This window comes from Rhizobium altiplani (assembly GCF_001542405.1).
GTDB lineage: Bacteria > Pseudomonadota > Alphaproteobacteria > Rhizobiales > Rhizobiaceae > Rhizobium > Rhizobium altiplani.
Genome location: NZ_LNCD01000064.1, coordinates 1 through 114564 on the forward strand (window position 1 = coordinate 1; position 114564 = coordinate 114564).

General features: G+C 58.1%; 109 protein-coding genes and 7 pseudogenes. 63 read left to right on the forward strand and 53 right to left on the reverse strand.

The window, feature by feature from the left end; genetic code table 11:
- Positions 1-62 precede the first annotated feature (62 nt).
- A complete protein-coding gene (locus AS026_RS13610) occupies positions 63-1058 on the forward strand; it encodes an IS30 family transposase (RefSeq protein WP_028744438.1) in 996 nt (331 codons plus the stop codon).
- Between the two features lie 99 nt (positions 1059-1157).
- On the opposite strand, the gene AS026_RS13615 is transcribed toward AS026_RS13610, so the two are convergent.
- Entirely contained in the window at positions 1158-1895 is a 738-nt protein-coding gene (locus tag AS026_RS13615; protein ID WP_028744439.1) for a hypothetical protein, read from the reverse strand.
- A gap of 293 nt (positions 1896-2188) precedes the next feature.
- Between AS026_RS13615 and AS026_RS13620 the strand changes: the two are divergent.
- A pseudogene (locus AS026_RS13620) lies at positions 2189-2347 on the forward strand (ISNCY family transposase); the annotation flags it as partial.
- Between the two features lie 33 nt (positions 2348-2380).
- Here AS026_RS13620 and AS026_RS13625 read toward each other — a convergent pair.
- Both AS026_RS13625 and AS026_RS39900 read right to left on the reverse strand, forming a co-directional pair.
- A complete protein-coding gene (locus AS026_RS13625) occupies positions 2381-3400 on the reverse strand; it encodes a DUF1254 domain-containing protein (RefSeq protein ID WP_062369955.1) in 1020 nt (339 codons plus the stop codon).
- Between the two features lie 116 nt (positions 3401-3516).
- A pseudogene (locus AS026_RS39900) lies at positions 3517-3747 on the reverse strand (transposase domain-containing protein); the annotation flags it as partial.
- Positions 3748-4053: 306 nt separating this feature from the next.
- On the opposite strand from AS026_RS39900, the gene AS026_RS13635 reads away from it, so the two are divergent.
- Positions 4054-4233 (forward strand): hypothetical protein, encoded by a 180-nt coding sequence (locus AS026_RS13635; RefSeq protein WP_057220201.1) that lies wholly within the window; start codon positions 4054-4056, stop codon positions 4231-4233.
- Positions 4220-4522 (forward strand): annotated as a pseudogene (locus AS026_RS39910) (recombinase family protein); the annotation flags it as partial. The gene AS026_RS13635 and the pseudogene AS026_RS39910, both read left to right, overlap by 14 nt.
- A 90-nt stretch (positions 4523-4612) precedes the next feature.
- Here the strand turns inward: AS026_RS39910 and AS026_RS13645 are convergent.
- The 5 genes from AS026_RS13645 to AS026_RS13655 form a co-directional block, all read right to left on the reverse strand.
- Positions 4613-4819, reverse strand: coding sequence for a hypothetical protein (locus tag AS026_RS13645; RefSeq protein WP_062369959.1), 207 nt, complete (start codon positions 4817-4819; stop codon positions 4613-4615).
- Between the two features lie 7 nt (positions 4820-4826).
- Entirely contained in the window at positions 4827-5537 is a 711-nt protein-coding gene (locus tag AS026_RS13650) for an ATPase (protein WP_082728528.1), read from the reverse strand.
- A gap of 7 nt (positions 5538-5544) precedes the next feature.
- Positions 5545-5721, reverse strand: a complete 177-nt coding sequence (locus AS026_RS42315; protein ID WP_167354902.1) for a hypothetical protein — start codon at positions 5719-5721, stop codon at positions 5545-5547.
- Positions 5722-6037: 316 nt separating this feature from the next.
- Positions 6038-6187, reverse strand: a complete 150-nt coding sequence (locus tag AS026_RS42035; RefSeq protein ID WP_160330114.1) for a hypothetical protein — start codon at positions 6185-6187, stop codon at positions 6038-6040.
- Complete coding sequence (locus AS026_RS13655; RefSeq protein WP_062369962.1) at positions 6184-6660, reverse strand: hypothetical protein; 477 nt, start codon at positions 6658-6660, stop codon at positions 6184-6186. Before AS026_RS13655 ends, AS026_RS42035 begins: the two co-directional genes overlap by 4 nt.
- 248 nt (positions 6661-6908) lie before the next feature.
- Here AS026_RS13655 and AS026_RS43355 point away from each other — a divergent pair, with 248 nt between their 5' ends.
- The 4 genes and pseudogenes from AS026_RS43355 (at position 6909) to AS026_RS13675 (ending at position 8643) form a co-directional block, all read left to right on the forward strand.
- A complete protein-coding gene (locus AS026_RS43355) occupies positions 6909-7313 on the forward strand; it encodes a hypothetical protein (protein ID WP_245307497.1) in 405 nt (134 codons plus the stop codon).
- 452 nt (positions 7314-7765) lie between these two features.
- Positions 7766-7994: pseudogene (locus AS026_RS43360) on the forward strand (hypothetical protein); the annotation flags it as partial.
- Positions 7987-8304 (forward strand): annotated as a pseudogene (locus AS026_RS13670) (nucleotidyl transferase AbiEii/AbiGii toxin family protein); the annotation flags it as partial. The pseudogenes AS026_RS43360 and AS026_RS13670, both read left to right, overlap by 8 nt.
- Before the next feature lie 105 nt (positions 8305-8409).
- Positions 8410-8643: a hypothetical protein gene (locus AS026_RS13675; protein WP_062369967.1), complete on the forward strand. Its 234-nt coding sequence runs from the start codon at positions 8410-8412 to the stop codon at positions 8641-8643.
- Positions 8644-8880: 237 nt separating this feature from the next.
- On the opposite strand, the gene ctlX is transcribed toward AS026_RS13675, so the two are convergent.
- The gene (ctlX, locus tag AS026_RS13680) at positions 8881-9813 is read right to left on the reverse strand and encodes a citrulline utilization hydrolase CtlX (protein WP_062369970.1); all 933 of its coding nucleotides are present in this window, start codon (positions 9811-9813) and stop codon (positions 8881-8883) included.
- Between the two features lie 8 nt (positions 9814-9821).
- Positions 9822-10871, reverse strand: a complete 1050-nt coding sequence (locus AS026_RS13685) for an ornithine cyclodeaminase (protein WP_062369972.1) — start codon at positions 10869-10871, stop codon at positions 9822-9824.
- Between the two features lie 197 nt (positions 10872-11068).
- Here AS026_RS13685 and AS026_RS13690 point away from each other — a divergent pair, with 197 nt between their 5' ends.
- From AS026_RS13690 to AS026_RS13715, 6 genes are all read left to right on the forward strand, one after another.
- Positions 11069-11995: a LysR substrate-binding domain-containing protein gene (locus AS026_RS13690; RefSeq protein WP_062369974.1), complete on the forward strand. Its 927-nt coding sequence runs from the start codon at positions 11069-11071 to the stop codon at positions 11993-11995.
- 181 nt (positions 11996-12176) lie between these two features.
- Positions 12177-12947, forward strand: coding sequence for an ABC transporter ATP-binding protein (locus tag AS026_RS13695; RefSeq protein WP_062369977.1), 771 nt, complete (start codon positions 12177-12179; stop codon positions 12945-12947).
- A gap of 48 nt (positions 12948-12995) precedes the next feature.
- A complete protein-coding gene (locus AS026_RS13700; protein ID WP_082728529.1) occupies positions 12996-13760 on the forward strand; it encodes a transporter substrate-binding domain-containing protein in 765 nt (254 codons plus the stop codon).
- A gap of 4 nt (positions 13761-13764) precedes the next feature.
- Positions 13765-14454, forward strand: coding sequence for an ABC transporter permease (locus AS026_RS13705; RefSeq protein WP_062369980.1), 690 nt, complete (start codon positions 13765-13767; stop codon positions 14452-14454).
- Positions 14451-15146 carry an ABC transporter permease gene (locus AS026_RS13710; protein ID WP_100248164.1) on the forward strand — a complete coding sequence of 232 codons (696 nt, stop codon included), beginning with the start codon at positions 14451-14453 and terminating at the stop codon, positions 15144-15146. The genes AS026_RS13705 and AS026_RS13710 overlap by 4 nt, the downstream gene beginning before the upstream one ends.
- Positions 15147-15189: 43 nt before the next feature.
- On the forward strand, positions 15190-16149 hold the full coding sequence (locus AS026_RS13715) for an arginase family protein (RefSeq protein WP_062369985.1): 960 nt from the start codon (positions 15190-15192) through the stop codon (positions 16147-16149).
- Positions 16150-16273: 124 nt separating this feature from the next.
- On the opposite strand, the gene AS026_RS13720 is transcribed toward AS026_RS13715, so the two are convergent.
- The 3 genes from AS026_RS13720 to AS026_RS13730 all read right to left on the reverse strand — a co-directional run bounded on the left by AS026_RS13720 (position 16274) and on the right by AS026_RS13730 (position 18953).
- Positions 16274-16714: an Lrp/AsnC family transcriptional regulator gene (locus tag AS026_RS13720; RefSeq protein ID WP_062369987.1), complete on the reverse strand. Its 441-nt coding sequence runs from the start codon at positions 16712-16714 to the stop codon at positions 16274-16276.
- A gap of 315 nt (positions 16715-17029) precedes the next feature.
- Entirely contained in the window at positions 17030-18613 is a 1584-nt protein-coding gene (locus AS026_RS13725; protein ID WP_062369989.1) for a Na+/H+ antiporter, read from the reverse strand.
- Positions 18614-18692: 79 nt separating this feature from the next.
- Positions 18693-18953 (reverse strand): Rossmann-fold NAD(P)-binding domain-containing protein, encoded by a 261-nt coding sequence (locus AS026_RS13730; protein ID WP_062369992.1) that lies wholly within the window; start codon positions 18951-18953, stop codon positions 18693-18695.
- A 330-nt stretch (positions 18954-19283) separates the two neighbouring features.
- On the opposite strand from AS026_RS13730, the gene AS026_RS13735 reads away from it, so the two are divergent.
- Positions 19284-20690 carry an ATP-binding protein gene (locus AS026_RS13735; RefSeq protein WP_062369994.1) on the forward strand — a complete coding sequence of 469 codons (1407 nt, stop codon included), beginning with the start codon at positions 19284-19286 and terminating at the stop codon, positions 20688-20690.
- Positions 20691-20808: 118 nt separating this feature from the next.
- On the opposite strand, the gene AS026_RS13740 is transcribed toward AS026_RS13735, so the two are convergent.
- The 3 genes from AS026_RS13740 to AS026_RS13755 all read right to left on the reverse strand — a co-directional run bounded on the left by AS026_RS13740 (position 20809) and on the right by AS026_RS13755 (position 27114).
- On the reverse strand, positions 20809-24285 hold the full coding sequence (locus AS026_RS13740) for an ATP-binding protein (RefSeq protein WP_062369997.1): 3477 nt from the start codon (positions 24283-24285) through the stop codon (positions 20809-20811).
- A 3-nt stretch (positions 24286-24288) separates the two neighbouring features.
- Entirely contained in the window at positions 24289-25515 is a 1227-nt protein-coding gene (locus AS026_RS13745; RefSeq protein ID WP_062369999.1) for a metallophosphoesterase family protein, read from the reverse strand.
- 894 nt (positions 25516-26409) lie between these two features.
- Positions 26410-27114 carry a transcriptional regulator NanR gene (locus AS026_RS13755; protein WP_018859272.1) on the reverse strand — a complete coding sequence of 235 codons (705 nt, stop codon included), beginning with the start codon at positions 27112-27114 and terminating at the stop codon, positions 26410-26412.
- Positions 27115-27287: 173 nt separating this feature from the next.
- Here AS026_RS13755 and oiaX point away from each other — a divergent pair, with 173 nt between their 5' ends.
- The 20 genes from oiaX (at position 27288) to AS026_RS13855 (ending at position 47742) form a co-directional block, all read left to right on the forward strand.
- Positions 27288-28544, forward strand: a complete 1257-nt coding sequence (gene oiaX, locus AS026_RS13760) for a 3-oxo-isoapionate-4-phosphate decarboxylase OiaX (protein ID WP_062370004.1) — start codon at positions 27288-27290, stop codon at positions 28542-28544.
- A gap of 5 nt (positions 28545-28549) precedes the next feature.
- Positions 28550-29884 carry a four-carbon acid sugar kinase family protein gene (locus tag AS026_RS13765; protein ID WP_062370006.1) on the forward strand — a complete coding sequence of 445 codons (1335 nt, stop codon included), beginning with the start codon at positions 28550-28552 and terminating at the stop codon, positions 29882-29884.
- A gap of 1 nt (position 29885) precedes the next feature.
- A complete protein-coding gene (locus tag AS026_RS13770; RefSeq protein WP_062370009.1) occupies positions 29886-30647 on the forward strand; it encodes a triose-phosphate isomerase in 762 nt (253 codons plus the stop codon).
- Positions 30648-30682: 35 nt separating this feature from the next.
- Entirely contained in the window at positions 30683-31132 is a 450-nt protein-coding gene (gene derI, locus AS026_RS13775) for a D-erythrulose-4-phosphate isomerase (RefSeq protein ID WP_062370011.1), read from the forward strand.
- A gap of 75 nt (positions 31133-31207) precedes the next feature.
- Positions 31208-32035, forward strand: a complete 828-nt coding sequence (locus AS026_RS13780) for a phosphogluconate dehydrogenase C-terminal domain-containing protein (RefSeq protein ID WP_062370014.1) — start codon at positions 31208-31210, stop codon at positions 32033-32035.
- Between the two features lie 78 nt (positions 32036-32113).
- Positions 32114-33055, forward strand: coding sequence for a D-ribose ABC transporter substrate-binding protein (locus AS026_RS13785; RefSeq protein ID WP_062370017.1), 942 nt, complete (start codon positions 32114-32116; stop codon positions 33053-33055).
- Between the two features lie 73 nt (positions 33056-33128).
- Positions 33129-33773, forward strand: coding sequence for a DUF2291 family protein (locus AS026_RS13790; RefSeq protein ID WP_062370020.1), 645 nt, complete (start codon positions 33129-33131; stop codon positions 33771-33773).
- A complete protein-coding gene (locus AS026_RS13795) occupies positions 33770-35320 on the forward strand; it encodes a sugar ABC transporter ATP-binding protein (RefSeq protein WP_062370022.1) in 1551 nt (516 codons plus the stop codon). The genes AS026_RS13790 and AS026_RS13795 overlap by 4 nt, the downstream gene beginning before the upstream one ends.
- Positions 35317-36381, forward strand: a complete 1065-nt coding sequence (locus tag AS026_RS13800) for an ABC transporter permease (RefSeq protein WP_062370025.1) — start codon at positions 35317-35319, stop codon at positions 36379-36381. The genes AS026_RS13795 and AS026_RS13800 overlap by 4 nt, the downstream gene beginning before the upstream one ends.
- A gap of 1 nt (position 36382) precedes the next feature.
- Positions 36383-37417: a Gfo/Idh/MocA family protein gene (locus AS026_RS13805; RefSeq protein ID WP_062370028.1), complete on the forward strand. Its 1035-nt coding sequence runs from the start codon at positions 36383-36385 to the stop codon at positions 37415-37417.
- Positions 37414-39252 carry a D-apionate lactonase gene (gene apnL, locus AS026_RS13810; RefSeq protein ID WP_062370029.1) on the forward strand — a complete coding sequence of 613 codons (1839 nt, stop codon included), beginning with the start codon at positions 37414-37416 and terminating at the stop codon, positions 39250-39252. Before AS026_RS13805 ends, apnL begins: the two co-directional genes overlap by 4 nt.
- Before the next feature lie 55 nt (positions 39253-39307).
- Entirely contained in the window at positions 39308-40315 is a 1008-nt protein-coding gene (locus AS026_RS13815; protein WP_062370032.1) for a dihydroxyacetone kinase subunit DhaK, read from the forward strand.
- A gap of 4 nt (positions 40316-40319) precedes the next feature.
- Positions 40320-40967 carry a dihydroxyacetone kinase subunit DhaL gene (gene dhaL / locus AS026_RS13820; protein ID WP_062370034.1) on the forward strand — a complete coding sequence of 216 codons (648 nt, stop codon included), beginning with the start codon at positions 40320-40322 and terminating at the stop codon, positions 40965-40967.
- A gap of 70 nt (positions 40968-41037) precedes the next feature.
- Positions 41038-42291 carry an extracellular solute-binding protein gene (locus AS026_RS13825; RefSeq protein ID WP_062370036.1) on the forward strand — a complete coding sequence of 418 codons (1254 nt, stop codon included), beginning with the start codon at positions 41038-41040 and terminating at the stop codon, positions 42289-42291.
- Positions 42292-42386: 95 nt separating this feature from the next.
- The gene (locus AS026_RS13830) at positions 42387-43286 is read left to right on the forward strand and encodes a carbohydrate ABC transporter permease (protein WP_062370038.1); all 900 of its coding nucleotides are present in this window, start codon (positions 42387-42389) and stop codon (positions 43284-43286) included.
- On the forward strand, positions 43283-44167 hold the full coding sequence (locus tag AS026_RS13835) for a carbohydrate ABC transporter permease (RefSeq protein ID WP_062370041.1): 885 nt from the start codon (positions 43283-43285) through the stop codon (positions 44165-44167). The genes AS026_RS13830 and AS026_RS13835 overlap by 4 nt, the downstream gene beginning before the upstream one ends.
- A 33-nt stretch (positions 44168-44200) precedes the next feature.
- A complete protein-coding gene (locus tag AS026_RS13840; protein WP_062370043.1) occupies positions 44201-45721 on the forward strand; it encodes a DUF5060 domain-containing protein in 1521 nt (506 codons plus the stop codon).
- 15 nt (positions 45722-45736) lie between these two features.
- The gene (locus AS026_RS13845; RefSeq protein ID WP_062370045.1) at positions 45737-46807 is read left to right on the forward strand and encodes an ABC transporter ATP-binding protein; all 1071 of its coding nucleotides are present in this window, start codon (positions 45737-45739) and stop codon (positions 46805-46807) included.
- Between the two features lie 237 nt (positions 46808-47044).
- Entirely contained in the window at positions 47045-47368 is a 324-nt protein-coding gene (locus AS026_RS13850; protein ID WP_063805933.1) for an AbrB/MazE/SpoVT family DNA-binding domain-containing protein, read from the forward strand.
- Positions 47362-47742 carry a type II toxin-antitoxin system PemK/MazF family toxin gene (locus AS026_RS13855; protein WP_280950885.1) on the forward strand — a complete coding sequence of 127 codons (381 nt, stop codon included), beginning with the start codon at positions 47362-47364 and terminating at the stop codon, positions 47740-47742. The genes AS026_RS13850 and AS026_RS13855 overlap by 7 nt, the downstream gene beginning before the upstream one ends.
- Before the next feature lie 301 nt (positions 47743-48043).
- Here AS026_RS13855 and AS026_RS13860 read toward each other — a convergent pair whose 3' ends face one another.
- Entirely contained in the window at positions 48044-49057 is a 1014-nt protein-coding gene (locus tag AS026_RS13860; protein WP_062370053.1) for a zinc-binding alcohol dehydrogenase family protein, read from the reverse strand.
- A gap of 107 nt (positions 49058-49164) precedes the next feature.
- Between AS026_RS13860 and AS026_RS13865 the strand changes: the two genes are divergently transcribed.
- Positions 49165-49548 carry a winged helix-turn-helix transcriptional regulator gene (locus AS026_RS13865; RefSeq protein ID WP_062370057.1) on the forward strand — a complete coding sequence of 128 codons (384 nt, stop codon included), beginning with the start codon at positions 49165-49167 and terminating at the stop codon, positions 49546-49548.
- Between the two features lie 99 nt (positions 49549-49647).
- Here the strand turns inward: AS026_RS13865 and AS026_RS13870 are convergent, their stop codons facing one another.
- The 9 genes from AS026_RS13870 to AS026_RS13910 form a co-directional block, all read right to left on the reverse strand.
- Positions 49648-50535 carry an intradiol ring-cleavage dioxygenase gene (locus AS026_RS13870; protein WP_062370059.1) on the reverse strand — a complete coding sequence of 296 codons (888 nt, stop codon included), beginning with the start codon at positions 50533-50535 and terminating at the stop codon, positions 49648-49650.
- 7 nt (positions 50536-50542) lie between these two features.
- Positions 50543-52297 (reverse strand): FAD-dependent oxidoreductase, encoded by a 1755-nt coding sequence (locus AS026_RS13875; RefSeq protein WP_062370063.1) that lies wholly within the window; start codon positions 52295-52297, stop codon positions 50543-50545.
- The gene (locus tag AS026_RS13880) at positions 52290-53405 is read right to left on the reverse strand and encodes a branched-chain amino acid ABC transporter permease (RefSeq protein WP_100248166.1); all 1116 of its coding nucleotides are present in this window, start codon (positions 53403-53405) and stop codon (positions 52290-52292) included. The genes AS026_RS13875 and AS026_RS13880 overlap by 8 nt, the downstream gene beginning before the upstream one ends.
- 6 nt (positions 53406-53411) lie before the next feature.
- Entirely contained in the window at positions 53412-54275 is an 864-nt protein-coding gene (locus AS026_RS13885; RefSeq protein ID WP_062370066.1) for a branched-chain amino acid ABC transporter permease, read from the reverse strand.
- Positions 54262-54984, reverse strand: a complete 723-nt coding sequence (locus tag AS026_RS13890; RefSeq protein ID WP_062370069.1) for an ABC transporter ATP-binding protein — start codon at positions 54982-54984, stop codon at positions 54262-54264. Before AS026_RS13890 ends, AS026_RS13885 begins: the two co-directional genes overlap by 14 nt.
- Positions 54984-55703 (reverse strand): ABC transporter ATP-binding protein, encoded by a 720-nt coding sequence (locus tag AS026_RS13895; protein ID WP_062370072.1) that lies wholly within the window; start codon positions 55701-55703, stop codon positions 54984-54986. The genes AS026_RS13890 and AS026_RS13895 overlap by 1 nt, the downstream gene beginning before the upstream one ends.
- A gap of 128 nt (positions 55704-55831) precedes the next feature.
- Positions 55832-57112 carry an ABC transporter substrate-binding protein gene (locus tag AS026_RS13900; RefSeq protein WP_062370076.1) on the reverse strand — a complete coding sequence of 427 codons (1281 nt, stop codon included), beginning with the start codon at positions 57110-57112 and terminating at the stop codon, positions 55832-55834.
- Between the two features lie 54 nt (positions 57113-57166).
- Complete coding sequence (locus AS026_RS13905; RefSeq protein WP_062370079.1) at positions 57167-58228, reverse strand: maleylacetate reductase; 1062 nt, start codon at positions 58226-58228, stop codon at positions 57167-57169.
- Entirely contained in the window at positions 58225-59100 is an 876-nt protein-coding gene (locus AS026_RS13910) for a dioxygenase family protein (RefSeq protein WP_062370082.1), read from the reverse strand. The genes AS026_RS13905 and AS026_RS13910 overlap by 4 nt, the downstream gene beginning before the upstream one ends.
- Positions 59101-59197: 97 nt before the next feature.
- Here AS026_RS13910 and AS026_RS13915 point away from each other — a divergent pair, with 97 nt between their 5' ends.
- Complete coding sequence (locus AS026_RS13915) at positions 59198-60148, forward strand: LysR family transcriptional regulator (protein ID WP_025659551.1); 951 nt, start codon at positions 59198-59200, stop codon at positions 60146-60148.
- A gap of 237 nt (positions 60149-60385) precedes the next feature.
- Here AS026_RS13915 and AS026_RS13920 read toward each other — a convergent pair whose 3' ends face one another.
- Positions 60386-60991, reverse strand: a complete 606-nt coding sequence (locus AS026_RS13920) for an NUDIX hydrolase (protein ID WP_082728530.1) — start codon at positions 60989-60991, stop codon at positions 60386-60388.
- Between the two features lie 111 nt (positions 60992-61102).
- Here AS026_RS13920 and AS026_RS13925 point away from each other — a divergent pair, with 111 nt between their 5' ends.
- Positions 61103-61690 carry a pyridoxamine 5'-phosphate oxidase family protein gene (locus tag AS026_RS13925; RefSeq protein WP_062370085.1) on the forward strand — a complete coding sequence of 196 codons (588 nt, stop codon included), beginning with the start codon at positions 61103-61105 and terminating at the stop codon, positions 61688-61690.
- 133 nt (positions 61691-61823) lie between these two features.
- Here the strand turns inward: AS026_RS13925 and AS026_RS13930 are convergent, their stop codons facing one another.
- Genes AS026_RS13930 through AS026_RS13940 form a run of 3 tightly spaced genes read right to left on the reverse strand, consistent with a single transcriptional unit; the run spans position 61824 to position 65338 of the window.
- Complete coding sequence (locus AS026_RS13930) at positions 61824-62171, reverse strand: hypothetical protein (protein WP_062370088.1); 348 nt, start codon at positions 62169-62171, stop codon at positions 61824-61826.
- Positions 62172-62219: 48 nt separating this feature from the next.
- Complete coding sequence (locus AS026_RS13935) at positions 62220-62903, reverse strand: hypothetical protein (RefSeq protein WP_062370092.1); 684 nt, start codon at positions 62901-62903, stop codon at positions 62220-62222.
- On the reverse strand, positions 62900-65338 hold the full coding sequence (locus tag AS026_RS13940; RefSeq protein ID WP_062370095.1) for an arylsulfatase: 2439 nt from the start codon (positions 65336-65338) through the stop codon (positions 62900-62902). Before AS026_RS13940 ends, AS026_RS13935 begins: the two co-directional genes overlap by 4 nt.
- A 538-nt stretch (positions 65339-65876) precedes the next feature.
- On the opposite strand from AS026_RS13940, the gene AS026_RS13945 reads away from it, so the two are divergent.
- From AS026_RS13945 to AS026_RS13965, 5 genes are all read left to right on the forward strand, one after another.
- Entirely contained in the window at positions 65877-66977 is a 1101-nt protein-coding gene (locus AS026_RS13945; protein WP_062370101.1) for a nucleotidyltransferase family protein, read from the forward strand.
- A 465-nt stretch (positions 66978-67442) separates the two neighbouring features.
- Positions 67443-67988, forward strand: a complete 546-nt coding sequence (locus AS026_RS13950) for a 3'-5' exonuclease (protein WP_062370242.1) — start codon at positions 67443-67445, stop codon at positions 67986-67988.
- Between the two features lie 165 nt (positions 67989-68153).
- Complete coding sequence (locus AS026_RS13955; RefSeq protein WP_062370104.1) at positions 68154-69926, forward strand: adenylate/guanylate cyclase domain-containing protein; 1773 nt, start codon at positions 68154-68156, stop codon at positions 69924-69926.
- A gap of 600 nt (positions 69927-70526) precedes the next feature.
- Positions 70527-71186 (forward strand): helix-turn-helix domain-containing protein, encoded by a 660-nt coding sequence (locus tag AS026_RS13960; RefSeq protein ID WP_062370109.1) that lies wholly within the window; start codon positions 70527-70529, stop codon positions 71184-71186.
- 243 nt (positions 71187-71429) lie between these two features.
- Positions 71430-72026, forward strand: coding sequence for a response regulator transcription factor (locus AS026_RS13965; RefSeq protein WP_062370111.1), 597 nt, complete (start codon positions 71430-71432; stop codon positions 72024-72026).
- Between the two features lie 280 nt (positions 72027-72306).
- On the opposite strand, the gene AS026_RS13970 is transcribed toward AS026_RS13965, so the two are convergent.
- Entirely contained in the window at positions 72307-73452 is a 1146-nt protein-coding gene (locus tag AS026_RS13970; protein WP_131815319.1) for a hypothetical protein, read from the reverse strand.
- Between the two features lie 430 nt (positions 73453-73882).
- On the opposite strand from AS026_RS13970, the gene AS026_RS13975 reads away from it, so the two are divergent.
- From AS026_RS13975 to AS026_RS13990, 4 genes are all read left to right on the forward strand, one after another.
- Positions 73883-75574: a sensor histidine kinase gene (locus AS026_RS13975; protein ID WP_131815320.1), complete on the forward strand. Its 1692-nt coding sequence runs from the start codon at positions 73883-73885 to the stop codon at positions 75572-75574.
- Positions 75575-76298: 724 nt separating this feature from the next.
- The gene (locus AS026_RS13980) at positions 76299-77312 is read left to right on the forward strand and encodes an ABC transporter substrate-binding protein (RefSeq protein WP_062370118.1); all 1014 of its coding nucleotides are present in this window, start codon (positions 76299-76301) and stop codon (positions 77310-77312) included.
- Between the two features lie 88 nt (positions 77313-77400).
- On the forward strand, positions 77401-78219 hold the full coding sequence (locus AS026_RS13985) for an ABC transporter ATP-binding protein (protein ID WP_062370121.1): 819 nt from the start codon (positions 77401-77403) through the stop codon (positions 78217-78219).
- A gap of 15 nt (positions 78220-78234) precedes the next feature.
- Positions 78235-79116, forward strand: a complete 882-nt coding sequence (locus tag AS026_RS13990) for an ABC transporter permease (RefSeq protein ID WP_062370126.1) — start codon at positions 78235-78237, stop codon at positions 79114-79116.
- A 723-nt stretch (positions 79117-79839) separates the two neighbouring features.
- Here the strand turns inward: AS026_RS13990 and AS026_RS13995 are convergent.
- The 3 genes from AS026_RS13995 to AS026_RS14005 all read right to left on the reverse strand — a co-directional run bounded on the left by AS026_RS13995 (position 79840) and on the right by AS026_RS14005 (position 82850).
- Complete coding sequence (locus tag AS026_RS13995; RefSeq protein ID WP_245307498.1) at positions 79840-81261, reverse strand: sensor histidine kinase; 1422 nt, start codon at positions 81259-81261, stop codon at positions 79840-79842.
- On the reverse strand, positions 81251-81919 hold the full coding sequence (locus AS026_RS14000; protein WP_062370134.1) for a response regulator: 669 nt from the start codon (positions 81917-81919) through the stop codon (positions 81251-81253). The genes AS026_RS13995 and AS026_RS14000 overlap by 11 nt, the downstream gene beginning before the upstream one ends.
- A 175-nt stretch (positions 81920-82094) precedes the next feature.
- Positions 82095-82850 carry a phosphatase PAP2 family protein gene (locus tag AS026_RS14005; protein WP_062370137.1) on the reverse strand — a complete coding sequence of 252 codons (756 nt, stop codon included), beginning with the start codon at positions 82848-82850 and terminating at the stop codon, positions 82095-82097.
- Positions 82851-83393: 543 nt separating this feature from the next.
- On the opposite strand from AS026_RS14005, the gene AS026_RS14010 reads away from it, so the two are divergent.
- Positions 83394-84068: a 2OG-Fe(II) oxygenase gene (locus AS026_RS14010; RefSeq protein ID WP_245307500.1), complete on the forward strand. Its 675-nt coding sequence runs from the start codon at positions 83394-83396 to the stop codon at positions 84066-84068.
- 287 nt (positions 84069-84355) lie between these two features.
- Here AS026_RS14010 and AS026_RS14015 read toward each other — a convergent pair whose 3' ends face one another.
- From AS026_RS14015 to speB, 8 genes are all read right to left on the reverse strand, one after another.
- The gene (locus AS026_RS14015; protein ID WP_062370142.1) at positions 84356-85153 is read right to left on the reverse strand and encodes a methyltransferase family protein; all 798 of its coding nucleotides are present in this window, start codon (positions 85151-85153) and stop codon (positions 84356-84358) included.
- A gap of 11 nt (positions 85154-85164) precedes the next feature.
- Positions 85165-85926 carry a carboxy-S-adenosyl-L-methionine synthase CmoA gene (gene cmoA, locus AS026_RS14020; protein WP_062370145.1) on the reverse strand — a complete coding sequence of 254 codons (762 nt, stop codon included), beginning with the start codon at positions 85924-85926 and terminating at the stop codon, positions 85165-85167.
- A gap of 535 nt (positions 85927-86461) precedes the next feature.
- Complete coding sequence (locus AS026_RS14030) at positions 86462-86815, reverse strand: response regulator (RefSeq protein WP_062370157.1); 354 nt, start codon at positions 86813-86815, stop codon at positions 86462-86464.
- A 46-nt stretch (positions 86816-86861) separates the two neighbouring features.
- Positions 86862-88493: a phosphoethanolamine transferase gene (locus AS026_RS14035; RefSeq protein WP_062370160.1), complete on the reverse strand. Its 1632-nt coding sequence runs from the start codon at positions 88491-88493 to the stop codon at positions 86862-86864.
- A gap of 417 nt (positions 88494-88910) precedes the next feature.
- Entirely contained in the window at positions 88911-89558 is a 648-nt protein-coding gene (locus tag AS026_RS14040) for an amino acid ABC transporter permease (RefSeq protein ID WP_062370164.1), read from the reverse strand.
- Entirely contained in the window at positions 89555-90223 is a 669-nt protein-coding gene (locus tag AS026_RS14045) for an amino acid ABC transporter permease (RefSeq protein ID WP_062370167.1), read from the reverse strand. The genes AS026_RS14040 and AS026_RS14045 overlap by 4 nt, the downstream gene beginning before the upstream one ends.
- A 36-nt stretch (positions 90224-90259) precedes the next feature.
- Complete coding sequence (locus tag AS026_RS14050) at positions 90260-91045, reverse strand: transporter substrate-binding domain-containing protein (RefSeq protein WP_425349797.1); 786 nt, start codon at positions 91043-91045, stop codon at positions 90260-90262.
- A gap of 57 nt (positions 91046-91102) precedes the next feature.
- Entirely contained in the window at positions 91103-92164 is a 1062-nt protein-coding gene (speB, locus tag AS026_RS14055) for an agmatinase (RefSeq protein WP_062370169.1), read from the reverse strand.
- A gap of 299 nt (positions 92165-92463) precedes the next feature.
- Between speB and AS026_RS14060 the strand changes: the two genes are divergently transcribed.
- The 3 genes from AS026_RS14060 to AS026_RS14070 all read left to right on the forward strand — a co-directional run bounded on the left by AS026_RS14060 (position 92464) and on the right by AS026_RS14070 (position 95430).
- Positions 92464-93324, forward strand: a complete 861-nt coding sequence (locus AS026_RS14060) for a LysR family transcriptional regulator (protein ID WP_062370172.1) — start codon at positions 92464-92466, stop codon at positions 93322-93324.
- 109 nt (positions 93325-93433) lie between these two features.
- Positions 93434-93793 carry a Rid family hydrolase gene (locus AS026_RS14065; RefSeq protein WP_062370174.1) on the forward strand — a complete coding sequence of 120 codons (360 nt, stop codon included), beginning with the start codon at positions 93434-93436 and terminating at the stop codon, positions 93791-93793.
- Between the two features lie 1145 nt (positions 93794-94938).
- Positions 94939-95430, forward strand: a complete 492-nt coding sequence (locus AS026_RS14070) for a nucleoside deaminase (RefSeq protein ID WP_062370177.1) — start codon at positions 94939-94941, stop codon at positions 95428-95430.
- Positions 95431-95918: 488 nt separating this feature from the next.
- On the opposite strand, the gene AS026_RS14075 is transcribed toward AS026_RS14070, so the two are convergent.
- Together AS026_RS14075 and AS026_RS39940 are read right to left on the reverse strand one after the other, a co-directional pair.
- A complete protein-coding gene (locus AS026_RS14075; RefSeq protein WP_062370179.1) occupies positions 95919-96578 on the reverse strand; it encodes a methyltransferase family protein in 660 nt (219 codons plus the stop codon).
- Positions 96579-96694: 116 nt separating this feature from the next.
- Positions 96695-96958, reverse strand: coding sequence for a PilZ domain-containing protein (locus AS026_RS39940; RefSeq protein WP_082728534.1), 264 nt, complete (start codon positions 96956-96958; stop codon positions 96695-96697).
- A gap of 214 nt (positions 96959-97172) precedes the next feature.
- Between AS026_RS39940 and AS026_RS14080 the strand changes: the two genes are divergently transcribed.
- From AS026_RS14080 to AS026_RS14095, 4 genes are all read left to right on the forward strand, one after another.
- On the forward strand, positions 97173-97394 hold the full coding sequence (locus AS026_RS14080; protein WP_062370181.1) for a hypothetical protein: 222 nt from the start codon (positions 97173-97175) through the stop codon (positions 97392-97394).
- 32 nt (positions 97395-97426) lie between these two features.
- Entirely contained in the window at positions 97427-97792 is a 366-nt protein-coding gene (locus tag AS026_RS14085; protein ID WP_062370183.1) for a VOC family protein, read from the forward strand.
- Between the two features lie 53 nt (positions 97793-97845).
- Positions 97846-98058, forward strand: coding sequence for a hypothetical protein (locus AS026_RS14090; protein ID WP_062370185.1), 213 nt, complete (start codon positions 97846-97848; stop codon positions 98056-98058).
- A 318-nt stretch (positions 98059-98376) separates the two neighbouring features.
- Positions 98377-99105, forward strand: coding sequence for an MgtC/SapB family protein (locus AS026_RS14095; RefSeq protein ID WP_082728535.1), 729 nt, complete (start codon positions 98377-98379; stop codon positions 99103-99105).
- Between the two features lie 238 nt (positions 99106-99343).
- On the opposite strand, the gene AS026_RS14100 is transcribed toward AS026_RS14095, so the two are convergent.
- Positions 99344-100000: an HAD-IA family hydrolase gene (locus AS026_RS14100; RefSeq protein ID WP_062370187.1), complete on the reverse strand. Its 657-nt coding sequence runs from the start codon at positions 99998-100000 to the stop codon at positions 99344-99346.
- A gap of 330 nt (positions 100001-100330) precedes the next feature.
- Here AS026_RS14100 and AS026_RS14105 point away from each other — a divergent pair, with 330 nt between their 5' ends.
- The 7 genes from AS026_RS14105 (at position 100331) to AS026_RS14135 (ending at position 105252) form a co-directional block, all read left to right on the forward strand.
- Positions 100331-100690: an ArsR/SmtB family transcription factor gene (locus AS026_RS14105; RefSeq protein ID WP_062370190.1), complete on the forward strand. Its 360-nt coding sequence runs from the start codon at positions 100331-100333 to the stop codon at positions 100688-100690.
- Positions 100678-101121: a GNAT family N-acetyltransferase gene (locus AS026_RS14110; RefSeq protein WP_062370192.1), complete on the forward strand. Its 444-nt coding sequence runs from the start codon at positions 100678-100680 to the stop codon at positions 101119-101121. Before AS026_RS14105 ends, AS026_RS14110 begins: the two co-directional genes overlap by 13 nt.
- A gap of 15 nt (positions 101122-101136) precedes the next feature.
- On the forward strand, positions 101137-101664 hold the full coding sequence (locus tag AS026_RS14115; RefSeq protein WP_062370195.1) for an arsenate reductase ArsC: 528 nt from the start codon (positions 101137-101139) through the stop codon (positions 101662-101664).
- Between the two features lies 1 nt (position 101665).
- The gene (gene arsB / locus AS026_RS14120) at positions 101666-102724 is read left to right on the forward strand and encodes an ACR3 family arsenite efflux transporter (protein WP_062370198.1); all 1059 of its coding nucleotides are present in this window, start codon (positions 101666-101668) and stop codon (positions 102722-102724) included.
- A complete protein-coding gene (arsC, locus tag AS026_RS14125; protein ID WP_205634468.1) occupies positions 102721-103149 on the forward strand; it encodes an arsenate reductase (glutaredoxin) in 429 nt (142 codons plus the stop codon). The genes arsB and arsC overlap by 4 nt, the downstream gene beginning before the upstream one ends.
- Complete coding sequence (gene arsH / locus AS026_RS14130; RefSeq protein ID WP_082728536.1) at positions 103142-103852, forward strand: arsenical resistance protein ArsH; 711 nt, start codon at positions 103142-103144, stop codon at positions 103850-103852. The genes arsC and arsH overlap by 8 nt, the downstream gene beginning before the upstream one ends.
- A 380-nt stretch (positions 103853-104232) precedes the next feature.
- Entirely contained in the window at positions 104233-105252 is a 1020-nt protein-coding gene (locus tag AS026_RS14135) for an alcohol dehydrogenase (RefSeq protein ID WP_062370202.1), read from the forward strand.
- Between the two features lie 424 nt (positions 105253-105676).
- On the opposite strand, the gene AS026_RS14140 is transcribed toward AS026_RS14135, so the two are convergent.
- Positions 105677-106153 (reverse strand): DUF995 domain-containing protein, encoded by a 477-nt coding sequence (locus tag AS026_RS14140; RefSeq protein WP_062370204.1) that lies wholly within the window; start codon positions 106151-106153, stop codon positions 105677-105679.
- A gap of 243 nt (positions 106154-106396) precedes the next feature.
- On the reverse strand, positions 106397-107485 hold the full coding sequence (locus AS026_RS14145; protein WP_062370206.1) for a helix-turn-helix transcriptional regulator: 1089 nt from the start codon (positions 107483-107485) through the stop codon (positions 106397-106399).
- 444 nt (positions 107486-107929) lie between these two features.
- Between AS026_RS14145 and AS026_RS14150 the strand changes: the two genes are divergently transcribed.
- Positions 107930-108871, forward strand: coding sequence for an aldo/keto reductase (locus tag AS026_RS14150; protein ID WP_062370208.1), 942 nt, complete (start codon positions 107930-107932; stop codon positions 108869-108871).
- A gap of 655 nt (positions 108872-109526) precedes the next feature.
- Here AS026_RS14150 and AS026_RS14155 read toward each other — a convergent pair.
- The 6 genes and pseudogenes from AS026_RS14155 to msrB all read right to left on the reverse strand — a co-directional run bounded on the left by AS026_RS14155 (position 109527) and on the right by msrB (position 114540).
- Positions 109527-110522, reverse strand: coding sequence for a hypothetical protein (locus AS026_RS14155; protein ID WP_245307502.1), 996 nt, complete (start codon positions 110520-110522; stop codon positions 109527-109529).
- 331 nt (positions 110523-110853) lie between these two features.
- Positions 110854-112035, reverse strand: a complete 1182-nt coding sequence (locus tag AS026_RS14160) for an aminotransferase class V-fold PLP-dependent enzyme (RefSeq protein WP_062370213.1) — start codon at positions 112033-112035, stop codon at positions 110854-110856.
- Between the two features lie 698 nt (positions 112036-112733).
- Positions 112734-113459: a peptide-methionine (S)-S-oxide reductase MsrA gene (gene msrA, locus AS026_RS14165; protein ID WP_062370216.1), complete on the reverse strand. Its 726-nt coding sequence runs from the start codon at positions 113457-113459 to the stop codon at positions 112734-112736.
- Between the two features lie 14 nt (positions 113460-113473).
- Positions 113474-113778 (reverse strand): annotated as a pseudogene (locus AS026_RS42320) (cytochrome c biogenesis protein DipZ); the annotation flags it as partial.
- Between the two features lie 43 nt (positions 113779-113821).
- A pseudogene (locus AS026_RS44535) lies at positions 113822-114039 on the reverse strand (cytochrome c biogenesis protein DipZ); the annotation flags it as partial.
- 18 nt (positions 114040-114057) lie between these two features.
- Positions 114058-114540 (reverse strand): peptide-methionine (R)-S-oxide reductase MsrB, encoded by a 483-nt coding sequence (msrB, locus tag AS026_RS14175; protein WP_062370220.1) that lies wholly within the window; start codon positions 114538-114540, stop codon positions 114058-114060.
- Positions 114541-114564 lie beyond the last annotated feature (24 nt).

Genomic DNA, 114564 nt, shown 5'->3' on the forward strand with positions numbered 1-114564 from the left:
GGCACATTCTATCTCGAACTGCAACAAAGGCGTTAAGCTGCCTGCTTTTCGGGAGCCATGGTTTGAGCCGTACCTTTTCGCATTTGAGTTTTGACGAACGCCGATCGATTTCCAGGATGTTGGATCAGAAGTTTAGCCAGTCTGAGATCGCCAGACGCCTCGGCCGGGACCGTGCGACCATCTCCCGGGAGATCAAACGCAACTACTGGCACGATCAGGAATTCCCCGATGCCGAGGGCTACTGGGCGATGACCGCCAACGACATGGCGCGCGAAAGGCGCCGGCGGATCGGCAAGCTCTTTCGTCGCGAGGATCTGCGGAACGAAGTGATCGGAAAGTTGGAATCCGGCTGGTCGCCGGAACAGATTGCTGGACGACTGAAGATCGAACCAGCGGCCAAGGCAAGCGTCTGTCACGAGACGATCTACCGGTATGTCTATTCACCAGAAGGACAACGGCAGCAACTCGCGCGGCTTCTCCCGGAACGGCGGAGAAAGCGCCGGCCGCGATATGCTCGCAAGCCGCAGAATCCAGTCTTTCCAGATGAGTGTTCGATCAAACATCGGCCGGAAGCCATCAACGATCGCAAGGAATTCGGTCACTGGGAAGCCGATCTCATGATCTTCGAAAGGGTTCAGGGCAATGCCAATGTGGCAACGGTTGTCGAGCGGACGAGCCGGTTCACCATGCTGTTCAAGAACAACGACCGGCAGTCCAAGCCGATCATGGAGCGGCTCATCAACGTGCTCAGCCCCCTGCCCAGGCATGCCCGGCAAAGTTTGACGTTTGATCGCGGATTTGAATTCGTCTCCTGGCGGCGACTGAAGCAAGGAATGGGAACCGATGCATGGTTCTGCGATCCGTCTGCGCCCTGGCAAAAAGGCTCCGTCGAGAACATGAATCGGCGGATTCGGCGTTACCTGCCGAGGGATACTGCTGTCCTGTCAGTTCCTGATGAATCGATACGATCACTGATCGATCAGTTGAACAATACGCCGAGAAAATGCCTTGGTTTCTGTACCCCAGCTGAAGTGTTCAGGCGTGAAGTGAACAAATGACGGCAAGTCGGGGCGGAGGACGGATTTCATGAATGATCCTAGGTGATTGCGCGGCGAGAGAAAGCGTTATTGAGGCAGCCAGCGGCGGAATAAAGATCGTCAATGCACGCCGATGTCGCTTTGCGTATCCGATTCCAACTGCAGGCAGGCTGCCCAAAGTGGCGTCTTGTGGAAGGATCCGTCCTGAAGGAGCGTGAGCCCCTCTCGTGCCTCATAGAGCAAGCCGAGCCAGCATAAGCGTTGGAAGACGCCATACTGGAGATCGGATTTCAACTCCCAGGCTTCTATGGTCATTTCGGTGTCCGAGAGAGGCGCCAGGTCTGGATAGAGGATCTTCACAACCTCCATTGGCGTGCACCCTTCTCTGGCTTTGATATTGAGGAGATTGAGGAACATGCGCCACCAGCGTAACCGCGCTTGCACCTCCTCTTCCCGTTCGGTGGCGTGGACATACGAATAGAGATAATCCGTGGCGACCAGATCGAAGAAGGCTTGCGGGTTCACCAAAAACTCCCGGCCGCGTCTGGTTGGCAGCAGCACATCCTTTTTCCGGCGAAGAAGCTTCAGATGACGGGCCATGTCGCGCACGACCCAAAGCGGCGGCATGTCGCTTTCATTGAGCACCTTGTTCATGCTGTAGAGATCTTCGGCTGTGAACCCTGGCCAGAGGAAGTGCACAGCGGCCCAATGCACGAACTTGCGGTTCATGGCGCCGGTCGCCGTCAATCCTATGCCACCCTCACCGTCAGCATAGGCAACAGCAAGAAGCATGCCGCGAAGAAGTGGTGACAGCGCGGCGATGTCGACGTCACCATGCAGGTTGATTTCCGGAAGCATCGTGCGGCTTTGATCCCACCCCGCCCCATGCAGGTGCAAGCGAGTATCAACCGGCGACGGAACAATTGCTACTGGGAAAGCTAAAGCCAAAGGGGAACGTCATCACCCGCCCCCGTTCCTCCCTTGCAACCCGGCCCAGCCGGTCGGATCGGGGGCTGATCTCTCTGCCCTGTAGCAGCCTTTAAGCCCTTGTTGCATTTACATTAGAAGTCACACGCAAAGTTAGAATGTCCTGTTTCTGCAAAGTAAAAATGTCACTCTCTCCCCGGTTTTGATGACGGCGGAGATTGCGGATGGGACTGATTGCGATGAGCGAGCGTGATCTGCAGCGGATCGAGATTTTGTCGAAGGTGAACGACGGCCGGATGACCCTGGTGTCAGCGGCGCATGTGCTTGACCTGAGCGAGCGTCAGGTGGAGCGGATGCGGACTGGCGGCATGGCGACTGTACGCCAAACGCGGTCGTTAGCAGCGCGGCCAGCAAGGCTACTTCGTGGGCTGGGCGTCTGGGAACTTCCAGGTCCCGCTTAAAATATCCTCCTGAGGACGATAGAGTCGAACGGTATAGTTCCAGCCCTTCATGATCGGCAAGCAGTTGGCGACTTTGCCGTCGCATCCTCCAAACTGAATATCCACCTCGCCGTCCGTCGTTTTCGACGCCGTGATGTTGTTGATCGAATACGAGTTGTACTCATTCTCCACGTAATAACCCTTGGCGTCGTAAAGGCTGACCGACCAGAAACCATCCACCGGCACCTCCTTAACGTGGAGCGTATAGACGGTCGCACCATCGTTTCTGGGAGGCGTGATATTGAGGTAGATGGCGTCCTTTTCCGGATTGCCGCCCCAGCCGAGCGCTGTCCCGATCAGATGGCGGATCGGGTCGACCTCGGCCTTACTTCCAAATGCGCCCTTGAAGTCGGGTATGGTCGATCCCAACACAAGAAGCGCGTCGCGCACTTTTTTCTGGCTAGTCTGGTCCCATTTCGGAACTTCGAACTCACCGACGCCCGCCTGATCGACCTTGATCGAATCTTGAAGCGTATGAACCTTTTTTAGGTCGTTAGGATCAGCCGGATCGACGAGTGTGCGGACAGCGGCTGCAACATATCGAGTGCCCACCTTGCCCTTGTCGAGCGTGTATTTGCCTCCACCGTAAACGACCTCTGGGACATAGTGGTCCTCGTTGATCACCTGTAGCGCCATGTAGCGCTCACCAGTCTCAGGCAATGTGATGGTCACCGGCCCAGCGTCCAAGTCGAATACCGCGACGGAATAGAGCGTGTCGCGGTTGGATCGGATCACAGTTTGATTATCGATCGGCGCAAGTTCGCGATTATGATGAAACGTACCGAGGCTGCCAGTTTTGATTAGATTGTTGAAATAGAAATCGCTCTCCGCGCGAATGAAATTGTCCACCGTCACCGATTCGGCCGCCATCGCCAAATGCACGGTGAATGCGGCGAAGCCTACCGCGAGCGTCAGTGTCCCCAATGCGATTTTCATGTTGGCCTCCTCAACGTGAGTATACGGATGGTCGGCGATAAGACAGCACGAACCTTAGCGTAAGGAAAGAGCGTAACTGACAGTTGTGTTGAGGCGTCCGTTTTGGGGGCTGCAGGTTATCGGTGGGAATTGCTATGTGAGACCGAATAGTTCCACGGCAAGAGTTCGTCGATCTGGCTCTGCTTATGGCCCTTGACGATGGCTGTGAGCGCAGCACTCAGGTAGACCAGCGGATCGACAGCATTGAGCTTGCAGGTTTCGATGAGCGAGGCGATGGTCGCCCAATTCTCTGCTCCTGCATTATGCCCGGCAAAAAGAGCGTTCTTACGGTTGAGGGCAATGCCCCGTTCATTCTGCCCATGTCGGCGATGAAGTTGAGGTTCTTTATCGCTGGCATCCTTATTTTGGCCAGAGGGTTTCCATTCGCCGTGTTGAAGAACGAGCGACAGGCCAGTTTTTGAAGGTTCTGGGGCCGACAGGTGTCGTGATCGCGCTCTCAGGGTGGATGATCGATCCCTTGGTCTGCCGCGGCATGACCATGGGAACGCCACGCGTCGATCTTGCGACGCTAATCGAATTGAACAGGCTGGTCTCTGGCGGCACCAAAGCGGCGCCCTTCCGAAGTGGACGTAGAATCACTCAGGAGGACCATGATGAGATCCCGCAATACGCTGGTGCCCGCGTCGGGCCGGCAGCTCGACCTGATATTCAAAACCCGGATGCTCGACGGACTGAGCGACAAGGATCGCAAGAAGGCGATTTCAACGCTGGCTTGCCTGCTGATGCAGGCCGCAGGCCTCGTCGTCGAGGAGCTCAACGATGAGCAACACTGATTTGATTCCGACAGCGCTGCTCGCGCGCAAAGCCATCGTCTACGTACGGCAGTCCTCGCAATCGCAGGTCATGACAAACATGGAAAGCCGCCGGCGGCAGTATGATCTTGTTGACGTTGCGCGACAACACGGCTTCAGCGACATCGAGACCATCGACGACGACCTCGGGCGCTCTGCCAGCGGAACTGTCGCGCGCCCTGGTTTCGACCGTCTTGTCGCCCTTTTATGCGCTGGCCAAGTTGGTGCCGTCTTATGCTTCGATGCTTCATCGGATGCCAGCCACGACCGTTGCGCGCAAGCCTTCCTAGTTGCGAGAAACTCCAATGAGGTCTCCATGGAGAAACTCCCGTTCTTCATCCATGGAAACCTCGATCACAGATCAGGCGGCGGCTGCCAATGTGGGGGCAGAACACCGGTTACGAACTATCGCGAAGGTGAAGGCATCATTCGCCTTGTTAGGATCACCGACGCAGCAATCGGAGAACACGTTCCAAGCCAGCCCCTGAGGAAACCGCTCAAACCATGCTTCGAGATCGGCCGCGATGGCCCGGTAAACGGTTTCGCGCAGATTGATCAATTCGAACATGCCATTCTCACTTCATGCCCGGAGGCTTCGGCCTGTGTCCGGGTGACGGTTTCGGGGTCTCAGAAGCCACGTCATCGCCTCGACGTGCTGCCAGATTCGGCACCTTCCGGAAGCCGCTGTCATACCGCGCAAGACTGTAGGCTTCGCAGACCTTGGCCGAGAACTGGCGATGCAGCTCCTGCCGATCGTCGATGTCGAAGGACTGGACCACGCCGGAGCGGATCTCGAAGATCTCGCGCGGCTCCAGGCCGCTGTTGTCCATCAGGATCACTTCGTCTGCGATCCTCAAGGCTTCAGTCAGCTTTTCCAGAGATCCCTTGTGCCGCCTGCGGATGTCCGCTTCCGGGATATCGTGACCGCCCTTCTCGACCCGGCGCTTGACGCGCTCGACGTTGGTCTCGACGGAATCCAAGGCGACATAGTAGAGCCCGACCGAAAACCCGGCCGTCTTCGCCTCGCGCATCAACCGGATGGACTGCTGGCTGCTCAGTGTGGTTTCGAAGATGAAGGATTGCCGCGTCTCGATCATCTCCGCGATCTTGCGGAGAGCAGCTTCGGAGGCTCGCCGTTCCCTGGACTTGCCGTCGTCGGATTCGGGCAATGCCCGCGCGATCTCATCGGCGTTGATCCAGACCCCTTCGAGCTTGAGCTTCGCAAACGCTGAGGATTTGCCGGAGCCGTTCGGGCCTCCGAGGATGATGCACGACAGTTCCGGCATGAAGCGATTACTGCCTCATGGGAGCGGGAATGCGCTCTTCCTGCTCGTGTTCGGCGCGATCCTTGCGCTCGTTTTCGAGGTCCTTGGCAGAGATCGGCAGGCCCAGCCGACGGCTCTCGGCAAGAGCTTCTTTGCCGATGTTCATCAGGGCTTCCTTGTTCTCGTGATACTTCCGCAGCAGCATCGTCGATCGATCTCCGTTCCTGATATCAACATAATGCTTTCGGCCGTCGGGTGCAAATTGCAGCTTGTGCCAAGTTCCGCCGACGACGACACTGGATGCAACAGGCTGCGGGAGACGGCCTTGAAGCCCTCTGGCATCTTCCGTTCCTTATCTCTGCCTTGACCCCGCGGCTCACACTGCGGGGTTCTTTTCCGTGTAGACCGACCCTGAAATCGATCGGTGGTAACCCCTCGATTGTTTCCTCCTCAGGATCTCCATCTTCGTCCGCGAACGCGCCGGGTGGCAATTGCGCGGCGGCCCTGTTCGCAGCAATCCGCTAGAGAACCGCGTTGGCTTTGAGCGCAAGCTGCCTGACGATCTCTCGCAGCTTCTCGTGATCTTCACTACCCTCCTCGGCAGCGTGTAGCTCCCGGACGAGATCGATGATCGGATCTGGCACCAGGTCCGCGATCTGCTCGACGCTCAATTCCCCAGTCCCGCCCCCTCCCCTTCTACTCCCTCAGCTTTGTTGATCTTCGAAGGTGCCGGCGAATGCCGAGCCATCAGCAGGCCGAGGAGTATCACCCAAGTTAGCTTCGTCACCCGGAAGAACTCATCAGTAACTTCGAAATAATTTGCCTCGTCCTTCTTCTGATCCTGCGCTGAGATGGCGAAATAGGCGATCCTGTTCTCGTCGTCGGTTCCGGCCATAACGGGCCAGAAGTGCCGGAAGGACAGATGTACGAAGTCCGATAGATCATCATAGAGCTTGCCGACCCACTCATATTCGTTCGTCAGCTTCTCCTTCAGATATGCGTCCATCATCTTGCTGCCGTCGGCCGCCTTTACCTTTCGATAGGTCAGATTACCGTTGAATATCTGGGCGATATTGCCCTCGGCATCCTGCATGAAGCGGATGCCGTTGATCCGCATCGCTGTGTCGAGCTGCATCCGCACCATGACGGCGGCCGACGCGAAATACCAGCCTGCTCAAACACAAGGTCGATCTCGGCGCCCGGCGTCGGTACATGTTTGTCGAAGCTAGAGCTCGGCTCGCGACGACCGTCGGATTCAAGTTTCTGGCACTTTGCAAGTGAACCGATCAATGCATTTTACGCCTGGCATGTCGCGGCCTGCGCCTGGCGCGATGCTCCGGCAGGTGTTGCCACAGCTTGATCGCATGGCCATCGGCCGGGTTCCGGCAGTCCGTGATCGACAGGATCGCGCATGGTTGGTCGCCGCAACAAATCGACGGTCTTCAAGCGAGCATTGGCAGCCATGGCGCAGCGGGCATTACTCTGGGCAAATTTTCAGATAATTCGTATATTTCGCAAAATTCGATGGAGCGGCCCACAATGCAAAAATTCTCAACCGTAGAATTACTGCGCGATATTAAGACCGTGACCATGGCGGCAGATCGCCAGCCAGTCGCTATTACTCAACATCGCAAGGCCCGCTACGTCCTCATGACCTACGACGATTTCGAGGCCATGAAACAAAAAGGTGATCCGCGCAGGGTCTATGGCCCCCATGAAGCCCCCCCCGAATTGGCTAAGTTGATCGATCCCGAACTGGACCGGCTGATAGCGGAAGGAAGCGAGATCAAGGGCTGATGCTCCGGCCAATGGTTCGATCATCTCTGGACATGGCAGCGCGACAAGGGAGAAACTGAAGGCGGAAAGTCACGCCCGGTTTGCATGGTTCTGGTAATCCCAAAAGGTAATCAGACAAACCTGATCTTATTGGCTATCTCAGGCACCGCCCCCCGTTCCGATCAAACCGCCTTGGAGATTCCCCAGCTCGAATGTCGCCGCGCTTGAAATCCGTGAGTGGAAAGATGCGTGGGTTACCGTCACTAAATTCAATCACGACATAGCCGAGCAGTCCTTTTACCACGACCCGAATGCAGAGGTTTTGGGATCGTTCAGCAAGGGATTTCTTGCGAAGATCGCAGCCGCTTTCAAGCCCTTCCTTGCTCAGCCGAGCGCGCGGGTCAGTCGAACCGATTGAGGGTGGTCAGCGGCTGGTCGTCGTGCCGTTTGGTAGCCCGATGGATGTCCGAAGCCAAAAGGTCGAGCTTAAGCACGTCCCTCGCTGGCAGATGTCGCTCGCTAGCCGGCCGGCCGGCGTCGCTGTACGCGCGCTCGCATGGCTCGGGCCGGAGCGAGCGGAGGATGCTCTTTCGAGCATCAAGCGGAAACTGCCCCCCCGAGGCGTTCAACGAGCTTGTTGCTGCAGCACCCCAGTTTCCGACCTGGCTCGCACGAAGCGTCGGAAAGGCAGCGCATGGCTGATCATCTCCTCAAGCTCTTATCCGAGGACAAGCGAGAGGTTCTCGCAATTGCGTCAGATCGATCGAAGCGCCCGTCCACTTGCTCGAAAAGGACGTCTGGGTCGTCTGGGCGCTTCGAACACTCTACATCACGGCGCTCGGTGAGAGCCTTGTCTTCAAGGGCGGGACTTCGCTCTCGAAGGCCTACGGCGCCATTCGACAATTCTCGGAAGACGTCGACCTCACATACGACATCCGAGGAGAAGCGATGGTCGAGCGAGGTGCGACGGCGACTACCGATGTGGGTGGGCGACACGGATGCACCAGTCATGAGGGCGAGAAGCCGATAAGAGGCTTCGGTCACCCGGTGCCTTGCTTTCAGACGTGTCGGCTTGTAAACCGCCCGCCCGACTGAAAACATGGACTGAAGAATTCTGATGAAACGGTATTTTTGGACGTTGGACCGCGAGGACCAGCAGACGCGAAGCGGTCTGTCCACGGAGAACGAACTTATCGCCATCCTCGAGACAGAGGATCTGCCCTGCGTGATGACTTCCGACTGGCTTGTGGCCACGATGCATATGGACATCGAAGGAAGCGGCCTCGCGATCCATGAATCAGCATATGATCCCAAGATGCCATGGAAGCTTCAGATGAAACTGGCCGCGTGATTGAATACCGTGCTGAGTATGCGTTGACTTTGTGACGACAAGATCGGCTCCCTGATCGGTGCTGACGCCAAAACACGCGAATTCAAGGCCGCGCACAGGACCGCTATACAGACCACAGTCCTGTGCGCGCCAGTCCATCGCTGGAAGCGCAACGGTTTGGAAAGATGTTGAGCCGCGAGCTGGATGAGGATCTCGAACCCGCACGCAGGCTCGATCTCTCCATTCCTGATGTTGCTTTTAAGACAGCGGACGGGGAGTCAGATGTATGCCTGCAAGTGTGCAGCGGACCGAGCCACCTGCCCTCTCCACAGTTGGGATATGGAGGGCAACCAATTTCACTACACTCTCGATCGCTTCTCTTTGATCCGCAGTGAGAGCTTCGGCAGCCGTGGTCGACAAGGCAAGAATACGGTTTCCGTTCCCCTGCAACTCCAGAGCATTGCCTGCGAACTTGGTGATCTGATCACTGCTGAGTTCAATGACCTTCCGTCCGGACGAAGAAAGTCGTTCGTGAATTTCAGCCCGGCGACTCTCATTCGTAATCATTTCGCTGCCAAGAAGCGCGACATCCGTTCCAACACACATCAGAACGTTCGTGTGATAGACCTGCCTCCCGCGCTCATCTGTTGCATCGAAGACCATCGGTTCGAAATTGAAGTGCGTGGCAAATCGCTCCAACGCGATGGGGTCGGTACGGTCTGAGCGAACCGCATATGCAACACGATCCAAGTGATCCAGAACCATCGCGCCAGTTCCTTCGAGGAAGAGGCCGTCAAGCTCGAGACCTGAGTAGTCTATGATAGACTGAACACGATATCGGCGCTTAAGAAACTCGATGATATCCGTTCGTCGTTCGCGACGGCGGCTTTCCGCCTTCATTGGATAGATTGCAACGTGGCCTCCGGCGTGGGTGGAGAACCAGTTGTTGGGAAATACGGAGTCCGGAGTATTGTTGCCGTGATCTTCAAAGAGGTGAACGGCCACCCCATGCGAACGCAATGTTTCCGCAGCTCCCGTGATCTCATCATACGCCTCCCGGGAGTAATCATCCTCTGAGCCGGACGTAGCCTGAAATGCGTTGTCGATCGCCGTCTCTGTATTGATCGTGAAGTGGTGCGGTCGCACCATGACGACTGCAGACGGGGCCTGAACTGAGCTTTGCTTGGACATATCGATACTCACTTTGCTCGCAGGTACATGCCAAACAGATCACGAGGATCGTCCGGATCGGCGATCATGTCCAAGTTGTGGAACAAACCAGTGTCCTGCAGCTTTGCGCGAACATATCGAAGCGCCGAAAAGTCCTCGACAGCGAAGCCAACGCTGTCGAAGAGCGTGATCTGGCGCTCGTCGCGGCGCCCTTGGGCTTTGCCGTCAAGAACGCGCCAAAGCTCAGTGACCGGATAGTCCGCTGCCATTTGCTGTATCTCACCTTCAATCCGCGTCTGCGGCTCAAACTCGACGAAGGTGTCAGCTCGAAGCAGGATATCACCGTGCAATTCAGTCTTGCCTGGGCAGTCTCCGCCGATCGCGTTGATGTGGACCCCGGCGCCCACCATGTTGTCGGTCAGTATCGTGGCGTACTGCTTGTCAGCCGTGCACGTCGTGATGATTTGCGCACCTTCGACCGCCGACTGTGCTGATGAACACGCGATGACATGCAACCCACTATCGGAGAGGTTCTTCAACGTTTTCGAAGTCGCCAAGGGGTCGATATCGAACAAGCGAACATGAGTGACGCCAAGAACTGCTTTCATTGCGAGCACTTGGAATTCGGCCTGCGCACCATTGCCGATAAGAGCCAATGTGGACGGGTTCTTCGGCGCCAGGTGGCGCGCCGCCATGGCCGACGCAGCCGCTGTTCGCAGCGCCGTCAATAGCGTCATTTCCGTGATGAGGACCGGGTAGCCCGTTGCGACATCCGCAAGAAGACCGAACGCGGTAACCGTCTGCAGACCGTCCCGCGTGTTCTTAGGATGGCCATTGACATACTTAAATCCGTACGTAGCACCATCCGAGGTCGGCATAAGCTCGATCACGCCATCCGTGGAGTGAGAGGCGACGCGGGGTGTCTTATCAAAAGCATTCCAACGACGGAAATCGTCCTCGATAGCGTCAGTCATCTCCAGCAGCATTGTCTCGATCCCAATGCGGTGGATGAGCTGCATCATGTTCTCGACGCTGACGAATGGCACGTAGGCTTTAGGTGACGGCGCAAGTGCTGGCATTTCGGTCTCCTTAGGTGTGAGGAGAAGCGTAGGCTGAGACAACGCTGCCGGAAATGCCAAGAGTCTGCAAAATCCGCCTGCCAGTTAGTCATTTTGCATACTCAAAATGACAATTTCGCCAAATCAACTCGCGGCACGAGGACCCTTCCGCGTTGCGTATGATCCACTATGATGGCGTAAAAGTTCAGGATTAGTCAGTGACCAACCTCAAGAATCTTCCTCTGCCGACACTCAGGACATTTGAGTCGGCTGCGCGACACCAGAGCCTCGCAAAGGCAGCAGCCGAACTTAACCTGACGGATAGTGCAGTCAGCCATCAGATAAGACGACTTGAACTGGCGCTGGGTTGCGATCTGTTTGTCAAATCCGGCCGCGGCGTGGTCCTCAGCGACGCTGGGCGCATTTTTGCCAAGACCGTTTCGAACGCCATGCAGGACATTCTTGGAACGGCACTTCTGCTTGTTGACGCCGACCAGATCCATGGTCGCTTGGACATTGCTTGCCCTCCTATGTTCGCAAACACTTGGCTCGCAAAAAATCTCAACGATTTCTGCCAGGCCCATCCGACGATCGAGTGCCACATTCGTCTCGTGGAGAATCCACGCGTCCATGAATTGACGGACATAGATGTTGGGATCTCGTTTGGATCTGGCGGCTGGGTGGACAAGTGGTCCACTCTTCTCGCTCATGTAAACGTAACGCCTGTCTGTAGCCCCATTCTTTTCGAGCGCCTTGGGAGGCAGATAAGCCAACCCCGCGACCTTCGGCACGTAACATTGCTCCACCAAGACGATGGCTCGGAGTGGCGCCGCTGGTTTGCTGAGGCGGGGGCGGCAGATGCCGACAAGGAAGCAAAGCATCTTTATTGCAGCGATTTGGGGATGGCGATCGATCTGGCTATCCACGGGACAGGGGCAGCCCTCGTCAGCGACACCCTATCGGGCAGTGATTTCAAACGGGGGATCTTGATAAAGCCCGTGCCCGTTTCGATCGATGCGTTCGGTGGTTGGCATGTTGTTTGTAGCAATACCAGTATCCGGCGATCGGCTCCTCGTTTGTTCTTGCGATGGCTCCTTTTGCAGTTCGATCGCGGTAGCGCGTTGGCAACATTGCCGTCGGATTAGGCATTTTGCCTGATACTCATTCATGATTTCTTAGCTCGAATCCGGATAGGGCCGATGTAGCTCTTCGGATACATGATGTGGCGTCATGAATGGCGTGACGAATAGTCATTTGCGCATCAGCTCATAACCTCGCAAGTATGTCGCCAACAAAAAGCGGCATGGCCGCAGGGAACTTGAGAACATGACAAAACTGAGCGTGCGCGACATCCATAAATCCTATGGAACACACGAGGTACTGCGCGGTGTTTCCTTGGACGCACAGGCTGGAGACGTCATCAGCGTTATCGGAGCAAGCGGCTCCGGAAAAAGCACGTTCTTGCGATGCATAAACTTTCTCGAGCGCCCGAGCAGCGGCTCGATCGCAATTGATGGAGAAACACTGGTTACCACAAGGGACCGTCATGGGGCTTTGCAACCCGTCGACAAGGCAAAGCTCAGGCTCGTTCGCAGCAAGTTGTCCATGGTCTTCCAAAACTTTTGCCTGTGGTCGCACATGACCGTAGTCGCCAATGTCTCAGAAGCTCCCATCAGCGTGCTTGGTCTGTCCAGAAAGGAAGCTGAAGAGCGAGCAAAGGCGAACCTCGCCAAAGTCGGACTTGACGCTCGGGTCTACGACAAGTTCCCGTCGCAACTATCCGGAGGTCAGCAACAGCGCGTGGCTATAGCTCGTGCACTCAGCATGGACCCCGAGGTTATGTTGTTCGATGAACCAACATCGGCCCTCGACCCGGAGCTTGTCACCGAAGTCTTGAAGGTCATGCAGTCTTTGGCAGAGGAGGGTCGCACCATGGTGGTCGTCACACACGAGATGGGCTTCGCGAGGAACGCGTCTGGTCGCGTCGTTTTCCTCCATCAGGGCAAAATCGAAGAGGAAGGTCATCCCGACAAGATCTTCGGCAATGCCGAAAGCGAACGGCTTCAACAATTCCTAGCAGGGCGCCTCAAGCACTAAGCCTTTCAGGACACTACCAAAACAACAACCAGACGAGAGGAACGCATAGTGAAACTACCCCTTAATTCCATCTTTGCCGCAGTTTTGATCGCGTCGGCAGCCGTCCCCGCCTACGCCGCGGAAAAAGTGAGAATCGCGACCGATGCTACCTTCCCTCCATTCGAATCCGTCGACGCAAGCGGCAAGGTGGTTGGCTACGATATCGAGCTTATGGACGCAGTCTGCAAAGCGGCCAAACTCGATTGCGACATTTTCAATGCTGCATGGGATGGCATGATCCCAGGTCTTATCGATGGCAAATATGACGCGTTGATCTCTCAGCTCACTGTTACAGATAAGCGTCGCAAAGTAATCGCCTTCAGCGAAATCTATGAGCATCCGGTGTTCCGCTTTGTCGCTAAAAAGGGGGCGAACATAGAAATCACGCCCGAGGGGCTGAAGGGCAAGATGATTGCCGTCCAAACAGGCACTCCGATGGACGCATACGTAACCTCTCATTTCCCTGACGCCACGATCAAGCGCTACGACGGCGGCAGCGCTCCGTATCTCGAACTTGCCGCCGGCCGCGCAGACCTGCATATCAGCTATCAGGCCCAGATCATCCATAGCTTCCTGAAGAGTGACGACGGCAAAGGTTTCGAGCTCGTTGGTCCGCAACTCACAGGCAAGGACGCGAAGGAGTTCGGTGAAGGCGTCGCGATCGCCATTAGCAAAAAGAATCCCGAGCTGCTTGCAAAGGTGAATGAAGGGCTCGCGGCCATCAAGGCCGATGGAACTCTCAAGGCTCTCGACGCGAAGTATTTCGGCGAATGACGCGATGACGTCCCAATACATTCAAACTGTGCTGGCAGCGGGGTCTACGACCCTGCTGGTAGCCTTGGCTTCGCTCCTGCTGGCCACGCTGATCGGACTTTCGGGAGCACTCGCGAAGCAATCCGAGCACCGCGCCCTCAGGGCAGTCGCAACCGCATACACCTTCCTAGTCCGGGGAATCCCTGACTTGGTCGTAATGCTACTGATCTTCTACAGCCTCCCTGCCCTCATCAATCAGGTTTTCGAAGCAGTCGGGGTCGATTCCCAGGTGGAGTTCTCGGCGACCATTGCTGGCATCGCAAGTCTCGGGATCATTTTTGGTGCTTACATGACCGAGACTTTCAAGACTGCACTGCAGAACATTCCGCGAGGTCAGATCGAGGCCGCACATGCCTACGGGATGAGCGCCTGGCAAACGTTCCACCGTATCGTGATCCCCCAGCTTATAAGGCTCGCGCTGCCAGGCTTTGCCAACAATTGGCTGGTACTGGCGAAGGGAACCGCCCTCGTCTCCCTCATTGGCCTGCAAGACGTGATGTTCCGAGCCAAGGGCGCCGCCGAAGCGACCGGGAAGCCGTTCACTTTCTATCTGGTGGCAGCGACGTTTTACCTTTTTATCACGCTGATATCGATGGCAACCCTCGGCGTTGTGGCCAAGCGATATAGCGTCGGTGAACGAGGGCTGTCACATTGAACTGGGACATCATTCGAGAATACATCCCACTCTACATGCAAGGGGCGAAGCTGACGCTTCTTCTTACATTCCTCGCACTCGCCATCTCGTTTCTGCTCGCGCTGCCACTGGCGTTCGCCCGAAACAGCCGGAACCCTTTGATCCGCTACCCGGTCCTTGCCTATTCATGCGTCTTCAGAGGCACGCCACTACTCGTGCAGCTATTCCTTATCTACTTTGGACTTGCCCAGTTCGAACTTCTCCGGACGAGCTTTCTTTGGCCGTGGTTGTCCAGCCCGATGCTCTGCGTTCTTGCCGCTTTCGTGCTCAACAGCACCGCGTATACGACAGAGATCTTCGCAGGTGGCCTGCGCCACATTCCTGTAGGCGAGATAGAAGCCGCGCGGGCTTTCGGGATGTCGGCCGTTGTCCAAGCACGCCGCATTCTCATTCCGGCGATGTTGACCCGATCGCTGCCGCTGTACGGCAACGAGATGATCATGATGCTGCATGCGACATCCCTCGCAAGTACCGTCACTTTGCTCGAAGTCACCGGTGTTGCACGCACAATCACCCTCAATGACTACATCCAACTGGAACCGTACCTAACGGCTGCCGGAATCTATCTGGTCTTCACGTTTGTCCTGGTCTCGTCGTTTCAGCTCGCCCAGCATCGGTGGGCTGGGTACCTCGAGCGTGGGCGGAACCGCTAATCCATCTGTCACTAACCCGGCGTCGGCCGGAAAGGAGCTAAATATGAACGACAAGCCGAACCTCGGCGCGCTTTTTGGCGCGGCCTCGGAGGCATCAACGTTTCTCGGGCTGGATAGTTGCTCTGATCTCGAGGGACTCTCGGCACCCGTTGCCATCCTAGGAGCGCCATGCGCCACTCCCTATGCCTCAGTTGGCGCTTACTGCCGAAACGCACCTCAGGCGTTGCGCCAGGCAACATCGTCCTTGACAGCCAACATTGACCGACACGATTTCGATCACGGCGGGCGCGTCTTTCCCGACGCTGGCCGCCGTCCGGTGGACTGCGGAGACTTGACCTTCGAGGAGCACGATGCCGCTGGAAACCGCGAACGAATTGCCTCGGCAGTTTCCACCATCATCAAAAAAGGCGCTATCCCCGTCTTGCTCGGCGGCGACGATTCCATCCCGATTCCGATGATCGAAGCGATTGGCGCAGCATCTCCCGGGCAGAAGTTCACGATCCTTCAGATCGACGCCCATATAGACTGGCGAGACGTGCACATGGGTGAAGACAAGGGGTTGTCCTCTACGATGCGTCGCGCGTCCGAGATGGAGCACATCGAACGAATTGTTCAGGTCGGAGCGCGTGGCATAGGATCTGCCGCGACGACTGATTATGAGGATGCTGTCTCGTGGGGCGTTAAATTCGTGCCCGCCTATGACCTCCACAAGAGCGGTATTGATGTGGTATTGGACAATATCCCAGAAGGAAGCAACATCATCATCTGCATTGACGCGGACGCGCTCGATCCGGCACTGGTCCCGGGTGTCATAGGTCGCGCGCCCGGTGGTCTTAGCTATTATCAAGCCGTCGACTTGATCAAGGGAGCTGCGAAGCGCGGGAAGATCGCGGCGATGGATTTCGTCGAATTCATGCCGGAACGTGACGTAGACGGTCTGGGCGCGTTGACATTTGCCCGTCTCATTACAACAGCCTTGGGTGTCCTCGTCCGTCAGCAATAGGTGAGCTCAAGGACACTGGCCGCAGAAGGCCCACTATGCGTTGAAGCTGCGTCGGCACGTGCTGGACGACGCAGCGGTCTATCTGGCGAGGCGGTGCATGGCAAAGCCGGTGGCTCCTAAGAGCTCATACTGTGCTCAGTAGCAAGCTTGTCTCACTGTTTGACACTCCATCAATCATCCGGACCTCCCTCAATACGCGGTCGAAATCCGCCAAGCTTGCTGCCCTGATATTGGCAATTAGGTCCCAGTTTCCGTTCGTCGTGTGCAGCGAATAGATTTCCGGAAGACCGCGAAGCTTACGTATGACCTGAGTTGTCGACTTCCCTATGACCTCCACCATCATAACCGCGTGCACGGTGCCATCATTATAATCATCCCGTACTCGGACGGTGAAACCGAGCAGTGTCCCGGACTCCAGAAGGCGGTCGAGACGGTTCTGAACAGTACCCCGCGCCACTCCCAGGGCCTCCGAAAGCTTCGAAAGCGATGCCCGCCCATCGGCCCGTAGGTGGGCGATCAGTCGTCTGTCCAATTCGTCCGGAATGTATTTGGCAGTCTCGTGCATTTGTCTTCGACGATTCTCAGCTTGCTATCCCACTAACGATAGGAAAGCGTGATAAGCAATCTGCTATCACGCCCCAGCGCCGAAAGCATCAGCGTTGAAGTGACGGCGCCGCCACGAGCATCTCCTGGCTGGCTAGGTACGACGGAGTAGCCATCGTTCCTCTACCTCCAAGGATCGGCAAGTGTCATTTAGCGTCAATCACAATTTGTCGTGCAGGCGGCCTCGTATAAGGGCCTGCAGGCCATACAGGACAATGCAGCGATTATGAGATCCAAACCCAGCTAGGTCCCCACCACTAGCCTGTGTGACTTCGGATCATGCCTTCGCTGAGATAGCACTCAGTTCCTCCAGATCGAGATCCCGCTCGAGTTCCCGGAGGGTCTCATCGTCGATCTGCCCCACACGATGCAGCCGTATGAGTTCGCTCCGGCCAACGGCGACCGCCTCCAACACGACGTCGAAGTGAGCATGGAGCATCGGCGCGTAGTCCTCGGTCCTTTCCGCGTAATCGATGATTGCGGTCGCTCGACGCTCGTATCTCGCCAGCAATTGAGGATGGATCAGAGTGCCCTCATGGTCGTATGCGAGGTCCTTAACCCTCGCGAACTGAACCTGCGCCATCGCCGCTTCGGCCTGGCTCATCGTCATGGGCGCTCGTTCGACTTCCGCCTCTCCCAAACCAGCCCAGGAGATCACAACCCCAAGCGTCGTGCCCTGCAGCAGCACTGTCCCCATGATCACGGCAAAAGAGATCACGAGGATGAAATCCCGCTCGGGAAAATCATCGGGCAAGCTCAAGGCAAGGGCAAGCGTGACCACCCCGCGGACGCCCGCCCAGCAGAGAACTGTCGCCGCCCCCACCCCCATCGGCGCCGATCGAGCACGACCCAGGCTGTTTGCGAGTTTGACTACCAGATCAGAACCGAAGACCCAGACGAAACGAGCCGCAATGAGTGCGACGAGGATCGCAAGCGCCGGGAAGGTCATGGTTTCGATCAGCGCGACGAACCCGCCGCCGCGCTCGACGATGTCGCGCAGCGACAAACCGATGAGGATGAAGACCATCGCTTCCATGAGGAACACCAGCACTGTCCAGAAAGACGTACCGCGCATGCGTGTCCCTGCCGACATGACGGTGTGCTGGTGCCACGAGGCTATAAGACCGGCTGTCACAGTAGCGATCACACCAGACACATGGAGTTGTTCCCCCAATAGGTATGCGATCCAGCAGAGCAACGTGGTTGCCGCGATCATGAGATAGTCGTCGCGAAGTCGCAGGACTAGCTTGACCCATGCGAAACCGAGCACGCCCCCCAGCGCTGCACCGCCTGCGGCAAGCACAACGAACGTCCCAACTGCGCTGACCGTGCTGAATGCTCCAGTCGCTGTCGCTGCGACGGCAAAGCGGAAGAGGACGAGTCCGCTCGCATCATTCAGCAGGCTCTCGCCTTCAAGCAGGATCTGAAGGCGGCGCGGCAGGCGAACGTGTTCCAGAATCGCGCGGGCGGCCACTGCATCTGGTGGTGAGACGATGGCCCCGAGCGCGGCGCAGGCCGCCCAGGGCAAGGACGGCATCAACAGATGGGCGACAACTGCAACGACAACGGTCGTGAAGAGCACCGCCCCTACGGCGAGCGAGGCGATGCCGAACATATGCCGCTTTAGCCTGTCGACGGCGATGGACCAGGCGCCATCGAACAGCAGAGGCGGAAGGAAGATGACCAGAACGAGTTCGGGATCGACCGTGATCGCAGGTATCCCGGGGACGAAGGCCAGCATGGCACCACCAGCAAGCAGCGCGACCGACGGCGGTAGTCCCAGGCGGTGGGCGAGATAGTGCAGCGCGATGATCGCAAGAAACATTGCGATCACCAGTTCAAAGAGATGGGTGCCGTCCATATGTCTCCCCGTGGCCAACGTGGCCCATCAAAGGACGGCTCCGCCTAAAACGCAACATCGGGAACGGGGTGCGTGTTCTTTAAAAGTCGGTGGAGACCGAGACCTCTCGCCACCGCTTGAGGATGTCCCCGTCGAACAAGTGCTTCGCTTCGATCGCAGCAACCGTGTCGCTGCCGAACGGCATGCGGACAGGCGACTGGGCGACATCGGCGAAGGCCACTATCTGCCGGGCGAATTTCTCGGGGTCGCCAGGCTGGTTGTGGTTCAGCGAAAACGCATGCTCGCGGACCGCACCTGCGGTTCCATCATAGTCGCGGATCCGGTTGCCGCTCGATGACAAGGAACTGGGATATGGATTCCAAGCGTCGGGTGGGATTTTTGCGCTATCCGGTAGCAACTGCCACCAAGAACAAAGAGCGGTTCAGTTGCAACCGTGCTCCTGAGACCGCTTTAGGAGTTTTCTCACGATATAGGCCGAAATCGCTTCAACGGCGCCACAGGAGGCGATGTGACGGGCCTCCTTCACAATTCCCATCGATGTGTCATCACCCACTGAATTCAACCCACCACAAGTCCGTCATGGATTTAATATAACGTGCATTACACTATTTACGTTTCCTATAATATCAATTACTATAATAAGCATTATGTTAAGCGGAAAGCGATCCGTATGAAGTTTCTAGGCAGGCGTCGTGAGCTGTCGCGGTTCAAAGAGGAGCTTGACGCTGCGCGTCCATCACTTGTCATTCTCTTCGGTCGGCGGCGTGTTGGTAAATCCCGGTTTCTTCGCGAGGTGGGCAAAAGCCGGAAGGAGATCTATTTCCAGGCCACACGCGTCTCCTCTCTTTTGAATCTCGAGCAATTTAAGACCGAAGTCGCAAAAGTTTTAGGTGCGCAGCCCGTGCTTGAATCGTTGTCGAGCTGGGAAGGTGTTTTCTACCACATTGCCGAGCACACGCGGAACAATCCGGGCCTGCTGGTCACCATCGACGAGTTTCCATATCTGCTCGACGGTGACCCGGCGCTGCCTTCGATCATGCAGAAATTCTGGGATTCTGGCGCACCTGCGGATGGCGCCCTGAAACTCATTCTCTGCGGGTCCTCCATATCCCAAATGCAGGACCTGCTCGCGGAAAGGAATCCGTTGTACGGACGACAGACACTTTCCCTGGATATGAAACAGCTTCCCCTCACTGACGTGGCGGGCTTTTTTCCAGGGTACGACGCTATAGGAATCATCAGCGCCTATGCCATATTCGGGGGAATACCGTACTATCTCCAACTCTGTAACCCGGACCTTCCGTTGAAGGATAACGCGGTAAGGTTGCTGTTGACCGAGACAGGAACTCTCGTCGATGAGCCGAACACGCTTCTCCAAACCGAACTTCACGAGCCGGGTTTCTACTCCAGCGTCCTTGCAGCCATCGCCGACGGCTGCAACACAACGTCGGAGATCGCGAGCCGACTGGGAGTCAAGGCAGAGAGAATTACCCCATACGCCGCGAAGCTGGTGGCGCTCCATCTGATATCGAATACGAAGTCGTTGGATGTCGATGAGAAGGCAAGAAATCGTCGGTTCCGTCTAGAAGACAGCCTGATCTCGTTCTGGCACCGGTTTGTACGGCCCAGCCTGACCGCGATTAGCGGTGGGTTTGGGGAAGACGTATACAGACACGTTGTGGCGCCGGGGTTCTCGGAATACATGGGCATTGCCTTCGAAGCTATCGCGCTCGAGTACGCCAGGATCCATATCCAGGAGAGGCTCGGCCTTCCCGCAAAGGAAGTGGGTCAGATATGGGGACATTCGGACTTCGATATCGACGTTGCAGGCAAACTCCTGAATGGCGAATTTTTCTACGGCGAGTGCAAATGGACAAACGCCGATATCGACATGGGGCATCTGAGGCAGCTACGTGAAAGATCCGAGAAAACGAGATACGGCAGAGGAACCGCCGGAAAGCATTTCTTGCTCTTCAGCAAGGCTGGTTTTTCGTCGGACCTGATCGATTTCGCAAAGGATGAAACACGGCGGGTTCACCTCCTGACGCCTGACGATCTCGTTCGACCTAACCGGTAAGCAATTCAGTTCCCACGGCGTGCCTCGGGGATGGCAATGCCTGCGGCAGGTCGCTGTTTCGGATACCCCAATTTCAGAAGGGGCTGGGTTCTGACCATGGGTGCTGGATTGCAGCGCTTCATCTCGACGCGTCTGTCAGGCTCGACGCGACTCGTTCGAAGCTGATGACATCAACATCACCCCGCAGCAAGTCATTAGCGATTTCGACAATCTTGCCCTCGTGCGTGAACAAGATCGGCTGGAACGCCCGTCCTCCAGACGCCAGAGTTCTCAACCCGGAAGCCTTGCGCTCGTCATCGAACGACTGAAATACATCGTCTGTTATGAAAGGAAGTGGCTCGTTGCGACTGCAGAAGTCCTCGATGAATGCTAGGCGGAAGGCTAGGTAAAGCTGATCTGCGGATCCTTCGCTGAGGGCTTTCGTGGGAAGCCGCTCGCCGTTGGATCGTTCTGCTTTTAGCCTAATCGCATCCTGATCGTCGAATTCCTGCACCAAGCGAACGAAGGATCCATTCGTCAACGTGGAGAAGTACTCGCTTGCCCGTGCGAGCAGCGGATCTGCCTGTGACTCCCTATAGCGTTCCAAAGAGGTCTGTAGCAGTTTCGAGGCGAGCCTCAGAACAGCCCATTGGCGGGCCAGATCCTGTGTCTCTTGTTCTGCCGATGCTTTGTCGAAAGCAGCGTGCTCCGCGCTCATTCCGGTCTCAAGCGCCTCTTTTGTCGATGCCAGTTCAGCAAGTCTTCCCTTGAGCTTGCCGAACACGTCGAACTGGTGAGAATCCTCGGCCACAAGCGTCTCGATCTCCAAATCGGCGCCGACTCGATCGAAATCGTAAAGTTTTACCCGGATGTCGTCTTCGCTGAGGCCCCTGGAATGCAGCGAGAGCCTCCGCCGACTGTCGTCAAGCTTCTCGACCACGGCACGACGCCTTCCGAGACGCTCGAGAAGTGTCCTGGCGTCTATCTGGACATTCAGACGAGCCAACTGAGCAGCGACATCCCGACTGATCGACTGGCTTTCTTCGGCTATCTGCTGAATTTCAGCGGACACTCGTTCTCGGCTTGTAGCGAGATGTCGATTACGATCCTCGGCGGATTGTGCGTCGGTCATTCGTTTGTGCAAGGTATCGACAGCGAGTAACGGAGCGAGTTTGGAAAGATCATCACCGATCGATTTGCAGACACCCGACAGCTTCTCCTCGAATTGATCGATGTTACGTGCCATGCCGTCGACCCGGCGCTGTCTGTTCTGTCTTTCGGCGTAACAGCGTGGGATTTCCTTCCAGACCTGGATTGCAGCTTCAGCCATCTCCAAGGTTGGAGCACCATCAAGCCCGAAAGCAACGCATGTTTCAGCAAATTGCGACCGCCACTCATCGACTTCCGTAGCCAAGATAGCGATCTTGCGCTCACCGTCAGCGATGTCGCTCTCCAGCGCCTCCTGCCGGGCGCGGACGATGCGCCGCTCATCCCAGGCCCTTGCCAGTTCGGCCAGCTTTGTCTCCACGAGCCTGACGTTCGAGGAAAGCGGACCGGCAAGCTTTGCTTCGAGCCCGATGGCTGCTGCGATGCTCGCAAGTTCAGATGTAACTTGGACATTCCGGCTTTGAACAATGCGAAGCTGATCTTCCAGGTCCCGGACGTTCTCGCGCCTCATGGCGATGGCATTTATGCCGCGGAGCCATTTGCCCATTTGGTCTATATCGAGAACCGGAATTCCTGCATGATCGAAAAGTCCCGAGAATGCGGCCAATGCACCTTCCTGGTGATCCCGTGCGGCCTCGAGTTCGAAATCACAGGTACCAATGTCACCATCAAGTCGAGCCAGCCTCAGCGTCAGCGCCGAGTGGCGGGCGGTTCTTTCAGCTTGCGAAAGTGCACCGTCCGACAGTTTGTCCGCCTCGCGAACGAGCACTGGCAATGCGCCGTCCCAGAGATTGCCAGACTGAAGTCCTTGAATGGCCGCATCGCGGACAGCCCTCGCTTCTTCGATCATCGAACGGGTAATGAGTTGCCGATCATCTTCGAGGTCCGAAATGAGCTGTACTACGTCCTCGCGCTCCAAGCGGCGCTCTGTCCGCTTTTCCTGGGCACGTTTCACACGGTCGGACGCTGCTACAAGATTTGGGCGGTGTTTCTCCAATTCAACTTCGTCCGGAAGCGGGAGCTTCAGAAGCGCTTCGAGATCCTGGACTGGAGGAGCCAGGCGAGCCTTCGCTTCGCTGATATCCTGGCGTGCCCTTGCCAAAGCGGTATCAATCTCGTCAATTCGTTCGAGCGATCGGATATCTGGCTGGAGGGCACCAAGACGTTCCTGTAGAGGCCCGACATCTTGAAGCGTACCACCGCTTTCGGTTCGTTGGATACGGCTGAATTCCAAGGTCTGGTCTTCCAGGCGCTGCCGTAGGCTCGTCTCGGTGCGTTTCAGCTCGTTTCCATCGCGGATAAGACTATTGAGACGATTGATTTGAGCATCAGCTGGCTGAGTCTGGATGAGCGTCTCGACCGAACCCCGGTGCCCTGCCCTTCGACCAAGGCCAGCAAGCTCAAGATCGAAATCCGCTACCTCTGCCCGGACTCTCGAGAAATCGGCCTTCGCTTGAGAATACGCCACCTTCTCCGTGAGAAGCTCGTGGATCAGGTCTCGCTGGTTCAAGACAGCAGGGTCGAGCTGCAGTGCCTCAAACTCGTCCCGAATGCGCTCGCTCGCCGCAAGGGAGGCAGCTTCTCGCGTGGCGAGTTCATGGAGACGCTGCAGTTGGTTTTCGAGCTGCTGCTCGATCTCATTCGGCACTGCGGCGATCTCGTCAAATTCCGCCAGTCCGGCCAACTCTACATCGACATCGGTCAGAAGCGGTTCGAGCGTGCGTAGGTTCTGTAGAAGATCAAGACGCGTTTTCGTTCGCAGGCGCGCGTGCCCTAGCTCTTCCAACTGGCGCTCGACCTCACGGATTTCATCAGAGAGGCGCTTCCAGTCGGGCGAACGGAGTTCATGAAGTTTCTCGGACTGCCGCGCAGCCTCGTGACGATCGAGCGCCTGATAGAATGCCCGGTCCTTCGACTTTCGCTGAGAGAAGATCGCGTCAGCCTCACCGTCCAAGCTCTTGCGCAGCTGGGTGAGCCCCGTCAGTCCGGAAGCGGCCGAGAACAGGAGACGGCCGATCTCGCCATCTCCCGTCGCCATCTCCTCTCCCCCGTGGCGGAGCCTGGCAGAATCCATTCCGAAAGCCTTTTCAAAGACTGATCGGTTCACCCCGCCAATAAAGGGAGAAAGGATATCGTCCGCGAGAGGCACCTCTTGTTCCGAATTGGAGACCAATGTTGCCTTGCGACCTTTACGGCGCCGGAAATCGATCGATGCGCCGTCACGTCGCGTTAGGCTCGCGCCGACTCTGAGGATGGATGGCTCGAACTTGTGCAATCCGGCAACTTCGTTCTGAAAGCCGAACAAGAGATCAGACAGGGCACGGAGCAAGGTGGACTTGCCCGCCTCATTCGGCCCATAAACGATGTGCAACTTTGCATCCGGCCGAAATGGGATGGATCGGTCCGAAAGTGAGCCGTATCGGAGAAGATCAAGCCGATCGAAGCGCATGTTTCAGCCTGCCGTCGCCATTCGTGCCAGAAGCAGCTCACGTGCCTCTTTCACCAGTTCGACATTTGTCAGGCCAAGCGGGCTGTCGTTGGTAGCGAGACCACCGGGCATCTTCGGCAAGATCTCCATCAGGATCTCATCGACATGGATAGCATCGTCCCCATGATCCTCTAACGCCCTGAAAAGCTCAATTCCTGCAAAGGCGGTCGCCGCGACGGGCACCGAGGAGGAGAGCCGCAGCTCAAGTTTCTCGATCCAGATGTCACTGTACGCCCGCTGGCAGGCCGCGAGTACCTCATCCTGCCACTGTGCTCGGTCACGCGCCAGGTCGTCGTGGAAGGCACAGGTCCCAGAAATCCGGATGCGTGCCGCGACTGGCTTGCCGTCGAATTCCTCCGACAACCGAATCGCTTCTTCCTCGATCCGCTTCAATACATCGACATCGAGATCGCCTTCGCTAACGTCAATACCGATTGAGATGAATCGGGCGCTGTCCACGATAAGGCGATCAACGGTCGCGATGCCATCATCGACAGTAACAAGTACTGCACCCTTTGCGCCTTGCTCACGGATGCTTCGACCCTGGAGATTGCCTGGGAAGACAACCAGAGGATCGGATGCGACTATTTCAAATTCATGAACATGGCCAAGCGCCCAATAATCGTAAGCACGCGATCGCAGATCGTCGACCGAGCACGGCGCATAGGCCTCATGCCCCTCGCGTCCAGTCATTGAGGTGTGCAGAACTCCTATGTTGTACCAGCCTGCAATTGCCGAAGGATACCCGATCGCCAGATTTTCGTATGCCGCCCGGTCCGTAAAACCCTGTCCATGGAGGGCGACCTTCTTCTCGTCGATGAGGAAGGTGGAAGGCTTGCTCGTTGCAAATTCGTGCACGTTGTCGGGTAGTGTGATCGTCTTGGTGATCACGCTCGCAGCATCGTGGTTTCCACGTATCAGGTAGACTGGAATGCCCGCCCGCTGCAGCCGACCCATTTCACGATTGAAGAACAGACCGACCTTGTTGTCCTTCCAGTCCCCGTCATAGATGTCTCCAGCAATGACGACGAAGTCGACGGCGAGTTCGACCGCACGGCTAACGAGCAGCGTTACCGCCTGTCTGGTCGCCCTCGAAAAGAGCGCGGCGAGCTGCTCATCCTTTACCGACAGCCCCTTGAAGGGACTGCCCAAATGCAGGTCGGCGGCATGAATGAATCTGAACGATGTCATGGCACGTCTTCGGTCTGTTGCCTAAAGGTTCACTTTAACGCCACCACTTTCAGCGGGTAGCCAGCTGCGGTCTTTGTCCACCGGTTTCGATCAACCGTGTTGCGATGCAGGTGGCTCTGAACTCAGAAGACGCGTAGAGAGTGCCTGCGCCAAATAAGAAACGGAGCAACGTGTGCTCGTCGCGTAGTAGATCACGTCCGTAGCGTAGCTTGGCGTTAAACCACTCATCCAGTTTGCACCCTCCCCTGTCGCGCCGATCGAACGGCTCGCCGCCAAATTCCGGCATGAAACGCTCCGCGTGCGCTTTGCAGCGAAGCAAAAGACATTGTAATTCCGATCCTCGCATTCGACCTGATTGTCCGCGCGGGCAGATGGTTTCCGTGGCAGACCGCCGCCTGCTCGAGTTTATCGAGGAACAGCTCGGCAAACAGCGCTATCGGGTGTGGATACGTCCGGTCCATTTCTGCCCGAGTGAGCTCGCCTTTGCGCCTGGGCATGAAGGCCATGTTCATGATATGTTCTGAATAGTCAATAGGTTTCTGGCCGGGAACGAGCATGGCTAAGCGAGTGCTCGTCCATCGCGCCTCGTGCTCGAGACATCATCATGGCCGTAAAACGAAAATGACAGTTTTGATTTGCGGTCAAGTTCGGTGTCAGCCGAGAGCTTGAGGATTGCATGTGGCGCGCGGACGCTCGGCGAGCACGGCTACCGTCACTACCTACCTCTCGGGACACCGCGCAAGTCGCACTACTCGCAAGGCTCTTGCCCCTTATCGCGGCGGAGAAGGTCTTTGCGCTCAAAGGTGGGACCGCGATCAACTATCGGCACAAGGCGATTGGTCGGCCATGTGAGGTCGCGGGAGAGGTCTGCGCGTATCGCTGCTCTGCAAAACCTCACTTTGCGTAGAGGGCACTCGAGCGTTCGAGGTGCTTGAGGATCGCGGTTTCCGACCCGTCGATATCATTGGCCTCCAGGCGATTCACGATTTCCTCGTGTTCAGCCAAGGTGAACTTCTCCTTGCCCGTCCAGATCAGCATTTCCGTGTGGTATTCCTTCAGCCAAGCAAGCATCGCTTCGCTGACAGCGACATAGATCGGATTGCCGGAAATCTGCGCGATGCGGGTGTGGAAGCCCATGTCAGCATTTATGAACTCCTCGGCATGACCAAGGCAGTCGCGCTGGCGCTCTATGATCTCCCTGAGATCGCTGATGTCTGTCGCCGAGGCCCGTTGTGCGGCTTCGCGTGCCATGCCTCGCTCGAAGAATATCCGCGCGCTCTTGAGATGCTCAAGCGAGTCCGACGATTGCGAGAGCATGATCTTCGCCGTCAGGTCGACCTGCTGAAATATGGACCTGGCCGTAAGCTTCAGAACCCTCGCGCGTTCTCCGTGAGAAATGTTGACCAGCCCCTTGTTGGCAAGCGACTGCATGGCCTCACGGATGGCCGGTCGGCCAACCCCAAAGCGCTCCATTAGAACACGCTCGGAAGGCATCTCGTCGCCAGGCTGCAACTCGCCCGACGTGATCATCCGCTCTAGTCGATCAAAGACCTCGTCGGACAGCTTCCGACGTACGATCTGTTCGATGGGTTGGCTCATAAGCTCTCGCTGACTCAAGTGTCACCTCCTCCTACTACTTTCCGCGCTTTGCGCAAAGCGCCCCAATTTCCGTTTGTAAAATTTCGCTTCCCATCATATGGAATACTCATTATACCATATCACGAGTTGACGCCATGACAAATTGATCTGGCGAGAGGAGCAACTGGCACTTCATGATGATCACGCTGACTTACCGCATCGAGACCCCTGGCAGTATCGAGGCCATGGCGGACAAGATCGCAAGCGATCAGTCGACGGGAACCTTCGTTCCGGTCCCGGGAGAGACCGAGGAACTGAAGTCGCGTGTCGCCGCGCGCGTGCTGGCAATCCGCCCTCTTGATGACAGCACCCAGCCGACCTGGCCCGAGGCTGCCCCCGGCACGCGCCTTGGTCGCGCCGACGTCGACATCGCCTTTCCCCTCGATGCGATCGGAACCGATCTGTCGGCCCTGATGACCATCGCGATCGGCGGCGTCTATTCGATCAAGGGCATGACCGGCATCCGCATCGTGGACATGAAGCTGCCTGAAGCCTTCAGAGCAGCACATCCCGGACCGCAATTCGGCATTCCCGGCAGCCGCCGCCTGACCGGTGTCGAAGGGCGCCCGATCATTGGAACGATCGTCAAGCCGGCGCTCGGACTTCGTCCGCACGAAACCGCACAACTCGTCGGCGAACTCATCGAATCTGGTGTCGATTTCATCAAGGACGACGAGAAGCTGATGAGCCCGGCCTACTCGCCACTCAAGGAACGCGTCGCTGCCATCATGCCGCGGATTCTCGATCACGAGCAAAGGACCGGCAAGAAGGTGATGTATGCCTTCGGCATCTCGCATGCCGACCCCGACGAAATGATGCGCAATCACGACATCGTCGCCAAGGCCGGCGGCAACTGCGCCGTCGTCAACATCAATTCGATCGGCTTCGGCGGCATGAGCTTCCTGCGAAAGCGGTCAAATCTCGTGCTGCATGCCCACCGCAACGGTTGGGACGTGCTCACGCGGCATCCCGGCGCCGGCATGGACTTCCGGGTCTACCAGCAATTTTGGCGCCTGCTCGGCGTCGACCAGTTCCAGATCAACGGCATCAGGGTCAAATATTGGGAGCCGGACGAGAGTTTCGTTTCGTCGTTCAAGGCTGTCAGTACGCCGCTCTTTGATGCTTCGGACTGCCCGCTGCCGGTGGCAGGTTCCGGCCAGTGGGGTGGCCAGGCGCCCGAGACGTATCAACGAACGGGCCGCACGACAGATCTCCTCTATCTCTGCGGCGGTGGCATCGTCAGCCATCCAGGTGGCCCGGCCTCCGGCGTCCGCGCTGTGCAGCAGGCCTGGCAGGCGGCTGTGGCCGGCATCCCGCTCGAGACCTACGCACAGGACCATCCTGAATTGGCTGCCTCGATCGCCAAGTTCAGCGACGGAAAGGGCGCCTGACCGCGATGGAAGACCTTCTCGTGAGCTATTATGGCGATGACTTCACCGGTTCAACCGACGTCATGGAGGCGTTGGCCTCGCACGGTGTTGCAACCGCGCTCTTTCTCGACATCCCCTCACCCGAAATGATTGCGCGCTTCAAGGACTGCAAGGCGATCGGTCTTGCCGGGACGAGCCGCAGCCAGATGCCGGAATGGATGCAGTCGCACCTCACCACCGCCTTCGAATGGCTGAAGTCGCTTCGGGCGAATTTCTGCCACTACAAGGTCTGCTCGACGTTCGACTCCAGTCCCGAGACGGGGAGCATCGGAAAAGCCATCGACATTGGACGCGAAACGTTCGGGCAGACCGTCGTTCCGATCGTTGTCGGTGCACCGCAACTGAAGCGGTACACGGCGTTCGGCAATCTTTTTGCCGCCTACCAGGGCAGCGTCTATCGGATCGATCGTCACCCGGTCATGAGCCGCCATCCGGTCACCCCTATGGGAGAGGCCGATCTGGCTGTTCATTTGTCCAAGCAGACCCGACTGCCTGTTGCCTTGGCGGACCTTGCAACGATCGCGTCGGCCGATGCCGACCTGCGCGTTGACCGATTGGTCGCGGAGGCGGGCGGAATTCTTCTCATCGACGTGGATTCGGAGGCGACGCAAGCTGCCGCGGGTCGCCAGCTCGTTCGCCTGGCAGGTCAGTTCGGGGGCTTCCTCGCTGGGTCGTCCGGAATAGAGTACGCGCTTCTCAATGCCTGGCGACAAAGCGGCGCCATTGCCGGAACCTGGGATTTCCCCGACGTTGGCCCGGTCGACCGCCTCGCGGTTGTTTCCGGAAGCGTGTCGCCCACGACTGAACGTCAGATCAGACAGGCGACGGAAGACGGCTTCGCAGACATTGCGCTCGATCCTCTGGCACTCGTATCGGAGGACGGCGAACGCGCGATCGACGCGGCCGTCCAAAATGGCGTCGAGAGGCTCAAGGAGGGACGGAGCGTCATTCTCCATACAGCCCTCGGCCCTGCGGCTGATGTCGGCGGCGATATCGACAGGATATCCGGTGCCCGCCATGCCCTTGGGCGAGCGCTCGGTACGATACTGCGCCAGATGGTCGAGCGCGAAGGACTTTCTCGCGCGGTCATCGCCGGCGGCGATACGTCAAGCCACGCCCTAAGGCAGCTGAGGGTAGAGGCGCTGACCACCCTCCTCCCGCTTCCTCAGACACCCGGTTCACCGCTTTGCCTGGCGCACGGAAGCTACCCGCCGACGGACGGGCTCCAGATCGCGCTCAAGGGCGGCCAGATCGGAACGGACGGCTACTTCGCGCAGATCCGCGACGGAAGGACGAGCTGAAATGGCTTTTTGGGTCGGTACAAGCTTCAAGATGAACAAGACCCTGGCGGAAGCACTCGCTTTTGCCAGCCGCCTGGCGGAGGCTGATCGCGACAGCGATCCCCTGATACAGCGGTTCGTCATCCCAGCCTTCACAGCGGTGCGCGAAGTCAAGCGAGCTCTTTCGGGCACCTCCGTCAAAGTTGGCGCGCAGAACATGCACTGGGAGGATGCAGGTGCATGGACCGGCGAGGTTTCCGCGCCGATGCTCAAGGACTGCGAACTAGACCTGGTGGAGCTTGGCCACTCGGAACGCCGGGAACACTTCGGAGAAACCGACGAAACCGTCGGCTTCAAGGTGGCTGCCGCCGTTCGCCATGGCCTGACGCCCCTGATTTGCATCGGCGAGACATTGCACCAGCGCCAATCCGGGCTGGCCGACGTCGTCTTGCGAAAGCAGGTTGAGGCGGCCCTGGCACCTGTGGCCGACATGGCTGACGCGCAAGTCCTGCTTGCCTACGAGCCCGTCTGGGCGATCGGCGTCAATGGCATCCCGGCCACGGCAGACTACGCATCTGAGCGCCACGGCAAAATCGCCGATGTTGCCATGGGGGTTCTGGGCCGCCAGGTGCCTGTCCTCTACGGCGGCAGCGTCAATCCGCAAAACTGCGAGGAACTGATCGCACAGGCACATATCGATGGCCTGTTCATAGGCCGGTCGGCTTGGTCCGTTGACGGCTATCTCGACATTCTGCGCCGCGTCGCCGCGGCGATCGAACGCTGATCCATTTGCCTAGACGCTAGTGAAAGGAAACTGCCATGAAGATCGCAATTGGCGCCGATAGTGCCGGCAAGCCGCTGCTCGACGTTATCGCCGCTCACCTTGCCGGCAAGGCCGACCTGGAAGTTCACGACCTGAGCCAGTCCGGCTTCTACGCTGACCTGTCGCAGAAGCTCGCACAGACGATCGTCGACGGTGAGCATCACCGCGGTATCCTGATCTGCGGCACCGGCATTGGGGTTTGCATCTCCGCAAACAAGGTCCCGGGGATCCGCGCCGCCCTTACTCATGACACCTACTCGGCTGAACGCGCGGCCAAGTCGAACAACGCCCAGATCATCACGATGGGTGCGCGCGTCATCGGACCCGAACTCGCCAAGTCGATCGTCGATGTCTGGCTTGCGGCCGAGTTCGACCCCAAGGGCGCTTCGGCGGGAAATGTCGAGGCCATCGATCGGCTCGATGCCCAGAAAGCGCCTCACAACTAATGTTACGCTGATATGGTGATTGACTCATCATACCAGATTATGCTCCTATCCAGATCACAGAAAAGGTGAGGAAACATGACCACAATTGCCCTCTTCGGCGCCGGTGGCAAAATGGGCTACCGTCTTGCAAAAAACCTGAAAGGTTCGCGCTTCGACGTCCGCCATATCGAGGTTAGCGACGCCGGCAAGGCGCGGTTGAAAGACGATCTCGGCGTCGATTGCGTCGCTCCCGATGCGGGTCTCGAAGGGGCCGAGGTCGTCATCCTGGCTGTCCCCGATACGGCGATTGGCAAGGTCGCCTTGGGCATCGTCGACAAGCTGAAGCCGGGGACAATGGTCGTAGCCCTCGACGCGGCAGCTCCCTTCGCGGGCCATCTGCCGAAGCGGGACGACCTTACCTACTTCGTCACCCATCCCTGCCATCCGCCGATCTTCAATGATGAGACGGAGATGCAGGCCAAGAAGGACCACTTTGGTGGCCTCTTTGCAAAGCAGCACATTGTTTCGGCCCTGATGCAGGGACCGGAAAGTGCCTATGGCCTTGGAGAAGAAATCGCCAAGGTCATCTGGGCTCCGGTCATGCGGTCGCACCGGGTCACCGTCGACCAGTTGGCGATGTTGGAGCCGGGCCTTTCGGAGACCGTCTGCGCCTCGCTCCTCGTCGTCATGAAGCAGGCCATGGACGAATGCGTTGCGCGCGGCGTTCCTGAAGAAGCTGCCCGCGACTTCCTGCTTGGACACATGAACGTTCTCGGCGCGGTGATCTTCGGTGAGGTCCAGGGCGTGTTTTCGGATGCCTGCAACAAGGCCATCGAATTCGGAATCCCTGCCCTGATGCGCGACGATTGGAAAAAAGTCTTCGAACCAAAGGAGATCGCCGAAAGCATTCGGCGCATCACCTGACGCAAATTGGGGAGGCAGCAGCCTCCCCTCTAACCGCCCCATGGGAGTTGGGGTCCATTCATACTCGGGAGGACAACCATGAGACTGACACGCAGACTGACACTTGCCGCCTTTGCTGGTGCGCTGGCGCTCGGAACGGCCATTCCGGCCTTCTCCGCGGACTTGATCGCCATCATCACGCCCGCCCATGACAACCCCTTCTTCAAGGCGGAAGCCGTGGGGGCTGAAGCCAAGGCCAAGGAGCTTGGCTACGAAGCTCTCGTCATGACCCATGACGATGATGCCAACAAGCAGTCCGAAATGATTGACACGGCGATCGGTCGTGGCGCCAAGGCAATCATCCTCGACAACGCGGGTGCGGATGCATCGGTCGCTGCCGTCAAGAAGGCCAAGGATGCAGGCATCCCCTCCTTCCTGATCGACCGCGAAATCAATGCCACTGGCGTGGCTGTCGCCCAGATCGTCTCCAACAACTACCAGGGTGCCCAGCTTGGCGCTCAGGAATTCGTCAAGCTGATGGGTGAGAAGGGCAACTATGTCGAGCTGGTCGGCAAGGAGTCCGATACGAACGCCGGTATCCGCTCCCAGGGCTATCACGACGTCATCGACGACTATCCGGATCTGAAGTCGGTTGCCAAGCAGTCGGCGAACTGGAGCCAGACAGAAGCCTATTCGAAGATGGAAACCATCCTGCAAGCCAACCCTGACATCAAGGGCGTGATCTCAGGCAACGACACGATGGCCATGGGCGCAATCGCAGCCCTGCAGGCAGCCGGCCGCAAGGACGTGATTGTCGTCGGGTTCGACGGCTCGAACGATGTCCGTGACTCGATCCGGGCTGGCGGCATCAAGGCCACGGTGCTGCAGCCTGCCTACGCTCAGGCACAGCTCGCGGTCGAGCAGGCCGACGCCTACATCAAGAACAAGACGATGCCAAAGGAAGAGAAGCAGTTGATGGACTGCGTTCTCATCAATTCCGACAACTCTGGCAAGCTCGAGACTTTTGCCCTCACGAACTGATCGTTGCTTAATCCAATGCAGAGGGCGTCGATGGCGCCCTCTGCTCGTTGTTGCTGTTATCGGGGCCTGTCGCATGTGGAGAATGAAGGGCGCTTTGCTCGCTGCGGTGATTGTTGCGGCGCTGCCTGGCTGCAAGATCATCAAGACACCGACTGCGGAGGAAAAGGCCGCGGCCGCAGCCAAGGACGCCTTTGATCCGAAAGCAAGGGTCGACGCGATCTGGCAGCCGCAGGTCGTTCCCTACTTCGAAAAGAAGGCGGGAGAGCTGAAGGACGTCGCGCAGCTAGCGACCTCCAGCCCGGATCAGGCCGGTGAGAAATACGGCAACCCGCGCAAGCAAAGCAGTTCACCTTGGACCTATGCGGTCAAGTTTACCGGAAAGGTGATCACCGCTGATACCGCCTCACGAGCGGCAACACTTGATGTCGATACCAACGGCGACGGCAAGGCTGATGCGAGGGTCCAAATCGGCCCGGCACTTCGCGGCACCGCCTTGCGCGACACGCTGGACTTCGTCAATTTCAACGAATTCAAAAACCAGATCGAATGGGCCCAGTTCGGCAAGGCATTCAACGAGAAGGCCAACGCGGCCTTCCTTGCCGCTGTGCCGCGCGACGGGCTGGTCGGCAAGACCGTGACCGTCATTGGAGCATATCCCTTGCCTAGCGAAGGGCAGCCTCCGCTTGTCACACCTTCGGAACTGACGGTGGGATCATGAGCGTGAGCGAGATATCCAAGGACGATATCATCCTGCGTCTCGAGGACGTGTCGAAGGTCTATTCGGGCATCGTTGCAGTCAAGCGCGCCAATCTCGAGCTTCGTCGTGGCGCGGTGAACGTCCTGGTCGGCGAAAACGGCGCCGGCAAGTCGACGCTGATGAAGATCATCGCTGGTGTCGAGCGTCCGACGCTCGGCAAGATTATCCTTGATGGCGAACAGGTCTCCTTCGACAGCCCGGCCGACGCTCAGGCGCACGGCATCGGGATGATCTTCCAGGAGCTCAATCTCTTCGCAAACATGTCTGTCGCAGAAAACATCTTCGCGACCCGCGAGATCACCCGCGGCCTGCGCGGCATCGACCACAAGGCGCAGGTCGAGAAGGCGAGCGCACTTCTGAAACGATTGGACGCCGGAATTAACGCGGAAACGATGGTGGAGGACCTTCCCATCGGCCAGCAGCAGCTCGTTGAAATCGCCAAAGCGATGTCGCTCAATGCGCGCATCCTCATCATGGACGAACCGACGTCGGCGCTTTCGGCCGCGGAAGTCGAAATCCTCTTCAAGGTGATCGCGGAACTCAAGGCTCACGGCGTCGCCATCGTCTACATCTCGCATCGGCTGGAAGAACTGATGCGGATCGGAGACTACATCACGGTACTGCGTGACGGCCAGATCACCGGCCAGGCTGTGGTCCGTGACATCGACACGCGCTGGATCGTGCGCTCCATGATCGGCTCCGATGCCAAGGACTTCGCAAAATCCGTGGATCATGCGGTCGGCAAGGAGATGTTCCGTGCGGAGGACATCAGCCTCCCCCGACCGACGGGAGGCCTTGCTGTCGATCATGTCTCGCTTTCAGTCAAATCAGGAGAGATCCTTGGAATCTATGGCCTGATGGGGGCTGGACGCAGCGAGTTCTTCGAGTGCGTGCTCGGACGCCACATGCACTCGACAGGGAAGATCTTCATTGATGGCGAAGAGATCCACGCGCGCGACGTCACCCGCCGAATCCGCAAGGGGCTGGCGCTGATCCCTGAAGACCGGCAGCGGGAAGGCCTGGTCCAGGTCCTGTCGATCGCCGGCAACCTGTCGCTTGCGAGCCTCAACCGCTTCGCGCGGTTTTTCCACATCAATTCGACCGCAGAGAAGGATGCCATTCGCGACGCCATACGGGAACTGTCGATCAAGGCGCCCAATCCGGACTTCGAGGTGACGTCCATGTCGGGTGGCAACCAGCAGAAGGTGGTGATCGGAAAGGCCTTGATGACCAATCCGAAGGTCCTGCTCATGGACGAGCCGAGCCGGGGTATCGACGTCGGCGCCAAGGCTGACGTCTTCCGCACCATGCGCCGGCTGGCGGCCGAAGGACTAGCCATTCTGTTCTCGACCTCCGACCTCGAAGAGGTCATGGCGCTTTCTGATCGCATAGCAGTTCTGAGCAACGGCCAACTGGTCGACGTTTTTAACAGGGCCGAGGCGACGGAGGACGCGATCATCGCGGCTTCGGCCAAGGGACACGGACATCAAGGGAAACGCGCGTCATGACGGCGGCCACATCATCCACTTCCGCACAGGCCAGCGCGAACGGCTCTGTTCTTCTCACTCTGATGAAGCTCAGAACCTTCATCGCACTTTTCGCGGTTATCATCTTCTTTGCGATCTTCGCCCCGAACTTCACGTCAACGGCGAACATGATCCTGATGTCGAAGCATGTGGCGTTGAATGCCTTCCTCGCCATGGGGATGACCTTCGTGATCATCACCGGCGGCATCGACCTGTCCGTGGGATCGATCGTCGGGCTTTGCGGCATGGTGGCCGGCGGATTGATCCTCTACGGCATCGAGCTTCCTATCGGCTATACGATCTACTTCAATCTTTTCGAGATTGTGCTGATCACGCTATCGATCGGGTTACTGATTGGCCTCATCAACGGTCTGCTGATTACCAAGCTGAATGTCGCTCCCTTTATCGCGACGCTCGGCACGCTCTACATTGCCCGGGGCCTTGCTCTGCTTTCCTCGGACGGGCAGACCTTTCCAAACCTCGTTGGTCGCCCTGAATATTCGACGACCGGCTTTGACTTCTTCGGTGCGGGGCGCATCCTCGGACTGCCGGTATCGATCTGGATCCTGATTGCGTTGGCGTTGCTGGCCGCCTACGTCGCGCGTTCCACCCCGATCGGGCGCCACATCTTCGCCGTCGGGGGCAATGAACGCGCGGCCCGCATGTCGGGCATCCGCGTCGATATCGTGAAGATCTTCGTCTACATGTTTTCCGGGCTCTGCGCGGCAATCGTCGGCGTCATCATCTCTTCGGAGCTGATGGCTTCCCATCCGGCGACGGGCGAGAGCTTCGAGCTTAACGCGATCGCGGCAGCCGTCCTTGGTGGCACCTCGATGTCGGGCGGTCGCGGAACGATCGGCGGGACGATCATCGGCGCCTTCGTCATCGGAATCCTGTCAGACGGGCTGGTGATGATGGGCGTTTCGTCCTTCTGGCAGATGGTCATCAAGGGGCTGGTTATCATCATCGCTGTTGTCGTCGACCAGGCGCAGCGCCGCCTGCAACAGCGCGTTACTCTGATGCAAATGGCAAAGGCAGGTTGAAATGTCTGAATTGAACGGCGCATTGATCGGTTGCGGATTCTTCGCGATCAACCAGATGCACGCCTGGAACGATGTCGACGGCGCCAGGATCGTTGCGATCTGCGATCGCGATCCTGAAAGGCTGAAGATCGTCGGCGATCAGTTTGGCATTGAGCGGCGCTACAGTGACGCGAACGCCTTGTTCTCGGACGGCGGCTTTGATTTCGTCGACATCGCCACGACGGTTCAGAGCCATCGGATCCTTGTTGAAATGGCGGCGCAGCACAAGGTGCCCGCGATCTGCCAGAAGCCGTTCGCCAAGACGCTCGCCGATGCCAAGGCAATGGTTGCAGCCTGCCGCGCCGCAGGTGTTCCGCTGATGGTCCACGAGAACTTTCGCTGGCAGACTCCGATCCAGGCTGTCCGCAAGGTTCTGGACGAGGGATCGATCGGAACGCCATTCTGGGGCCGCTTCTCCTTCCGTTCCGGCTACGATGTCTTTTCGGGCCAGCCCTATCTGGCGGAGGGAGAGCGGTTCATCATCGAGGACCTCGGGATCCATACTCTGGACATCGCTCGCTACATCCTTGGCGACGTGGGAAGCGTCACGGCCCGGACCAAGCGCGTCAATCCGCGGATCAAGGGCGAGGATGTAGCGACGATCCTCCTCGATCACGAAAGCGGCGCGACATCGATTGTCGACGTCAGCTACGCTACGAAACTTTCCAAGGAGCCCTTCCCCGAAACATTGATTGAAATCGATGGTTCCGAGGGAACAATCCGTCTGACGCAAGGCTATCAACTCGAGGTCGCAAACGCCAGCGGGAGCATGACAGCTGACGTATCGCCGAAGCTGCTATCCTGGGCCTCGCGCCCCTGGCACAACATCCAGGAAAGCGTCTACGCGATCCAGCAGCACTGGGTCGACAAACTGAAGCAGGGCGCGGAGCATTCGACGTCAGGGGCAGACAATCTGAAGACGTTTGCCCTTGTCGAAAGAGCGTATGAAAGCGCAGCCAGCGGTCAGACCGTAGATGTCGGAGCAATGCTGCGATGACCGGCGACCCCTTCCTTCTTTACGGCACCCGTGACGCCGAGACGACACCGGTCCGGCTCAGTGCCAAAAAGCTCGAAGTCGACCTCGTCGGCGGTAACCTTCGAACGATCCGTTACGATGGAACAGAGGTGCTGCGGGCAGTCTCCTACCTTGTTCGTGACCGCGACTGGGGTACGTACAGCCCGGAAATCGAAGATCTGGCGATCGAGCAAGACGGAGGTGCGTTCGAAGTAACCTATCGCGCTCGATGCCAAGGACCGGGGGATACCGGCCTCGTCGTTGACGTCCGTATTGTTGGACAGAGCGACCGCCTCGACTTCGAAGCCGAAGCTAAGTCGGAAACCGGCTTCGAGACCAACCGCTGCGGCTTCTGCATTCTTCATCCGATCGTAGGCTTGGGCGGCGCACCAGCCAGGGTAGAACACGTCGACGGCGCGACGGAGGTGACGCGGTTTCCTGACCTCATCGAACCTTGGCAGCCGTTCAAGGACATGCGCGCCATTACCCACGTGGCGATGCCCGGCGTCAGCGCCGAATGCCGGATGGAGGGCGACACCTTCGAGATGGAGGACCAGAGAAACTGGTCGGATGCGTCCTACAAGACCTACGTCAGACCGCTTGCCCTTCCCTGGCCCTATCAAATACCCGCTGGTCAGCCCGTCCGGCAGAAGATATCGCTGATCATCAAGGACAGCCGCCCAGTAGGGCACCCCACAGCCGGCGCCTCGGCAGACGTGGTCAAACTCCACCTTGGCGGACGGACCGGCGCGATGCCGGCGATCGGCCTGATCATCACGCCCGAGGAGGCCGAGGCTTGTCTGTCAGCGCAACGTTTTCTCGCGGAGATAGCCCCTCAGGAGCTGATCTTCCATTTCGATCCAGGTGCTGGTCATGGCGTGGAAGCGCTGAAGCGGTTCGCTGACATCGCCGCGACGCACCCCGGTCGCCCGACGTTGGAGATAGCGCTTCCGTGCAGGCAAGCCCCAGCGGATGAAACGGCGACCATTGCACGAGACATGCGCTCGACAGGCTTCAGGCCGGACGCGATCATGATCTCGCCCTCTGTCGATCGGCAGTCGACGCCGCCTGGAAGCAAATGGCCCGACTGTCCGCCGCTGGAAGAGGTCTATGCTGCGGCCCATGCCGCATTTCCGGGCATCCGGATCGGCGGCGGCATGCTCAGCTACTTCACCGAACTCAATCGCAAGCGTGTGCCGGAGGGGCAGCTTGCGTTTATCAGCCATTGCACGAATCCGATCGTGCATGCGGCCGACGATCTCAGCGTGATGCAGACGCTGGAGGCCCTGCCCTTCATTACGCGCTCGGTGCGTGCGATCTACGGCGACAAGCCCTACCGGATCGGTCCTTCGACAATCCCGATGCGGCAGAATCCCTACGGCAGCCGTACAATGGAAAATCCCTCGGGCGGGCGTATCCCGATGGCCAACCGTGATCCTCGGCACAATGGACAGTTTGCCGCTGCCTTTGCCCTAGCCTATGCGACAAGCGTTCTGGATGCGGATCTGGAGTGCCTCACGCTCTCTGCGCTGACGGGACCGTTCGGATTGATCGCAGGTGCGGACGAACCAAGCAGAAAAGGCGATCCGCGTCCATTGTTCGGCGCCGTTCGCACGCTCGCAGCCTTGGCGGGAACAGAATGGCAAGAATGCATCTCGAGCTCCCCTTCCAGGGTTCTTGCGTTCGCCAGCATTGGCCCGGCGGGCTTACAGCTCCACGTCGTCAACGTGACAAGCAACGAACAGGCGGTGGAATGCGACGGCCTGAAGCTCGGGCTGCCGCCGTTCGGCACCGCTATCCTCTCGCTGTCCGATTGACCTCGAGCGCGGCGGCTGCATCTATCGTACCGGAGCTCGATCGGGGGAGGTTGGCATGAAGACCAAGAAACTAATAAATTCCGGTGCGGATGCCGTCGACGAAATGCTGGAGGGCGTCCTGGCGGCTCATCCCGAGCACCTGTACGCGGTTGAAGACATGCCTCGTGCAATCGTCGCCAAGAACGGCCCGCGAAATGGAAAGGTGGGTCTTGTCATAGGGGGTGGTTCCGGACACGAGCCGACCTTCCTCGGATATGTGGGCAAGGGACTTGCCGACGCTGCGGCGATTGGGAACGTCTTCGCATCGCCACCGCCCGACCCGATCGTTGCATGTGCCAAGGCGGCGGATGGTGGCGCCGGCGTGCTTTTCATGTACGGAAACTACGCTGGCGACGTCATGAATTTCGACATGGCGGCCGAACTGCTCGGTCTCGATGACATCGAGGTGCGAACTGTGTTGACGACGGATGACGTCGCTTCCGCTCCTCCCGAACAGGGCAACAAGCGGCGTGGCGTGGCGGGTAACGTCTTCATATTCAAGGCGGCGGGTGCGGCGTGCGATCTCATGTATTCCCTTGAGGATGTCGAACGTGTCGCTCGTCACGCGAACTCCCGAACCTATACGATGGGCGTTGCTCTCTCGCCTTGCTCGCTTCCGCAGACGCTGAAGCCCAATTTCCTCATCGGCGAAGACGAGATGGAGATCGGCATGGGTATCCATGGTGAACCCGGTGTGGCTCGCGGTCCATTGAGATCGGCCGACGAGGTCACCGACCAGTTGCTGGACGGCATTCTCGGGGAGATGGGCGCCGCGGAGGCCGGTGATCGTGTAGCCGTGCTGGTCAACTCACTCGGTTCGACGCCGATGATGGAGCTCTACATCATGATGCGACGCGTGAAGGCCCGTCTTGAAGACGCCGGCCTGCTGATCCACACGTCACTTGTTGGAAACTACTGCACATCGCTCGAAATGGCCGGGGCATCGATCACGGTGATGCACCTCGACGACGAGCTGCAGGAATTGATCGATCATCCCTGCGACTGCGCAATGTTTCGAAAGTGAGCAGATGGCGATAGCGACCAGAGAACTGCAGCAGATGTTTTCGCTGACCGCAGAGGAAGTCGCGAAGAATCGCGACCGGCTGTGCGAATTGGACGGTGTGATCGGCGATGGAGATCATGGTCTGGCCATGGATGCCGGCTGGCAAGCGGCATCCAAGGCCGTTCTCCAGCTCGACGAGGTCGAAGTCGCCCCGACCTTCCTTTTCAACACCGCGGCCAAGGCATTCTTGAATGCAGTCGGAGCATCCTCTGGTCCGCTGTATGCGACCGCATTCATGCGTGCGGGAACTGCCGTTAAGGACAAGCACACGCTATCGGACGACGATTTCCTGGATGCTTTCAGGGCCATGGCACAGGGAATTCAGGACAGGGGTAAGGCAGAGACAGGCGAGAAGACCATGATCGACGCCTGGAGGCCGGCGGCGGACGCCGCGATGGAAGCGAGGCGGACGGGGGCGAACATCTCAGCATGCCTTGACGCGGCGGTTCGTGCGGCACGCGATGGCTGCGAAGCAACCCGTGACATGGTTGCCGCAAAAGGGCGTTCCTCCCGACTAGGCGACAGGGCGTTGGGGCATATCGATCCAGGAGCCGCCTCTGCGGTCATCGTGATCGAAGCAATTTCAGCCTTCCTAACCCGGCACGATGGTTAGCTCATCATACCAGTTGACATGTCGATCACTATCTGTAAGAACGTCCTCAGCTTACAAGAGGAGGACGGTAATGCTGACCCTGACTGCAAAATTGAAATCTGCGAGCATCGTTGCAATGGCTGTTGCCGCGCTGTCGGCGACGCCCGCACTGGCCGAAGACATCACCCTCTGGACGCTTAACTTCGATAACAACGCCGCAAACGTTGCCCTCAAGAAAATCGCCAGCGATTTCGAGGCCGCCAACCCCGGAACTCATGTAGAAATCGTCCAACGCGCCGTGGACGAGCATAAGACGGCACTGCGCGTTGCTGCGGGATCCGACAAGGGCCCGGACATCTATTTCAGTTGGGCAGGGCTTGGCCTTGGCGGCGAATACGTGAAGGCCGGTCTCTCGTTGCCTCTCGACAAGTACTACACGGAATACAAGTGGAACGACGAACTGCTCCCGTCCGCGGCTGCTTTCGCTGACCTCTACCCCGGCGGCAAGCATGGCGTTCCGTTCACCTTCAAGGGCGAAGCCGTCTATTACAACAAGAAGCTTTTCGAGCAGGCCGGCATCAAGGAAGAGCCGAAGACCTATGAGGATCTCCTTGCCGCCGCAGAGAAGCTGAAGGCTGCGGGCATTCCTGCCTTCACGTTCGGAGGAACCGTCAACTGGCACGTCATGCGCCTGATGGACGTTATCCTCGAAACCAAATGCGGCGCCGACAAGCACGATGCTTTGAAGGCGATGAAGGTCGACTGGACGAAGGAGCAGTGCGCAACCGACGCGTTCGCCGAATTCGCCAAGTGGACGAAGGACTACACGCTGCAGCCGTTCATGGGCATCGACAACAAGCAGTCCTATAGCCTCTTCACGGCCGGGCGTGCGGCGATGATGCTCGAAGGTGACTGGCTTGTCGGCCAGCTCGACGGCAGCGGCGCAAACCTCGATGACTACGGCATCTTCCCCTTCCCGACGAACACCGATCGTCTCTATGGGTTTGCCGAGTACAACTATGTCAGCACGAAGAGCAAAAGCCCTGACATGGCGGCCAAGTTCCTCGACTACTTCCTGTCCGACAAGGTTCAGCAGGATCTGGTTGGCCAGATCAGCTCGATCTCGGTCAACAAGAACGTCAAGTACACGAACCAGAAGCCTCTTGAGGCCGAGTGGCTCGACATCTTCAAGAAGTACAGCAACGTCTACATGAACGGTGACCAGGCTTTCCCGCTTGATGTTACGACGGAGTATTTCCGCATCATCAACGAAGTCGCCTCCGGCAATGTTGAGCCGGCAGAGGCTGCCAAGCAACTCCAGAGCTTCATCGCCAGCCGGACCTAGTTCCTCCCAGAGCGCCAGCCGATTTGACTGACCGTCGATCGGCTGGTGCACCGTTCAATGAGCTGGCGGGGTCGCTTCCCTGCCAGGAGGAGAACATGTCACTACGTCAAACGACACACGATCCGCGCACCCAAGCGCTCATTCTGCTCGCTCCAGCCCTGGCGATCTACGCGGTATTCGCGCTCTATCCGATGCTGAACGTCGTGCTTCTGAGCTTTCAGAAATGGAACGGTTTGGATGCGAACCGCCAGTTCGTCGGACTTGCCAACTACACGGCAATCTTTACCCGAGACCCCGTCTTCTGGGTCGCCTTCCGCAACACGGTGATCTGGACCTTGATGAGCCTGGTCTTTCCGCCGATGGTCGGGCTACTTCTTGCGCTTAGCCTCAATCAGAAGATCTTCGGGCGCAACAGCCTCAGAGCCATCTTCTATCTTCCCGTCATCATCGCCCCTATCGCGGTGGCGACCATGTGGAAGTGGATGTATGACCCGTTCTTCGGTCTGTTCAGCCAGATGCTGACCTCCTGGGGCATGCAGGCCTGGATCAAGGACTGGCTGGGTAACAAGGACATCGCCCTCTACTCCGTCTTCGTCGCCTATATCTGGCAGACGGTCGGCTTTTCGATGGTCCTGTTCCTCGCCGGTCTGCAGAACGTTTCGCTGACGCTTGTCGAAGCCGCACGCATCGATGGCGCGGGGCGCTTTGCCGTGTTCAAGCACGTGACGCTGCCGGCCCTGCGTCCGACCATCACCATCGTGCTCGTGCTTTCCATCATCTCGTCGCTCAAGGCCTTTGATATTGTTTATGGTTTGACCGGCGGCGGCCCGGCCCAGTCCACGCAGATGCTGGCATTGTGGGCGTTCACGCAGGCCATGCAGATTTTTGATTTTGGTCGCGGCGCAGCCATCTCGGTCGTTCTGCTGCTGATCACAATGACGGTCGTCATTCCCTACCTTCGATGGACACAGAAGCACGAGGAGGTTGAATCGTGACAGCAATTCCGACCGATCCCGCCGTTGTGCACCTCAAAGCGCATCCGTCGTCGATGAAGCGTGACCCCATTCTGATTGGCCTGTGGATCGCACTGGTGATCGTGGCGCTGATCTGGGTCGCTCCGTTCGTCTTCATCGTCTTCACATCGCTGAAGACGCCTGCCGCCGTGACGGGTACCGGCGCATTCGTGCCGCCAACCGAGCTTGCCTTCGACAACTACAGTGGCGCGTGGAGCCGGGGAAACTTCGCCAACTCGTTCTTCAACAGCGTCATCATTACCGTCATCAAGGTCCCGCTTGGCCTGATGCTGTCGGCGATGGCGGCCTATGCGCTCGCCAAGATCAAGCTTAGGTTCGGCAAGGCTCTATTGCTGCTTGTGGTCTTCGGCACGATGATCCCGTTCCAGGTCATGCTCGCCCCTCTCTTCACCCTGGTGAATTCGTTCGGGCTGATCGACACATATCCGGGCGTCATCCTTCCCTATATCGCCTTCGGCGTTCCCTATCAGGTCTTCATCCTGCACGGCTTCTTCAAGGGGATCCCGAAGGAGCTGTCGGAAGCCGCCCTCATCGACGGCGCGACACACTTCACGATCTTCAGGCGGATATTCCTTCCGGTCTGCCTGCCGGTACTCGCGGCGCTGCTCATCCTTGATTTCGTCTCCACCTGGAACGAATTCGCCATGGCACTGGTCCTTCTGCAAGACCAGAAGATGTGGACGCTGCCACTCGGCCTCATGTCCTTCCAGGGGCAGTTCTCGAGCAATTACGGGCAACTCAACGCAGCCATCGTCATGACCGTCCTGCCGGCGACGATCGTATACCTGATGTTCCAGCGCTACTTCGTGTCCGGCCTTACATCAGGTGCGGTCAAGGGCTGAGGCTGAAAGCTTATTCTACGAGGAGAGAATTCAATGTCCAATGCAACAGTCGAAAAATGGGGCGTGTTCGAGGCCTCTTTCCAAGGTCCCTCCGACGGCAACCCCTATCTCGACGTGGCATTCGATGCCATCTTCACGCACAAGAGCCGGGAGGTCAGGGTTCCAGGCTTTTACGACGGCAATGGGACCTATCGTGTTCGTTTCATGCCTGACATCGAGGGCGAATGGTCCTTCTGCACCCGCTCGCAGACCGCAGCACTTGATGGAAAGACTGGGGCCCTGGTCACCACAGCACCTTCGTCGGGCAACCATGGCCCTGTCCGGGTTCGCAACAAGTTCCACTTCGCCTACGCGGACGGGACGCCCTTCTTCTCGTTCGGCACGACCTGCTATGCCTGGACGCACCAGCCACTTGAGATGCAGCAGCAGACCCTCGATACGTTGAAGAAGACAAAGTTCAACAAGATCCGCATGGGCGTCTTCCCGAAGGACTATCCCTACAACGTCAACGAGCCCCTTTATGCCTGCTTCGAGAAGGGCGCCGATGGCAAGGAAAACTTCGACCGTCCAAATCCTGTCCTCTTCCAGCATTTCGACAAGCAGGTCGCAGCCTTGTGCCAGCTTGGCATTGAAGCCGACATCATCATCTTCCATCCGTATGACCGCTGGGGCTATGCGGACATGTCCGCCGAACAGGACTACCGCTACGTCGCCTATCTTGCGGCGCGCCTGTCGGCCTACAGGAACGTCTGGTGGTCGCTTGCCAACGAGTACGACTTCCTGATCGACACCAAGCCGATGGCGCAGTGGGACCGCTACTTCCACATTCTGGAGGAAAACGATCCCTACCAGCACCTTCGCTCGATCCACAATGGCGACGTCAACTCGAACTACGATCATCGCAAGCCATGGGTTACCCACACCTGCATCCAGAACCCGGACGTCAAGCGTACCCAGGAATGGCGTGACACTTATGGCAAGCCCGTGGTGAACGACGAGCCCGAATACGAAGGCGACATTCTGGAGTCCTGGGGCAACCTCACTGCTCAGGAACTCGTTCACCGCTACTGGATCACGGCGACACGCGGCGGCTACACGGGCCACGGCGAGACCTATTCCCATCCGGAGGACTTGATCTGGTGGGCGAAGGGCGGCGAGCTTCATGGCGAAGCATGGAAGCGGATCGGTTTCCTTCGCGACCTTCTCGACGCCGATGTCAAGAACGGTCTCGACCCGATCGGTCCTGTCACGCAGTGGCCGTGGTCGCGCGTGTCTGGCGCGCGTGATGGCGACGGCGATTTCCGTCTGATCTACTTTGGCGAACATCAGCCGGTCATCTGGTCGTCCGGCCTTCCCATGGACGGCGACAGCTACGAGGTCGACCTCATCGATACCTGGGAAATGACGATCACTTCCGCCGAAAAGGTCAAGGCTCCAGTGACGCATCCTGTGCGCCACGGTGCGGTGACACGCGGAGGAAAGCCGGACGCTGCCTTCGGTGTCGTCATCCCGCGCAAACCGCATCAGGCGCTGCGCGTTCGCGCAAAGCGCTAGTTTAGGGGTTCCGAAATGTCTGGATTGAACATCAAGAACGTCAAGAAGTCCTACGGGGCGGTTGATATCATCCACGGCGTCGACGTCGACATCGCCAACGGCGAGTTCGTCATTCTCGTCGGTCCTTCCGGCTGCGGCAAGTCGACGTTGTTGCGGATGATCGCCGGCCTCGAGGAGATCTCGTCCGGGCAGATCAGCATCGACGGCAGGGTCGTCAACGATCTGCAGCCGAAGGATCGCAACATCGCGATGGTCTTCCAGAACTATGCGCTTTATCCGCAGATGACGGTTGCCCAGAACATGGGCTTCGCCCTCGAGCTCGCGGGCGTGAAGCGGCCGGAGATCGACAAGAAGGTCAGCGAGGCGGCGGCCATCCTTGGGCTGCAGCCTCTGCTCGAGCGGAAGCCCGCGCAACTGTCTGGTGGCCAGCGACAGCGCGTTGCCATGGGGCGCGCCATCGTCCGCGATCCCAAGGTGTTTCTCTTCGACGAACCGCTCTCGAACCTCGACGCCAAGCTCCGTGTCAAGATGCGCGCGGAGATCAAGGCGCTTCACCAGCGTCTGAAGACCACGATCGTCTACGTCACGCACGATCAGATCGAAGCCATGACCATGGCCGACAAGATCGTTGTTCTACAGGGAGGGCGCGTCGAGCAGATCGGCAGCCCACTCGAGTTGTATGATCGACCGCGAAACGTATTCGTCGCTGGCTTCCTGGGTTCGCCTGCGATGAATTTCCTGGAGGGAACCCTCCAGGATGGAGCCAGCCCAGCACTTACCCTGTCAGGCGGATCGCGTGCTGTCCTGTCGCGCGCTCCCAGTGCATCGGCCGGAAGGCCCGTGACACTTGGAATTCGTCCCGAAGACATTTCGTTGGGCGGCGAGGATGGCGTCGCGGCTACCGTAAAGGTTGTCGAACCGACTGGCTCGGAAACTCACGTAGCCGTCGATGTGGAAGGCAAGGAGCTGACATGGGTGGTCCGAGATCGTGTCGAGCTTGTTCCTGACCAGCGCGTGAAGCTATCGTTCGCGACGTCAAAGGTCCACTTCTTTGATCAGCAGACCCAGCAACGCCTCGAGGCTTAGTAGACTTTGAAGCAAGCCGGAATTATTGCTGCTGTTTCCGTATCCTGAGTGGGATATGGAGGCACTGGACGCGCTGTTCACGCTCCACTAAGGCTGGGTAGAGGCCGATCTGCTGAAATGGGCGCATAATTCGGGACAGAATGTTCGGGCCATCGCCACCTCGGGGGGCGTTGGCCCTGGACGTACGCATCTTGCGACCTACCCATTCCGATGTTCTACATTTATGAGGCGAAGCTAATGGCGACAACAAGAGGTCAATCGGCGAGGAAAGACTTTTCGACAACCTCCAAGCTAAAGAAGGCTGGCGGCTCGTTGGTCCTAACTGTGCCGGCCGCTGCTCGCAACATGCTCGGTCTAACAGAGGGCCAAGAGATGATCGTTTCGGTAAAGGGAAGGCAGGTTATCGCAGAACCCGCATCGAGTGCCCTTAAGACAATGAAGGTGCGTCAACCCAAATATACGCTCGATGAATTGCTGGAGGGTTATGACGCCAACTCTTCTCGGTCTCCAGAAGAACAAGCGTGGATCAATGCACCTGCAGTAGGGAATGAGGTTTGGTAAGACCTAACATCCCAGCCCCTGGCGAGATCTGGTGGCTCGACATGCAGCCCTCTGCAGACAAAGAGCAACGTGGACGCCACGCCGGACTCATTTTGTCGGCATTCAAATTCAATATGGCTACGGGCTTTGCATTCATCGCGCCGATAACCACGACGGGTAGCGCCTCTCGCGCCAATGGCTTTGCAGTGCAGTTGATCGGCGCGGGAACGAGCGTCACTGGTGTCATCCAAATCGACCAAGTAAAATCAATGGACTGGCGAAATCGGAATGCTGAGAAGTTTCAAGACAAGGTGCCGGATGATGTCTTGGTGGAAGTGTTGGAACGGTTTGCACCCATCTTCGGTCTCGTCTTTGCGGTGACTGACGAAGAGTAGCTGCCGCGCCTGATGGCTATCAACGTACTGTGGAAGTGGACGTGTTCCAGCAAAGGAGCATTCCTTAGGTCGGGTGACAGCAGTTTTGGCTTTGTGGCATTTGCTCCGCAACCATCTGCGGGTCGACTGCTGTGCGCTTGAGAGTGGTGACGCCGTTTGCGGCGATCCCGTTCAGGAATTTGATTCTTTGACACGGCCCAGCCTCTCATTGATCAACCAACAGGACCGAGATCTTCAGCCAAAAATCTATTGGAGGAGGACTAGCTGGCGGATCACACCATGGAGATCCGCCTACGGTGGTTCAGAAGCCCTCAAGAACGACCTTGCCCTTGGTCTTACCGCTCTCGATCCCGGCGTGCGCCTTTTGCAGGTTTGCTGCGTTGATCGGCGATAGTGTCTCCGTCAAGGTCGTGCGAATCTTGCCATCGTCGACGAGACGAGAGACCTCGTTCAACAGCTTCCCCTGCTCCGCCATGTCTGCCGTCTGATAGATCGAACGCGTGAACATCAGCTCCCAGTGTATAGAGACCGCCTTTCGCTTGAAACCTGTCACGTCCAGGGTTTCAGGATCGTCAATCAAGCCGAAGCGCCCCTGCGGAGCGATCAGCTCGATGATTTCCTTCAGATGACGGTTGGTCTCCGTCGTCGAGAAGACATAAGCCGGGGCACCGATGCCGAGGGCTGCCACCTGATCGGCGATCGGCCTTGAATGATCGATCACATGGTGAGCACCCAACGACTTCACCCATTCCTGCGTTTCCGGCCGAGATGCGGTTGCGATGACAGTGACATCAGTCAGAGCGCGCGCGAGCTGGATTGCGATAGACCCCACGCCGCCCGCTCCGCCGATAATGACGATAGCGTTGGCGGCGCCTGGCACCGGCCTGCGGATGTCGAGCCGGTCGAAGAGCATTTCCCAGGCAGTGATCGCCGTGAGAGGCAGGGCTGCAGCCTCGGCATTGGACAGCGTCTTCGGCTTCCGTCCGACGATTCGTGCGTCGACGACGTGGAACTGGCTGTTGGCGCCGGGTCGGATCAGGGAGCCTGCGTAGAACACTTCGTCACCGACTGAGAAGTCGCCCGCCTCCGGGCCAGTCTCGAGGACCGTGCCGACGGCATCCCAACCCAGAATTTTCCATTCATCGCGCGCAGGATTTACGCTTCTGCGGATCTTGGTATCGACCGGATTCACCGACACGGCCTTGACTTCGACGAGAATATCGCGGCCGGACGCCGTCGGACGGGGAAGTTCGACGTCGATCAGGGCATCCTTGCGCTCGATGGATCCTGCTGCCTTGTACGCCACAGCCTTCATGTTGAGCTCCTGCTTCTTGCTGTTTGATATGAGGCATAAGCTGGCGTATATTCGCTAAAGTGCAATACGCACAAAATATGCACGTAGTACCAAGAAGGATACTGTAGATGGGCAAGGTTCGTCATTCCCGGTTCGATTGCTCGCCGGGTTGCTCGGTCGAAGCTGCGATCGGCCTCATCGATGGCAAATGGAAGTCTGTGGTGCTCTTCCACCTTCTTTCTGGCACGCTTCGGTTCAATGAGATCCGGCGACAGCTACAAAACGTCACTCCCCGCATGCTGACGAACCAGCTTCGCGAGCTCGAAGAGGATCGGTTGATCGAACGAAAGGTCTATGCGCAGGTGCCGCCGAAAGTGGAATACAGCCTGTCTCCGCTTGGCCGCAGCATGGAGCCGATCCTCCTCGCCCTGAAGCAGTGGGGCGATGCCAATATCGACTTGTATGGCAAGCCGAAAGGCACTCCTGCCCGTCATGAGAGCAAAGCCGCGTAAGGACGAGCGTTGCGCGGCACTTCAATCAGTGTCTTCTCCTCAAGGCGCGGTAGAACGCGATCGTCGTGAATACTGCCGCGGCGGGGCCTCGCTTCCGGCTCATAGACGCGGATTTGGAGCCAGTACGAAATCGTGTTCCACCTGCCAGAATTTATCCCGGAACCCGAGTTCGTGTGCCCGAACAGGATCGATCATCAGGCAGAATTTTGCGAGCAGGCTTTCCTTGACGCCGAAGACCGCATCCGAGTGGATATAGGGATCATCCGGGTCGAAGATGTGGGTGGTGAGTGTTTCGAACCCGTCTGCCTTGACAATATAGTGCAGATGCGCCGGCCGGTAGGGATGGCGACCGAGATGGCCGAGCAGCAGGCCGACCGGGCCATCGTCCGGGATCGGATAGTATTTCGGCTTCACCGCGCGAAACCAGTAATGTCCATCAGCACCCGTGCGGAAAATGCCGCGCAGGTTGAAATCCGGCTGGATGCCCTTCTGCTGCACGTCGTAGAACCCCTCGTCATTCGCCTGCCAAACATCGATGACCGCATTTTCAATCGGCCGGCCCGCGGTATCGAGGATGCGGCCGCTGATCACCATGTCCTCGCCCTTCTCGTCGAGGCAGATATTGGCACCCATCGGCAGTTCCGGCGCATCCGCGACGTGGAATGGTCCAAGGACGGTACTCTCGGAGGCGCCCGAGGGCTTTCTGTTGTTGATCGCATCGACCAGCATCGAGACGCCGAGCACATCTGACAGGAGGATGAACTCCTGCCGCCATTCGTTGCACATATGGCCGGTGCGGGTGAGGAAGAGGATCGCCTCCATCCATTCCTCCTGCGTCGGCTCCAGTTCCTTTACCGCCTCGTGCAGCTTGCGGGTGACGACCTCCATCACCTCCTTCAATCGCGCGCTTTTCGCATCGGCGTTTCGGCTTGTGACCACCTCGACGGAATTTTCCTCGGTGAAATAGCCCTTTTCCTTGGCGTTCATGATCACCTCACCGATCCAGGATGGTCTTCAACACGCGGCGCAGGGCGCCTTCGGGATCGGCGACCGCCGCATCTGCGCGCCAGGCAACATGGTGATCCGGCCGCACGAACACAGCACCGGAATCGCGGACCTCGCGGATGCGGGCCCAGTCACCAGTCAGATCCTGCCATGCCTGCCGTGGGCCTATCTTGTGAACGGTGATCGGCAGGCCGAATTCCTTCGACAATGCCTTTGCCGCCGCCACCCAGCCATCGCCGCCGATGCCGGTCAGGATGGTGAAGACGCCGTGGCCGGTGAGATCAAGGCTCGACACCTTGCCACCATCGGCGCCAAACAGCCAGGCATGTGGCAACCGGGCGCCGGGCCATGTCGTCTGCTGGAAATGCAACTCGGCGTCCTTCCCGAAGGCCGGTTCCGGTTGGCCATCCTTGACGACAGCGGTCGAGGCATAGCGGTGGTTCATCTCGACACCATGGGCATCGAATTCATAGACCTTGTAGGCGATTGCCTCGCGGATTGCGGCGCGCTGGCGCTCGGCATCGGCGGTATCGTCGCAGCGCGCATCCATGTTTTGCTGCATTTTCACCGGATCAACGGAATCGAGCAGGCCGAGCGCCTTGAAGATTGGACCGAATTCCTCAATCGACTTGTTGGCGCGGGTGACGATCTGCCTGGCGACCGGCGCACGCTCAGCCTGATAGCTGTCGAGCAGTCCCGTTCCGGCCTGCCCCTTGATGACCATGGCGAGCTTCCAGGCGAGGTTGAAACCATCCTGGATCGAGGTGTTGGAACCGAGACCATTCGACGGCGGATGGCGATGGGCGGCATCGCCCATGCAGAAGACGCGGCCATTCGAAAGCGTCGTCGCATACATGTTGTTGACCGTCCAGGTGGAGACCGACTTGATCTTGGGCTGGAGGTCGGCAACGCCCGTCAGCTCGCGCACAACCTTGGTCGCGGAGGCCTCGTCGACCTCGGGCGCCGGCTGGTTGATGTCATAACCCCAGACGATCAGCCACTCGTTCCACGGCCGCACCATGCGCACGAGCCCCATGCCGATGCCGCCGACATCCGCGCCCGGCTGCAGCACCCAGTAAAGTACCGAGGGGCGATGGGCGACATAGCGGGAAAGATCGGCCTCGAACAGGATGTTCATCGAGCCGGCGACGCCCATCTTTCCTTCGAAGGAAAGACCCGCATGTTCGGCGACCTTGGAGTTGCCGCCATCGGCACCGATCAGGAATTTTGAGCGGATGGTGATTTCCTTGCCGGTCAACCGGTCGAGACAGGTGGTGGTGACGCCCTCGGCATCCTGCACATGGGTGAGATACTGGGTTGACATGCGCGACTGCGCGCCACGCGAGCAGGCCGTCTTGAAGAGCAGCGGCTCCATATAGGTCTGCGGCAGGTCATTCATGCGTCCGGGCGAGGACAGGATATGCTCGGCACGCGAGAGCGGATGGTTGCCCCAGCTCTGCATGCGGCCAATCTCCTCCCCCGCAACGGCGGTGCAGAACACGTTCTGGCCCATCAGATCCTGCTCGGTCGCGAACATGTAGGCCTCGTCTTCCACGTCGCGGCCGAGATCACGGAGAACCTCCATGGTGCGCTGGTTGGTGATGTGCGCGCGCGGCGTGTTTGCCAGCCAGCGGTAGCGGTTGATCACCAGCGGCTCGAGACCGTAGGTAGCAAGCAGCGCGGCTGTCGCCGAGCCCGCGGGTCCCGTTCCAATGATCAAAACGTCGGTGGTGATGTCAGCCATTCGGCCCTCCCTTGTCATCCTGTCTGAGTGGTCCGCCCTTCAGCAGGCGGCGGACCGGAAAGAGTTCCCAACCGGTGCGGTCGCAGATCAGCCCCCAGAGCCCCCTTGGCGCAAAAAGCATGGTGACGATGGCCAGCCCACCAAGCGCCATCAGATACCAGGAGCCGTAGTTCGAAAAGGCATTCTGCAGCAGAAAGAAGATGATGACACCGAGGATCGGACCTTCGATCGTGCCGATGCCGCCGATGACAACGATGAAGACGACATAGGCCGTCCAATCGGTGAGCGAGAAGGCGGCATCGGGCGAAATCCGAGCCTTCTGCAGGTAGATGAGCGCGCCGACGATGCCGGTGAGAAACGCCGTCAGCAGGTAGATCGCAGTCTTGAGCTTCCGCGCATCGACACCGAGCGCTCGGGCCGCCGTTTCGTTGTCGCGCACGGCCGCGAGCCCGAGGCCCTGCTTGGAGCGCAGCAACTTGTAAACGAAGGCGATCGTCAGCGCCGCGAGCGCCAACGCCAACCAGTATGCTAGCGCGTCGGCAGCCGCGGAAGCGCGCATGCCGAACCAGTCCTGAAGCAGCGAGATGCCGAGCATCTCCCGTGTCGCTTCGCGTGGCAGCGAGGTGCCGGTGCCGCCGCCGAGCATCTTCCACTGCGCAAAAAGCAGCCGCCCGACTTCTGCGATGACCCAGGTGCCTATCGCGAAATAGGGACCATAAAGCCGGAAGGCGACGAAGGACGTGGGTACGGCGATGATCATGGCGAAGAGACCGGCAAGCGGGATGGCGAGGATGGGATCGAGACCCGCAAGGATCACCAGGCCGAACAGAGCATAGGCACCGCAGCCGACAAAGAGCTGCTGACCGACGGAGATCAGACCCGCATAGCCGGCAAGCAGGTTCCAGTTCTGCGCCAGCGCCAGCATGGTGAGAATGAAGAACAGATCCTGAATCACCCCGCGCGAGACAAGGAAGGGAGCCGCGGTCAGCACCAGGACCAAGACCAGGGAAATGACGGCGAATATGGTGGAAAGCCGTGTGCGCGTTTCCACCCGCCAGCCCGCGGGCGCTTCGATCTCGGTCGTCATGGTTTCAAGACCTGGGGTCATGGCGTCTCAGTCCGCTGCTCGGGGAAACAGGCCGCGCGGCCGGAAGAGAAGCACGAGTAGGAAGGCGATATGCCCGACAAGGATCTGCCATTCCGGATTGATAGCCGCGCCGACGGTCTGAGCGACACCGAGGATGATGCCACCGGCAAGCGTGCCCCAGAGCGACCCAAGCCCGCCGATGATGACAGCCTCGAAGGCGTAGATCAGCCGCGCCGGCCCCGCCGTCGGGTCAAAATTCGCGCGCGTGCCGAGATAGAGCGCCGCGATCGTAACGATCACCATCGCAAGCCCGGTGGCGATGGCGAAGATCGAGTTCGGCCGGATACCCATGAGACTTGCGGTCACTACGTCATCGGAGGTGGCGCGGAAGGCGCGGCCAAGCGCAGTGCGATAGATCAGCTGGTTGAGCGCGACGATAACCAGTATCGCGGAGGCGAAGGTGATCAGCGGCATCACGCCGGCACTGATATTGCCGAGACTGACAGACGCCGTTTCCAGCGCACCGGCCGAGATGCGGCGGCTATCGGCGGTGAACCCTTCCAGGAGGCCGTTCTGGATGACGATCGACAGGCCGAAGGTGACGAGCAGCGGCGGCAGGATATCCTTGCCCAGAGTGCGGTTCAGCAGGTGATATTGCAGCACCCAGCCGAGGGCGAACATCAGCGGGGCTGCAATAACGGCGGCGACGAAGGGATCGAGCCCGAGCGTGGAGACGATCACAAGGATGAGGAAGGCCGCGAGCACGATAAGGTCGCCGTGGGCCAGATTGACAAGGCGCATGATGCCGAAGACAAGGCTCAGGCCCGCGGCAAAAAGGGCATAGAGGCCGCCGAGCAGCACACCCTGCAGGAGCGTATCAATGAAGCTCATTGGGCTCTGCTCCGAAATAGGCCGCATGGATATCGGCGCGATCGAACTCCGCCGGTTGACCGGACAGCGTGACGCGGCCCTCCATCATGCAATAGACGCGGTCGGCAACCTTCAACGCCTGGGCGATATCCTGCTCGACGATGATGATGGCAGCGCCCGCGGCACTAATCTTGGAGAAGGCGGCGTAGATATCCTTGATGACCACGGGCGCAAGACCGAGGCTCAGCTCGTCGCAAAGCAGGATGTCCGGGTTCGACATCAGCGCCCGGCCGATTGCCACCATCTGCTGCTGGCCGCCAGACAGCGCGGTCGCCGGATTGCGGCGGCGCTCTTTCAGGATTGGAAAAAGCCGGTAGATGCTGTCGAGGGTCCAGGGACCGTCCACCGAGCGGCCGTAAGCGCCGACCTGCAGGTTTTCCTCGACGGTGAGAGAGGAAAACAGCTTTCGCCCTTCCGGCACCAGCGCGATGCCGCGGCGCACGACATCGGGGGCGGCAAGCGCGCCGATCGGTTCGCCGCGATGCAGGATCATCTCGGCGCGATTGGTGATGATGCCCGCGATCGAGCGCATCAGGGTTGATTTACCGGCGCCGTTTGCGCCGATCACGGCGACGGTCTCACCGGCGTCGAGCCTGATATCGACGCCGAAGATTGCCTGGAAATCGCCATAGAAGGCAGTGAGGGCTCGGGTTTCGATGAGGCTTGGCATCAGACCTCCATTCCCAGATAGATTTCGCGTACTTCGCTGGAGGCCATGATCGTCTCCGGATCGCCGACCCCGATCACCCGGCCAAAATTCAACACGAGGATGCGCTCGGCGACTGCGGTCAAGGCGTGCAGCACATGCTCGATCCAGATGACGGCGATGCCGCGCTGATGCACGCGCTTGATGGTGGCAACCAGCTGGCGGCATTCGCCCTCGGTCAGCCCGCCGGCGATTTCATCGAGCAGCAAAAGCTTCGGCTTTGTGGCGAGCGCGCGGGCAAGCTCCAGCCGCTTGCGTTCAAGGAGGGTAAGCGAGCCCGCGGGCATGTTGGCCTTGGCAATCAGACCGGTTTCCACGAGAATATCAGCGCAAAGACCGGCGACCTCGCTTTCCCTCGCCTGCGCACCAAAAGCGCCAGCGACAAGAAGGTTTTCATAAACAGTCAGCTGATCGAAAGGCTGCGGGATCTGGAAAGTGCGGCCCATGCCGGCCAGGCAGCGCTGCATCGGGGGCTGACGGGTGACGTCACGGCCATCGAAGTGGATGGTGCCGGTCGCGACGGAAAGATTGCCGCTGATCAGATTGAAGAGGGTCGACTTGCCGGCGCCATTCGGCCCAATGACGCCGAGCGCCTCACCCGGCTCCACGCAAAAGCCGATGTTTTCGGCAAAGACGAGCGCGCCGAAGGATTTTGATACAGCGTTGAGTTCGAGTATGGGCATCACGTTCTCGGTTCTTTGTGCGGCTTTCCGGGAAAACCCCTTATCCGGCCTGACGGGCCACCTCTCCCCGCGCGGGGAGAGGCAAGAGCAAATCCACAATTCCGGTTCCCCTCCTCCCCGGGAAGAGCCTAGGCCAATGCCTCCAGCTTGCCGCCCAGCGGCACATTCGGCGCCAGGCTGTTTTCGACAACCACGAGATCATACCCGCCGCCCGATTTCAGTCGCCACTGGCCGCCGACAAGCGGCGTCTTGGCAATGTTCTTCTGGGCAAAAGGCGGCAGCTTGTCGCTGCCCCAGGCAACTGGACCAACGAGCGTATCGAGCTTGGTCTTGCCGATGGCCTTGGCAACCGCATCGCCATCGCCCACGTCCTCGGCGCGCTTCATCACATCGACCGCTAGCTCGAACAGGGCGTGGGCAAAGCCGATCGGCTGCGTCCAGGGACGCCCCGTCGCCTTGGTGAAGGCCTCTGCAACGGTCGCAGCCGTTTCGCCCGTCAGCGACGACTTGAACGGATGGCTCGGCGTCCACCAGACTTCGGTCGACAGGTTGTGACCGGCGTCGCCCAGCGCCTCCACGGTTTGCGGGAAGAGAAGCGCCTTGCCGATCGAAGCGATCTTCGGCTTCAGGCCCTGCTGCTTGGCCTGGTTCCAGAAAGTGGTGAGATCAGGCGGGATCATCACGCCGGTCAGGATATCGGTTCCGGCCTGCTTGAAGGCATTGATCTGTGCGGAAAAATCGTCCGTCAGGTTCTGGTAGCGGCCGGTATCGGTCAGCCCATAGCCGAGCTTTTCCAAGACGGGCGGGAAGCCTACCACCTTGTCGCCCCAGGCATTGCCGTCGCCATCGTTCGGGAAGAGGCCGCCGACCTTCTTGTTGGTCTCTATCTGGCCCCACATGCCGGTGAAGACGGCGATAATATCCTCAAGCCCCCAGAAGAAGTGGTAGGCATAGTTGAACGGCTTCCATGAGGCCGGGTCGCCGGGATTGCCCTGCTGGCCGATGAACCAGGGCTGCCAGGGCGCGACGGTCGAGATGCAGGGCATCTCCTCGGCCTCGCAAGTGGTCGAGACCGGGTTTGTCGTTTCCGGGGTCGAGGAGACCAGCATGAGGTTGATCTCGTTGTCGACGATCAGTTCCTTTGCCACTTCCGCCGCACGGTTGGGGTTGGACTGGCTGTCCTTCACCACCACCTCGTAATTGAGGCCCATACCCTTGGTCGTTGCCAGGAAGGCATCGATGACGAACTTGTCGGCTTCGCCGAAGGCGGCGAGCGGGCCGGTCTGCGGGCTGACATAGCCGAGCTTGATCGCAACGTCCTTTGCGATCGCCGGGGCGGCAAGGCCCGATGTGGCGAGAACGGCCCCGCCGGCGGCCGTCGTCTTCAGAAAATCGCGTCTGGTAAACATGCTTCCTCCCATTGTCCTCTCCTCCCAAAGAGCGCGCAAAGCGGCATGCAAATGTCAGTCTGTCGGCCGCCTCCCCTCGAAGGCGTCCTGCAACAAGGACCGGATCGACGTCTTGTCGATCGGCCGTGGATTCCAGTAGGGATTTTCGACCGAAATTGACGCGGCGCGATCAAGATCGGCCTCGCTCAACCCAAATTCCTTCAAGGACAGCGGCGCTCCGATCGCCTTTGCGAAATCCCATAGCCCGCCACCGATCGATCCGCCGAAAATCTCCGCAGCCGGGGCAAGTTCCGCAGCGGCTGCAGTGGCGTTGAAGGCGACAGTATGAGGCAGCATGACCGCGTGGGTTTCTGCATGCGGCGTATCGAACGAGCCGCCGAGCGTGTGGCAGATCTTGTGGTGCAGCGCCATGCCGACCGTGCCAAGCACCGTGCCGCAGAGCCAGGCGCCATAGAGCGCGTCACTGCGGGCTTTTACATCGCGAGGTGCGTTGACGATCTCCGGCAAGCTGCGGGCAAGGGCGCGCAGGCCCTCCAGCGCCATCAGCGTCGAAATCGGATTGCGGTCCTGCGCATAAAGTCCTTCCATTGCATGGGCCATGGCATTGAGCCCGCTGGTGATGCTCATGGCGACCGGAAGGCCGAGGGTCAGTGCCGGATCGTAAATGACGACCTCCGGCAGGATTTTCGCATCGCGTATCGTCGTCTTGCGGCCGGCTTCCGTCTGGCCGAGGATCGGCGTGACCTCCGAACCGGCGTAGGTGGTCGGTACGACGATCTGCAAAAGGTCGGTTCGATAGGCGATCGCCTTGCCGAGCCCGGTGGTCGATCCGCCACCGAGAGAGACGACGCAATCCGCCAGTGTCTCAGCCGCCACCTTCACCGCTGCTTCCGTCACATCGACCGGAGTGTGCATGGTGGCACCCGAAAACACGCCGCAGGCAAGCTTGCCGATTTCACGGGCCAGAGCCTCGGCATCCGCCCTCTGTTGCGGGGTCGAGAGAACGAGTGCCCGCCTGCAGCCGGCTTTCTCGATCCACTGGCCCACCTGACTTCTCGCGCCTTCAGCAAAGATGATGCGGGCCGGGCTGCCGGCATAGGAAAAGGGTTGGGTCATGACGCCCTCCCCGGCTTGGCGCGAACCATGACAAAGGTGAGGTCTGCGGCCTTGCCGTGCCTGCCATCGACGTCGGCGGGCTCGAAACGGGAAACAAGTTCCGGCCGCACGCCGAACAGCGCATCCTCGGAAAGATGCGGGTCGCTGGCATCATAAATCTGGGTGGTGATCGTCTCGAATCCCTTGGCGCGGATGACAAAATGCAGGTGCGCCGGGCGGCGCAGCGGATAGCCGGTATCGGCAAAAAGTCTCCCGACCGGTCCATCATCCGGTACACCGTAACCCGAGGGCACGACAGAACGGTAGTCAAAGTGGCCCTGCGCATCCGTGCGGAACAGGCCGCGCAGATTGTGTTCGGGCTGCAGGTCGGGCTGCTGGTTCTCGTAAAATCCCTCGGAATTGGCCTGCCAGGTCACGACCTCGGCGCCCCCGATCGGCAGCCCATCGAGATCATTCACCTGTACCTCGACGGCGAGCGGCTCCCCGATGCCATCGAGCGAGATGGAGGATCCGCAGGCGCGCTCCGGTGTGTCGTTGCGAAAGAATGGGCCGCGAATGGTGTTCGGCGTTGCGCCTTTCGGCCGGCGGGTGTTGATCTCTTCCACCAGCGCGGAGGCTCCGATGAGGTCGGAGAGCAGCACCCATTCCTGGCGGCGATCATCAGACGCGTGGCCGACCTCCGTCAGGAAGGCGATGACCTTGCGCCACTCGTCCTGGGTCGGGCGGAACTGTTTGATGAGATCGTGCACATGGGTTACGGCGGCAGCGATGAGCCGCGGCAGATTGCTGTCTGGACCGGTGGAAAAACGCTCGGCGAAGGCTTCCGACGATGTCGCTTCGCTGAATGTGAGCGCTTTGGCACCCAACGACATGCTCCACCTCCCCATCCCGCCGTCCTGATAAATCCACCATAACAGCAGGAAGCGGATGGATTGATGATTTTGCTTCAGCTCAATATAACAGATCGTTATGAAGATCGATGAACGTCACCTGATCCAGCTTGCTGCCGTCGTCAAGACTGGCGGCGTGACGGAGGGCGCGGCGCTGCTCGGGCTCGCCCAGCCAGCCGTGTCGCGCACACTTTCCATGCTGGAAAAGCGCGTCGGCGAACCGCTGTTCATCAAAGGCCGGCGACCGCTGCAGCCGACGCCCTTCGGCCTGGCACTGGCCGAGCATGGCTTCGTCATGCTGGCCGCCTCCCGCAAGGCTTCCGATCTCCTTGAAAGTTTCCGCGTTGGCAAGAGCGGCGTCGTGCGCGTCGGCGGCACGCCGTTCTTCATGGATGCCCTGATCGCCGGGCTCTGCGCAGAATTCCAGGCACACCATCCCGATGTGCGCATAGATCAGAGCTACGGCTATTTCCCGGATCTGCGCGCCGCATTGAAAGCCGACCAGATCGACCTTGCCATCTGCCCGATCGACATTCTCGACGAGGGCTCCGGGCTGGAATTCCAGCAAATCCTGCCCGGCCGCAACGTCATTGCCTGCCGCATGACGCATCCGCTGCTCTTGAAACGCCGGCCGCAGCCGAGCCATCTGCTTGATTATCCCTGGGTCGCCCCGCCGCCCGGAAGCCCGCTGATGACGGACCTTCGCGCGCTGCTGCTCTCCTTCGGCGCGACAGAGATCAAGATCCGCTATTCAGGCGGGTCGCTTATGGCAGTGATCAACTATCTGAAATCGGCAGATGCGCTGACAGTGATGCCGCACAGCGTCGTTTTCGCGCAACGCAAGGAAAAGACGATCACAGCCCTGCCGGTGAACATTCCCCACCCGGAGCGGGCGCTGGCGATCCTGAAGAGGACGGACGCCCCAAGGACGCCCGCCGTCGAACAATTCGCCTCCTTCATCCGAACCGGTTTTCAGGATCTCCGCCACCTCATCAAGCGCCATGAAGAGGCTGTCATCTGGGGGCTTTGAACAGCTTTGCATTACCCAGCGAGACTTGTACTTTGGGGTCGCGCGTTTCAAGGCAAACCAAGCAAAGCGGCGGCGTTGCGGGGGCGCATGCCCGGCAAGGCCGATCTTGCTCTCGTGAAGACCTGACCGACCTCGGGCGGCAAACTCAACGACCGGCAACGCAACTTTCTCGGCTACCACACGCCAGCCGAGGGAACGATCGGTCAAGCCGACAGGTCAGCCGCCGAACCAAGGCACCTAAACTTTGGTGTGGCAGTCAGTGACAGAAAGGACGCTCGAAATCAGACCGCGCAAGTCCGGATGGGCAACCTCATTCGCAGCAATCGATGCGGGTAGCCAACGTAGGATGCGTTGACCCTTCTCGGGAAAATCGTCGAAGGTCGTCGTAACGCGAATGCGATATAGGCAAACACGAAAGATCGAAGGGGTTCCGGATTTTTGGTAACTGAAGGATCCAACCGGATCCCTCGTCACGATGCCACGAACGCCTGCCTCCTCAAAAGCCTCGCGCACGGCACCCTCGGATGCACTCTCCCCAGATTCCATGTGCCCTTTGGGAATACCCCAGTCTCCGGTACGACGGCTGGAAATAAGCAAGACCTCAGGCTCGCCACCAGGCTCAACCTGGCGAAAGCACAGTGCGCCTGCCTGTTCGACCGTATCTTCAGGGGAGTTGCCAAGCGCCGGTCGGAGTGGAGTTGTCGTCAATATGGTTGCGTCCTGACAAAAAGAGCGCCGGTGACCTCGGTCAGGGCGAATCAGCTCGTGCCTTTTATGACAGTTCCATGACGAACTGTCTGCCAGCCACGATCTCAAAAACCATTGAGGCGCGTCTGAAGACATAGTTTTTCTACTGACAATCACGCGAAGAACTGTTTTCTCCTGGGATCACAAGCGCGCTATTAAAGGATAGAGCGAGCATGAGCCCCCAAGGATCTGGCAGGAGCCAATAATTTGGATATCGAAGAAGCAAGCCTGTGCGAGGTGGAAGCATCGGCGTGGAGCGAACTTGAGAAGGGTGCCCTCAGTCCAGAGTCAAGTTTCAGGCAGGTGACCCTATGTTCGGTCGACGCATCGTTGCGGCCGCAAGCACGCATGATTGTGCTGCGAAAGGCAGATAGACGTGGCCGCCTCTTGGAGTTCCATACCGATATTCGAAGCCGAAAGTGGAGCGAGATAGAATCAAATGCCTGTGTCACGGTTCTTGGATTCTGCAGCCGAACCAGGTTGCAGCTTCGTCTAAAGGGGACGGCGACGCTTCATGGACCTTTCAGTGAGCAGGCAGAGGAGGCTTGGACAAAGCTATCGGAGTGGACCCGTAGAACCTATACAGGTGGACCGCCCGGAGACCCATTGGGCAGTGACACACAAGTGCACATGGCTACATCAGGCGACACCACCGGGAAAGCGGTTTTCGGAATACTGACCTTCCAGGTCGAAACATTGGATTGGTTCATGTTGGAACGGGACAATAACCGAAGGGCCGAGTTTATCTACAATGACATCGGCGTACTGGTGTCCTGTCGCTCGATCAATCCTTGAGTAGCCGGTCGCTAATTTGCTTGAGGAAACGGAAGTATGGGACTGTAATCATACCGACTTATCAGAGATCACAAGCGGTCATGACAGGGTGATCGCATTCAAATACCGCTTGGCCAGACTATCGCGGCGAAACTCACTTGATCGCATCGCCGCGCCAGATACGTGCCAGCAGGAGCGAAAGGACAGCATGCAGGACCACAGCTGGCCAAAGCAGAATACCGGTCATTCCGTGAGCTAGACCGAGATAGGCGAGATAGAAGGTCACAAGGATACTGTAAGAGAGCATGCCCTCAAGGGGTTTGCTCCGCCAACAGGCGATACCCAGTCCGATCAGCGCAATGCCGGCGACACGCGCGGCGGCCGCCGCCACGCCCACCAAGGCCTCCCCAAGCAGAAGCTCACCGACGAGCGCGGGGATGGCGACCAACGCCAGGCCAGTCACAATTTCACCGATGGCCGCGACAGCCAGCGCCCTGTTCATCACGCCGATCCTCCTCTCGGACACCTTGGTCACGAGGACGTGGCAACACTAGCACGGTGGCAGCGGATAATATCCGCAGGCTGGCGGCGGGTAGTAGGGCCGGTAATAGGGACGGTCGTAGGCGGCCGCGGCCGCACCAGCGGCAGCCGCTCCGTACCATGCTCCCCGATAAGCGGTTCGTCGTGCCACACCCGCAAAGGATCGCGGGGTCCTCGGCATGCCAATAATGTCGATGAAAATCGATGCCGGGCCATCTGCCCTGGCGAGACTGCCCTCCAGTATATCCACCTTGAACGTCAGGTTCGCGCCCTCGAGCTTTGGCTCCTTCAAAACGACGACGGCGTCCTCAACGCTCGACGCGTCCTTGTTCAGCACCGAGACGGTGGCGTTTGGTGGATCCTTCTCGAAGCTTCCGCCCTGAGCCCACTCTTCCAGCAAGTGCGTGGTCAGCGCATGTCCGGCGGAACGCACCGGCCGGTCGGCGAACAGGATCGAGTTGTTGGAAATGCTCGTCAGCGTCAGCGTGTCGCCCTTTAAGGTCGCACCATCGGAGTTCATTACGATAAGCGACGGAACCAGTTCCGTCTTCTGCGTGCTCGAGGTGCCGATGGACTTCGTCGCTGGCGCGGTGATGGCATCCTCGGCGATCGACGTCGACGCCGTCAGAATGCCGAGGTTCGCGGCTACGGCAAGGGTGATGCCAAGCGTGATGATGGTGCGCTTGAGGCTCATTGGTTGCTCCTCCCGAGCTCAAAGGTCAGCTTGTCGATCTTGCCGGTGAACTTGAATGGCGTGTCGTAGCGATATTCCACGAGCGCCACGCCTGTGCGCGTATCAAGGCCGACGTCGAAGGTCTCGTCCTCGGGAAACGTCACCGGAATGCCATGTTCCAGGGAGTTGCGGGCTACCTCCTTTCCGTCGACCGAGAGGACGCCCGTACCGCCTGTACCGAGATTGGTGCCGTCCGCCTTGTAGTCAAAGGTGACCCGGTGTTTGCCTACTTCCAGTTCGGGCCCTTCCCATATGGTCCGCTTGAGGTCGAGCAGGTTGTAGAGGAAGACCACCCTGCCCCGGCCAACGCCGAAATCGCCCTTGCTCAGGAAGAGGCCGTAGCCGCCGAAGCGCCCGCCTTCCGTGACGATCATGCCCTCCGCACCGCCCTCGGGAATATCGACATCGGCGGTGATTGTGTAGGATTTGTTCATGATGTTGGGGGCCGCACTCGCGGGCACGCCGCTCAGTTCACCAGAATAGCTGAATTCCGTTCGACCGGCCGTGAGGTTCGGGCGTGGCGTGTTCCATCGGGTAAGCGTCGAGTTGTCGAGCGGCAGCACGTTGTACTTCTTTGCCTCGGAGTAGAAGAGGTCCTGCATCTGTTTCAGCTTGTCGGGCGAGGCTGACGCCAGATCGTTGGCTTCTGTCGGATCATCAACGACATTGTAGAGTTCCCAGTTGTAGCCGGTAATCACATCAGGCGGCGTCTTGGTGCTGAGTTCCCATGGCAGCGTGGCCGGCGTCGTCGCCGCCACCCAGCCGTCGTGATAGATGGCGCGGTTGCCGAGCATCTCGAAATATTGGGTTTCGTGCCGTGTCGGAGTATTCGCGTTGGCCTTGTCCCAGGTGTAGACCATGCTGACACCCTCGATCGGGCTCTGTGGAATGCCATTGATCATGTCCGGCGCCGGAATGCCTGATGCCTCGAGTATGGTCGGCACGATATCGATCACGTGGTGGAACTGACGGCGCACCCCGCCTGCGTCGGTGATATGGCCGGGCCACGACATGACGACGCCCTGCGAGGTTCCCCCGAAATGCGAGGGCACCTGCTTGACCCACTTGAACGGCGTATCCATCGCCCAGGCCCACCCGGCCGCATAGTGCGGGAAGGTTCGCTCCGAGCCCCAGAAGGGATACCAGAGGAACTGGTCCTTGACCGGCACCGAGACACCGTTGAAGGTCGTGAATTCGTTCGGAGTGCCGTTGACCATGCCCTCCGCGCTCGCCCCATTGTCACCACCGATGTAGATGATCAACGTGTTGTCGAGTTCGCCAAGGTCATCGACCGCCTGGACGACGCGTCCAATCTCATGGTCGGCATAGGCAAGATAGGCGCCGTAGATATCCGCTTGACGGATGAACAGCTTCTTCTCATCGAAACTCAGCGAATCCCATTGCGGCAGGCCGTCCGGCCAAGGGGTCAGCTTTGCGTCCTGAGGCATGATGCCGAGCCGCTTCTGGTTGGCGAAAATCGTCTCCCGCACCTTGTTCCAGCCGTCGTCGAACAAATGCATGTCACTGATCTTCTTGATCCATTCCGGCGTCGGATGATGCGGCGCGTGGGTTGCGCCCGGCACGTAGTAGACGAGCCATGGCTTACCGGGGGCAATCTCCTTCAATTGCTTGATGTATCCGATCGCTTCATCGGCCATCGCCGTCTCGAGGTTCCAGCCCGGATTGCCTTCGAAAGGGTAGATGGCTGTGGTGTTGCGGTACAGGTTCGGCTGCCACTGGCTAGCATCGCCGCCGACGAAGCCGTAGAAGTAGTCGAAGCCCATGCCGTTTGGCCACTGGTTGAAGGGTCCCGCCTGGCTCGACTGATAGGACGGCGTATTGTGGTTCTTGCCGAACCACGACGTGGCGTAACCGTTTTCCTTCAGGATGGTACCGATGGTGCCCTTCTCGATCGGGATAATGGAATCGTAGCCGGGATACCCCGTCGCGATTTCACCCACGACCCCGAAGCCGACCGAATGATGGTTGCGTCCGGTGATCAGGGCAGCCCTCGTCGGCGAACAGAGCGACGTGGAGTGGAAATTCGTGAAGCGCAGCCCTTCCTTCGCGATGCGATCCATCGCGGGCGTAGGGATGACGCCGCCAAAGGTGCTCGGTGCACCGAACCCCTGATCGTCCGTCATGATGAGCAGCACGTTGGGCGCCCCCCTGGGTGGCACGATGCGCGGGGCCCACCATGGTGTCGATTCCGATGCCTTCTGCTTTATTGCGCCGCCAAATTTCGGATCCGGTGAGGGAAGTTGTTTTCCGGTAATGGTGGTGGTGGCTCCGGGCGAACCCGGCGTACCCGTTACCTGTTGTGCCCAAGCCCATCCTGGGACACAACCAAGGGCTAGGAAGCCCGCACCCGCAAGCATGCTCCGGCCAATTTTCATGACGCCCCCCTGCCCGCAAACATAGCAAGGCACGATTATAAATTAGAGGTTGCTAAATTGCATCAATTAATTCGTGCGCCAAAGGCCGCGAACCCATTGGGATCCATAGCTCGGAGGACTTGATACCGGTTATCTTGGGCTAATAGGTTGACAGAATAGGGAACCCTTGATTTCGCTGGAACGGTCAACGAATTTTTCTTGAAACTGACAGCGAATTGTTTGGGGACGCCGCCGAAAGAAGCGCTAATCCGCCGACGAACAAGAACGACAAATGTTGACACTCTGGCCAAGGGGAGAATGGCCCAGTGCCGCGATACAAATGGCGTGAGACATGGCCGGGAGAAGGCCATGAGGACTACATCGCCTTTGACGGCACCCGCGAGTTCACGTTCCTTGAGTACCCGATCGAGGTCCATCAGCGCGGCCAACCGGCTATACTAGATTTGCGGAAACAGTATAGACCACCAACTGGGCGATGCAGCTTGCCCAAACGAGTTGGCTATACTAGATCTGCGGAACTGGTATAGGGGCCGATCTCATGAAGCAAATTGACCTCATGTTTCGCACGATGGTAGCGGAACTCCAACAGCGGACGTTCGATGCTCAATGGTCGGCCGAGTTTCCTCCGACGGGTCGCTTCGTCCCGGTGACAGTCGATAATCGCAAATACTGGTATTTCGATGAACCAGACGGCGCGGGCGGTCAAAAGCGGCGTTATGTCGGACCTGCTGACGATACCGAAATCTCCGCTCGGGTCGCAACTTTCAGGGCTGAAAAGGACGATTACCAGAACCGGCGAAAAATGGTCTCAGCCCTGACGCGCGAAGCCGGTATGATCGCGCCGGATCGTTTCACGGGCGCGGTCGTCGAGGCGCTGGCTGCAGCCGGTCTTTTCCGGCTTCGTGGCGTCTTGGTGGGAACGGTCGCCTTTCAATGCTATGCGGCATACCTTGGCGTGCGCCTACCCATGGCCGCGATCCTGACAGGTGATGCCGACATTGCCCAAGATTACGCGATCTCGGGAGAAGTGGCAGATTCCATGCCGCCAGTTGTCGAACTGCTGCAAGGGATCGATCCGTCATTCCGGGCGCTCCCGCCCATATCCGGATCGCCCCGCTCTAATGCTTTCCGGAATGATAGCGGCTACCGCGTCCAGTTCCTGACGACAAACCGGGGATCGGAGGAATACGCTGATCAACCGGCGAACATGCCCGCGCTCGGCGGAGCTGCGGCGGAACCGCCCCGATACATGGATTTCCTGATCCGTGATCCGGTCCGAACGATCCTGCTGCATGGTGCCGGTGTCTCAGTCGTTGTGCCCGATCCGTCGCGGTTCGCGGTCCATAAGCTGATTGTCGCTGGTCGTCGCCTCGATGATGCCGGTGGGCGCGCAAAGAAGGACAAAGACTTGCGCCAGGCCGGAATGCTTTTCGAGGCACTGCAAGAAACTGCCTATGGTCGGGAACTGGCTGCCGCTTTGCGTGAGGCGTGGGGTCGAGGGCCGTCATGGAGGAGTGCGATCACGGCGGGCGTTGATGCAGTTCATAACCAATATGAACCGGCCGTCCATCGCACGTTTGGCGTTCTGCCGCTAGAGGAAGTGGAAAAGGCCCGTCTATCCAATGAGCATAACGTCTGACGAGTTGCTCATCGCGCATTGATTTGCAACGGAAAATTCAACTTGAAGTTGATCCGCTTTATACTCTTATTAGCAATCAGAAATACCCTCACCTGCATCGCGAGTTGCGAAGAAACGATGTTTTGATTTCGGCACCGCCGAGATGGTCGAAGCACCCATCGATGCCTTGTACTCAAATCGTGCGATGCGAGCCCATCAAACTCAAGCGGCGAGGCAAACCCCGCGACAGCCAGGGGCCAACCGCTTCGACGCGGCTATGGGCAGTCCGGCACTGGACGCGACACGCAAGAATGCTGCCCATCCCTACCAGCAAACCGAAAAACACTGCTGGTGAGCTAACGTGCCCCAACTATGGTCGTGAGTGGCATATTCGAGCAGGATGAGCCATCAAACCGATCGAAGAGAAAGGGCTCCGATCGCGGACTCGGGATTGCGACCATTTCCATCACGCCCTACCTACTGGCGATGATCGTATTTCTCGACTTCGAAGCCTCCTCCCTCAGCAAGCACAGCTACCCCGTCGAGATCGCCTGGGTCTTCGAGGATGGGCGCTCGCGGTCATTCCTGATCAAACCGAAGTCCGGATGGACGGACTGGTCCGCAGATGCGGAGAAGATCCATGGTATTTCGCGCGACCGCCTGCAGGAAGAAGGAAGCGACATCGAACTCGTCGTGCGGGAATTGATGGCAGAGCTTTCGGGGCACGAGCTTTATGCGAGTTCGCCCTCCTGGGACGGGAAGTGGCTCAGCGCACTGCTTAGGGGTGGAGGAAAGCCACGCCATGCATTGCGGCTTCGCAAATCAGACGATCTCTTCATCGAAGCGGCGTCTGCCATCCTTGGTGCCGATAGCGCAAATGTCGATATTCCGGGTTTCGTCGCCGATGTCATCGCCCAGTCGGAACCTGTCAATCCGGCTCATCGCGCACTTCCCGACGCACGCCTCGAGCTGAAACGGCTCGGGCTTGTCCAGGGTGCCGCCAGGAAAATTGCAGCCTCCTGCCACGATTGACGCGTCCGTTGCTGCAAGCTTTGCCGTTGCTCCCAAGCAGACATCGTCGGCGAACAGGTTGTAGGTCGCAGATGCACCAGAGAACCTGATCTCAGAAGAGATCGCTCCAAGCGGAAGTTCTCCTGTCTCTGTCTTCCTGCTATCGTGGAGATGGGGGATGACCCTATGAGCGAGAATCGCAAGCTGGCTGCAATTCTGGCCGCTGATGTAGTCGGATATAGCCGGCTCGCCAGCGAGGACGAAGACCGCACCCTTGCAAGGTTGCGGGCACTGCGCAGCGACCTGATCGATCCAACCATCGCCGTGCACAATGGCCGCGTGATCAAGCGCACCGGAGATGGAGCGCTGGTCGAGTTCCGCAGCGTTGTCGATGCCGTGCGCTGCGCCATCGAGGTACAAAATGGCATGGCCGAGCGCAATGCCGGCGTTCAGCAGGAGCGGCGCATCGAGTTCCGGATCGGCATCCATCTGGGGGACGTAGTAGAGGAAAGCGATGGCGACCTGATGGGTGATGGCGTCAACATCGCCTCCCGTCTCGAGGGGATCGCGACCCCAAGCGCCATTTGCCTGTCCGAGGATGCCTATCGCCAGGTAAAGGCGAGGCTCGATCTCACCGTCAGCGATCTTGGAGTGATGCAGCTCAAGAACATCGCCGAGCCGATCCGGGTCTATTCGCTTCAGGTCAGTGCCGCTGCGGAGGCAAAGCCAGCAATAACCGCAGGCGCCGTGGCTCATGCTCGGGCCGAATTACCGCCGGAGCTTTCGATTGCGGTGCTGCCCTTTGTCAACATGAGCGGCGATGGCGAGCAGGAGTACTTCGCCGACGGCATCTCCGAAGATATCATCACTGCGCTATCGAAGCTGTCGCAGCTGTTTGTCATTGCTCGCAACTCATCGTTCACTTTCAAGGGCCGGAGCGTGAACGTGCAGGAGGTGGGCCGCAATCTCAACGTACGTTACGTGCTGGAGGGAAGCGTTCGCAAATCAGGCAACAAGGTAAGGATCACCGCGCAGCTCATCGATGCGACCACTGGCGGGCATCAGTGGGCAGAGCGTTTCGATCGCGACCTGAGCGATATCTTCGCGGTGCAGGATGACGTCACGCAGCAGATCGTCGGTGCTTTGGAACTCAAGCTGACGGCCGGGGACCAGCAGCGTCTCGCGGCCGAGCAGACACAAAATCTGGAAGCCTATGACTGCTTCCTGCGGGGTCGTGAACACATGTGGCGGCTCACGAGAGAGCAGAACATCGAGGGCCAGCAATTGTTGCAGCGCGCCATCGATCTGGACCCCAACTTTGCCCCGGCCCACGCGTTCCTCGCCGTGGCGCAGGCACTGGCCTACGTCAACCAGTGGAGCCAATCGCCCTCGACGTCACTGCAACAGTCGATCGTTTCTGCGACGCAGGCGGTCGCGCTCGACGATCGATATCCCTACGCGCATTGGGCGCTGGGCGTCACCAACTTGTACCTGCGACGACTTGACGTGGCCATCCGCGAGGCTGAACGCGTGATCGCGCTTGCCCCCAATCTTGCCGAGGGCCACGAGAGCCTCGGCAACGCTCTGCATTATGCGGGCCGGTCCGACGAGGCCCTCGTCTGTTTCGAGCGGGCAGTTGCGCTGAATCCATATTATCCCGACATCTTCCTGCACTTCCACGCGCAGGCGATGTTTCAGTTGGGCAGGTACGAGGAAGCCGTTGCCTTCCTGAAGCGTCGGCTTGTGCGCAATCCCGGCACCGACATCTCACGCGTGTTGCTAGCGGCGAGCTATGGTCACCTCGGCCGCTTCGCGGAGGCGCGCGAGGAGTGGGACGGAGTGTTCCGCATCAATCCTAATTATTCTTTGGAGCACCGGCGCAAGGTGTTGCCCTACAAGAACCCTGCCGATTTCGAGCGCGTTGTGGACGGCCTGCGCAAAGCCGGTCTCACCGAGTAATTGACGCGGTAAGCCTACAGCCTGATCCGCGGCGGCGCTAATGCTTCCAGCGCTGTGGCGCAAATTGCGCCGACACCCGAAATTGTCATCAGTCGAGAAGCGAGGGCATCTTGCGCGGCGGGTATGCGAAGCTCCTTCTCAAGCACGGCGATCTCGGAGATCAAGACCCCTTATTCCAACAAACCCCTGCAGAGCATTCCGGCTGCCATGGGCTCGGACCGCAGATCCGCTCACCAATTCAATGCCACTCCGATGAGCATCTGACGGCAACGCCTTACCCATTGGGGTTAGGCGCCTGGTAGAACAGACTTCGGTGCATAGCGTTATCGACTGGAACCGAGGTGTCTTGGCGAGTCCACTGCACCGGGGCTGCCAATGAGAGAAGACGCCAGCAGCTCCAAACGCGCCGATGAGCGCTGAGACAGCAGCAGAGGTTCGCGCTTAAGCCGCGCCGATCGACGTAGGTAAAGCTACCAACATACAAGTGGAAAAGCGGGATGTAAGAATACTGTGCCACATCCACCGGCAAGGAGATTTCAAATGCGAATTTAGAGGCGGGTGTGGTGCGGATTCCGGCCGAGTAACTAGGTGCATTTCCGTATGACGCTGTTCGTTAAGCACCCTTGCACTGCTACGCTCTGCGCCGATCTAAAAAAGATATGCGACGAGGAGCATTTCAAATCGTATGCCGTCCTCAAATTTCCCGACGCTGGCACTGCCAATTTTTCTGACATGCTTATTGGCACAGATTGGTCAAAGGACGCCATTCTTCAAATATGCAAGGAACGCGTTTTTCAAACGAAACTCCTAGATCTTGTCAAGCTTTCGACGTTGCCGATGGAGATAGAGCTAGAAAACAGAATAGAAACTTGCAACGATTCAGTATTCATTATGTCTAATTTGGGAAACAGACTTTCCGCCTTCTGCATATACGACCCGGAAGACAGTAAATATCTATTACTATTTACGTCAACCGCGCATCAATACCATAATAGCAATTCTGTGCTGATGAAATGCCTTGCTGCAATTAACAGTTACTTCAGGCAATCTGTTGCTTCAAGACAAAGATCGCCGCTATCTCAGCGCGAGATCGAGTGCCTGCGCTGGGCGGCGGCGGGTAAGACCAGTGAAGAAACCGCGATCATCCTGTCCCTGTCCGGATCAACAATTAACACGTACCTAAAATCGGCTATGCGCAAGTTGAATGCGTACAACAGGATTCAGGCGGTTGTGCAAGCTTACAAACAGAAAGTCTTGTGACGCTGCTGTCCATTGCAACGCTACCACCCGACTTCAGCAATGCGCGAAGACTGAAGGCAGGCGCCGAAGTAAGCGCCGCACCGCTGGGCGCGCCGATATCGGTCCCCTCAGATAGACGTCTTTAGCAGCTCATCAACGTGCGCATCGGTATGTTTACCTACCTGGCGCCTCTACCAATTGCAGATGGAAACGCGGTATCTTCCTGAGATTTCATTTTTAATGCAGTTGTGATGGTATTCGTAAATGGTTCAGCGAAATCCGGTCTATCTCATCGATGATGATGAATCGATCAGGGATGCGATTCTGCTGAATTTGCACGTCGACGGGATGATCGCCATGGGGTTTCCCGACTGCAACGCTTTTCTGTCCAATCTGCCGAATTTGAAGCCGGGCTGTATATTGCTTGATCTACATATGCCGACGAAGGGTGGGTTGGAACTGCAAACGGAGTTGGCCAAGGCGTGTATCTACTGGCCCATCATTGTCGTCACCGGAACCAGAGATCTCGAAAGTTGCCGAGCGGCATTTCGCGCAGGCGCGGTCGATTTCCTCTGCAAGCCCATTGGTGGCGATGAGCTACGGGAAGCGCTCAAGCCAGCGTTCGCACAACTGGAAACGCTCCTGGAACGCGACGAAGCAAGCCTTCTAGTGCATCAGCTCACGCTGCGAGAGCGGGAGGTATTCGACTTGTTGTGTCGCGGATTCGGCACCAAAGAGATTGCGAAGGTGCTTGCTATTTCCACCCGGACCGTCGATGCACATCGCGCCAACATTTCCACCAAACTGGGCACACGGTCCGTTGCTGAGTTCGTCCATATTCAGATGTTAGCATCCGTATAGGCAGCTGACTTGGGTGAGGAAGTAAGACACCGAGACGGCGCCGAAATCCGCTTTACCTCAATGACGACGATAAATTCGATGAGGGATGCGATACTACCGCGCATGCAGGTCACGGACTGACCTTTGAAGCCGGGCTATGTCCTGCTCGACCTTATTGTGCCAATGAAGGACAGTCTCCTTCCGCGACCCGAAAGATGAGACCTGGCGCCGATATCGGCACCTTGCTATGGCACGAGCCACGATCCGGGGAACAACCGGGACATGACATTCAAGACAATCTTCACCAACATCTGCTGTCGAACAATTCCGAAGCGCTTGTGAAATAATACCAGTATGCCTTGGTGTACAGATAAAGAAACTTTAATATTCCCAACGGAACTGGAGAGATTTCGTTCCCGGATTCATAAAATTGAGATGTCAACATGACATCATATGGACAATATCCTAGAGCGACATTGCGCCTCTGCTCCCTAATTCTTTCAGATCCTTTCAATTCTCCAAGAACACTTTCATGATCATATAGAATTGTCTTCAACTTAAAGCCGCCATCGAACACGTCAGCGGCAAGGTTATACTCTTGAAATATTTCCTGAATCGTAATGTATCTTATGAATTCATTGATTTCCGACTCTTCTAATCCATGAATGACTGGGACATTTACGTATATCGCTGTTTTCTTTATATTTGTATTCTTTAGAGCATAAGTCTTGCGCTCGTTGATTACCGATTTGTAATCGATTGATGCGAACTCTGAATTGAAGAAAAGCGGCGTCCCGAAGAACCGAGTCAATGACGCGGTTTGATATTTCCAAAACAAGTCGTGAGTTTTGTTGGGAAAAATCCGTTCGAGAGACAAGCTGAGTTTCTGCACAAATGGGTTTTGCTGAGCGTGCGGATTGGCACCTGCTGCTTGCCTGCCTACGTAGACGTAGCGGTCGCTCTGGTCGAAGACGTTTTTGGCCCCCACATCAAAAATGACCGAACGCCCGCTCACCCGAGCAAGAAAGGTGTACGCGGCGCGGATATGTCGCGCAACAGCCGCTGGCACGGCATCGTCTATGGAAACCCTAAACTCCGACGCCCTATCATCATGTCGATTAAATTTGCTGGTGTAGATGTAATTGATTAATACCCCATATTCGTACAAGGCCTTGTCGAAAAAGCCGTTGTACTCCTGCTGCTTTTCAACAGCAAACGCGGCAGCCAACCAAGTCGCCGCAATGACCGCCGCCGCCAACCCCATAAGATAAATTGGGCGTCTTGAAATCGCTTTGCCTCCCTTTCTAACGCTATAAAGCGGGAATGCTCGGACATAACAAAGCGCGCCGCGATCTCGGGGCGCAAGTTTGCTGCCATTGGCCTTAATTCGGTCGAGCCAACCTTGCGGGGTCGCTAGCATGGCAATACCGCAACGATTGGCGCTCACCCCGTCCACACATGATCATTGGCTCCGAATGCCTGGATCGATTTGGGGCCTCCCGAGTTTGGTCGGTCGATCCATCGCAAGTATTCCTCGTACCGTCGCGGCTCCAATTGGTTTCGTTCACCACAGCTTCAGCCTGTCGGATGACGCGCTGTGCGCCCGTGGTTCAGGCTCCTTTTGTGTCTGTCAGCCTCCCTCACGTCCCAGAGCCGACCAATGCTGCATCTCTCCGCCTGAAAGCCAGTTCTTCACAATCGAGGATTTCGCTGAGCCATTTCATTCCATCATGATCTGCCGCATCGAGGATAAATTCTTAAGTCAGCAATTGTTAGAGGTTGCATCTAGGTAAATATACCGATGCGTGCATTCGTCGTCAGCGCCACCTTCGCTCCCGACGACCTGTAACTTTATTCTAACTTCAGAGATTGCAAGCTTGTTTGCTTCCCAGCGATTGAGAACCGCAGTTAATTTGGCATTGCCCGCCATCCTGATTTGGGTCGCTCTGCAGTTTCTAGTTACAGTAGTATTGATCTATACCACTATAGATACAGTTGAGCGCAACATTTCTTCCTACGCCCAAAGCCTTGAGCGTCTGGCAGTTAGTCGGAACAGCCAGAACTTTGGCTTCATGCAATCACTTACGATGGTAGCGGACGCTCCACGTAGCCGTTCTATCGCGTCTTTTACGAATTTCGCGGAGAGCCTCCACGCCCGGTACCCGCAAATATCTGGCATAGCGTGGTACGAAATGGACCCGGACGAGAGGGTGCGACTGCAACCGATCGTGCAAGTGCCCACCGAAGGGGAGAGCCCGATACTGAAATCTGCAAAACTGCTTGAGGCATTAGGAGGCCACCATGGTCAAGTGCAAGTTGTTGTTGATAGTAAATTACAGAACAAATACTACATTATTGAGCACGTCCGTAACTACAAAAATCACTTCTCTATCATAATAACGATCGACTCTCGAGAAATGCTCAAGCCATCTTTAGTCGATAATTGCCCAAAGGTTACCTGGACGTCTGGAGAATTGACTTTATTCTCCAATATATCTACAAAAAACAACAATTCTCTTATACTTTCAACAATAGAACGCCGTATTGATGTTTATATCGGCGATATATATCAAAAACCAAACGACAACTTCTTGAAAACGAGCATCAATGTTGAAAAACCAATCGCCCTGGACGCGATCCTCGACAACAGCATGCTGTACGTCTTCTCCACATTCTCCATACTTATAGCCGGCCTGTCTTCATATGCTCTCCACCAAGGACAGGTCACGCGGCGCCTGCGAGAGGCCGAGCGCCTCGCGAAAGCGAATATTAACCGCCTCGAACTGGAAAAACGGCACGAACATGCGTCGCGAGTCTACGCGATTGGGGAAATGGCGGCAGCAATTGCTCACGAACTGATTCAGCCACTGACAGCCATTCTCATCAACAGCCAAACTGGTGTGAAGTTGATGGATGCCATGTCGACACCCCAGGCGAACGTGACGAGTATTCTTTCCTCGAACGTGAAAGACGCGCAGAGAGCGAGCGAAATCATCAGGAATGTTCGAAGCTTCGTAAGCCCGAAGCCAACAGACACAGCCTGCACCGACATAGTTGCGGCGATACGTGAGGTTGTCACCCTCATGGAAGCTCTGTTCGCAGAGTGTGGTTTCGAAATCGCACTCGATTTCGACGAGGGACCGCTGCTTTGCAAAATCGGCAGAGTTGAATTTGAACAGGTCGTTTACAATCTCGTTCGCAATGCGTTGGAGGTGGGCGAGCATCTTGACGCCAAAGACCGGATTGTCGCGATCAGCGCTCTGCGCACTGACGATCGTATTTCTATCCGAGTACGGGATCGGGGACCTGGTATCGAAGAGATTATGCTGCAGAGCCTGTTCGTCCCATTCTCGACGACTAAAGTTTCGGGCATGGGTTTGGGCCTTTCTCTTTCTCGCCGTATCGTAGAGCGCGCTGGAGGGGAGCTTTCTGGCCAGAACCATCAAGGTCGGGGAGCGATCTTCGAGATAGTGTTGCCAAAGGCGACGGTCGGGATAGCGTCGTCAAACCGGCGGCAGCCGCTTACAGCCGACGAGGCTCGACGTCACAGCGAGACAAAGCAGTCCTAAGGCGTTGATGTGGCCGTCGCTAGAAGGCGACCAAAGCGCCCACGGTTGTCCTACTGAAATCGAGAAGGCATTGAGTGGGCACCGAAATTTGCCACGCAGCGGCCATGGACCTACAAAAACGAACGGCCCAGTATGGGCATTGGCGGCATCAAGCCCGCACAGAAACTGAAATGGCCTCGTGAATTCTACCGTGGAGCTCCGTTGAAAACTGGCGGATTACCACTCGACGTGGCCGAGAAAACAACCAGTCTCGTAGGGATTTGGTCTGCGTTGGTGTCGCAGGCCGCGCTCGTCGAAGTCATCGATCGGATGCTGGAGCTTGGCCCATCTATCGCCGATACCCTTTCGAAATCGAGTCCGATGTGGCTGAGAAGAAACGCCATGCATTTTCCTCGATCCGTTGATCGATCGAGGTTGATCAGCAAGGTGTCGGGCCTGGGCCGGCACGTGCCGGGCGTGCAATGTTTTCTGGGCGGGAACGAAACTCAGCGAGGCCTCGGGGGTCGTGGCGGTCCCAAAGAACGTCGGTTCCCAATATCTCCGCACTCTGTCCACGATTATACGCTTCCGTAAGATTGTGCTTTTTGACGAAGGGCCTATCGCGTTAGCCGAACCACTGAAAGCTAGTTGAAAGCTTCGAGCGGCTACCAAGAAGCTGCATCGTGGAGGAAGCACTTGTATCGTGATGACAGGCGATGCGTAACTCATACTGGAGGAGACCTTAATGCGTTCGTCACGCAGTCTTTTTAATAGCATCGCTGTTTCCGCAATGATCGCCGCCGCGTCGTTTGGTGCATCCACGGCCCGCGCCGCTGACAAGATCACCATCATGGTTGGCGGTTACGAGAAGCAAATCTACCTGCCTGCAAAGCTCGCCGAGTCCCTCGGATACTTCAAGGATGAAGGCCTGGACGTCGAGCTTCTGAATGAAGCTGCAGGCGTCGACGCCGAGAACCAATTGCTAGCCGGTGCCGTCCAGGGCGTTGTTGGTTTCTACGACCACTGTGTCGACCTTCAGGCCAAGGGCAAGTTCGTCGAGTCCATCGTCCAGTTCAGCCAGGCACCAGGCGAAGTTGAACTCGTCTCCACGAAGCAACCGGATATCAAGTCGCCGGCAGACTTCAAAGGTAAGAGCCTTGGCGTAACGGGCCTTGGCTCGTCCACTAATTTCTTGACCCTCTACATGGCCTCGAAGGCTGGGTTGCAGCCCGGCGACGTCGTCACCATCCCCGTAGGCGCAGGCGCGACGTTCATCGCCGCAATGCAGCAGGATCAGATCCAGGGTGGGATGACGACCGAGCCGACGATCTCGCGCATGTTGAAGACAGGAGAAGCAACTGTCCTCGTCGACATGCGAACCGTCGAGGCGACGCGACAGGCGCTTGGCGGCACCTATCCGGCGGCATCGTTCTACGTCGAAACCTCCTGGGCCGATGCTCACAAGGACGAGGCCCAGAAGCTCGCCAATGCGTTCGTGAAGACGCTCCGCTACATCAACACGCACTCGGCGGCCGAGATCGCTGACAAGATGCCTAAGGACTTCTACGTCGGCGACAAGGACGGGTACGTCAAGGCACTCGACCAGGGCAAGGGAATGTTCACGCCAGACGGCGTGATGCCGGAAGACGGTCCCAAGACAGTCCTCGCGGTCCTTTCGGAATTCTCGAAGAACGTCAAAGGCAAGCAGATCGATTTGTCAAAGACTTACACGACTGAGTTCGTAAAGAACGTAAAGTAAGTCACGTTGCGCCACTTCCGTCCAGTCGGAAGTGGCTCCCACCCTGGGCATCGCGTGTGCGCCCCCAAAACCACGCACAGGTATCACCATGAATCAGGACAACAAGCAGATCCTCGCGATCGAACTGATCAATGTTAGCCGTCGCTTTGTTTCCCCGACCGGAAAGTCATTGACGGCACTGCGCGATTTCAACATGACCGTTGGCCGCGGAGAATTCGTTGCCGTCGTCGGTCCAACGGGTTGCGGCAAGTCGACCACTCTCAATCTGGTCACAGGTCTTGCGAAGCCTAGTGCAGGTGAAGTTCGCTTGATGGGCGGCCCAATCAACGGCATAGACCCTCGTGTTGGCTTCGTGTTCCAGACCGACGCTCTCTTCCCCTGGAAGAATGTCCTCGACAACGTCATGTCCGGCCCACTCTTCCGTGGCAAGTCGCGGGCTGAAGCCGAGAAGGGCGCAAAGGATTGGCTCGCACGCGTCGGGCTATCCAAGTTCATCCATCACTATCCCCATCAGTTGTCCGGTGGAATGCGCAAGCGCGTTTCGCTCGCGCAGACGTTCATCAACGAACCAGAAATCCTGCTGATGGACGAGCCGTTCTCGGCCTTGGACGTCCAGACCCGCACTGTAATGCACGAAGAACTCCTGAAGCTTTGGGCGGATCGGAAAGCATCAGTCATTTTCGTCACCCACGACCTCGAAGAGGCGGTCGCGCTCGCCGACAAGGTCTACGTGCTGACCGCAGGTCCGGCGACCGTGAAGTCGGTTTACACGATCGACCTGCCCCGCCCGCGCGTTGTGTCTGAGATCCGTTATGACCAGACCTTCATCGACTACTGCAAGACGATCTGGGACGACCTGCGGCAAGAGGTCGAGACCAGCTATCGACGCGCAAGCGAAGCAGCGTAAGGGAGGAAATCAGACATGGCACATACGACTTTCGAGGCCGCAACCGCGCCAATCTTCTCCGCGGGCACCTCTGATGCCGAAATTGAAGCTACTGCGCTGAAAGCCATAAAGCGCCGGAAGAACCTCGTTCTCTTCTGGCAGGTATTTATCCTGGTAGCTGTCGTCGGCATGTGGGAGCTCTCCTCCAACATGCACTGGATAGATCCGTTCTTCTATTCCAGCCCCAGCGAGGTGATGCAGCGGCTTTACGAATGGGCGACGCAGGGAACCACTGAAGGCTCGCTGTGGTACAATCTCTGGGTCACAATGGAAGAAGCCCTGATCGGGTTCTTCGCGGGATCGATCACCGGCGTTTTCGTCGGCATCGGCCTTGGCCGCAACAAGTTCCTGTCGGACATTTTCTCGGTCTACATCAAGGCGATCAACTCGATCCCGCGTGTGGTCCTCGCGCCGATCTTCATCATGATCATGGGCCTTGGGCTGCCGTCAAAGGTCGCTCTCGCCTTCATCATGGTGTTCTTCGTGGTGTTCGCCAACGCCTTCCAGGGCGTCCGCGAGGCGGACCGCAACATGATTGCCAATGCACGCATCCTCGGAGCATCTGACTGGCAAGTAACGCGCACAGTTGTGATTCCTTCTGCCATGAGCTGGATCTTCGCCAGCCTGCACGTATCCTTCGGCTTTGCGATCATTGGTGCGATTGTCGGCGAGTTCGTCGGAGCTCGGTTCGGCATCGGCCAGCTGATTTCAATCGCAAAAGGAACATTCGATGCTGCTGGAATGTATGCCGCGATCCTGCTTGTGATGGTCGTTACGCTTTTCGCGGAATTCATCATGACGTTGATCGAAAACAGGCTTGCGAAATGGCGTCCGCAACAGCACATCGACACGCAATAGTTAGCCAGTCCTCCCAAGGACCATGGGGCTGGGTTCGTACGGGCCCGGCCTCATCTATTTCTTGCGTCCACCGCAATAGCCTATTGATTTAGAGCAATAGATTGCCATTGCCAGACACCTGCAATCGCCCAGCAATTCCTCCTTGGCAGAGAGCCGTCGTTCAAATTCGGCGCTCGGCGACGGCATGTCTGAAGAATCAAAGCTACGAGGTCTCCGACCCGTCCATTTATCCAGCGCAGCAACTGGGGCAGCATCTTTCCTCGTGGGCAGCCAGCCCCTTGTAAGGCCCTTTCTGATGCAACCCTGCGCAAGGGCCAGCTGCTGACGTAGACAACCGCAGTGTGTCGTCGCTTATCGTCAACGCAGCGCCACCGTTGAAAACCAGGATGGTCCGATGCTTACCTATGCGTGTTGCTCAGCTGCGCAGACTTGCCCAAAGAGCGATCCGTCCATTGCTTTATCGACAAAATGCCCGTATATGTTGTGCAGTCGGTGATCAACGTGGGTAATACCTCCCATCCCATGCACCGACCGTTCCCCTCTGGAGGTTTCAAACTCCACACCTTGGGCCTCGACTATCGATGGCCCTATTTTTTTGGTGCTAGCCAACCATCTGTTGCGACAGTCCCGCCTCCGGGTAGCTGAAGGGCTTTCAACTTGACGACCTTGTCCTGTCAGCCTGGTCTCCTGCGAGGCTGAGCATGTTGGGGCCTGCTAACACGCTCAGTGTTTGGCTCTTGCAGGCAGCCGAACGGTTACCACCAGTCCGCCACCCTTGGCGTCATCCAGCCAAACGGTTCCACCGGCACCCGTCGCCACCTCAAGAACGATGGCCAGTCCCAAGCCGCTTCCCTCCCCTTCGGTGCCGATAATGCGATAGAAGCGCTCGAGGACGTGCTCGCGCTCCATTGGGTGAATTCCCGGCCCGTTGTCCTCGACACGAAGCACGGCTGTCCCATTTTGTCGCGTTACGGCCACAGTGACCCGGCCAGGCGCAGGCGTGTAGCGGATGGCGTTGTCAACGAGGTTTACCAGCATCTCCCGCAACATGGTGCCGTCGCCCTCAACGTCGACGGAACCATTTTCCTCCAGCCCGATGTCGATCCCACGGCGAAGCGCTTCCTCGGCTTGCGTGCCGAGTACCTCCCTTGCAACGGCGACGAGATCGACAACGTCTGTCCGTGGCCGTCTGCTTCCAGGCTCCGCTCGGGACAGGGTCAGGAGCTGACTGGCAAGCCGCGATATCTGGTGTGTGCTGTTGCGAAGCGCCTGTAGAGCCTCATCACGGCGCTCTGTATTTTTCTCCCTTGCCGCAACGCTGGCCTGCGTTGAAATGAGCGCCAGGGGCGTGCGGAGTTGATGTGCTGCGTTCGAGACAAATCGCCGTTGAGCGGCCATTTGGTTTTGGACCCGCTCCATATGGTCGTTGAGCGCGAGAACCAGTGGGCGCAGCTCGGATTGCACCATCGACGGCGATAAGGGGTCGAGCCGATCTCGACCTCTCTCACGAACCGCATCGCGCAATCTGAGCACGGGAGCGAGCCCACGCTGGAGACCAATAATCGTGACAACGCCCGCAAGGAGCACGAGGACAAGCTGCTTCGTGAAATCCGAGAACCATAGGCGGCGCCGCAACGCGTACTGAGCGTTGTGGGTGACCGCAACCGTCACGGCGATTTCGCCGTCTTTGGGGAGGCCAACGACCGGGTGGTTCAACGTCAGCGCTCGTACCCCGGCGTTACGAAAGGCACGATCCTGCCCTACGCGCTCGACGGTCGGCAATGGCAGTTCGGGATATCCCGCGACTAGATTTCCCCAAGCCGTGATGACTTGGTAGAAGACTTGATCCCCGTATCCGGTATCGAACATTTCGATTGCCGCAGGCGGGACATCAACCTCAACGGTACCTCCTGCGTCAACGCGAACCGCTTCCGCGATGACGCGGGCCGAGGCAAGCAAGGTATGGTCTGTAACAAGCTTCGACGCGGCGTCTGCGGTTCGGAAGCTGTCGTAAAGATTGAAACAGATCGCGCCGAAGAGCGTCAGGATCACCCACGCAAGCAGTTGCGCTCGCAGGCTTTCGCGAAGCCGCCTGAAAACAGACCGCGGATGGTTGTACCACACCAGCCGCATATCACTGTGCATCTCGGAGCAGATAGCCTAGACCACGCAACGTCGCGATCTGCGCTGAGCTTTTCTCAAGCTTCTTGCGCAGACGGTGAACATAAATCTCGATTGCAGTTGGGTCGGCCTCGTCATCGAAACCGAATACACTTTCGGACAGCGTGGCCTTTGACACCGTGGTCCCCACCTTCATAACCAGGTATTCCAGCACCGCGTGTTCGCGCGGAGTAAGGGCTAGCGGTTCACCGCCGACGAAGAACTGACGCGTTGAGCCAGCAAATCTCAGATCGCCCACCATGATTTCGGGCGCGGCCCTGTCTTGCCCGCGTCGTACGACCGCTCTGATCCTGGCTTCCAGTTCCGCGATTTCGAAGGGCTTCGCGAGGTAGTCGTCCGCGCCGCCATCAAGCCCGGCTACCCGACCGTCAAGGCTGGCATTGGCCGTCAGAATAATCACGGGCACCTTCTCGCCACTTTGACGGATGCGTTTCAACAGCGTCATGCCATCGATCTTGGGAAGGGAGAGGTCAAGAATGACCACCGAATAGCTCGCGACCTTGAGCATCAACTCGGCATCTTCGCCGTCGAAGGCGATGTCCACTGCATACTGGGCTTGCCGAAGCGCCTTGCCGAGCCAATCGGCAAGTTCTTTATTGTCTTCAACGATCAGGATTTTCATAGTCTGTCCCTAGCACATGCGAGCCGTTTGTTGAATGCGAGAGAGCTTCAATACAAACCCATGTGTGCGAGATACCTCAATATGACCGTCGATTGTCGGCAGCGGTTAAGACGGGCTTTCGAGAGAACGCGCCAGAACTGCTGGATTAACGCGCCGCGCCGTATAGGCTGGGCGTTCACCGCGGCCAGCCGACTTTCAGCTTGTCGGCAATCCGGGCTTCGACAATCAGCAATGCCATGAAGAGAATGATCGCCAATAGCCAGCCAAGCAACGCATCAGACGCGTAGTGTGCACCCACTGCGACACGCAAACCTGCCATTATCAACGAGCCTGCGACCAATGGCGGTCCAACCCACAGGCGAATACGGGACGGCAGCAGGAAGAGAAGACAGAGCATCCACCCTGCCCCGGAGGCTTCGCCAGAGACAAAGGAACAGTTTTTCGCACACTCGCCAACGAACGTCCCGGCTGCGGCAAAATCGAAGGGGCCGCCGAAGAGACTCGTCTGAACAGGCCGAGGTCTGCCCGAATAGGATTTCAGAAACCCGTTTACAATTAGCCCCGGCCCCAAGCAAAGGCTTACGATCGCAACCACTAGCCTGCCCATCGGAATGCGCTTGCGGATTTCCCTTGAAAAAAAGCCACTCGCACCGACCACGACAATCAGCGCTGCTGCTGCGTATGGAAGCACGTACAGTATCTGCCTTACGTGTTCGACGATCTGCAGTCGACGAAGTGGGAAGTACCCGCAGACAAAATCTGGAAGAGCTGCCTCACATAGTGGGCCGGTGAAGAAGAACGAGGACACCTCGACGTCAAGGGAAGGATGGAGATAGAACGCGGCTAGCAACGCGAACCATGCGACGATCAGTGCGAGTACCGCCGTAGCCGGAGGGGCTGGCGTATAAGAGGACTGGCCCACGTGCGCCATATTCAAATCTCAACGAATGAAGCCTGAGATTGTCACGTATCCCTCATCAGCCTGACAAACACCTGAACCGGCAATCAGACCGTCGATGAGCTTCTTGCGACAGTTAACGGGTTGCTTCTGTCGGCTCGCTCGAGCTTTGGGACAGCGTCATATAGATCACGATAGCGACGATCAGCCCGAGGAAGAGCAAGCCCGTGTAGGTCGTTCCGATGCCCAACCCGCCGAATTCCTCGTCTACTGCAGTGCCGTCAGTTTCGCGCGCTGGAATCGAAGTTGCATATGCTGATCACCGGTGAATCAGCCGAAGCCTCGCCCGCAACAGCAGCAATTCTGAGTCAGCGCGAGCAAATCAACACCCTAGGACGCCCCCTTCAGGTTCGGGTCAGCAATTTACGCAATTTTTGAAGTACGGGTTTGGGGAAAGAGGTAGCGCGGGGGCATTCTATGAAAGGGACTTTTATTGACTACGAACTGCTGCGGCAGTTCGACCTTGACGCGTTTAGGAAAAGGTCCCCCTTTCCCTGGGAGAACATTGGAGGCTTTTTGACCCGGGAAGGATTTCAGTACCTTTATACCAACTTCCCATCGCTTGAGCTGTTCGAATACCACAACAATAGGCGCCGCTCCCACGATCAGCGCCCGCACAACCGACACTATCTGGCCTACGAGAACTCGATCTATCATAGAGATAGGCCAGCGGAAGCCGGCGGCGTTGTCGGTCGCGGCCAACTACCCACGGCCTGGCAGGGGTTCATGGACGAACTAGAGACGAGCGACGAATACCAACGTTTCATTCGCCGTGCGCTCGGAATTTCCGCATTCATCCCGCGCTATGCCTGGCACGTTGGCTCGCGGGGATCTGAGGTCTCGCCGCATCTCGACACCCCAACAAAGATCGGGACGCATATTCTCTATTTCAATACGAGCGATGATTGGAACCCCGAGTGGGGTGGCGCCACGCTGGTACTCGGCGGCAAGAAGATCAAAGCTATGAATCCCGATTTCGCGGACTTCGAGACGAGCACTGCGGCTCGTATCACCGACAACCATAGCTTTCTCTTCAAGAACACGTCGTCGGCCTGGCATGGCGCTACCGCACTTACCTCTCCCGACGACAGCTACCGCCGCCTCTTCAACATCATTTTTGAAATGCCGAGACGCTCCGTCGGGCGCAAGCTGGTCGATCGTGCGCGCGCGCTATTCAAGCTACCAGACTAGCAGGACCACACCGGGCACTTATACGTTCCTTCGCATTCCGGCTGCCCAGAAGTGCTCAGTTACCCGCAAGATCGAATTCGAAGAAAAGCGGCACAGAGAAAATAAAGCCACCCAAGGGGTGAGCAGATGTGGAACCCGTTCACGACAGAACGCCTGGCAGGCAGACAATCCTCGGCGTCGGCTCGTCGGTGAAACCGGCAGCAGGCCAGTCATAACGGTCTTCAAGATCGCCCAGTCCGAGGGCACTCTCCGGCAGCTCCCCACGCTTAAAACCGAACTCCAGGACTTTAGCCAGCCCTGCAGTTCGGCCCGAAGAAACTCACGTGAAAGAGACCTGAGCGTGCGGCTTTCAGCTCGTCAAAGACACCCATTTTCTTCATCGAGCTCACCAGACCAGTGAGTGCAATCACCGCAACGAAAAGCCCGACAAGCACCATCGCGTAAGTGAGCTCCTGATCCGATATGGAATCGGCCGCCACCCTGTAGAACTCGGTAGCCAACAGCGCGATCAGCGTAGACGACATCGTCGAGTAGTCCTTGGCAATAACGCGCCTCATATTGAATGCCATTCCTTCCGTGGATGCCGAGAACGCACTCAGCTTCAGTCCCCACCTGGGGACGTCCCGGCAGTACGCGCTGTAAGCCTCCCCGAACTTGTCAGCCAGGAACTCCTCTTCGGCGTAAACGATGCACTGGTAGATAAACCCGAACAGCAAGCACCCGACGGCAACGACTACTGGATTGCCGTGGAACAGGAAGAGCCCCGAATAAATGAGCATGTTGCCCACGTATAACGGGTTGCGGCAAACACCGAACATGCCTTCCGTGACCAGGTCCTTGGCATAGACCCGCTTATTCAGGCCGCCACGCTTGATGTAGGCATAACCGATCACGGTTGCGCGCAGTATCAGCCCCGCGGATACGATGAGCAGTGCGGCCGCGTCTTTCCACTTTTCGAGCGTCGCACTACCCAGAACCGTCGTCGCCGGTGGTGCAGCAACAAACAGCGCGACGATGATGAGCGGAAACGCCTGGTTTCGATATTTGAAAAAGAAATTCCCGATCGACAGCATGAGATTCTTCATGGCATTTTGTCTCACTTAACCGCGACGATGCCGCAGAAATTATACCAACGGAAGAACACTTCCGTGCTCTTGAAGCCCACCTCCTTGAGCAATTGGGTGTTCTCCTCGAGGCGGTAAGGGATGAGGACGTTTTCCAACGCCTCCCGCTTCTTTGATATTTCGATCGAGGAATACCCGTTACGCCGCTTGAAGTCGTAGTAGTGGTCGATGAAGAGCCTGTTGAAGGTCGTGTCCTCGCTGGTCAACTTCTCGATCAGCAACAGGCATCCGTGTTCGTTGAGACCGTCGTAGATCGTTTTCATGACCCGCTCGCGGAAGAGCGGACGTACAAATTGCAGAGTTAACAGCATCGTCACGACGCTGGCGTTTTCCACGGAGAAGCCGCGGTGAAGGTCGCCTGTGACGAGCTCGATAGATCGGTTTGTTCCCGACTCCTCGATCTTCTCAGCAGCTTTTTTGAGCATCTCCGGGGCATTGTCGATACCGACGAAGTCCACGTGGTTGTCGACGACGTGGTCGAGTGCGAGGAGCGTCGTGGCCGTCGAGCAACCAATGTCGTAGAGGTTGGACTGAGGCTGAGCAAAGTCCCGGGCCAACTCGCAAACCATCCGCTGCATCTCTCCGTAGAACGGGACAGAGCGGCTCACCATGTCATCGAAGACATTCGCGACAGTGGAGTTGAATGAGAAATCCTCAACAGCATTGCGTTCGTCGGCAAACACCTCGTCACGCGAATTTGTGTGCAGCACAAGACGGCTAGACTTATCGGTCATGTCCGCTCCAAATGTATAGCAATGTCAAAAGGGCGTGCTTTTCCCCTGCACACCCGGCGCGCCACAATTTAGTCACAGCATTCTGACGGCTACCTGAAAGCGACGCCATTGACACGTCTGGCGGAATACATCGCCTGAAGGCGAGCCAGCACGCGAACGGCCAAAGAGCCGCGCGCACCACACGCACTAAGCTGGCACACGTAGGAATCGGGAGGCGACAATTGCCTGTGCCAGATAGGTTGCCGCCGAAACCATAGCGTGACCGCTCGGAAAACTCCGACCGTCAAAGACGGGTCACAACATCGGCATGAGGAACATAACGTCAGGCTGTTGCTGTGAAGCCAGTCGCCTGAAAGCGAAACGGGAAAAGTCTGATCCCCAGCCCGCTGTCGCCCTCACCGACTTCAACCGAGAAATGGAAGAGAACCGCGGTAGCCAACAGCAGCAAAGCAAAGGGCATTGACCGATCGGCAACTGCAGAGTTCACCCGCGCGCGCTTCGCCAAACGGCCATTTCATTGGGTGATATGCCCGCTTCATCGCCTGATCTTCTTCAATCGTGCGGAGAGTTCGTCCAGGTCGAAAGGTTTGACGAGGAAATCGTCCGCCCCTCCCTCAATTCCCGCCAGTCGATCGCTATATCGGTCCTGCGCCGTCATGATGATAACCGGGGTCTTGTCACCTTCCCTTCGGATAGCTCGCAGGAGGGATAGGCCATTGCCGTCCGGCAGGCGAAGGTCCAGAAGCACCAGGTCATACTTCTTCGATGTCAGTCGACAGGCAGCGTCCTTCAGGTTCACACACCAGTCAACGAGATGGCCCTCAGCCACCATATGAGACGATACCGCGTCCCCGATGTCGACGTTGTCCTCGACGACAAGCACATTCACCCGATTGCGCTCCTATCTGTTGTGTTCTGTCGCGTGGAAACGATGTTCACGAATTTCGACTCCTGCACTTTGCGAATACGTCGAGCCGCTTGTCGTAAACCGATGTCTCCACATTCATCATACCGAGCACGCTGTGGAACAGGTTGTCGTGGGACGTCGCGGCAAGTGCCTCTTTTCGGAGGCAAGCCGTGTCCAGATCCATCGACTTACTGAAGTCGTTGTCAAACCAGGTCAGGAACGGCACGTGTGTCTGCTGCGAGGGAGCAAACATGTACGGTGTTCCATGAAGGTAGAGCCCCTTCTCGCCAAGGGACTCCCCATGATCGGACATGTAGATCAGGCCGGTCGCCATCTTGCCCGAACGGGACTTGAGGCGGTCGATGATGGTCGCGATGAAGTCGTCCGTATAGAGGATCGAATTGTCATAGGCATTGACGATCTCCCCGGTCGAACACTTGCCAAGCTCCGGGGTACGGCAGTCGGGAACGAACCTACCTTGATGTTCAGGATATCGAAGATAGTAAGCGGGTCCGTGGCTGCCCAGCTGGTGCAGTACCAGAACGCTATCGCCTTTGACATGGTCCAACCAGCCATCAAGTTTGTCCAGGAAGATGCCGTCCAGGCACTCACCATACTGGCAGAACCGCGGATCTTTCGAATTCGCCAAGTCAAGGTATTGGACACGATCCGCAACGCCCTTACTGCCCGTGTTGTTGTCGAACCAGGCAACGTCAATTCCTGCATGAGCCAGCACGTCTAAAAGTGTTTCATTCGCCATAGCCTTTGCGTGGGTGAAATCCGCACGCGTGAACCGCGAAAACATGCAGGGAACAGAGGTCGCGGTAGCCGTCCCGCAGCTGGTTGTATTTGGGAAATAAATGACATTTGCGGCCTTGAGACGCGGATTGGTTTCGCGAGGATATCCGCCAAGCGAAAAATTCTCCGCGCGCGCAGTCTCGCCGGCGACAATTATCGTAACCCGCGGCTTGTTGATTGGCGGATCTGACGGTTTGACTGTGGCGTCGGCACCGACCGGCTGAACAACAATCGATGCCTCTTTCCCTGCGTTCAAGACGTAACGAACCGTGCTGACAATCGGCGCGACGGGATTGACGCTCTTTGCGATGTCCCGCCGTTGTCTGACGGCAGCGGTATACTCCCGCGAGTAGGTCACGCCACAGATTCCGAAGATCGCGAGTGAGGCGAGGATTGCAGTCAGGTTCCAGAAAACCTTTCTCATGAACGGGCGGTGATCAACCTTCGCCCAGCCGATCACAAGAGATGGCAGGATCCCGAAGATGGCAACGTGAACAATGAATTCGGACGTGATCAGGTGTTGCGCTTCTGCAGGCGTTGTCTCCATCGCGTTGCGGATCATGTCACTGTCGAAAAGCGCCCCAAACGTGTCTGTGAAATGGGACGCCACGGCGGCGACGAGGATCAGGAAGATCAAAACCGGCTTGACGAGGTACTTGGTCGAAAATGGAGTAATTACAGCGACGAACAGGGCCAGCATCGCGAGGTACAACGCCCATAGCGAACCGCTTCCGCTTCCCAGATAGTCGGTTGCCTTCCGCCAGAACGTGTTGTTGCAGAATAGGAGGATGTAGCAGCTTGTCAGTATGCAGAGCGGGATGCTTCCGATCCTCGGCCGCAGCGAGCTCATATGTCCGGGCATTTTCGTCAATTTCACCACTCCACTGCAAACGCGCGTTTTGGAGACGGTTGCTGACAGTAACCTGAAACCGAAAAGACGACGGCGATCCGATTGTCGCGGCTGCCATCACGGGAGCCCGTGGAGGAGCTCAACGGCAATGTCGCCAAGGGGATGAGACGGATACAGATGGCGCCTGTACGAGGAATTGGCTGACGGCGACACCTCCGCCCATATTGGACGCCGTCATAAATGCCTTGCGATACGTTCGATAAGGCGAGGAGCTTCCTCGGCGATCGCCAAAATGACGCCTGAGTTGAGCGCGGAGGCAAAGTCAAGGCCGGCAAAATAGAGGCCCGGCAGGAAGCCCAGCTAACGGATGGTCCCAATCTATGGCTGGTGCGATGCAGGAAATCCGTAAGGTCTCTCCCTAAGCCGTTATCAACGAATTGGGGCGTCTCTCTCGAGCTTTCGCGCGTACTCAGTCAACGGATAGCACAGGGCAAAGAAGATTGCAGCAACGAGGCCGTAAACCTTGAAGGGCTCGAATGTCGCATTGTTGATGGCATTTGCTGTCCTCATCAGCTCCTCGAAGCCGAGAATGGACGTCAAGGCGGTGCTCTTGATCAGCTGCACCAGAAACCCGACGGTCGGCGCGCGAGTTATCCGGAAAGCCTGCGGCAGGATCACAAGTCGAAGTTCCTGCAGGCGGTGCAGACCAAGGCTTGCGCCCGCGTCCCACTGTCCACGCGGAAGTGCCTCGACACCGCTGCGCCATATCTCGGCCAGATAGGCACTGGCATAAAGCGTCAGCCCGCACACGGCAGCCGTCCAAGGCTCAATCCGGAATCCCAACATGGGCAATCCGAAGAACATCAGGAAAAGCTGCATGAGCAGCGGTGTTCCCTGGAATAGCGCTATGTAGCCTGACGCAAGCCGCCGTGGCCAAAAGGACTGCGATATCCGAGCAAAGAGGATTGCTATGCCGACCGTTGCCCCGCCGACAAAGGCAGCGATCGACAAGAGCACTGTCCAACGCGTCGCGAAGGCAAGATTGCGCAAAATATCCCAGAACGTGAACTCGATCATGATATTCCCGCTCCAAGAAACCGACGACCACCAGCGATCAGCAACCGCCTGAGGCTTGCCGACATGGCAAGATAGATCATGGTTACGACCAGATACGTCTCAAATGAACGAAACGTGCGGGCCTGCAAAAGGTCGGCCTCCTGCGCCAGTTCCCGAACGGAAATCTGCGAAACCACGGCTGATTCCAGCATCATGATGACGATCTGGCTTGTAAGGGCCGGGAAGATAACCTTTAGCGCCTGAGGCAAGACGACCTTGAAAAACACGTGTCTCGGCTTCAGCCCAAGCGCCAGCGCCGCTTCGCTTTGCCCTGTCGGGATCGCATCCAGGCCGGCGCCGACGACCTCGGTCGTATAGGCCGCCATGTTGAGGGTCATGGCGAGGATTGCCGCTGTTACGGGATTGAGATGGATTCCAATGCTTGGAAGGCCAAAGAAGATGAAGAATAGCTGGACGAGAAACGGCGTGTTTCGGATCACTTCAACATAGATGCCAACTGCACGTCGCAACCAGCCGAACCGACCTCTTCGCGCGGCAGCACCGAAGACACTGAGGAGCGTCCCGAAAACGGTGGTGCAGGCAATCAGGAAAAGCGTCATGCCCGCACCATATGCGAGCGCTCCCGCACCGCCCCAGAGCCAGTCGAAGCCAAGGCTATAGGACATCGCCAATCCTTTCACGGCGGGGAGCACTCATTTCGATCAATCCTTGAGATTTTCAGGGTTGAGTGGCGTCTTCAACCAGGCCTTCGAGCTTGCGTCGAGTTTCCCCTCGGAGATCATCTTGGCAACTACGTCATTGACGGTGCTCTTGAGACCCTCCTCGCCCTTGCGGAGGGCGATGTGCGAAGGCGACGTCAAGAGCTGGAACTTTTGCTCGGGTTTCAACGCGTCCTGGCGTGCAAGCACCTGCGCTCCAACGTCGTTTCCGACCACCATCAACTCGGTCTGACCAGAAATGAAGGCCTGTATGACGGAATTGTAGTTTTCGAAGCGCTGGATCGTTGCCGATGCCGGCGCTGCAGCCGTCAACGAGGTGTCCTCGAGCGTACCGCGGTTAACCGCAATTGTCTTGTCGGCGAGGTCATCCTTGCCTTTGATCGAGACAGCTGCCGGGCCTATGACCGCGATGTAGTACGGGGCGTAGGCAGCAGCAAAATCGATGACCTCGGCACGCTCCTTGGAAAAGCCGACGCTCATCAGAATATCGACGCGCTTGTCGTTCAGATAGGCAATTCGGTTCTGTCCGGTGACGCTTACGAGGTTGAGCTTCACACCAAGACTGTCGGCAATGCTCTGGGCGACATCGACATCATATCCCTTGAGGCTCATGTCGGCGCTGGCCGACGAGAATGGAGGGAAATCAGAGAAAATGCCGACACTGATTTGGCCGGCGGCCTTGATGTCGGCGAGGTCGTCGGCATGTGCCGACAGCCCGACCAGAGTGAATGCGGCAGCAGCGGCGATGGTTCTTCCTAGTTTGCTCATATTCATTTTATGTTCCCTTTTTCTTGGTTCCGGATTTTGACGATTGGTCAGACTGTTTCAGGTGGCCCGCTTGCGTGCGGACGGACTGAACATGGCAAGGCAAAGCAGTTCGAACAGTACCTGTGCTGCTATCTGGGCAGTATTGGTAGTCGCGTCATACTGCGGTGCGACCTCTACCACGTCGCCGCCGACGAGATTAACACCTCGGAAACCGCGCAGCATGGCGAGAACTTCTCTTGGAAGCAGTCCACCAACCTCCGGTGTTCCAGTTCCCGGCGCAAAGGCGGGATCCAGGCTGTCGACATCAAAACTGATATATGTCGGGCCGGAACCGACAACATCGAGGGCGCGCGCGATGACAGCCTTGATGCCCATCTCCGCGACTTCCTCGGCGTGTACAACCGTCATGCCCGAAGCGAAAGAGAATTCCCAGAGGTATTCGGCTCCGCCTCGAATGCCGATCTGGATCGTTCTCTTGGGGTCGAGGACACCGGCGAGGACAGCCTCCCGGAACGGTGCGCCGTGATGGAACTTGGAGCCCTCATATGGCCCGGCCGTATCACAATGGGCATCGATGTGGATCATTCCAACGGGAGTACGGCTTGCAAATCCCTTGAGGATCGCGCCGGAAATGGAATGGTCTCCCCCCACGGACAAGGGGATCACTCCGGTATTGGCGATCATGCGGTAGCAGGCCTCGATGTCCGCGTGGCAACCGGCGAGATCAAAGCGGCTTCTCATCGGAACGTCACCGACATCAGCGACCTTGAGCTTGCCCATCGGCGCGACCCGAAGAACATGCTCGTAGGGTCCGACACGTTCGATCGCCCTGACAGCCCTCGGACCCAACCGTGATCCGGCTCGATTGGTTACGCCAAGGTCCATTGGCACGCCGATAAGAGCTACATCAAGGGCCTCCAGAACCTCCGGCCTGATGCCATTCTCGATGAAGGACGCGCCAAGGAAGGTCGCCGGATCGGCAAACGGCCATTTGCGGCTGTCGCCATCCTTGAAGACGCTTGCCGCAACTTCGCGAAAATGTGGATCCTGCATTTCACCGCCGGCGGCATTGCCGAAGCGACGGCGTAGGTCCTCCAGAAAATCCTGGTCAATCGTCAAGATAGGCTCCCCCGTTTGATCCGAGATGCCATCATTCGCCGAGCCAAAAGGCTTTACAACCTTGATATTTCGTGAGGGCCTATAACGATTTCTGATACTCCAGTCGCTCCCATTGCAGCATTCAGCGCCGGGTCCGTTCAGAAAACCTTATAGGCTGAGCGTGGGAGGCGATTGTGACATTACGGACGACGGCAAAGCTTCTTGCCGTTGCGCATGAACTTCAGATCGTACAATGTCCAGCCTAGCCGAAGACGGGGACCGTCACACGGCTGGTTTAACGCAGACGAAGAACCCGCCTGATGCTTGATCTCGATTCATATTTGTTGCGGGCGTTCCTGACGGTCGCCGAAATCGGCACGGTCAACGGCGCTGCTGCCAAATTGCACCGAACTCAAGCGGCAGTGAGCATGCAGATCCGCAAGCTCGAGGAGCTCGTCGGGGTAACGCTCTTTTCCCGGTCGTCCAAGGGACTTGAGCTCACCGCTCACGGCCAGATCATGGTGGCCTACGCCCGAGAGATCGTGGTCCTTTCCGACGAGGTCGGCCGCAGGCTCACCGGAAAGATACTTCAAGGGCGCATCCGTCTCGGAGTCGTCGAGGACTTCGCGGCCAGTCGACTGATAAACATCCTTCGTGACTTCAGGGCTCAGAACCCCAAAGTTGATATCGACATAATCGTCGAGCCCAACCGGCGTCTGGCAGAGATGTTTGAAGAAGACAAACTCGATCTCGTTGTTTGCGATATCACCGTCCTCAATCGGAAACCCATCCTGATCTGGACCGAGTATCTCACCTGGGTTGTCAGATCGGATTTCGTGGTCGACGCAAGCAAGCCGCTCCCGGTGATCATGTTTGATGAGAGCTGCCCCTGGAATGTCCGCACCATCGCGACGTTGTCGCAGCGGAACATAAAATGGAAGACGGCATGCGTTGCTTCCACGTTGGTCGCGATGGCAACGGCGGTAAGGGTCGGCATTGGTGTCGGTCCTATGCTTGAAGCCACGATCCCCGAGGGATGTCGTGCGCTGGACAAGGCCGCTGACCTACCTGGCGCAGTGCGGATCGAGATTGGATTCTATGCCCAGTCCGGGGCATCCGAGGGCGTTCGTTATCTTGTCGAGTTCGTGTCACGACACACCGCCATGGCGGACCGTCCATAACGACCCGTTATAGCCGCGAAAAATAAAACAGCCTGTTCAACTGGCGCGATGGCTGCAATCTGACCTTCGGCAGCAACCGGCATGCCAAGTGAAACAAGGATACCGGCCGATGGCTATCGAGCACTCGTCCGTGGACGAGGAAACGCCACTCCAAACAGTTCATATTATCGGCCAGATCGCCATCTCCGCCGCGGGGGAGAGCGTAAGTGCGCAAACGACCGAAATTCTTCATCGCATTGATGTCCTTCTCAAGGAGGCGGGCACCGATAGGGACGAACTGATTCAAGCAAACATCTGGCTTCGGGATCTCATGGGTTTTGACGAAATGAATGCCGTTTGGGAAGGATGGGTAGCTGCCGGCACGACACCTCGGAGGACCACTTTTGAAGATCGGACCCTGCCACGCTTGTGCGATATCCGGGTAGACGTGATCGCTTGGCGGAAGACCGAAGAGTTTGCCTCGCCGTGAAGGCGTTGACGGTATGCTTATTGCAGTAGCAGTCGTCGCGACTTGCGCAACCCGACAACGCCAGTCGAGGAAGCGCTTGAGCAGCGGGCGACCCTTGCGTCCCGTTCATTCAACTCGGCAACCAGGCTGTCCACCGTGGGTACGGGCAGGCCATCGACGGAATAACCCGAACTGGCCGGTCACCTGAAAAGGTGTCAATCATTGCCCCACCGCCGTTTGATGAGCGTGTTCTCGAGCGTTGTTGCTTTCTATCCATCGGTCGGCATAGGCAAAACGTAGATTAAAAAAAGCATCGGGACACAAGTCGATACATGGGCCCAGCTGCGGACTGGATTTGGTGACTGTTTCTAATCAGTAGTCACACGCGTGATCGTGCGTGCCTGTAGGAACAAACGACGTGTAACGCCATTTACCTTCTATCAATGGAGGAAATGCGATGCCCTATGATCCTAATTCTGAGAAAGGCCTCGACCTTCGCTCGACGCCACTTGCACGTCGAGGCGGAGCCTGGGGCCCTTGGATTGCTCTCGCCGCCATCATTTTGTTAGCTGCATTTGCATGGATCCAGTGGGGTGGCACGGCAACCGACCCAACTTCAACTGCATCCACAACGCCCCCGATTTCTCGATCTATTCCGAAGCCAGTGATTCCCGTAAGCCCGCCGGCCGCCGCTCCGGCAAATCCGTCAACCGGTACTCAGCCGTAAGCCGCGACGATGGAATGGCCGCTTGGAACCATCGTGGCAGTTTGCTCGAGACCTTCACTTCACCTAAACAGTCGTCATTTTCCTCTGCCAAGTGTGGCCTTGATGGCGGTGACTTTGCCCTCAGGCGATTAAAGTGAAAGCTCAAGAAAACAATTCAACCCGATATGACAATGGGCAAAGGAATACGCGGTTGAAGAGAGCGTGACGTGATGGGGCATCACGTCGGGAGCGGGAGCAGAAACCAAAATCATCGACAACATGTGGCCTCGGCAACCTCTCAAGGAGAGCATGGTGGGTATCGGCACCCGTTACCCGCCCACGGAGTCGCCGATCTCGAAGCGCGGAACGCCAAATTATCCGCCAGGATCATTAGCAGCACCTTGGAAATCCGTTCGATTCAGGGCAAATTCAAGCCGCTCTAGTGTTTGGGGAGGTTTCGATGGAGAACCACGAGCCATTTTTGCACGAGGCAATTGCACTTTCGAAATCCGCGGTAGAACACGGGGACGAACCGTTTGGGTCGCTGCTGGTCAAGGACGGCGACATAATCCTGCGTGCTGAAAACAGTGTCTATACCGGCCACGATATGACCAATCACGCCGAGATGAATCTGGTTAAGCTGGCGGCAAAGCACTACGATACTGCTTTTCTCGATCACTGCACGATTTACACAAGCACGGAGCCTTGCGCGATGTGCTCGGGAGCAATTTATTGGTCGGGTATCGGGCGCATGGTGTTTGCGTGCTCGGAAACGCGGCTTGGCGAAATCGCTGGGATCGGGTTGAACGTGCCGAGCCGGTCGATTTTGCAAACCGGCGCGCGCGTCGTCAGTGTGGTTGGTCCGACGAACCTCCAAGACGAAGCCGCAAAAGTACATCAGGAATTCTGGCCGAAGCATCTGGCAGGGCACAGCTTCGTTGGGTCGTTATAGTCCAACCGCGCAACTGAGGCCCCTTGCGATCGATGACCTGCGGACGACTTCAGATAGTCGCGACAGCGCAAATGCTTTAAGCGGCCCCTTCCATGTGCGCTAGCAGCATTCATAGGAGGCGCGGGTGAGACCGATCTGAAGGGCGTCTCATGAGAATTCGGTACGTCGTGCTGGCAAGCCTGCTGGCCGCCACTTCTTGCGCGAAACGTTCTGACGCAATCGTTCCGGTAGATATTCCGATGGCGGCATAAACTGGATCGAGCCGTCCCGTCACTCGGTCTTGCAATTAACGCTGTGGTCTTGCAATTAACGCTGCGTTCTCGAACGACGACCTTGCTTATCCTTCAACTGCAAAACTGAAGTGGTAGGTACCCAGCCCGCGAAGGCTTCCCGCAAATTGTCAGGATCCGCATTAGGACTAAACGTAGCCTAGCCGATCATGGCTGCATTGGGCGAAGCACGCTTCCGCTTCTCAAGGCGGGTCGGTCTCACCAAATTCCCGGCAGAAGCCGCCATCGGACCCGCGCGGCGTAATCCGAGTAGCCCGCAAGCTCCGCGCGAAGTATTCGGTCCTCCGTGATGGTGCGATAGAGCAGAAACGGCAGGCTAAAGAGCACAACAAGCACAGCAGCAAGCCACGATCCGAGCGCGGGTCCGCTTGCCGCTATGATCAGAAATCCAGCGGCGTAGCCAGGGTGGCGGACGAAGGCATAAGGTCCCGTGCTGATGACGTGCTGACCGCGGTCGGCCTGGATGCGAATGACTGAGGAGAAAAACCGGTTCACACGCATAGCCCATAGTGCAAGGGCGTACCCGGCCGCGACCGCGAACAGGCAAACGCCCTGAAGCCAATCGGGCACGTTGTCGCTCCAATGGAAACGGCCACGGTCAAGTCCGGCAACGATCCAGTGCGCGAACAGAACGAGCGAGAAGACCCTCAGCGAGAGCGGCGGCTTCTTGCCACCCGGCCGCATGCGTTCGCGTAGGAGGTCCGGATCGAGCGCTGCGAATGAAACGATCATGACAACAGCGAAGATTGCGAGATAGGCCCAAAAGCCCGGGACAGCCATCGTGCCGGCCGCTGCGAACAATGCGGCAGCCGCGGCGACTACAAACAAACCCGCCTTGAAGTAAGCCGAGATGGGCATCCGCTACCGTACCACCTCAAAGGAGAATTAAATCACGACTTTTAGGTTACCCCGTTGTCTTGCTTGCGTCGACAGAGACGGCAGAATTTGGCGCTGGCGGACGGATTTCTGCCTGCTCACGCAGCATTGGTCGACGGCTTCGAGAAAGCGACTCCCAGGGAAGCTACTTGACGCCACGCGATACGACAGCAACGAAAAACCCGACCATCTGAAAGATGCAGATCGAAATTCGCTGGAACAGCAACAGCGCCGTCCATAACCAGACGCGCGCCGCCTTCTGATAGGTCCTTGACGACACAATCTAGAACGCTGGAACCTCCATTGAGGAGTATTTTCGCGCCGATGAGCGTGCGCCTCCTTTGGGTCTTTCTGCCGTCCATAAAACGCCCTGCCAATGCCACGCCACCGTGTACGCAGGGGAACGTAAAAACCGAGTATACGAGCCGGCATTGCAGACCTTCCACATCGTGATGGCGCGTATTTCTAATGACCTAATTTCAAATGAGGGATAGGATGTAACGTTGGACCAGATGCACGGCACGGTTCAATTGAGAGACCTCTCCGCGCTCTTGCCATTATGGGAGGAACGCAACCATGCAAATCCCCACATTCAGCCTGGAAAATGGCGAAGTTGACGTTCTCACCTCCGTCATCGGTGCCTGGTGCGACGCCAATCAAATGGATGCGGAAAGCGAGTGCGCACGTGCCGTAATTGCCACGGCACTTAACCTGATGGAGGCCGGCTACAGGACCCGTGAGAGTTTATCGATCGCACTCGCCAATGCATTGGCGCCTGATGACTTGAGTTTCAGGTGACGCGCATCAACCCAGACAAAGGAGAAACGATCATGGCCTCCGTCCGATATATCGTCATTGACGTTGACGAGGCGGTTGCGTTTTATCGAGACAACCTCACCTTCAAGCTCGACAAGCACAGTCCGGGCAAATTCGCAGCACTCGTGCGCGATGACCTGACGCTTTATCTCAGCGCGCCCGGAGCAGGAAGCGGTGGCCAGGCTGGTGGCAATCCGAAGCCGGGCGGATGGAACCGGTTCATGATCGTCACAAACGAACTCGATGCGCTGATTGAGCGCTTGCGCCGGGCCGATGCAAGTTTCCGCGGCGATATAAGCGACGGCGGTGCTGGCCGTGCTATCCTGCTTGAAGATCCGTCGGGCAATGTCATCGAACTGTTCGAGTTCAAGAAGGACTGAGACCGCCCCCTCTTCCCCGGCAAGACGCACGAAGTCTCTTGGAGGAGAATGCCATGTCCACCGGCGATAGCTGGATATTCAAAAGCACGTTGAAGCACGCGAACGTCCAAGCATTGAACCCAGAACAGCGGGAGCTCGTCGATGCTTATCGGCTAGGGAAACTCGACGAACAGGATTTCCAGTGTCAGCTTTTAAAAGATCCCGCGTTGGCCAAGTGGGTGCGTCAGGTATTGGAAGCCGCAAGCCGTGAGCCCCTGAGTAAATGATGCGCGCGTTGTTCGGCCGCTTGATCCCGGCATCCTCTCTACGGCGATCCCGCGGCCCAGCGCCTCGTCCTGCGCTTCCCGCGTTGTCGATGACCTCAAAGCAGTGACCGCGCTTCCCGGCACACGTGGATCGTGCCTCCGTCAGGCGAAGGAACAAAATTGAGTCCTGTCGATTGGCCTTGAAAGTATGGAAGAAAAGCCAATGAAGCCGAAAACGACGGCTGCATGACAGCGTTCGTGGCCCGGTGGCTTACTTTATCGCTACTCGCACGGGCGGCCGCGATCAGCTGCCTGGTGGCAGCATTCGGAGGCCTGACAATGGAGCCATGGGATCTTCTGCTGAACCGAATGTCTGAGGAGCTCACGTGGCCGGACATTCTCTTGCGCGTGCTACTGACCGTTGTCGCGGCGTCCCTGATCGGCATCAATAGGGAAAAGGGCGGTCATGCCGCCGGCTTCAGAACAACCGTCCTCGTCGGCCTGGCGGCGTGCCTTGCCATGCTACAGGCGAACGCGTTGCTGGTCGTGGAAGGAAGTCACGAACATTCCGGCTTTGCGCGCATGGACGTTCTACGCTTCGCACTTGGTGTGCTGACGGGCGTGGGCTTCATTGGCGGCGGTGCCGTCCTGCATCGAGGAAACTTCGTCACCGGCGTCACAACGGCTGCGACCATCTGGGCCATGACCACAATCGGCCTTTGCTTCGGCGGCGGACAGCTAGGAATCGGTGTTGTCGGCACCGTGGTTGCCTTTTTCTTTCTTTCCCCGATGCAAGCCCTGGACAATTGGCTAGCAAGGCGGCAGCGAGCGACGGTTGAAATCCTAGTCGATGGAACGCTGAGAGAGGAGGACGTGAGACGGGCGCTTGATGTTTATGATTGCACGGTTCATTTCGTCTCAAGCCGCACTCGCCACGACACCAAGAATTTGCTGGTCTTCGACGTCAGATGGAAATCGAGGACGTCAGCCAATACGGAAGTGGTTTATCGTGAACTTCAGCGGCACTTCAAGGTAGAGCATTTTGCGCTCAGCGAACACCCGGTCTGAGGTCGGCAGTTATCTCGGTTGGCAGTGAAAGGCCAAGCTCACCCAATAACCAGCGACGCGCTTTGTTCCGAGTAAACGAATAAACATGCCGTCCCCAGGGAGCGAACCTTCGGGCCATTGGACGCGGAAACGCGTTGCCTTAAGATCGACCCAGATCCCGAGCCAACGTTTTGTCTAAGCGATCGCTGGCCGATTCTGGTCACAGCCTATGGTCAGCGGCCCCCCGCCGTCATTGCAATCAGCGCTGGGTTCGCTCAACTCCCAGTGACGCTCCTACCACCAGGGCACGCAGACCCAAGTAGTCAGGCACGGCCGGCCGGTTCTGAAGGGTCGCACTGTTGGTGTGGGTAATAACAATAACAGAAGCACCAGCAGCCTCCGCGGCATGTATCCCCGCGTCAGCATCCTCGAAGACCAGGCATCGCATGGGATCAACGGAAAGACGTTCGGCGCCGGCAAGAAACGGGTCGGGCTTCGGTTTTCCTCGCCTTACATTCTCCGCGGCAATGATGGCCTTCGGTTGCGGCAAGCGGGCGGCTGCAATACGCCTCAATGCAAGCTCCTTTGGAGCAGAGGTCACCACCGCCCATTTCTCACTTGGAAGCGATGTCAGGAACTCGAGCGCTCCGGGGATTGGAACAACGCCGTCGAGATCCGCGAGCTCGCGTTCTGTGATTTCGGCGGCGGCCCTTTCCGGATCAATTCCCGAAGCCCTCAGGTCAGCCATCGTGTCCTCCACCCGCCGACCATGATAGGGCGGCGTCGGAATTCCGTTGTCCCTTGCCCAGCCTCCCCAGACGCGCTCCGACGCAGCACTGGAATCGAGGATCGTTCCGTCCATGTCGAACAGGAACGCGTCAAAGAATTGGGTTTCGAGCGGGTTAAACGATAACATTCTTTCTTCTTCTGCCTGATGAACGAGTATTGAAAGGAATGTGCCGTCGGGGCGCGGTTGCCGCTGACGTGCGCGGACTGGAGTGTTGGGCGTTGCCGTTGCCGGCGCCGCGCTATTCACCGGACGGTGACGCCTGGACCGCATAGTGCTGATCGTCCAACCCGTCAATGACCAAGGCGCATTAAAGGCCCTCAAGCTCGGTGGCAGAGCCCGGCAGATCACGCTCGGCGAGACACTTGTTGCGACGCCATTTCGTCGATTAACGTTCCGGTACGCCGCGGGTCCGCAGGTAGCAGTTGACATTAAAAATCCATCCGTTATTCTGGATATATGGAATCAAAAGTGGCAATTGCGGCGCTTGCCGCCCTGGCGCAGACGACAAGGCTAGAAACCTTCCGCTTGCTTGTGAAGTCCGAGCCGGACGGCATTCCGGCCGGGGAACTGGCGCGAATGGTGGATGTCCCCCAGAACACCATGTCCGCCCATCTTGCGACCCTTTCGAGGGCGGGCATCGTCAAGAGCGAGCGACGTAGCAGGTCGATCATCTACCGGGCGGACCTGGAAGGTTTCCGCGAACTCACGCTCTTTCTGCTCAAGGACTGCTGCGGCGGAAACGCCGAGCTGTGCGCTCCGCTGATCGCCGACCTCACACCCTGCTGTTCGCCGGAGACCGGGCCGTGCGTGAACTGAAACTCGATCCGGTCAGTGTTTCTGACGAGCTGACGACCGGTCTTGCGGCAGCTGGGCTACCGATCGACGACATCGGCGAACCGGGGCGATCATACTTCCGGCTCGCTGACACCGAGAACCAGATCTTTGGCTACTCCGGGATCGAAGCGGCCTCGCACGATGCTGTTCTCCTGCGGTCTATGCTGATCCTACCGGCATTCAGGTCACAGGGATATGGCCGCCGCCTCGCGGTAATGACGATCGCGCGAACGCCAAACGGATCCGCCGTCTATCTCGCGACCACCAACGCTGCACGGTTTTTCGAGCACCTCGGCTTTGCGGCTGTTGGGCGCGATCAAGTTCCCCAAGCGATCCTTTCCACCCGCCAGCTCTCGGGGCTCTGTCCCGCGTCGGCGACGATCATGAAACTGACCAGGCGGCCCGCGACCTAACCAGGGAACACGACCATGACCGACAAGACTTACAACGTGCTCTTCCTGTGCACGGGCAATTCCGCACGCTCTATCCTCGCTGAGTCCATCCTCAACAAGGAAGGCGCTGGTCGCTTCAGGGCATTCTCCGCCGGCAGCCAGCCCAAGGGTGAAGTCAACCCGCATGCGCTCAAGGAGCTGGACGCCCTCGGCTATCCCTCGACGGGTTTCTCATCGAAAAGCTGGGACGTCTTCGCTGAACCTGGCGCGTTTGAAATGGATTTCATCTTTACGGTCTGCGACAGCGCCGCTGGAGAAGTCTGCCCGGTCTGGATCGGCCACCCGATGACGGCGCACTGGGGCGTCGAAGACCCCGCTGCCGTGGTGGGAAGCGAGGCCGACATCCAGCGCGCCTTCGCGCAGGCGGCTCGCTTCCTCAAGAACCGCATTACCGCCTTCATCAACCTGCCTTTGGCTTCCATCGACCGCATGGCGCTCGAACAGCATGTCCGGCAGATTGGCTCGCTCGAAGGCGCGTCCGTCAAATCCGCAAAGGCTGAGTGAGATGTCCACGTTCGAACGATATCTGACCGTCTGGGTCTTCCTCTGCATCGTGGTTGGGATCGCGCTCGGCCATGTCATGCCTGGCGTGTTCCATAGCATCGGCTCGGCCGAAGTCGCCACGGTAAACATCCCGGTCGCCGTGTTGATCTGGCTGATGGTCATCCCGATGCTGCTGAAGATCGATTTCGGTTCTCTGGCGAAGGTCGGCAGCTATTGGCGCGGGATCGGGGTCACCCTCTTCGTCAACTGGGCCGTCAAGCCATTCTCGATGGCACTTCTCGGCTGGCTGTTCGTCGGATGGCTTTTCCGCCCACTGCTGCCGGCCGAGCAGATTGACTCATACATTGCTGGTCTGATCATTCTGGCGGCCGCGCCGTGCACCGCCATGGTGTTCGTGTGGTCGAACCTCACGAAGGGCGAGCCCCACTTCACCCTGTCACAGGTAGCCCTCAATGACGCCATCATGATCGTCGCTTTCGCACCGATCGTCGGACTGCTATTGGGCCTCTCGGCGATCACCGTCCCCTGGGATACTCTGGCGATATCAGTGGTCCTCTATATCCTCATCCCGGTCGCCATCTCCCAGATCGTTCGCAAGCGCCTGACTGCCGATGGCACGACGCGAACCCTAGACAGTTTGCTGGCAAGGCTGCAGCCCCTTTCGCTTCTCGCCCTCCTTGCCACCTTGATCCTGCTCTTCGGGTTCCAGGGCGAGCAAATCATCGCGCAGCCCGCCGTCATCGGCTTGCTCGCGGTGCCGATCCTGATCCAGGTCTACTTCAACTCCGGACTGGCCTACCTGCTGAACCGGATATCGGGCGAACAGCATTGCGTCGCCGGTCCGTCGGCGCTCATCGGAGCCAGCAATTTCTTCGAGCTTGCGGTCGCGGCCGCCATCAGCCTGTTCGGCTTCCAGTCCGGAGCCGCGCTCGCGACTGTTGTCGGGGTCCTCATCGAGGTCCCCGTGATGTTGTCGGTGGTCTGGATCGTGAACCGCACCAAGGGCTGGTACGAGGCCGCACCCGCCGTATCCCGAAACACCATCCCCGAAAGGACATGACCATGAACGTCACGATCTACCACAATCCCGCATGCCGGACGTCGCGGAACACGCTTGAGATGATCCGCAATGCGGGCATCGAGCCGAGTGTAATCGAATACCTCAAGACGCCGCCGTCACGAGCCGAACTGGTGAAAATGATCGCAGACGCGGGCCTCACCATGCGTCAGGCGATCCGTGAGAAGGGAACGCCCTACGAAGAACTTGGTCTCGACAATCCGGCACTCACCGACGACCAATTGCTCGACGCCATGCTCAAGGACCCGATCCTGATCAACCGTCCGTTCGTCGTCACACCGCTCGGCACGAGGTTGAGCCGGCCGTCTGAAGCTGTGCTCGATATCCTGCCGGATACCCACAAAGGTGCCTTCACCAAGGAAGACGGCGAGAAGGTTCTCGACGAGAAGGGAAAGCGCGTTGTCTGAGGAATTCCCCGCTCTCGAGGAGCGGCATCTCCCCCAGCCTGACCTCGAAGCGCTCCGCCCGCGGTTCTCGACACACAAGCCGCGCATCCTGATCCTCTATGGCTCGCTTAGGGAGGTCTCCTACAGCAGGCTTCTCGCTCACGAAGCGCGCCGCCTGCTCGAACGCCTGGGTTGCGAGGTTCGGGCGTTCGATCCCAAGGGATTGCCGCTGCCGGACGAAGCGCCGACATGCCATCCCAAGGTCCAGGAGCTCAGGGAGCTTTCCGAGTGGTCCGAGGGCCAGGTCTGGGTGAGCCCCGAGCGCCACGGCGCGATGACAGGTGTGATGAAGTCCCAGATCGACTGGATACCGCTGGCGGTCGGCTCAGTACGGCCGACGCAGGGAAAGACGCTCGCGGTAATGCAGGTATCTGGCGGCTCGCAGTCGTTCAACGCCGTCGGCCAGCTCCGCATCCTCGGCCGCTGGATGCGGATGATCACGATCCCCAACCAGTCCTCGGTCGCCAAGGCCTATCAGGAGTTCAATGCCGACGGACGGATGAAGCCGTCGTCCTACTACGATCGTGTCGTCGACGTCTGCGAGGAACTGGTAAAGTTCACCTTGCTCACCCGCGACGCCTCGACCTACCTCACGGACCGCTACAGCGAGCGGAAGGAAGACGCGGACAAGCTCGAACAGAGAGTGCAGCTGAAGTCGATCTGACGGCTACCTGTGTCGCCAGACCTTGGTGGCGGACAGAAGCAGGATCACGGTGAGCGCGGGCAGAAGTACCGCGTTCGGAACGATCCCCAGCAGCAAGCCGCCGATGACCATTGGCGGAGGGCACAGGGGAAAGTAGCGTCGATTGATTCTGGACCGGCACGTCATCGCTAACCTGCAATAGTTGCATTGTCTGGGCCCAGGCACGACAGCGTTCGTTGGTCACCGTAACCTCCCTGCTCCCTCGTCCTTGTACTTTGCGCCAGTCACCAGATTGAAGAGGCTGTCCATCGCGCTAGATGCCGCCACGCGGACCAAGGCCCGTTGCTGTGGCGACGTCGCTACACGTGGAACCTGGCACAACGAAATCTGAGGAGGGTTCAATGCCGAGCATGCGCTGTGTTGAAGTAAAAACCGCAAATCAATCATTGCAAATGGTCGAACGCGAGATTCCGACCCCGACCGCTGGCCAGGTCTTGATCAGGGTTCAGGCATGCGGAGTATGCCACAGTGACAGTTTCACGGTGATGGGAGCGTTTCCCGGCATCGCCTACCCACGCGTGCCGGGTCACGAGGTGGTCGGCGTGATCGATAAGGTCGGTGAGCGCGTGCCCAACTGGAAGCCCGGTCAACGGGTGGGTGTTGGTTGGCACGGAGGCCATTGTGGGCATTGCCCGTCCTGTCGGCGCGGCGATTTCGTAACCTGCCAGAACGCACAAATTCCCGGCATCAGTTACGACGGCGGCTATGCGGAGTATATGATCGCACCATTTGAAGCTCTAGCCGCAATCCCTGATGGGCTCGATGCAGCCGAGGCCGCTCCACTGCTATGCGCCGGGATCACGACCTACAACGCGTTGCGCAACAGCGGTGTTCGGGCGGGCGACACGGTTGCCGTGCTCGGCATCGGCGGACTCGGTCATCTCGGCGTACAATTCGCCGCGAAAATGGGTTGCCGCACGGTCGCTATCGCGCGGGGAGCCGACAAGGAGCCATTGGCGCGTGAGCTCGGTGCTCATCTCTATCTCGACAGCACCACCCAAGACGTTGCGGCCGAATTGGGAAAGCTGGGCGGAGCCCGCGTGATCCTGTCGACCGTCACCAATTCGAAGGCGATGAGCGAGGTGCTTGGTGGGCTGGCGGTTAATGGCAAGATGATCGTGCTTGGCGCGTCGTCCGAGCCAATCGAAGTCTCGCCACTCCTGTTGATTGGCGGACGTCGCGGAATTCAGGGATGGCCCTCAGGGACGTCGAGCGACTCGGAAGACACCCTGGCATTCAGCGCTCTCGCCAATGTTCGTCCGATGATCGAAACAATGCCGCTGGAGAGGGCCGCAGAGGCTTATGAGCGGATGATGAGTGGAGCGGCACGCTTCCGGATGGTGATCACGACCGGTAGGTGACCCAACGCGGACTATGCAGGTCTGTCCTTCCCGCAATCGCACGCATAAGCGCGCAGATGGCCCGCGGCTGAGTCCTCGATTAAGCCCTCGGTGGTAGCGAACGCCAGATGGGTCGAGCAGACTAGCTGCCGAGTGCATCATCGGACCTGGGAGAGCTGACCTCGCGTCTCTGGGAGCCCCTTGGCGCAAAAACCCACCCGGACGAGGATCTGAACGGGACGATCTCCTCGAGAACTTTGGCATGCTCGTCGTTGCGCCTGAAGTTCCGTCACAAAGAAGCTCATGAGGATTCAATCAGTTCCGGGAAGCCGCGTTACCCATTCATGTAGCGAAATGAGGAGACTTCGGACGTTCGCAAGACTCCCTTGTTTTCGGGAATCCGGCGCGCGCGTCCGAAAAAGACAAGGAGCGAAGGTCAGGCTTACTACTGCTTCGCCAGCTTTACCTTCAAGGCCTCAATTTTCGGGGTGATCGTGTCGCCGCTCGACAGCTTCGGCGTGAACTTCGTCCAGCTTCCGCCCTTGCTCGGCTCCGCGCGGTATAGAACCTTCGGCTTCGCGGTATCGCGCGCCCAGAGCTGACATTCGTCGGAATGGTTCGTTCCCCATGCTCCGGCCCACTGATCCGAGACACAAAGCTTCCCGTCCGCTGTCGACCAAGTGCCTGCGGCATGGGATGGTCCGTTTCCCGTATAACCCAGCATCTTGCCGTCGGCGCCAAGGTACCAGGAGATTGGTTCTTTCTCGCCCTTGTGGCCTTTCTCGGTGAAATTATATGTCTTCCCGGAGAACATTTCCTTGATCTCGGCCGCCGGAATTGGCGCGGCGCCTTTGGGCGCGGCCTGAGCGAGGGCCATGGTGGGGACGGCAGCAAGCACTGCCAAGGCAATGATCGGTCTCATGATAACCTCCAGTTGTCAGCAGAATCAAAACCGCGTTCGACCTGGACCGACAAACGGCGCCACAAGGCGCGCGGAACGGCCACAGCTCGAGCGGGCCAGCTCGGGTATTCCCTTGCAAATCGGTGGCCGGACACCTTCCGGCGAAATCCCTCGTCAACGCCGCAAGGGCACCCCTCCGGCCACCACAGTGCAGGCTATCAAATGCTGGGTTGGCGCGCATATATCATTTGATAGACGAACGCTTCAGTCGCCGCACTTGGCGAGACCGAAAATCAGCCGAGCGAGCTCAGCCTGCCGCTTCGAACCCGTCTTGTCGAAGACCGAGTGAAGCTGGGTTCGTATCGTGCCCACGGACACTGCGCGGGCCCTCGCCACTTCGTCGACGCTCTTGCCGAGGCCGATCTCGCGGGCGACGGACGCTTCCGCAGGAGTGAGGTCGTAGAGGCCAGCAAGAATGCCTTCGTCGACCGTTGCCTCCTTCGACAGCGGCGTGATGGCCAGCAGCAGATCGGCTGCATTGAAGATGTCGTTCGCGGCTCCGGCTATTGGAAGCGCGTGGACGACCATTGCAAGCTGATCCTCCTGTGCGGCGATCGGGAAGGAGCCGCCGTATTTGGTGACACCCGCTTCGAGCAGCGACTCCCAGCGGGCATCGGCTGTCTTCTGGTCGATGACCAGGCGATGTCGACAGTCGCGCATGGTACTCGGGATCAGGCGTTGGAAACTCTGATTGGCTACGACCAGCCGACCGTTCTTGAGGGCGCCGGCCCAAATGCCAAGCGCTTCCATTGCGTCGACTGTCGACTTGATCTGCTCGAACTTCAGCCGCGACGCCAGGAGAGCGGCGCGAGCGAGGTGTGGCCTAATCTCCGTCAGCGATGCGGTAACGTTTCTCGGGAGCGGCCCTTCCTCGAAACTGCGATGGATCGAGAGCTTGATGATATCTCCGGAAGGTGAAGTTATGCCCGTTCCGGCATGCCAGAAGCATCCGTGCGGTCGCATGAAGCCCTGATAATACTCGCTCGCCATCATTTCCTCGTAGGTCATGATGTCCGTGTCCATCAGGAATCGCGGTTCAGAGAACCTGCGGGTTCGCTCCTCGCTCAGGAGATATGGATTCTTTGAGCCCCAGTTCTCTGCGATGTAGACCTTCATCTTCGGAACGGCGGAGTCGTTCCCGATCCAACGAAAATCACCGTCCGGCGAGACGCCCATCAGAACGCCGTCGTGGGCATGGCTGCGGCGTGCCAGTTGATCGAGCAGTCCGCCACCCTTCCACAGCTCGGGAATGACTGCTGCTTCGTAGATCGATGCGATGAAATCGTGGTCCATCGGCGCCTCCGGTGCGACATTATCACAACGGAAAGCGCCCGGAAGCAACATGGTCGACGAGCAGCTACCTTCGATGGAGGTAGCCTTCCGGCGTGTGTGGGGGTCAACGCGCTTGATACGGCCATCAGCTCGCCGAACAGCGGTCGTTGTCTGTCGTCATGGCCCGACCTACAGGCAATCGCCGCCGTGCGTCGCCGGATGCGGCGGACGGCACGTAAAGACACCCCTTTGAACGCATTGTACGATCTCGCTTGCATAACGGTCCTCGCTACTGCATCCACTATCAGCTTCCGGAGATGAAGCGGACGACGTCCAATATTGCCGTTCCGGGGTTGAAGATCGCCTGTTCCTTGACGGGTGCTACTTCGGGCTCTACACCCGCTCCAACATTCCAGAGTCTGGGGCCGAGATGGTCAACTAGCGCTATCCTCGGATCAATCGTCAATGAAGTTTCGTCAACTTGGCGCCTCGCCGCTCAGACTGTCAGAAATCGGCTATGGCGCCAGCCGCATTGGCGACCTCGGCAGTGTTCTGGATTGCGAGGCTGTTCTGGAAGCGGTCTGGGATTGCGGGATCCGCTATTTTGACACAGCTCCGGGATACGGGCTGGGGCTTTCCGAACGGCGGCTCGGCGACTTCCTCAGAACGCAGGAACGGTCGTCCTACGTCCTGTCCACCAAGGTCGGCAAGATCCTGACACCGGTCGGCGGGCGTCCCTCGAATGTGATGCCTTTCGACATCGCGTACGACTACTCCTACGAAGGCGTGATGCGCTCCTTCGAGTTCAGCATGGCCAGGTTGGGATTGTCATCAATCGACATTCTACTGGCTGATGATCTCGAGGCCCCTACCCTTGGTCGCGCGGACTATCGACGGCACCTTGCCAAGTTCCTTGAAAGTGGTGTCAAGGCGCTGGACGAACTGAAGGCGAATGGAGACATTGCCGCCTTCGGCATCGGCGTGAACGATGTCGGCGTATGCCTTGACGTAATGCAGCGGGCCAAGCTCGACTGCATCATGCTCACGGGCCGCTACACGTTGATCGATCGGACCGCCGGAACTCGCCTCTTGGGACTGTGCCAGCGAACAGCAACGCCCCTGATCGTTGCAGGGATTTTGAACGGGGGAACGCTTCTTGAGGAGAATGCAGAGCGTGACGTCTCGGATCCTCTAGCGCCTTTTGCGAAGACAGCGCAGGAAATTGCCCGGGAGTCAGGCGTCAACTTGGCAAGCGCCGCCTTGCAATTTCCTCTTGCGAATTCATCAGTCGCTTCCGCTTTGCTTGGAACCACCGATGCCCAACGTATCAAGGGCTTGGTGGCGGGGATCAAGGAGCCGATCCCTGATCACGTCTGGTCAAGATTCAATTCTGTAGCCCTCAACTAGGGACGCCGGCGTCCAACACTCTGGATTCTTGTGGCGAGCACCGCACTCGCGGCTCTCATACATCCGAGACATCTAATTGATTTGATTGCGTTCTTTTACGTTCCTCGCTTGAGTATCGAATTATCACAATGCTCACCGAGCTTTTCGCAGCCAGCTGGAACTTTTCTCGCCGCCATCAGTTTTCCCCACCGTAGCGAATCCCAACACGCTACAAGGACCGTTGCATCGCCCAAATGCTGGTCCACTATAGGCCCGGCGGGACCCCCTCCCTGCCGGGCTTTCGCTTTCTCATCACAGGGAACCTAAAGCACGCTCAGCAGTTCTGGGAATACGATGACCATTCAGCCGGTCAGCGCAAGCTGGAAGCCAGTCCCAACTGATGACCAGCCCAATGAAAGGCTCGGCGCATGATGTGCCGGGCCTTTCTTACTTCAGATGTGTCCCGGGGCGCCCGGATCTTGCGCTTTTAGCTCTTCACATCGCGTTCCTGAGATCTTCGGCAATTTGGGGCGATACCAATGAAGCGCATGTTTCTTCTGGCCGCGGCCCTGGCTTCAGTCACTGCCCTTGCCGTCAGTCGCTGCGCAGTGAATGTAGGCACAAGGGCGTTGGTGGTGGGGCATCTCTCGTGGTGAGCATCCTTTGCAAACCTGACTTACGGGCGCGGGCACTTGCAAATGAGGGTCGAACCGCGCACCGAACATGACGGGTCTTTCACAGGTGTCCACTTCGATAGTTCTGTAGAAAAGGTGGCTTTCAGGAAGTCCTGAATTTCATCCTGAACAGGACTGACGTCGCGTGGAATGCTGAAGCAATTCCTCCCAATTTGACCGGATGTGAAGCCCAGTTGGTCAAACGTGGTCCAGCCTCCGGCCTTTTGGAGAAGGGTGTCTCCCTTAAACGCTGGCGAAAGGACGGCCGTTTCAATCTTCCTCAACCTGGCGGGATCCTCGTTGCAAAACCAGTTTGGATTGTCTTCCTGCCAACTCTCCACCGTGCAATTGGCCCCGGCGTAAACGCTCGTGATGGTGTTTCCCCATGCATCGGCCTCATTGACATCAATGATTTTGAGAAGATCCGGCCAAGTGGCCTCCAAGCCCGTATCGAAAACTCGAACCATCTTGAGCGTTCCGTTGCGAAACTCTCCCTTAAGGCCAATTCCATCGGCGGCCAACTCGTCAACGATGGACAAAAAATCTGGGCGTGGAAGCCCGTTGACTGAAAGGAGGCTTATGTTCTCTTTCACCCCGCGGATATGTTCGAACTTTTTACTCCTCAGCGCCCTTATGATCCGAAGCGTAGATTCTGCACCGCGTCTTTTGACGCCTCCGACGGCGACAGCATAGGCACCCGAGGAACGACCGGCGAAATAGTCCCATCCCTCTTGGTTCGCGCCGTTCTCCATCAGCAGGTCAATCAAACTATCATCAGCCTGCGTCAACAGGGCTTCCTTTAAAAAGCTCCGCTTGAACCGCCCGTCAGCATAGCCATTTCCGTCAACGTTACCGCGACGTAAGATCGTGCGAGCGACAAGAAAATCGTTCTTCCCGATTGCCGCCATCAAAGCGCGACCATCGTCGGTAACAGGATCTGCGACTGCAACCTTTGGCCATCCGCAATCAAGAAAGAACGCCAAAGCGACTGCGATCAAATGCGGCCATCGTCGCATGATAGGTCGACGAGCGACGATCATGTCCCACCTTGAACTAGCCTCTTTCCCCGCTGTCGCCTGCTCGCCTGTAGATTGCCTCTATGGAAACTGCCGAGGGATTTATCGGGGTTCTGGATTGTGCGGACAAATCTACATCAAGGCTACGCCCTAGGAAATGCTACAAAACTTCGTGTTCGTCGGCTTGGGTGTCGCCGTGAGCCTCGCAACCAGTTTCATCCGGGCATACCGAGCACTGCGTTCGGCGGCGTACGTTTCATTTGTTGAATTCACACGGGTGCTCAGCGCGGCCTCGCAGCCTCAGAGTGGCCTCCTATAAGCGCGGAATATTTCGCACGAACTGAACGAAGCTATCGATTTCTTCCTCCGTATTGTAGTAGTGAGGCGAGGCCCGAACCACAGCAGGCAGACCTCGTGCGGTTGCGTCGAGTAATGTACTAGACGGAGCGGAGGCGCTAACGTTGAAGCGGTAACGGGCTGCCAAGGCCTTGATGTCCCCCGCAGTGTGGCCAGCAACGGAAAATGTCACGATTGAAGCCGGCTTCGGCCCTAGATCATGAACAACAACCTCTTCGATGTCCCGAAGGCCGTTGCGAAGTTGCTCCGAGAGAATACCGCACCGAGCCTCAATCTCCTGCAATCCTAAATCGAGCGCGTATTCCACAGCACGCCCAAGACCAAGTCGAGCGGCGTAGTTATTTTCCCATGTTTCGAATCTTCGTGCGTCGGATCTTAGCTGATACCGATCACCGGCAACCCATGGAGCCGCGAAATGGTCGATCATTGGAGGTTCCAAGGTCAACAAGAGGTCTCGACGGACGTACAGAAATCCGGTTCCGCGTGGTCCACGAAGAAACTTGCGACCAGTTGCTGTCAGCAAATCGCAGCCAAGCTCATCGATGCGGGTTGGCATCTGTCCCACGGCCTGGCAGGCATCGAGGAGATAAGTGATGCCATGGCGACGCGCAACCACTCCGACCGCAGCCGCAGGATTGCGCAGCCCGCCGTTCGTTGGAACCCAGGTGATGGCAATGAGCTTCACGCGTTCGTCGATCATCCGTTCGAGGGCTTCGGGGTCAAGAACGCCATTCTCATCGACCGGTATGACTTCAATTGCCACACCGGTACGCTCGGCAACCTGCAGAAACGCGACGTAATTTGCTGCATATTCAGCTCGAGCCGTGAGGATGCGGTCTCCGGGTTGGAATTTCAGGGCATAAAAGGCGAGCTGCCAGGCCACCGTCGCATTCTCTGTCAGGGCGATCTCGTCCCGACTACTTCCAAGCATGCGCGCCACACTGTCATAGACGCCATCAAGATCACTGGCAGCTTCATCGGCGGCCTCGTACCCACCAATCTCGGCCTCACGGTTTAGATGGCCGACCATGGCGTCCAGCACCGTTTGTGGCATCAATGCTGCACCTGCATTGTTGAGGTGGATCCGGTTCCGGACGCCGGGCGTCTGAGATCTAACCTTGTCGATATCTACGGCCATCAGGCTTCCTCGGATTCGCACCAGATTGTCGAAGAGCTAACATCGGGCGTCCTCGAATTCCAGATGGCAGGAAAGGCGGTCGGGCGCGCTGATCGGGCGCTTCGAAGGGCAACCTGAAATCTCTGTGGCTCTCGGGACGATCAATCTCCGCAGTGGTCTTCGGTTCCTGAAATCTGCCACTGAAGAGTTCCTGGAATAGTCGAAGCCCGAAAAGGCCCTAATATGACGCCTGTCGAGAGATAGCCAAGGACCGAGCCAAATCCGCTTCAACACGCCGCAGACGACAGGGAGCGGCTTTTTGGGCGGCATGGTGCTTGCGGCCGCCTGTGGCTACTGGAATAGCCCGTTTGGCAGCGGTGTTGATCCGACCAAGGTGGTGATCGCGGGAGCGAGAGACATCGACGATGCAGAAGATAGGCTCTTGCGAGAGGCAGGCGTCTACCTGCTGTCTCCAGCACGGACGACTGCGGAATCCGTCCTATCTGCGATCGGAGATGCGGCCTCCTTCCGGAGACGTTGCGTGGCATCTTCGAAAGGATTCCGGCACAACAGATCGAGGGGATAGGACTCGCGGAGCTCGAGGCATCACTGGACGACGCGAAAGACGCTGCGGCCCTGAAATTCATGGTTGATGCCGTTTTGCCATTGCTGACTGCCTCCGGCATCCGCGCTCCGTAAAGCCCGGCTTAGCCGCGCCGTCATTTGCCACCGGCCGCGACCAGAACCGGATCGCGCCGGAAGTCCTCAGGAAATAACCGCTTGAGGTTCTCGATCTTTGGAAGATCGTTGATCACGATATACGGGTAGGTCGGATTGTTCGTCAGAAAATTCTGATGATAGGCCTCTGCCGGATAGAAGCTCTTGCCTGGCTCGATCTTGGTGACGATCGCAGCATCATAGACGCGGGCATGATTCAACTGGCCGATGTAGGCCTTGGCGACCTTGGTCTGCGCGTCGGTCTGCGGGAAGATCGCCGAGCGATACTGGGTGCCCGTATCCGGTCCCTGGCGATTGAGTTGCGTTGGGTCGTGCGCTACCGAAAAGTAGATCTGGAGCAGATGGCCGTAGCTGACCTTACTTGGATCAAAGACGATCTCCACGGATTCAGCATGCCCCGTCGAGCCCGTGCTGACCGTCTCGTACTGTGCCGAGGAGCGCGGGCCGCCGGCATAGCCCGAGGTCGCGCTCACGACCCCTTTCACATGCTGGAAAACCCCCTGGACGCCCCAGAAGCAGCCTGCGGCGAGAACGGCGGTTTCGGACGCGGCGCTGACCGGCTCGTCCTCGACCGGCGCCGGGATTACCGTTGCCTCCTCCGTGGCCGACGCCGGCAGCACCAGACAGGCGCCGACACTCGCCAACACCGCCGCGCCGAGAATCATGAGACGCAGAGAACTTCCTGCTTTCTTGTCAGAAATATGCATCGTAGCGATCTCCTCTAGCCAAATGTAAACGCATAAGCTTGGACACCTGGATCCAAGAACCGAATTTCGAACGTGTGGTCCGCGACCGGTCCCGCCTCGCGCACGAGTTGATAGAGCCGCTGACCTGTCACCGTCCGTTTCCTTCCGAGTCGATATCGACACCACGGATGTCACCCGGACGCTTGCCGTCGATCATCACCTGGAACCGAACCGGCTTTCCGTCCGCTCCCGGGCCGAGCACCAGATGCAGGTCTCGGGCGTGGAAGCGGTAATAGATGCTGCCGTTCCTATCGTTCAGCCCAGCATTCTCTGCACCGACGGCCTAATTTCCAGTCAGACCTCATTCATTCAGCCGCGGTAGTAAGGCGGCCGTACTCATTGGACTGTACCGCCCAACCGCCACCAACCGTAGCAAGTGTTGCCAGGCCGCAAAGGTCGCTGCCATACCAACGAGCATCGGAAGCGTGCTGCGAAGGAAGGGCTGGCCGACGCGCGCGAAAACGAAAGGCAATACCGGCAATATACAGGGACTGACAATCGTCAGCGCACCGCCGAGATAGGCAAGGATGAAAAGGAGCATAAGTCTATCTCGCAAGCGTCATGCCGGGTGAAAAGTCATGGCAACGCCGTTCATGCAGTATCGCAGCCCGGTCGGCTTTGGACCGTCGTCAAAGACGTGGCCGAGATGGCCGCCACAACGGCTGCAGTGAACCTCGGTACGCACCATGCTCCCTGAACTGTCCTGGCTAGTCGATACCGCCCCCTTGAGCGGTGCCCAGAAGCTTGGCCAGCCGGTACCGCTTTCGAACTTCGTGGTCGAGGAGAAGGCGTTCTGATCGCAGCCCGCACAGGCGAAATTGCCCTTGCGGTGTTCGTTCAACAGTGGGCTGGTGAAGGGATACTCGGTCCCCTCCTGCCTCAGCACCGAGTACTGGTCGGCCGTGAGAATCTTTCTCCACTCTGCATCGGAATGGGAGACAGGGAAGGATTGCGCTGCGACTGCCTCTCCGTCATCCCAGCCAAAGCGCGAGGCCACGACACTGAGCCCCGCACTAAGAAACAACAGACGTCTGGTAAACATATTCGCTTCTCCTCACCTAACGTG

Excerpts from the sequence above, each read along its gene's own strand:
- AS026_RS14035 (WP_062370160.1), bottom strand. The coding sequence starts at position 88,493 with ATGCCCGGACATATGAGCTCGCTGCGGCCGAGGATCGGAAGCATCCCG.
- AS026_RS13895 (WP_062370072.1), bottom strand. The coding sequence starts at position 55,703 with ATGCCCATACTCGAACTCAACGCTGTATCAAAATCCTTCGGCGCGCTC.
- AS026_RS13985 (WP_062370121.1), top strand. The coding sequence starts at position 77,401 with ATGAATCAGGACAACAAGCAGATCCTCGCGATCGAACTGATCAATGTT.
- AS026_RS13745 (WP_062369999.1), bottom strand. The coding sequence starts at position 25,515 with ATGACATCGTTCAGATTCATTCATGCCGCCGACCTGCATTTGGGCAGT.
- AS026_RS13800 (WP_062370025.1), top strand. The coding sequence starts at position 35,317 with ATGACGGCGGCCACATCATCCACTTCCGCACAGGCCAGCGCGAACGGC.
- AS026_RS13625 (WP_062369955.1), bottom strand. The coding sequence starts at position 3,400 with ATGAAAATCGCATTGGGGACACTGACGCTCGCGGTAGGCTTCGCCGCA.
- AS026_RS13950 (WP_062370242.1), top strand. The coding sequence starts at position 67,443 with ATGATCGTATTTCTCGACTTCGAAGCCTCCTCCCTCAGCAAGCACAGC.
- AS026_RS13890 (WP_062370069.1), bottom strand. The coding sequence starts at position 54,984 with ATGCCAAGCCTCATCGAAACCCGAGCCCTCACTGCCTTCTATGGCGAT.
- msrB (WP_062370220.1), bottom strand. The coding sequence starts at position 114,540 with ATGTTTACCAGACGTCTGTTGTTTCTTAGTGCGGGGCTCAGTGTCGTG.
- AS026_RS13675 (WP_062369967.1), top strand. The coding sequence starts at position 8,410 with ATGAAACGGTATTTTTGGACGTTGGACCGCGAGGACCAGCAGACGCGA.
- AS026_RS13990 (WP_062370126.1), top strand. The coding sequence starts at position 78,235 with ATGGCACATACGACTTTCGAGGCCGCAACCGCGCCAATCTTCTCCGCG.
- AS026_RS13725 (WP_062369989.1), bottom strand. The coding sequence starts at position 18,613 with ATGGACGGCACCCATCTCTTTGAACTGGTGATCGCAATGTTTCTTGCG.
- AS026_RS13955 (WP_062370104.1), top strand. The coding sequence starts at position 68,154 with ATGAGCGAGAATCGCAAGCTGGCTGCAATTCTGGCCGCTGATGTAGTC.
- AS026_RS13735 (WP_062369994.1), top strand. The coding sequence starts at position 19,284 with ATGAAGTTTCTAGGCAGGCGTCGTGAGCTGTCGCGGTTCAAAGAGGAG.
- AS026_RS13765 (WP_062370006.1), top strand. The coding sequence starts at position 28,550 with ATGGAAGACCTTCTCGTGAGCTATTATGGCGATGACTTCACCGGTTCA.
- AS026_RS13825 (WP_062370036.1), top strand. The coding sequence starts at position 41,038 with ATGCTGACCCTGACTGCAAAATTGAAATCTGCGAGCATCGTTGCAATG.
- AS026_RS14085 (WP_062370183.1), top strand. The coding sequence starts at position 97,427 with ATGGCCTCCGTCCGATATATCGTCATTGACGTTGACGAGGCGGTTGCG.
- AS026_RS13785 (WP_062370017.1), top strand. The coding sequence starts at position 32,114 with ATGAGACTGACACGCAGACTGACACTTGCCGCCTTTGCTGGTGCGCTG.
- AS026_RS13650 (WP_082728528.1), bottom strand. The coding sequence starts at position 5,537 with ATGCCGGAACTGTCGTGCATCATCCTCGGAGGCCCGAACGGCTCCGGC.
- AS026_RS13910 (WP_062370082.1), bottom strand. The coding sequence starts at position 59,100 with ATGTCGTTGGGTGCCAAAGCGCTCACATTCAGCGAAGCGACATCGTCG.
- AS026_RS13740 (WP_062369997.1), bottom strand. The coding sequence starts at position 24,285 with ATGCGCTTCGATCGGCTTGATCTTCTCCGATACGGCTCACTTTCGGAC.
- AS026_RS14080 (WP_062370181.1), top strand. The coding sequence starts at position 97,173 with ATGCAAATCCCCACATTCAGCCTGGAAAATGGCGAAGTTGACGTTCTC.
- AS026_RS13830 (WP_062370038.1), top strand. The coding sequence starts at position 42,387 with ATGTCACTACGTCAAACGACACACGATCCGCGCACCCAAGCGCTCATT.
- derI (WP_062370011.1), top strand. The coding sequence starts at position 30,683 with ATGAAGATCGCAATTGGCGCCGATAGTGCCGGCAAGCCGCTGCTCGAC.
- AS026_RS13980 (WP_062370118.1), top strand. The coding sequence starts at position 76,299 with ATGCGTTCGTCACGCAGTCTTTTTAATAGCATCGCTGTTTCCGCAATG.
- AS026_RS13900 (WP_062370076.1), bottom strand. The coding sequence starts at position 57,112 with ATGTTTACCAGACGCGATTTTCTGAAGACGACGGCCGCCGGCGGGGCC.
- AS026_RS13645 (WP_062369959.1), bottom strand. The coding sequence starts at position 4,819 with ATGTTCGAATTGATCAATCTGCGCGAAACCGTTTACCGGGCCATCGCG.
- AS026_RS13960 (WP_062370109.1), top strand. The coding sequence starts at position 70,527 with ATGACGCTGTTCGTTAAGCACCCTTGCACTGCTACGCTCTGCGCCGAT.
- AS026_RS13635 (WP_057220201.1), top strand. The coding sequence starts at position 4,054 with ATGAGATCCCGCAATACGCTGGTGCCCGCGTCGGGCCGGCAGCTCGAC.
- AS026_RS13715 (WP_062369985.1), top strand. The coding sequence starts at position 15,190 with ATGAACGACAAGCCGAACCTCGGCGCGCTTTTTGGCGCGGCCTCGGAG.
- AS026_RS13770 (WP_062370009.1), top strand. The coding sequence starts at position 29,886 with ATGGCTTTTTGGGTCGGTACAAGCTTCAAGATGAACAAGACCCTGGCG.
- AS026_RS13875 (WP_062370063.1), bottom strand. The coding sequence starts at position 52,297 with ATGGCTGACATCACCACCGACGTTTTGATCATTGGAACGGGACCCGCG.
- AS026_RS14015 (WP_062370142.1), bottom strand. The coding sequence starts at position 85,153 with ATGAAGAATCTCATGCTGTCGATCGGGAATTTCTTTTTCAAATATCGA.
- AS026_RS13905 (WP_062370079.1), bottom strand. The coding sequence starts at position 58,228 with ATGACCCAACCCTTTTCCTATGCCGGCAGCCCGGCCCGCATCATCTTT.
- AS026_RS13945 (WP_062370101.1), top strand. The coding sequence starts at position 65,877 with ATGAAGCAAATTGACCTCATGTTTCGCACGATGGTAGCGGAACTCCAA.
- AS026_RS14145 (WP_062370206.1), bottom strand. The coding sequence starts at position 107,485 with ATGGACCACGATTTCATCGCATCGATCTACGAAGCAGCAGTCATTCCC.
- AS026_RS42315 (WP_167354902.1), bottom strand. The coding sequence starts at position 5,721 with ATGCTGCTGCGGAAGTATCACGAGAACAAGGAAGCCCTGATGAACATC.
- cmoA (WP_062370145.1), bottom strand. The coding sequence starts at position 85,926 with ATGACCGATAAGTCTAGCCGTCTTGTGCTGCACACAAATTCGCGTGAC.
- AS026_RS13870 (WP_062370059.1), bottom strand. The coding sequence starts at position 50,535 with ATGAACGCCAAGGAAAAGGGCTATTTCACCGAGGAAAATTCCGTCGAG.
- AS026_RS14090 (WP_062370185.1), top strand. The coding sequence starts at position 97,846 with ATGTCCACCGGCGATAGCTGGATATTCAAAAGCACGTTGAAGCACGCG.
- AS026_RS14160 (WP_062370213.1), bottom strand. The coding sequence starts at position 112,035 with ATGGCCGTAGATATCGACAAGGTTAGATCTCAGACGCCCGGCGTCCGG.
- AS026_RS14050 (WP_425349797.1), bottom strand. The coding sequence starts at position 91,045 with ATGAGCAAACTAGGAAGAACCATCGCCGCTGCTGCCGCATTCACTCTG.
- apnL (WP_062370029.1), top strand. The coding sequence starts at position 37,414 with ATGACCGGCGACCCCTTCCTTCTTTACGGCACCCGTGACGCCGAGACG.
- AS026_RS13655 (WP_062369962.1), bottom strand. The coding sequence starts at position 6,660 with ATGGTGCGGATGCAGCTCGACACAGCGATGCGGATCAACGGCATCCGC.
- AS026_RS14100 (WP_062370187.1), bottom strand. The coding sequence starts at position 100,000 with ATGTTATCGTTTAACCCGCTCGAAACCCAATTCTTTGACGCGTTCCTG.
- oiaX (WP_062370004.1), top strand. The coding sequence starts at position 27,288 with ATGATGATCACGCTGACTTACCGCATCGAGACCCCTGGCAGTATCGAG.
- AS026_RS14115 (WP_062370195.1), top strand. The coding sequence starts at position 101,137 with ATGACCGACAAGACTTACAACGTGCTCTTCCTGTGCACGGGCAATTCC.
- AS026_RS14150 (WP_062370208.1), top strand. The coding sequence starts at position 107,930 with ATGAAGTTTCGTCAACTTGGCGCCTCGCCGCTCAGACTGTCAGAAATC.
- AS026_RS13850 (WP_063805933.1), top strand. The coding sequence starts at position 47,045 with ATGGCGACAACAAGAGGTCAATCGGCGAGGAAAGACTTTTCGACAACC.
- ctlX (WP_062369970.1), bottom strand. The coding sequence starts at position 9,813 with ATGTCCAAGCAAAGCTCAGTTCAGGCCCCGTCTGCAGTCGTCATGGTG.
- AS026_RS13995 (WP_245307498.1), bottom strand. The coding sequence starts at position 81,261 with ATGCACAGTGATATGCGGCTGGTGTGGTACAACCATCCGCGGTCTGTT.
- AS026_RS14105 (WP_062370190.1), top strand. The coding sequence starts at position 100,331 with ATGGAATCAAAAGTGGCAATTGCGGCGCTTGCCGCCCTGGCGCAGACG.
- AS026_RS14095 (WP_082728535.1), top strand. The coding sequence starts at position 98,377 with ATGGAGCCATGGGATCTTCTGCTGAACCGAATGTCTGAGGAGCTCACG.
- AS026_RS14075 (WP_062370179.1), bottom strand. The coding sequence starts at position 96,578 with ATGCCCATCTCGGCTTACTTCAAGGCGGGTTTGTTTGTAGTCGCCGCG.
- AS026_RS13845 (WP_062370045.1), top strand. The coding sequence starts at position 45,737 with ATGTCTGGATTGAACATCAAGAACGTCAAGAAGTCCTACGGGGCGGTT.
- AS026_RS14045 (WP_062370167.1), bottom strand. The coding sequence starts at position 90,223 with ATGTCCTATAGCCTTGGCTTCGACTGGCTCTGGGGCGGTGCGGGAGCG.
- AS026_RS14140 (WP_062370204.1), bottom strand. The coding sequence starts at position 106,153 with ATGAGACCGATCATTGCCTTGGCAGTGCTTGCTGCCGTCCCCACCATG.
- AS026_RS13940 (WP_062370095.1), bottom strand. The coding sequence starts at position 65,338 with ATGAAAATTGGCCGGAGCATGCTTGCGGGTGCGGGCTTCCTAGCCCTT.
- AS026_RS39940 (WP_082728534.1), bottom strand. The coding sequence starts at position 96,958 with ATGGACGGCAGAAAGACCCAAAGGAGGCGCACGCTCATCGGCGCGAAA.
- AS026_RS13790 (WP_062370020.1), top strand. The coding sequence starts at position 33,129 with ATGTGGAGAATGAAGGGCGCTTTGCTCGCTGCGGTGATTGTTGCGGCG.
- dhaL (WP_062370034.1), top strand. The coding sequence starts at position 40,320 with ATGGCGATAGCGACCAGAGAACTGCAGCAGATGTTTTCGCTGACCGCA.
- AS026_RS13935 (WP_062370092.1), bottom strand. The coding sequence starts at position 62,903 with ATGAGCCTCAAGCGCACCATCATCACGCTTGGCATCACCCTTGCCGTA.
- AS026_RS13860 (WP_062370053.1), bottom strand. The coding sequence starts at position 49,057 with ATGAAGGCTGTGGCGTACAAGGCAGCAGGATCCATCGAGCGCAAGGAT.
- AS026_RS14065 (WP_062370174.1), top strand. The coding sequence starts at position 93,434 with ATGGCTATCGAGCACTCGTCCGTGGACGAGGAAACGCCACTCCAAACA.
- AS026_RS14060 (WP_062370172.1), top strand. The coding sequence starts at position 92,464 with ATGCTTGATCTCGATTCATATTTGTTGCGGGCGTTCCTGACGGTCGCC.
- AS026_RS13705 (WP_062369980.1), top strand. The coding sequence starts at position 13,765 with ATGACGTCCCAATACATTCAAACTGTGCTGGCAGCGGGGTCTACGACC.
- msrA (WP_062370216.1), bottom strand. The coding sequence starts at position 113,459 with ATGCATATTTCTGACAAGAAAGCAGGAAGTTCTCTGCGTCTCATGATT.
- AS026_RS14000 (WP_062370134.1), bottom strand. The coding sequence starts at position 81,919 with ATGAAAATCCTGATCGTTGAAGACAATAAAGAACTTGCCGATTGGCTC.
- AS026_RS13720 (WP_062369987.1), bottom strand. The coding sequence starts at position 16,714 with ATGCACGAGACTGCCAAATACATTCCGGACGAATTGGACAGACGACTG.
- AS026_RS13695 (WP_062369977.1), top strand. The coding sequence starts at position 12,177 with ATGACAAAACTGAGCGTGCGCGACATCCATAAATCCTATGGAACACAC.
- AS026_RS13795 (WP_062370022.1), top strand. The coding sequence starts at position 33,770 with ATGAGCGTGAGCGAGATATCCAAGGACGATATCATCCTGCGTCTCGAG.
- AS026_RS14005 (WP_062370137.1), bottom strand. The coding sequence starts at position 82,850 with ATGGCGCACGTGGGCCAGTCCTCTTATACGCCAGCCCCTCCGGCTACG.
- AS026_RS13880 (WP_100248166.1), bottom strand. The coding sequence starts at position 53,405 with ATGACCCCAGGTCTTGAAACCATGACGACCGAGATCGAAGCGCCCGCG.
- AS026_RS14135 (WP_062370202.1), top strand. The coding sequence starts at position 104,233 with ATGCCGAGCATGCGCTGTGTTGAAGTAAAAACCGCAAATCAATCATTG.
- AS026_RS14040 (WP_062370164.1), bottom strand. The coding sequence starts at position 89,558 with ATGATCGAGTTCACGTTCTGGGATATTTTGCGCAATCTTGCCTTCGCG.
- AS026_RS13965 (WP_062370111.1), top strand. The coding sequence starts at position 71,430 with ATGGTTCAGCGAAATCCGGTCTATCTCATCGATGATGATGAATCGATC.
- arsC (WP_205634468.1), top strand. The coding sequence starts at position 102,721 with ATGACCATGAACGTCACGATCTACCACAATCCCGCATGCCGGACGTCG.
- AS026_RS13915 (WP_025659551.1), top strand. The coding sequence starts at position 59,198 with ATGAAGATCGATGAACGTCACCTGATCCAGCTTGCTGCCGTCGTCAAG.
- AS026_RS13615 (WP_028744439.1), bottom strand. The coding sequence starts at position 1,895 with ATGCTTCCGGAAATCAACCTGCATGGTGACGTCGACATCGCCGCGCTG.
- AS026_RS14070 (WP_062370177.1), top strand. The coding sequence starts at position 94,939 with ATGGAGAACCACGAGCCATTTTTGCACGAGGCAATTGCACTTTCGAAA.
- AS026_RS13865 (WP_062370057.1), top strand. The coding sequence starts at position 49,165 with ATGGGCAAGGTTCGTCATTCCCGGTTCGATTGCTCGCCGGGTTGCTCG.
- AS026_RS13805 (WP_062370028.1), top strand. The coding sequence starts at position 36,383 with ATGTCTGAATTGAACGGCGCATTGATCGGTTGCGGATTCTTCGCGATC.
- AS026_RS13815 (WP_062370032.1), top strand. The coding sequence starts at position 39,308 with ATGAAGACCAAGAAACTAATAAATTCCGGTGCGGATGCCGTCGACGAA.
- AS026_RS13755 (WP_018859272.1), bottom strand. The coding sequence starts at position 27,114 with ATGAGCCAACCCATCGAACAGATCGTACGTCGGAAGCTGTCCGACGAG.
- AS026_RS13930 (WP_062370088.1), bottom strand. The coding sequence starts at position 62,171 with ATGAACAGGGCGCTGGCTGTCGCGGCCATCGGTGAAATTGTGACTGGC.
- AS026_RS13780 (WP_062370014.1), top strand. The coding sequence starts at position 31,208 with ATGACCACAATTGCCCTCTTCGGCGCCGGTGGCAAAATGGGCTACCGT.
- arsB (WP_062370198.1), top strand. The coding sequence starts at position 101,666 with ATGTCCACGTTCGAACGATATCTGACCGTCTGGGTCTTCCTCTGCATC.
- AS026_RS13885 (WP_062370066.1), bottom strand. The coding sequence starts at position 54,275 with ATGAGCTTCATTGATACGCTCCTGCAGGGTGTGCTGCTCGGCGGCCTC.
- AS026_RS13840 (WP_062370043.1), top strand. The coding sequence starts at position 44,201 with ATGTCCAATGCAACAGTCGAAAAATGGGGCGTGTTCGAGGCCTCTTTC.
- AS026_RS13685 (WP_062369972.1), bottom strand. The coding sequence starts at position 10,871 with ATGCCAGCACTTGCGCCGTCACCTAAAGCCTACGTGCCATTCGTCAGC.
- AS026_RS13920 (WP_082728530.1), bottom strand. The coding sequence starts at position 60,991 with ATGTCTTCAGACGCGCCTCAATGGTTTTTGAGATCGTGGCTGGCAGAC.